General features: G+C 62.5%; 116 protein-coding genes and 1 tRNA gene (2 of these 117 only partly in view). 59 read left to right on the top strand and 58 right to left on the bottom strand.

The genetic code is table 11. The annotated features are described in order from the left end of the window. The 7 genes from ACFQJC_RS12385 to pyk all read right to left on the bottom strand — a co-directional run. A protein-coding gene (locus tag ACFQJC_RS12385) for a winged helix-turn-helix transcriptional regulator (RefSeq protein ID WP_390223918.1) crosses the window boundary here: on the bottom strand, window positions 1-591 show its 5' portion. 21 nt of this gene lie to the left of the window's left edge; 591 of the gene's 612 nt are visible here — the first part of the coding sequence; the start codon lies at window positions 589-591; its stop codon lies beyond the left edge, outside the window. An 83-nt stretch (window positions 592-674) separates the two neighbouring features. Next, on the bottom strand, window positions 675-1,946 hold the full coding sequence (locus ACFQJC_RS12380; RefSeq protein WP_390223915.1) for an SPFH domain-containing protein: 1,272 nt from the start codon (window positions 1,944-1,946) through the stop codon (window positions 675-677). A gap of 73 nt (window positions 1,947-2,019) precedes the next feature. Continuing rightward, window positions 2,020-2,607 carry an NfeD family protein gene (locus ACFQJC_RS12375; RefSeq protein ID WP_390223913.1) on the bottom strand — a complete coding sequence of 196 codons (588 nt, stop codon included), beginning with the start codon at window positions 2,605-2,607 and terminating at the stop codon, window positions 2,020-2,022. A 64-nt stretch (window positions 2,608-2,671) separates the two neighbouring features. Next, window positions 2,672-3,769, bottom strand: coding sequence for a restriction endonuclease (locus ACFQJC_RS12370; protein WP_390223911.1), 1,098 nt, complete (start codon window positions 3,767-3,769; stop codon window positions 2,672-2,674). A gap of 112 nt (window positions 3,770-3,881) precedes the next feature. Beyond that, window positions 3,882-5,618, bottom strand: a complete 1,737-nt coding sequence (locus ACFQJC_RS12365) for a DUF7282 domain-containing protein (RefSeq protein ID WP_390223909.1) — start codon at window positions 5,616-5,618, stop codon at window positions 3,882-3,884. 133 nt (window positions 5,619-5,751) lie between these two features. Further along, window positions 5,752-5,961 carry a DUF7312 domain-containing protein gene (locus tag ACFQJC_RS12360; RefSeq protein WP_390223907.1) on the bottom strand — a complete coding sequence of 70 codons (210 nt, stop codon included), beginning with the start codon at window positions 5,959-5,961 and terminating at the stop codon, window positions 5,752-5,754. Between the two features lie 61 nt (window positions 5,962-6,022). Then, window positions 6,023-7,783 (bottom strand): pyruvate kinase, encoded by a 1,761-nt coding sequence (pyk, locus tag ACFQJC_RS12355; RefSeq protein ID WP_390223905.1) that lies wholly within the window; start codon window positions 7,781-7,783, stop codon window positions 6,023-6,025. Between the two features lie 186 nt (window positions 7,784-7,969). On the opposite strand from pyk, the gene ACFQJC_RS12350 reads away from it, so the two are divergent. The 3 genes from ACFQJC_RS12350 to ACFQJC_RS12340 all read left to right on the top strand — a co-directional run bounded on the left by ACFQJC_RS12350 (window position 7,970) and on the right by ACFQJC_RS12340 (window position 9,606). Beyond that, complete coding sequence (locus ACFQJC_RS12350; protein WP_390223904.1) at window positions 7,970-8,800, top strand: cytochrome b family protein; 831 nt, start codon at window positions 7,970-7,972, stop codon at window positions 8,798-8,800. Between the two features lie 63 nt (window positions 8,801-8,863). After that, complete coding sequence (locus tag ACFQJC_RS12345) at window positions 8,864-9,229, top strand: hypothetical protein (protein ID WP_390223902.1); 366 nt, start codon at window positions 8,864-8,866, stop codon at window positions 9,227-9,229. A gap of 77 nt (window positions 9,230-9,306) precedes the next feature. Continuing rightward, the gene (locus ACFQJC_RS12340) at window positions 9,307-9,606 is read left to right on the top strand and encodes a hypothetical protein (RefSeq protein ID WP_390223900.1); all 300 of its coding nucleotides are present in this window, start codon (window positions 9,307-9,309) and stop codon (window positions 9,604-9,606) included. 44 nt (window positions 9,607-9,650) lie between these two features. On the opposite strand, the gene metG is transcribed toward ACFQJC_RS12340, so the two are convergent. From metG to ACFQJC_RS12315, 5 genes are all read right to left on the bottom strand, one after another. After that, window positions 9,651-11,738, bottom strand: a complete 2,088-nt coding sequence (metG, locus tag ACFQJC_RS12335) for a methionine--tRNA ligase (protein ID WP_390223898.1) — start codon at window positions 11,736-11,738, stop codon at window positions 9,651-9,653. A gap of 308 nt (window positions 11,739-12,046) precedes the next feature. Then, entirely contained in the window at window positions 12,047-12,613 is a 567-nt protein-coding gene (locus ACFQJC_RS12330; protein WP_390223896.1) for a YqaA family protein, read from the bottom strand. Between the two features lie 44 nt (window positions 12,614-12,657). After that, complete coding sequence (mfnA, locus tag ACFQJC_RS12325; RefSeq protein ID WP_390223894.1) at window positions 12,658-13,725, bottom strand: tyrosine decarboxylase MfnA; 1,068 nt, start codon at window positions 13,723-13,725, stop codon at window positions 12,658-12,660. 131 nt (window positions 13,726-13,856) lie between these two features. Continuing rightward, window positions 13,857-16,118, bottom strand: coding sequence for a phosphoenolpyruvate synthase (gene ppsA, locus ACFQJC_RS12320; RefSeq protein WP_390223892.1), 2,262 nt, complete (start codon window positions 16,116-16,118; stop codon window positions 13,857-13,859). Window positions 16,119-16,236: 118 nt separating this feature from the next. Further along, on the bottom strand, window positions 16,237-16,485 hold the full coding sequence (locus tag ACFQJC_RS12315; protein ID WP_390223890.1) for a DUF8075 family protein: 249 nt from the start codon (window positions 16,483-16,485) through the stop codon (window positions 16,237-16,239). 129 nt (window positions 16,486-16,614) lie between these two features. Here ACFQJC_RS12315 and ACFQJC_RS12310 point away from each other — a divergent pair, with 129 nt between their 5' ends. Then, complete coding sequence (locus ACFQJC_RS12310) at window positions 16,615-17,220, top strand: J domain-containing protein (RefSeq protein WP_390223888.1); 606 nt, start codon at window positions 16,615-16,617, stop codon at window positions 17,218-17,220. A gap of 45 nt (window positions 17,221-17,265) precedes the next feature. Here ACFQJC_RS12310 and ACFQJC_RS12305 read toward each other — a convergent pair whose 3' ends face one another. Next, a complete protein-coding gene (locus tag ACFQJC_RS12305; protein ID WP_390223886.1) occupies window positions 17,266-18,045 on the bottom strand; it encodes a DUF7839 domain-containing protein in 780 nt (259 codons plus the stop codon). Between the two features lie 89 nt (window positions 18,046-18,134). Here ACFQJC_RS12305 and ACFQJC_RS12300 point away from each other — a divergent pair, with 89 nt between their 5' ends. After that, complete coding sequence (locus ACFQJC_RS12300; protein WP_390223884.1) at window positions 18,135-18,827, top strand: metallophosphoesterase; 693 nt, start codon at window positions 18,135-18,137, stop codon at window positions 18,825-18,827. Between the two features lie 23 nt (window positions 18,828-18,850). On the opposite strand, the gene ACFQJC_RS12295 is transcribed toward ACFQJC_RS12300, so the two are convergent. Then, window positions 18,851-20,128: an NAD(P)/FAD-dependent oxidoreductase gene (locus ACFQJC_RS12295; protein WP_390223883.1), complete on the bottom strand. Its 1,278-nt coding sequence runs from the start codon at window positions 20,126-20,128 to the stop codon at window positions 18,851-18,853. 120 nt (window positions 20,129-20,248) lie between these two features. Between ACFQJC_RS12295 and ACFQJC_RS12290 the strand changes: the two genes are divergently transcribed. The 7 genes from ACFQJC_RS12290 (at window position 20,249) to ACFQJC_RS12260 (ending at window position 26,813) form a co-directional block, all read left to right on the top strand. Then, entirely contained in the window at window positions 20,249-21,415 is a 1,167-nt protein-coding gene (locus ACFQJC_RS12290; RefSeq protein ID WP_390223881.1) for a threonine synthase, read from the top strand. 79 nt (window positions 21,416-21,494) lie between these two features. Continuing rightward, window positions 21,495-22,199, top strand: coding sequence for a metal-dependent transcriptional regulator (locus ACFQJC_RS12285; RefSeq protein WP_390223879.1), 705 nt, complete (start codon window positions 21,495-21,497; stop codon window positions 22,197-22,199). Then, a complete protein-coding gene (locus ACFQJC_RS12280; protein ID WP_390223877.1) occupies window positions 22,199-22,894 on the top strand; it encodes a TMEM165/GDT1 family protein in 696 nt (231 codons plus the stop codon). The genes ACFQJC_RS12285 and ACFQJC_RS12280 overlap by 1 nt, the downstream gene beginning before the upstream one ends. Window positions 22,895-22,942: 48 nt before the next feature. Further along, complete coding sequence (locus ACFQJC_RS12275) at window positions 22,943-23,629, top strand: LysE family translocator (protein ID WP_390223875.1); 687 nt, start codon at window positions 22,943-22,945, stop codon at window positions 23,627-23,629. A 127-nt stretch (window positions 23,630-23,756) separates the two neighbouring features. Beyond that, entirely contained in the window at window positions 23,757-24,803 is a 1,047-nt protein-coding gene (locus tag ACFQJC_RS12270; protein ID WP_390223873.1) for an NAD(P)-dependent glycerol-1-phosphate dehydrogenase, read from the top strand. A 211-nt stretch (window positions 24,804-25,014) separates the two neighbouring features. Then, on the top strand, window positions 25,015-25,647 hold the full coding sequence (locus ACFQJC_RS12265; RefSeq protein WP_390223871.1) for a DUF420 domain-containing protein: 633 nt from the start codon (window positions 25,015-25,017) through the stop codon (window positions 25,645-25,647). Between the two features lie 107 nt (window positions 25,648-25,754). After that, window positions 25,755-26,813, top strand: coding sequence for a glycosyltransferase (locus ACFQJC_RS12260; protein WP_390223869.1), 1,059 nt, complete (start codon window positions 25,755-25,757; stop codon window positions 26,811-26,813). Window positions 26,814-26,894: 81 nt separating this feature from the next. Here the strand turns inward: ACFQJC_RS12260 and ACFQJC_RS12255 are convergent, their stop codons facing one another. Both ACFQJC_RS12255 and ACFQJC_RS12250 read right to left on the bottom strand, forming a co-directional pair. Next, on the bottom strand, window positions 26,895-27,518 hold the full coding sequence (locus ACFQJC_RS12255) for a halocyanin domain-containing protein (protein ID WP_390223867.1): 624 nt from the start codon (window positions 27,516-27,518) through the stop codon (window positions 26,895-26,897). 114 nt (window positions 27,519-27,632) lie between these two features. Then, window positions 27,633-28,679 carry a M42 family metallopeptidase gene (locus tag ACFQJC_RS12250; RefSeq protein ID WP_390223865.1) on the bottom strand — a complete coding sequence of 349 codons (1,047 nt, stop codon included), beginning with the start codon at window positions 28,677-28,679 and terminating at the stop codon, window positions 27,633-27,635. Between the two features lie 184 nt (window positions 28,680-28,863). Between ACFQJC_RS12250 and ACFQJC_RS12245 the strand changes: the two genes are divergently transcribed. The 8 genes from ACFQJC_RS12245 (at window position 28,864) to ACFQJC_RS12210 (ending at window position 35,116) form a co-directional block, all read left to right on the top strand. After that, complete coding sequence (locus tag ACFQJC_RS12245) at window positions 28,864-29,121, top strand: MTH865 family protein (protein WP_390223863.1); 258 nt, start codon at window positions 28,864-28,866, stop codon at window positions 29,119-29,121. A gap of 26 nt (window positions 29,122-29,147) precedes the next feature. Beyond that, window positions 29,148-29,870, top strand: a complete 723-nt coding sequence (locus tag ACFQJC_RS12240; protein WP_390223861.1) for a hypothetical protein — start codon at window positions 29,148-29,150, stop codon at window positions 29,868-29,870. Between the two features lie 40 nt (window positions 29,871-29,910). Further along, on the top strand, window positions 29,911-31,713 hold the full coding sequence (locus tag ACFQJC_RS12235) for a S9 family peptidase (protein WP_390223859.1): 1,803 nt from the start codon (window positions 29,911-29,913) through the stop codon (window positions 31,711-31,713). 127 nt (window positions 31,714-31,840) lie between these two features. Then, complete coding sequence (locus ACFQJC_RS12230) at window positions 31,841-32,290, top strand: RDD family protein (protein WP_390223857.1); 450 nt, start codon at window positions 31,841-31,843, stop codon at window positions 32,288-32,290. A 68-nt stretch (window positions 32,291-32,358) separates the two neighbouring features. Beyond that, the gene (locus tag ACFQJC_RS12225; protein WP_390223855.1) at window positions 32,359-32,778 is read left to right on the top strand and encodes a cobalamin B12-binding domain-containing protein; all 420 of its coding nucleotides are present in this window, start codon (window positions 32,359-32,361) and stop codon (window positions 32,776-32,778) included. A 2-nt stretch (window positions 32,779-32,780) separates the two neighbouring features. Next, window positions 32,781-33,908 (top strand): methylmalonyl Co-A mutase-associated GTPase MeaB, encoded by a 1,128-nt coding sequence (meaB, locus tag ACFQJC_RS12220; protein ID WP_390223853.1) that lies wholly within the window; start codon window positions 32,781-32,783, stop codon window positions 33,906-33,908. 63 nt (window positions 33,909-33,971) lie between these two features. Next, window positions 33,972-34,898 carry an alpha/beta fold hydrolase gene (locus ACFQJC_RS12215; RefSeq protein WP_390223851.1) on the top strand — a complete coding sequence of 309 codons (927 nt, stop codon included), beginning with the start codon at window positions 33,972-33,974 and terminating at the stop codon, window positions 34,896-34,898. Between the two features lie 20 nt (window positions 34,899-34,918). Continuing rightward, entirely contained in the window at window positions 34,919-35,116 is a 198-nt protein-coding gene (locus ACFQJC_RS12210; protein ID WP_390223849.1) for a hypothetical protein, read from the top strand. Here the strand turns inward: ACFQJC_RS12210 and ACFQJC_RS12205 are convergent. Continuing rightward, window positions 35,113-35,493, bottom strand: a complete 381-nt coding sequence (locus tag ACFQJC_RS12205; protein ID WP_390223847.1) for a Zn-ribbon domain-containing OB-fold protein — start codon at window positions 35,491-35,493, stop codon at window positions 35,113-35,115. The genes ACFQJC_RS12210 and ACFQJC_RS12205 overlap by 4 nt on opposite strands. Further along, window positions 35,493-36,659 (bottom strand): thiolase domain-containing protein, encoded by a 1,167-nt coding sequence (locus ACFQJC_RS12200; RefSeq protein ID WP_390223845.1) that lies wholly within the window; start codon window positions 36,657-36,659, stop codon window positions 35,493-35,495. The genes ACFQJC_RS12205 and ACFQJC_RS12200 overlap by 1 nt, the downstream gene beginning before the upstream one ends. Before the next feature lie 138 nt (window positions 36,660-36,797). On the opposite strand from ACFQJC_RS12200, the gene ACFQJC_RS12195 reads away from it, so the two are divergent. Then, window positions 36,798-38,105: a M28 family peptidase gene (locus ACFQJC_RS12195; RefSeq protein ID WP_390223843.1), complete on the top strand. Its 1,308-nt coding sequence runs from the start codon at window positions 36,798-36,800 to the stop codon at window positions 38,103-38,105. Between the two features lie 181 nt (window positions 38,106-38,286). Here the strand turns inward: ACFQJC_RS12195 and ACFQJC_RS12190 are convergent, their stop codons facing one another. Next, on the bottom strand, window positions 38,287-38,538 hold the full coding sequence (locus tag ACFQJC_RS12190; RefSeq protein WP_390223841.1) for a HalOD1 output domain-containing protein: 252 nt from the start codon (window positions 38,536-38,538) through the stop codon (window positions 38,287-38,289). A gap of 122 nt (window positions 38,539-38,660) precedes the next feature. Then, entirely contained in the window at window positions 38,661-39,146 is a 486-nt protein-coding gene (locus ACFQJC_RS12185) for an Lrp/AsnC family transcriptional regulator (RefSeq protein ID WP_390223839.1), read from the bottom strand. Between the two features lie 244 nt (window positions 39,147-39,390). Between ACFQJC_RS12185 and ACFQJC_RS12180 the strand changes: the two genes are divergently transcribed. After that, the gene (locus ACFQJC_RS12180; RefSeq protein ID WP_390223837.1) at window positions 39,391-40,086 is read left to right on the top strand and encodes an NAD(+)/NADH kinase; all 696 of its coding nucleotides are present in this window, start codon (window positions 39,391-39,393) and stop codon (window positions 40,084-40,086) included. Between the two features lie 100 nt (window positions 40,087-40,186). Here the strand turns inward: ACFQJC_RS12180 and ACFQJC_RS12175 are convergent, their stop codons facing one another. From ACFQJC_RS12175 to ACFQJC_RS12140, 8 genes are all read right to left on the bottom strand, one after another. Next, complete coding sequence (locus ACFQJC_RS12175) at window positions 40,187-40,627, bottom strand: DUF7313 family protein (RefSeq protein WP_390223835.1); 441 nt, start codon at window positions 40,625-40,627, stop codon at window positions 40,187-40,189. 110 nt (window positions 40,628-40,737) lie between these two features. Next, window positions 40,738-41,016 (bottom strand): DUF7314 family protein, encoded by a 279-nt coding sequence (locus tag ACFQJC_RS12170; RefSeq protein ID WP_390223833.1) that lies wholly within the window; start codon window positions 41,014-41,016, stop codon window positions 40,738-40,740. Further along, complete coding sequence (locus ACFQJC_RS12165) at window positions 41,009-41,395, bottom strand: DUF7315 family membrane protein (RefSeq protein WP_390223831.1); 387 nt, start codon at window positions 41,393-41,395, stop codon at window positions 41,009-41,011. Before ACFQJC_RS12165 ends, ACFQJC_RS12170 begins: the two co-directional genes overlap by 8 nt. Window positions 41,396-41,435: 40 nt before the next feature. Continuing rightward, window positions 41,436-42,197 carry a cytochrome b family protein gene (locus tag ACFQJC_RS12160; protein ID WP_390223829.1) on the bottom strand — a complete coding sequence of 254 codons (762 nt, stop codon included), beginning with the start codon at window positions 42,195-42,197 and terminating at the stop codon, window positions 41,436-41,438. Between the two features lie 9 nt (window positions 42,198-42,206). Next, on the bottom strand, window positions 42,207-43,001 hold the full coding sequence (locus ACFQJC_RS12155; RefSeq protein WP_390223827.1) for a cytochrome b: 795 nt from the start codon (window positions 42,999-43,001) through the stop codon (window positions 42,207-42,209). Between the two features lie 3 nt (window positions 43,002-43,004). After that, complete coding sequence (locus tag ACFQJC_RS12150; protein WP_390223825.1) at window positions 43,005-43,391, bottom strand: DUF7318 family protein; 387 nt, start codon at window positions 43,389-43,391, stop codon at window positions 43,005-43,007. Further along, a complete protein-coding gene (locus ACFQJC_RS12145) occupies window positions 43,391-44,041 on the bottom strand; it encodes a halocyanin domain-containing protein (protein ID WP_390223823.1) in 651 nt (216 codons plus the stop codon). Before ACFQJC_RS12145 ends, ACFQJC_RS12150 begins: the two co-directional genes overlap by 1 nt. 69 nt (window positions 44,042-44,110) lie before the next feature. Continuing rightward, window positions 44,111-44,956 carry a DUF7319 domain-containing protein gene (locus tag ACFQJC_RS12140; protein ID WP_390223821.1) on the bottom strand — a complete coding sequence of 282 codons (846 nt, stop codon included), beginning with the start codon at window positions 44,954-44,956 and terminating at the stop codon, window positions 44,111-44,113. Between the two features lie 216 nt (window positions 44,957-45,172). Here ACFQJC_RS12140 and ACFQJC_RS12135 point away from each other — a divergent pair, with 216 nt between their 5' ends. After that, window positions 45,173-45,655 (top strand): DUF7321 family protein, encoded by a 483-nt coding sequence (locus tag ACFQJC_RS12135; RefSeq protein ID WP_390223819.1) that lies wholly within the window; start codon window positions 45,173-45,175, stop codon window positions 45,653-45,655. A 27-nt stretch (window positions 45,656-45,682) separates the two neighbouring features. Here the strand turns inward: ACFQJC_RS12135 and nth are convergent, their stop codons facing one another. Continuing rightward, entirely contained in the window at window positions 45,683-46,366 is a 684-nt protein-coding gene (gene nth, locus ACFQJC_RS12130; protein WP_390223817.1) for an endonuclease III, read from the bottom strand. 3 nt (window positions 46,367-46,369) lie between these two features. On the opposite strand from nth, the gene ACFQJC_RS12125 reads away from it, so the two are divergent. After that, entirely contained in the window at window positions 46,370-46,498 is a 129-nt protein-coding gene (locus ACFQJC_RS12125; protein WP_390223815.1) for a hypothetical protein, read from the top strand. Between the two features lie 41 nt (window positions 46,499-46,539). Further along, the gene (locus tag ACFQJC_RS12120; protein WP_390223813.1) at window positions 46,540-46,674 is read left to right on the top strand and encodes a hypothetical protein; all 135 of its coding nucleotides are present in this window, start codon (window positions 46,540-46,542) and stop codon (window positions 46,672-46,674) included. Window positions 46,675-46,764: 90 nt separating this feature from the next. On the opposite strand, the gene pan1 is transcribed toward ACFQJC_RS12120, so the two are convergent. Further along, complete coding sequence (gene pan1, locus ACFQJC_RS12115) at window positions 46,765-47,982, bottom strand: proteasome-activating nucleotidase Pan1 (protein ID WP_390223811.1); 1,218 nt, start codon at window positions 47,980-47,982, stop codon at window positions 46,765-46,767. Window positions 47,983-48,155: 173 nt separating this feature from the next. Between pan1 and ACFQJC_RS12110 the strand changes: the two genes are divergently transcribed. From ACFQJC_RS12110 to rad50, 4 genes are read left to right on the top strand one after another with little or no spacing between them, the layout of a single operon-like run. After that, window positions 48,156-48,425, top strand: a complete 270-nt coding sequence (locus ACFQJC_RS12110; RefSeq protein WP_390223809.1) for a MarR family transcriptional regulator — start codon at window positions 48,156-48,158, stop codon at window positions 48,423-48,425. A gap of 26 nt (window positions 48,426-48,451) precedes the next feature. Then, window positions 48,452-48,799 carry a hypothetical protein gene (locus ACFQJC_RS12105; RefSeq protein WP_390223807.1) on the top strand — a complete coding sequence of 116 codons (348 nt, stop codon included), beginning with the start codon at window positions 48,452-48,454 and terminating at the stop codon, window positions 48,797-48,799. Next, the gene (gene mre11, locus ACFQJC_RS12100; protein WP_390223805.1) at window positions 48,800-50,176 is read left to right on the top strand and encodes a DNA double-strand break repair protein Mre11; all 1,377 of its coding nucleotides are present in this window, start codon (window positions 48,800-48,802) and stop codon (window positions 50,174-50,176) included. Beyond that, complete coding sequence (gene rad50, locus ACFQJC_RS12095) at window positions 50,173-52,851, top strand: DNA double-strand break repair ATPase Rad50 (RefSeq protein ID WP_390223803.1); 2,679 nt, start codon at window positions 50,173-50,175, stop codon at window positions 52,849-52,851. Before mre11 ends, rad50 begins: the two co-directional genes overlap by 4 nt. Here the strand turns inward: rad50 and ACFQJC_RS12090 are convergent, their stop codons facing one another. The 3 genes from ACFQJC_RS12090 to ACFQJC_RS12080 are packed head-to-tail and all read right to left on the bottom strand — an operon-like array spanning window position 52,852 to window position 54,051. Then, window positions 52,852-53,280, bottom strand: coding sequence for a DUF7346 family protein (locus ACFQJC_RS12090; RefSeq protein WP_390223801.1), 429 nt, complete (start codon window positions 53,278-53,280; stop codon window positions 52,852-52,854). A gap of 25 nt (window positions 53,281-53,305) precedes the next feature. After that, complete coding sequence (locus tag ACFQJC_RS12085; protein WP_390223799.1) at window positions 53,306-53,806, bottom strand: DUF7322 domain-containing protein; 501 nt, start codon at window positions 53,804-53,806, stop codon at window positions 53,306-53,308. Window positions 53,807-53,865: 59 nt separating this feature from the next. Next, a complete protein-coding gene (locus tag ACFQJC_RS12080; protein ID WP_390223797.1) occupies window positions 53,866-54,051 on the bottom strand; it encodes a DUF7331 family protein in 186 nt (61 codons plus the stop codon). A 104-nt stretch (window positions 54,052-54,155) separates the two neighbouring features. Between ACFQJC_RS12080 and ACFQJC_RS12075 the strand changes: the two genes are divergently transcribed. The 9 genes from ACFQJC_RS12075 (at window position 54,156) to ACFQJC_RS12035 (ending at window position 64,176) form a co-directional block, all read left to right on the top strand. Beyond that, window positions 54,156-56,855 (top strand): DNA-directed DNA polymerase, encoded by a 2,700-nt coding sequence (locus tag ACFQJC_RS12075; protein WP_390223795.1) that lies wholly within the window; start codon window positions 54,156-54,158, stop codon window positions 56,853-56,855. A 212-nt stretch (window positions 56,856-57,067) separates the two neighbouring features. Then, window positions 57,068-57,973, top strand: coding sequence for an ABC transporter ATP-binding protein (locus ACFQJC_RS12070; protein ID WP_390223793.1), 906 nt, complete (start codon window positions 57,068-57,070; stop codon window positions 57,971-57,973). 18 nt (window positions 57,974-57,991) lie between these two features. Beyond that, complete coding sequence (gene sufB, locus ACFQJC_RS12065) at window positions 57,992-59,422, top strand: Fe-S cluster assembly protein SufB (protein WP_390223792.1); 1,431 nt, start codon at window positions 57,992-57,994, stop codon at window positions 59,420-59,422. A 3-nt stretch (window positions 59,423-59,425) separates the two neighbouring features. After that, complete coding sequence (sufD, locus tag ACFQJC_RS12060) at window positions 59,426-60,637, top strand: Fe-S cluster assembly protein SufD (RefSeq protein WP_390223790.1); 1,212 nt, start codon at window positions 59,426-59,428, stop codon at window positions 60,635-60,637. Window positions 60,638-60,830: 193 nt separating this feature from the next. Beyond that, entirely contained in the window at window positions 60,831-61,955 is a 1,125-nt protein-coding gene (locus tag ACFQJC_RS12055) for a succinylglutamate desuccinylase/aspartoacylase family protein (RefSeq protein WP_390223788.1), read from the top strand. Window positions 61,956-62,049: 94 nt separating this feature from the next. After that, a complete protein-coding gene (locus tag ACFQJC_RS12050) occupies window positions 62,050-62,541 on the top strand; it encodes a ferritin-like domain-containing protein (protein ID WP_390225609.1) in 492 nt (163 codons plus the stop codon). A 4-nt stretch (window positions 62,542-62,545) separates the two neighbouring features. Further along, on the top strand, window positions 62,546-62,998 hold the full coding sequence (locus tag ACFQJC_RS12045; RefSeq protein WP_390223786.1) for a metal-dependent transcriptional regulator: 453 nt from the start codon (window positions 62,546-62,548) through the stop codon (window positions 62,996-62,998). A 122-nt stretch (window positions 62,999-63,120) separates the two neighbouring features. After that, window positions 63,121-63,223 (top strand) — tRNA-Gln (locus ACFQJC_RS12040). A 197-nt stretch (window positions 63,224-63,420) separates the two neighbouring features. Continuing rightward, window positions 63,421-64,176 (top strand): FkbM family methyltransferase, encoded by a 756-nt coding sequence (locus ACFQJC_RS12035; RefSeq protein ID WP_390223784.1) that lies wholly within the window; start codon window positions 63,421-63,423, stop codon window positions 64,174-64,176. A 1-nt stretch (window position 64,177) separates the two neighbouring features. Here the strand turns inward: ACFQJC_RS12035 and ACFQJC_RS12030 are convergent, their stop codons facing one another. Beyond that, on the bottom strand, window positions 64,178-64,909 hold the full coding sequence (locus ACFQJC_RS12030) for an alanyl-tRNA editing protein (protein ID WP_390223782.1): 732 nt from the start codon (window positions 64,907-64,909) through the stop codon (window positions 64,178-64,180). A gap of 180 nt (window positions 64,910-65,089) precedes the next feature. Here ACFQJC_RS12030 and ACFQJC_RS12025 point away from each other — a divergent pair, with 180 nt between their 5' ends. After that, on the top strand, window positions 65,090-65,782 hold the full coding sequence (locus ACFQJC_RS12025; protein ID WP_390223780.1) for an HD domain-containing protein: 693 nt from the start codon (window positions 65,090-65,092) through the stop codon (window positions 65,780-65,782). A 57-nt stretch (window positions 65,783-65,839) separates the two neighbouring features. Here the strand turns inward: ACFQJC_RS12025 and ACFQJC_RS12020 are convergent, their stop codons facing one another. The 6 genes from ACFQJC_RS12020 to proS form a co-directional block, all read right to left on the bottom strand. Then, the gene (locus tag ACFQJC_RS12020) at window positions 65,840-66,829 is read right to left on the bottom strand and encodes an NAD-dependent epimerase/dehydratase family protein (protein WP_390223779.1); all 990 of its coding nucleotides are present in this window, start codon (window positions 66,827-66,829) and stop codon (window positions 65,840-65,842) included. 61 nt (window positions 66,830-66,890) lie between these two features. Then, window positions 66,891-67,202 (bottom strand): peptide ABC transporter ATP-binding protein, encoded by a 312-nt coding sequence (locus ACFQJC_RS12015; RefSeq protein ID WP_390223777.1) that lies wholly within the window; start codon window positions 67,200-67,202, stop codon window positions 66,891-66,893. A 67-nt stretch (window positions 67,203-67,269) separates the two neighbouring features. After that, entirely contained in the window at window positions 67,270-67,491 is a 222-nt protein-coding gene (locus ACFQJC_RS12010; protein WP_390223776.1) for a hypothetical protein, read from the bottom strand. Between the two features lie 64 nt (window positions 67,492-67,555). Then, on the bottom strand, window positions 67,556-67,885 hold the full coding sequence (locus ACFQJC_RS12005; protein ID WP_390223774.1) for a hypothetical protein: 330 nt from the start codon (window positions 67,883-67,885) through the stop codon (window positions 67,556-67,558). Between the two features lie 51 nt (window positions 67,886-67,936). After that, window positions 67,937-72,469 (bottom strand): glutamate synthase large subunit, encoded by a 4,533-nt coding sequence (gene gltB, locus ACFQJC_RS12000; protein WP_390223772.1) that lies wholly within the window; start codon window positions 72,467-72,469, stop codon window positions 67,937-67,939. Between the two features lie 172 nt (window positions 72,470-72,641). Next, a complete protein-coding gene (proS, locus tag ACFQJC_RS11995) occupies window positions 72,642-74,108 on the bottom strand; it encodes a proline--tRNA ligase (protein WP_390223770.1) in 1,467 nt (488 codons plus the stop codon). Between the two features lie 177 nt (window positions 74,109-74,285). Here proS and ACFQJC_RS11990 point away from each other — a divergent pair, with 177 nt between their 5' ends. Further along, window positions 74,286-74,780, top strand: a complete 495-nt coding sequence (locus ACFQJC_RS11990; protein WP_390223768.1) for an HTH domain-containing protein — start codon at window positions 74,286-74,288, stop codon at window positions 74,778-74,780. Here the strand turns inward: ACFQJC_RS11990 and ACFQJC_RS11985 are convergent. Next, window positions 74,777-75,268, bottom strand: a complete 492-nt coding sequence (locus ACFQJC_RS11985) for a hypothetical protein (protein WP_390223766.1) — start codon at window positions 75,266-75,268, stop codon at window positions 74,777-74,779. The two genes, ACFQJC_RS11990 and ACFQJC_RS11985, sit on opposite strands and share 4 nt — an antisense overlap. Before the next feature lie 248 nt (window positions 75,269-75,516). Here ACFQJC_RS11985 and ACFQJC_RS11980 point away from each other — a divergent pair, with 248 nt between their 5' ends. The 3 genes from ACFQJC_RS11980 (at window position 75,517) to ACFQJC_RS11970 (ending at window position 78,402) form a co-directional block, all read left to right on the top strand. Then, a complete protein-coding gene (locus ACFQJC_RS11980; RefSeq protein ID WP_390223764.1) occupies window positions 75,517-77,439 on the top strand; it encodes a beta-CASP ribonuclease aCPSF1 in 1,923 nt (640 codons plus the stop codon). A 90-nt stretch (window positions 77,440-77,529) separates the two neighbouring features. Further along, on the top strand, window positions 77,530-77,913 hold the full coding sequence (locus ACFQJC_RS11975; protein ID WP_390223762.1) for a methylglyoxal synthase: 384 nt from the start codon (window positions 77,530-77,532) through the stop codon (window positions 77,911-77,913). 63 nt (window positions 77,914-77,976) lie between these two features. Beyond that, window positions 77,977-78,402: a DUF7332 family protein gene (locus ACFQJC_RS11970; protein ID WP_390223761.1), complete on the top strand. Its 426-nt coding sequence runs from the start codon at window positions 77,977-77,979 to the stop codon at window positions 78,400-78,402. Between the two features lies 1 nt (window position 78,403). Here ACFQJC_RS11970 and ACFQJC_RS11965 read toward each other — a convergent pair whose 3' ends face one another. After that, window positions 78,404-79,207: an endonuclease III domain-containing protein gene (locus ACFQJC_RS11965; protein ID WP_390223759.1), complete on the bottom strand. Its 804-nt coding sequence runs from the start codon at window positions 79,205-79,207 to the stop codon at window positions 78,404-78,406. Window positions 79,208-79,249: 42 nt separating this feature from the next. After that, complete coding sequence (locus ACFQJC_RS11960) at window positions 79,250-79,687, bottom strand: DUF371 domain-containing protein (protein WP_390223757.1); 438 nt, start codon at window positions 79,685-79,687, stop codon at window positions 79,250-79,252. A gap of 299 nt (window positions 79,688-79,986) precedes the next feature. Here ACFQJC_RS11960 and ACFQJC_RS11955 point away from each other — a divergent pair, with 299 nt between their 5' ends. The 3 genes from ACFQJC_RS11955 to ACFQJC_RS11945 all read left to right on the top strand — a co-directional run bounded on the left by ACFQJC_RS11955 (window position 79,987) and on the right by ACFQJC_RS11945 (window position 83,183). Continuing rightward, window positions 79,987-80,910, top strand: coding sequence for a coiled-coil protein (locus ACFQJC_RS11955; RefSeq protein ID WP_390223755.1), 924 nt, complete (start codon window positions 79,987-79,989; stop codon window positions 80,908-80,910). 90 nt (window positions 80,911-81,000) lie between these two features. Beyond that, window positions 81,001-82,002, top strand: a complete 1,002-nt coding sequence (sppA, locus tag ACFQJC_RS11950) for a signal peptide peptidase SppA (protein WP_390223753.1) — start codon at window positions 81,001-81,003, stop codon at window positions 82,000-82,002. A 56-nt stretch (window positions 82,003-82,058) separates the two neighbouring features. Beyond that, window positions 82,059-83,183 (top strand): DUF373 family protein, encoded by a 1,125-nt coding sequence (locus ACFQJC_RS11945; RefSeq protein ID WP_390223751.1) that lies wholly within the window; start codon window positions 82,059-82,061, stop codon window positions 83,181-83,183. 16 nt (window positions 83,184-83,199) lie between these two features. Here the strand turns inward: ACFQJC_RS11945 and ACFQJC_RS11940 are convergent, their stop codons facing one another. Together ACFQJC_RS11940 and ACFQJC_RS11935 are read right to left on the bottom strand one after the other, a co-directional pair. Then, a complete protein-coding gene (locus tag ACFQJC_RS11940) occupies window positions 83,200-83,391 on the bottom strand; it encodes a DUF7333 family protein (protein ID WP_390223749.1) in 192 nt (63 codons plus the stop codon). Between the two features lie 90 nt (window positions 83,392-83,481). Continuing rightward, entirely contained in the window at window positions 83,482-84,264 is a 783-nt protein-coding gene (locus tag ACFQJC_RS11935) for an aldo/keto reductase (RefSeq protein WP_390225607.1), read from the bottom strand. A gap of 181 nt (window positions 84,265-84,445) precedes the next feature. Between ACFQJC_RS11935 and ACFQJC_RS11930 the strand changes: the two genes are divergently transcribed. After that, entirely contained in the window at window positions 84,446-85,135 is a 690-nt protein-coding gene (locus ACFQJC_RS11930; RefSeq protein WP_390223748.1) for a DUF6517 family protein, read from the top strand. Between the two features lie 24 nt (window positions 85,136-85,159). Here ACFQJC_RS11930 and ACFQJC_RS11925 read toward each other — a convergent pair whose 3' ends face one another. Beyond that, on the bottom strand, window positions 85,160-86,023 hold the full coding sequence (locus tag ACFQJC_RS11925) for a 2-oxoacid:ferredoxin oxidoreductase subunit beta (protein ID WP_390223747.1): 864 nt from the start codon (window positions 86,021-86,023) through the stop codon (window positions 85,160-85,162). Beyond that, on the bottom strand, window positions 86,020-87,777 hold the full coding sequence (locus tag ACFQJC_RS11920) for a 2-oxoacid:acceptor oxidoreductase subunit alpha (protein ID WP_390223745.1): 1,758 nt from the start codon (window positions 87,775-87,777) through the stop codon (window positions 86,020-86,022). The genes ACFQJC_RS11925 and ACFQJC_RS11920 overlap by 4 nt, the downstream gene beginning before the upstream one ends. 283 nt (window positions 87,778-88,060) lie before the next feature. On the opposite strand from ACFQJC_RS11920, the gene ACFQJC_RS11915 reads away from it, so the two are divergent. After that, window positions 88,061-88,705 (top strand): FAD-dependent oxidoreductase, encoded by a 645-nt coding sequence (locus ACFQJC_RS11915; RefSeq protein WP_390223743.1) that lies wholly within the window; start codon window positions 88,061-88,063, stop codon window positions 88,703-88,705. A 32-nt stretch (window positions 88,706-88,737) separates the two neighbouring features. On the opposite strand, the gene ACFQJC_RS11910 is transcribed toward ACFQJC_RS11915, so the two are convergent. From ACFQJC_RS11910 to ACFQJC_RS11900, 3 genes are read right to left on the bottom strand one after another with little or no spacing between them, the layout of a single operon-like run. Beyond that, window positions 88,738-89,529, bottom strand: coding sequence for an ABC transporter permease subunit (locus ACFQJC_RS11910; protein ID WP_390225605.1), 792 nt, complete (start codon window positions 89,527-89,529; stop codon window positions 88,738-88,740). A gap of 5 nt (window positions 89,530-89,534) precedes the next feature. Next, window positions 89,535-90,353 (bottom strand): ABC transporter ATP-binding protein, encoded by an 819-nt coding sequence (locus ACFQJC_RS11905; RefSeq protein ID WP_390223741.1) that lies wholly within the window; start codon window positions 90,351-90,353, stop codon window positions 89,535-89,537. Further along, the gene (locus tag ACFQJC_RS11900; RefSeq protein ID WP_390223739.1) at window positions 90,346-92,292 is read right to left on the bottom strand and encodes a NosD domain-containing protein; all 1,947 of its coding nucleotides are present in this window, start codon (window positions 92,290-92,292) and stop codon (window positions 90,346-90,348) included. The genes ACFQJC_RS11905 and ACFQJC_RS11900 overlap by 8 nt, the downstream gene beginning before the upstream one ends. Before the next feature lie 141 nt (window positions 92,293-92,433). Between ACFQJC_RS11900 and ACFQJC_RS11895 the strand changes: the two genes are divergently transcribed. Together ACFQJC_RS11895 and acs are read left to right on the top strand one after the other, a co-directional pair. Next, window positions 92,434-94,134, top strand: coding sequence for an acyl-CoA mutase large subunit family protein (locus ACFQJC_RS11895; RefSeq protein ID WP_390223737.1), 1,701 nt, complete (start codon window positions 92,434-92,436; stop codon window positions 94,132-94,134). Between the two features lie 153 nt (window positions 94,135-94,287). Further along, window positions 94,288-96,276 (top strand): acetate--CoA ligase, encoded by a 1,989-nt coding sequence (acs, locus tag ACFQJC_RS11890; protein WP_390223735.1) that lies wholly within the window; start codon window positions 94,288-94,290, stop codon window positions 96,274-96,276. 16 nt (window positions 96,277-96,292) lie between these two features. Here acs and ACFQJC_RS11885 read toward each other — a convergent pair whose 3' ends face one another. Next, complete coding sequence (locus tag ACFQJC_RS11885; protein ID WP_390223733.1) at window positions 96,293-96,547, bottom strand: hypothetical protein; 255 nt, start codon at window positions 96,545-96,547, stop codon at window positions 96,293-96,295. 177 nt (window positions 96,548-96,724) lie between these two features. On the opposite strand from ACFQJC_RS11885, the gene ACFQJC_RS11880 reads away from it, so the two are divergent. From ACFQJC_RS11880 to ACFQJC_RS11850, 7 genes are all read left to right on the top strand, one after another. Beyond that, window positions 96,725-98,335: a long-chain-fatty-acid--CoA ligase gene (locus ACFQJC_RS11880; protein ID WP_390223731.1), complete on the top strand. Its 1,611-nt coding sequence runs from the start codon at window positions 96,725-96,727 to the stop codon at window positions 98,333-98,335. Between the two features lie 233 nt (window positions 98,336-98,568). Beyond that, complete coding sequence (locus ACFQJC_RS11875) at window positions 98,569-99,960, top strand: substrate-binding protein (protein ID WP_390223729.1); 1,392 nt, start codon at window positions 98,569-98,571, stop codon at window positions 99,958-99,960. Window positions 99,961-100,077: 117 nt separating this feature from the next. Further along, window positions 100,078-101,046 carry a branched-chain amino acid ABC transporter permease gene (locus ACFQJC_RS11870; RefSeq protein ID WP_390223727.1) on the top strand — a complete coding sequence of 323 codons (969 nt, stop codon included), beginning with the start codon at window positions 100,078-100,080 and terminating at the stop codon, window positions 101,044-101,046. Continuing rightward, complete coding sequence (locus ACFQJC_RS11865) at window positions 101,043-102,188, top strand: branched-chain amino acid ABC transporter permease (RefSeq protein ID WP_390223725.1); 1,146 nt, start codon at window positions 101,043-101,045, stop codon at window positions 102,186-102,188. Before ACFQJC_RS11870 ends, ACFQJC_RS11865 begins: the two co-directional genes overlap by 4 nt. Then, window positions 102,188-102,946, top strand: a complete 759-nt coding sequence (locus ACFQJC_RS11860) for an ABC transporter ATP-binding protein (RefSeq protein ID WP_390223723.1) — start codon at window positions 102,188-102,190, stop codon at window positions 102,944-102,946. The genes ACFQJC_RS11865 and ACFQJC_RS11860 overlap by 1 nt, the downstream gene beginning before the upstream one ends. Beyond that, window positions 102,943-103,686 (top strand): ABC transporter ATP-binding protein, encoded by a 744-nt coding sequence (locus ACFQJC_RS11855; RefSeq protein ID WP_390223721.1) that lies wholly within the window; start codon window positions 102,943-102,945, stop codon window positions 103,684-103,686. Before ACFQJC_RS11860 ends, ACFQJC_RS11855 begins: the two co-directional genes overlap by 4 nt. 3 nt (window positions 103,687-103,689) lie before the next feature. Continuing rightward, the gene (locus ACFQJC_RS11850; protein ID WP_390223719.1) at window positions 103,690-104,364 is read left to right on the top strand and encodes a thioredoxin family protein; all 675 of its coding nucleotides are present in this window, start codon (window positions 103,690-103,692) and stop codon (window positions 104,362-104,364) included. A gap of 2 nt (window positions 104,365-104,366) precedes the next feature. Here ACFQJC_RS11850 and ACFQJC_RS11845 read toward each other — a convergent pair whose 3' ends face one another. From ACFQJC_RS11845 to ACFQJC_RS11820, 6 genes are all read right to left on the bottom strand, one after another. Next, window positions 104,367-104,768, bottom strand: coding sequence for a universal stress protein (locus tag ACFQJC_RS11845; RefSeq protein ID WP_390223717.1), 402 nt, complete (start codon window positions 104,766-104,768; stop codon window positions 104,367-104,369). Window positions 104,769-104,849: 81 nt separating this feature from the next. After that, the gene (locus ACFQJC_RS11840) at window positions 104,850-105,107 is read right to left on the bottom strand and encodes a DUF7520 family protein (RefSeq protein WP_390223716.1); all 258 of its coding nucleotides are present in this window, start codon (window positions 105,105-105,107) and stop codon (window positions 104,850-104,852) included. Window positions 105,108-105,459: 352 nt separating this feature from the next. Beyond that, the gene (locus tag ACFQJC_RS11835; RefSeq protein ID WP_390225603.1) at window positions 105,460-107,226 is read right to left on the bottom strand and encodes a cytochrome c oxidase subunit I; all 1,767 of its coding nucleotides are present in this window, start codon (window positions 107,224-107,226) and stop codon (window positions 105,460-105,462) included. A 99-nt stretch (window positions 107,227-107,325) separates the two neighbouring features. Beyond that, window positions 107,326-107,673 carry a DUF6684 family protein gene (locus ACFQJC_RS11830; protein WP_390223714.1) on the bottom strand — a complete coding sequence of 116 codons (348 nt, stop codon included), beginning with the start codon at window positions 107,671-107,673 and terminating at the stop codon, window positions 107,326-107,328. A 117-nt stretch (window positions 107,674-107,790) separates the two neighbouring features. After that, complete coding sequence (locus ACFQJC_RS11825) at window positions 107,791-108,156, bottom strand: DUF7541 family protein (protein ID WP_390223712.1); 366 nt, start codon at window positions 108,154-108,156, stop codon at window positions 107,791-107,793. Window positions 108,157-108,204: 48 nt separating this feature from the next. Then, window positions 108,205-108,408 carry a VNG_1110C family protein gene (locus ACFQJC_RS11820; RefSeq protein ID WP_390223710.1) on the bottom strand — a complete coding sequence of 68 codons (204 nt, stop codon included), beginning with the start codon at window positions 108,406-108,408 and terminating at the stop codon, window positions 108,205-108,207. Between the two features lie 254 nt (window positions 108,409-108,662). Between ACFQJC_RS11820 and ACFQJC_RS11815 the strand changes: the two genes are divergently transcribed. Together ACFQJC_RS11815 and ACFQJC_RS11810 are read left to right on the top strand one after the other, a co-directional pair. Beyond that, window positions 108,663-109,772 (top strand): OBG GTPase family GTP-binding protein, encoded by a 1,110-nt coding sequence (locus tag ACFQJC_RS11815; protein ID WP_390223708.1) that lies wholly within the window; start codon window positions 108,663-108,665, stop codon window positions 109,770-109,772. Between the two features lie 34 nt (window positions 109,773-109,806). Beyond that, complete coding sequence (locus ACFQJC_RS11810; protein WP_390223706.1) at window positions 109,807-110,247, top strand: TIGR04206 family protein; 441 nt, start codon at window positions 109,807-109,809, stop codon at window positions 110,245-110,247. Between the two features lie 28 nt (window positions 110,248-110,275). Here ACFQJC_RS11810 and ACFQJC_RS11805 read toward each other — a convergent pair whose 3' ends face one another. After that, window positions 110,276-111,043: the 3' portion of an MATE family efflux transporter gene (locus ACFQJC_RS11805; RefSeq protein ID WP_390223704.1), read on the bottom strand. Its footprint extends 675 nt past the window's final position; 768 of the gene's 1,443 nt are visible here — the last part of the coding sequence; its start codon lies beyond the right edge, outside the window; the stop codon is at window positions 110,276-110,278.

Genomic DNA, 111,043 nt, shown 5'->3' with positions numbered 1-111,043 from the left:
CAACCCGGCGGCATCGCCCGCGAACGACACCGCATCGGCCCCGAAGGAGTCCGCATAGCGAATTAACAGCGTGATAATCGTCTCCGGTTGCGACACTTCGTAGCCGTCGGCCCGCGAGAGCAGACCCACCGCGTCGAGTTTCTTCGCGTACGTGCTCACCGTCGCGCGCGACACGTCGAGTTCCTCGGCGAGTTTCGTCCCCGTCATCTCGGGGTCCCGGAGGAGGAGGATGAGCATGCCTCGCGGCGTCTCCCGTCGGAGGTAGCCGAGTGCCACCTGTTCGAACTCGGAGAACCGACCGCTCGGGAAGAAGCGTTTGTAGTCGCCGTCGCGGCGAACTTCGAGCGTTCCGTCCTCGACGAGCGTCCGAAGGTGGTGTTGTGTCTCTCCAGTGCCCAGTTGCAAGTCGTCACGTACTTTCGAGAAGTGTGCACCGGGGGTGGCGACGAGATAGCCGACGATGGCATCCCGTGCGTCACTCGACCCGGAGTCTTCGGCGCGTGCAAGCCCAGCCAGCGGCGTTGCGGCACCGAGTGCGGCAAACCGGCGAAGTGTCGCCCGTTTGTCTTCGTCTATCCGGCGATTCGACATCTACACCGTACAACACGGGTCGTAGAAGAAAAACGCTTCGTCATGTCAACCGTCGGATGGCCGTGACGGTCAGGAAATAAGACCTATTCGAGGTCTTTCTCGAATTCCATCTGCTCGTCGTCGTCGGCCTGTTGTTTGCCGTTCTTCTGGGTCGCATCCGAAGATGAGTCGGACGACGCTGCGTCAGAAGTGGACGAATCGGCGTCGGACTCCTCGGCGACGACTTCGTCGGCCGATTTCATCGTATCTTCCTCGTTGGCTTCCGCAATCACGTCGCCCGCGGATTTGATGCCATCGACCTCTGCGCCCGATTTGATGGCTTGGGCCTCCTGTTCGAGTTGTTCGACGTTCATCTCCGCGGCCTCGTCGATTTGGCCGAGAATCTCTTCGATGTCGTCGAGACCGATGAGTTCGCGGGTCTCTTCGTCGAACGAGAGACTGGAGAGTCCTTCCATGTCCTGTACGTCGGAGCCGGTGAGTTGCTTGCCGTAGCGCCCGAGGAGCGAGGTGAGTTCCTGCGGGAGGACGAACGTCGTGGACTCGCCCTGTCCGATGCGTTCGAGCGTCTCCATGCCCTTCTCGATGATGGCGCGTTCGCCCATCGATTCGGCGGATTTCGCGCGGAGAACGGTCGAAATCGCGTCACCTTGTGCTTCGAGAATCTGCGACTGCTTTTCACCCTGTGCGCGGATGATGTTCGACTGCTTCTCACCTTCTGCCTTCTCGACGGCGGAGCGGCGCTCACCCTGCGCTTCGAGAATCATCGCACGGCGACGGCGCTCGGCGGAGGTCTGTTGCTCCATCGCCTGCTGCACGTCGGCGCTGGGGTTGACCTCGCGGACTTCGACGGATTCGACGCGGACGCCCCACTCGTCGGTGGGTTCGTCGAGTTCCATGCGGATACGCGCGTTAATCTCCTGGCGCTTGTTCAGCGTGTCGTCGAGTTCCATGTCGCCGAGGACGGCGCGAAGCGTCGTCTGGGCGAGGTTGGAGACGGCGCGCTTGTAGTCGTCAACTTCGAGGAACGCCTTCTTCGCGTCCATGACTTTGATGTAGACGACGGCGTCGGCGGTCACCGGCGAGTTGTCGCGGGTGATTGCTTCCTGTCGCGGCACGTCGAGCGTCTGGGTCCGCATGTCGAAGGCGTACGTGCGAGAGACGAACGGCGGGATGAAGTTGATACCCGGTTCGAGTAGTTTGCGGTACTCACCGAACACGGTGAGCGCCTTCTTCTCGTACGCATCGACGATTTCGACCATCTGATAGACGGTGACGATGGCGAGACCGAGGACGAGAATCCCCAATACGACACCACCGAGGCCGAGTGCTGCTCCCTGGAGGGCTATCAGGTCCATAACTGGACATTAGGTTGGCCGTGTGATAAGTATTCGTGTAAGAACGAAACCACGTCAAGCGATTTGGGAGGTTCTATGCCCGTTCTGCGTCTTCTCGTTCCCGTTCGGACTCGGGGGTATCGACGTTGTTTCGCGCGCGCTCGCGTGCGAGTTCGCGGTCGATTTCGTCCTCGCCCGGACCGAACCCTTCGACGGTGATGACGTTGCCGCCGCCGGGATCGACGACGACGACTTCCGTTCCTTCGGGGAGTTCGCCGTGGACCGAGCGAGCGGCGTAGTAGGGGTTGAAGCCCCCCGCGTCGAGTTTGACCTGCCCGCTGGTCGGCGTGACGCGCTCCGTGACGCGCCCCGTCTTTCCTTTGAGCGCGGCTGAATCGCTCGTTTGGCCACTGCCCTTGCCCCCGTAGAAGTCGAGTTCGCGGTAGCCGTAGAGCGCGAGCGTCCCGAAGAGAAAGACGAGGACGCCGAGGACGAGCGGTGTCGCAAATGGCCCGATGAGCAGGCCAACCAGCCCCGCGGCGAGGAGCGCGACGCCGAGGACGACGAAGTGTGCACCGGGCGCTAACGCCTCGGCGATAGAGAGACCGAGTCCTGCGAGCACCAAGAGGAGCGGCAGCGTCTCGGGCCCGAAGAGTTCGAGTTGCAGCGGAAACGGCACCATGGCTCACTCTAGGGACGTGTGGTGATTAAGAGTTGAGGTAATTCGAGGAGAGAGCGAGTCGAACTCACCCGGCCGACTCGGTGGTCGGTTCGGTCGAGACCGACTCGTTGTAGACGAACGCAACGTCGTCTTCTATCGGTTCGGCGACGACGACGGTTCCGGTGCTGACGTTCTGCGGGACCGAATACACGGTCCAGACGACGCTCGACTCGTTCGGCGCGAACAATCCGCCGTTGAACAGGCCGCTCGACGCGGCGAGCGGTTGATAACCGTAGCGAACGCCGTCGGATTCGAACGCGAGTGCGGACTGTGGAATCGACACCGGTGACGAGCCGGCCGGCGTCACTTCGAGGGCGACGACGACGAACTGCTGGCCGTCTGGTGCGGCGTACGTGGAGTTCCCGATTGCAATCGACTCGGTCGTTCGCGCGTTCCAGTGCGCGACGACGTCTGCCGACTCCTGTGGTGCGACCGAGAGTGCGGAGACGGCGACGCCGGACTGTCCAGCGGGACCGCCGAGACCATCGACCATCGGTCCGAGTGCGGCGACAGAGCCGAGTGCGAGGACGAGCAAGAGCACCGCGACGACGACGACGCGAACGCTCGGCGGCGACCCGGACTTGAGTTCCTCGACGGTGGGCACTTTCTTCGGAATCGAAAGCCCATCGAGTCGTTCACGAATCGACTCTAACGGCAGCGATTCGAGCGCGTTCGCAATCGGTTCGGGGACGTCGAACGGCAGGCCGAATTCGACCTCCGCCTTCTCGTACACGTCGCCGTCGGTGTACTCTTTGACGAGTTCTTCGAGTCCCTCTTCTTCGACCGTCTCACCGAGCGAGTCGAGGTCGAGCAGTTTCACGTCGTGGTTCGTCGCAAACCCGCGCACCTCGTCGGTGAACTCGCCTTGCGTGGCGACGACGATAACGTCTATCGACCGTTTCTTCGCGTGCGCGATGAAGCCGCGGATGTTGTCCTTCTCGACGGTCGCGTCGCCGTCCGGGAGTGCCAAGAGCATCCCCTTGGTTCCGTCGGCGCGGCGGCCTTGGATGAGAAATCGGCCTTCGCCTCGGGGTTGGATGTTCGTCTGCCAGTTTCGTTGCGTCCAGAGGTCCGAGAGGAACTTGACGAAATCGGACGAACCGAGTTCGACGAGTCTCGTCATCGCGTCCTCCCGGTGCGTCCGTCGCGCCCGTTACGTGCCGTCATGTTGTGGGATGTGTTGTCAGTTCGACGTGCCGGATAGCGATTAAACCTACCGCTGCGTTCGACCGCTGTCATCGTCGCCGCCGTGCGATGAAGCCCAGACTGAGCAGTGCGATTACGACGAGCGCCGGCGAGAACGGGATTCCCGCGTTCGTCCCCTCCTGTGAGGGGTCCAGCGGCGTTCGAGACTGTACCGGGTACGGCGTTTCGGTCGCCGTCGTGGACATCGTGGTCGTCGTTTCGTTCGTCGGCGTCGCCGTCGGTGTCGGTGTCGGTGTCGGCGTTGGCGTCGTCGCATCCGGCGAGAGTTGGAGCAACGCGTCGTCGGCGACGATACTGCCGTTCGACGAGTTCAGGTCGATGGTGCCGTTGGTTCGGTACGGCGGGTCGTCGGCCATCGAGAAGTTCTGGTCGCGCTCTTTGTCCATGTAGACGATTGCGAGGGCTTCTGTATCCGTCAAAATGCGTCTGTCGAACTCGACGACGACGTTCTCGTGACTGCCCGGTTCGAGGTAGTCGCTCGTCCCGAGGAGTTCCTCGTCGGCCGTCTCGATGCGGACGAACCCGCCGACAGAGACGTTCACCTGGTCGAGCGTGGCGTACGTCCCGTTCGTCTCCTGGTCGATAAACGTCAGACTCGCGTTGGAGTCGTAGAGGCGCATCGTGTGCTCGGTCGAATCTCGGTACTGGCGAATCCACAGGGGGAAGACGAGACCGCGGTCGTCCTCTTCGAACTCGACCGAACGGGCGAACGTCTCGTTCTCGGTGACCGTGACCTGGATGAGTTTCAAGAACGGCTGACCCGGTGCGCGTGCTCGAATTTCGAGTTGCGTCCCCGGTGCGAGCGTCGTCTCACCCGTGACGTTCGTCGTCGGTGGTTCCCACGGGTAGATAGTCTCGTTCTCCACGTCGATTTCGACGCGCTGTTCGATGAGCGTCACTTTCGTGCGGCCGATGACGGTGTCCTCTTCGACGAGGTCGTTCTCGTCGCCGCGGAGTCGAACCGTCGCTTCGTAGGCTTCGCGCTCACCGTCCATCGGGAGTTCGCTCGTGTCCCAGACGACGTAGACCACGTCGTTTTCGAAGTCGGGGACGACCCACGTCCCGGTCGCCGGCGTTGCGAGGAACGTCTTCTCCTCTTTGTTCATCTTCTCTTCGAGCTGGGTCATCGAGACTTCGATGCCGTTCGAGGCGGCGTCACCGGTGACGTTGTCGGCGTTCAACGCCGATTCGAGACCGTGCTCGTCGAGTCGGATGACCGCGAGGTCACCCCGTGCGACGGTCGTTCGCTCGGTCGCCGCACTTCGAACGTTTTCGGCCGTCAGTTCGTCGTCGGCCAGACTCTCGGGTGCGATGTACGTCGTCGCGGGAGACGGTTCACGCGGCGTCACTTCGAGTTTCGAAATCGCCCGCTCGACGCCACCGATGGTGACGTTCATGAGGTAGGTCGAAGGCTCGATTGGGTCGCGTAAGTGGCCGGTCTGGAGGGTCTTGTTACCGCCACCGGAGACGTACGTCGAGGGCGACCCGGTCGAGTTGTAGGTGTCCATGGTCACCGTGGTCGTGCCCGACCCGGTGAGTTCGACCGTCAGGTGGTATCCGTCGTCGTCGCTGCCGATGTGGAGTGTTCCGGACTCCGAGTGTGACACTTGGATTTCGACGACGTCACCGCGTTCGACGGTGACGACTTGCTGGCTGAACGACGCCGATGGCACGTTGGTGGCACCTGCCGGTGCCGGGACCCAAACGGTGGCGAGAATCACCGCCACAACGACTAACAGCGCGGGGACGCGGGGTGCAGAACTCATATTCAATTCCAAATTTCCGTGTGCGCGATTCCGTTCGGGGTTACATAAATCAAAAGGGCCAATTATCAAGATGTAAACTCAGTACCCAATACCGACGGCTCACCGGCGACCCAGACGAGAATTTACGGTCGGGCTACAGGCTGTTCGGGAACACCGTGACGAAGAGGAGACCGACGGTCAGCAAGACGCCGACGAGGACGAACGCGATGTTCTCTGCGGTGGGCGAGCCGGGTTCGATGGGTGCTTCGACGGGTTCGGCCGGTTCTGCGTCCGGTCCGACCTCGTCGATACCGAATCGCCACTCGTCGTCGCTCGTCTCGTCGGACTCAGCGGGGCGGGACATACTGAGATACTACGCGACCGAGTGGCAAAAGGGCTACCGACTGGCTAGTTGCAGTCTGCGGTTATTTGCGGTCTTCGGTCTCGTGGCTAATCACGTCGCCCTCGTAGACGATGCCGCGCTCGGCGTGGAGCGTGACGACCGACCCTTCGGCGACGGTGACCGGGAGTGGCGCGCCGGAAATCATGGGGATATCGAGTTCGCGGGCGACGAGTGCCGGATAGCCGGTCATACCGGGGCGGGCGTCGATGATGCCCGCGAGTTTCGCGGCGTCACCGTCGAACTCGCCGTCGAAGTCGGCCGCGAGCGAGAGGACTGCGCCCTCGGGAACGTCCGAGAGGTCGCCGTCGCCGGTGCGGTAGAGCGGCCCGGCGACGCGTCCGCCGACCACCTTGCGCCCGTTGGCGATGTCTTCGGCGGCGACGTGGACTTTGAGCATGTTCGTCGTGTTCGTCCCTTCCAACTCGGACATCATCCCAGAGAGGACGACGAGCGTATCACCCGACTCGGCGACCTCAGCGTCGAGCGCGGCGGTCACGGCGTCTTCCATGACCGATTCGACGCTCGTGCTGTAATCAGAGTACTCGGGTGAGACACCCCACGAGAGGGCGAGTTGACGGCGAGTCCGGTCACTCGGGGTGACGGCGACGACTGGCACGCCGGGGCGGAACTTCGCCGTCTTGTGGGCGGTGTACCCGGACTCCGTGACGGCGACGATTGCCGCGGCGTTCACGTCGCGGGCGAGATAGCGAGCGGAGCGAGCGAGCGCTTCGGTGCGAGAGTCGTCGGCCGCCGTCGGCACGCGCTGTTCTTGGCTTTCGAGGTACTCCGGACTCGCTTCGACTTCGCTCACGATGCGAGACATGGTCTGGACGACGCGAACCGGGTGGTCGCCGACCGCGGTCTCGCCCGAGAGCATCACGGCGTCGGTTCCGTCGAGGACGGCGTTCGCAACGTCAGAGGCCTCCGCACGGGTCGGACGGCGGGCGTGCACCATCGAATCGAGCATCTCCGTCGCGGTGATGACGGGAACGCCGGCGGCCTGCGCTTTGCGGATGGTTCGCTTCTGGATTATCGGGACTTCTTCGAGCGGGCACTCCACACCGAGGTCACCGCGGGCGACCATGACGCCGTGAGCGGCCTCGATAATCTGGTCGAGGTTCTCGACGGCCCCGGCGCGTTCGATTTTGGCGATGATGGGGATGTCAGCGCCGAACTCTTCGAGCGTGTCGCTGATGGTGTACACGTCGGCGGCATCGCGGATGAACGAGGCGGCGACGAAATCGACTTCCTTCTCCGCGGCGAGTTCGAGGTTCTCGTAGTCGGAGTCGGTGATGAGGTCGATATCGAGGTCCACACCGGGGACGTTCACACCTTTTCGAGCGCCGAGTTCGCCGCCGGATTTGATGGTCGCGTAGATTGACCCGTCTTCGACGCGTTGGACTGTCGCTTCGATGCGGCCGTCGTCGAGGAGAATCGTGTCGCCGGGTTCAGCGGCGGTAATCGAATACGAGAGACCGACCGCCTCGGGCGTCGCCTCGTCACCTTCGTAGAATCGGACTTCGCTGGCCGTTTCGAGGACGATTTCCTCGTCGATGGGCGCGGTTCGGACTTCCGGGCCTTGCAGGTCGAGCATGGCCGCGAGCGGTTCTTCGGTCGCATCATCGACGGCGCGGATGTTGTCGATGACCTTCGAGCGATGTTCGACGGTTCCGTGGCTCGCGTTCATACGTGCGACGCTCATTCCGGCGTCGGCGAGGCCACGAATCGTCTCTCGGTCAAAAGATGCCGGACCGAGTGTACAGACGATTTTCGCGTTTCTCATAGCCCGACCTACGAGTGACGAATAAAAAAGCCCGATGATGAATTCGGATGTGAGTAACTGATTCGCATAGGGAGTCTATTGAGTGTTCACGGGGTCTCTCGGAGGTTCATCGCTCGATGAGTGTCCAGAATTAGGTCATATGTAATCTAGCAAACACTATTTACTCGCTCGGGCCTACGTTCTCGTATGCACCCGCCCGGTGAGTTTCCACTTCGAACGGATGGTGGTGAGAGTGACGTGGACGCCGGAACAGAATCGGAGGCCGACCCCGAAGCAGACGGTGGTCTCCCAACAGGACCAGTTCCTCCGGACAACGAGACGCCGACGTTCTACGAGCGAAAATCGAGACGACAGGGACTCGCTCGACTAACCTACGAGTACTTCGAGCGCGCCCGCTACGAGGACCAGACGGTTCGCCAGTCGTCGGACTACATCGAGCGCGACGTGCTCGCGTTCCCGACGTGGCCCCACGAGACCGTCCGCAACCTCTCGATTGCGTCGTTCTTCGTCGGGATGATTCTGTTCCTCTCGGCGACGATGCCGCCGCACATCGGCGCGCCCGCGAACCCGAGCCAGACCCCGGCGATTATCCTGCCCGACTGGTACCTCTACTGGTCGTTCGGACTCCTCAAAATGGAACCGCTGAACCCCGAACTCGCCATCCTCGGCGGGCAAAAACTCATGGCCGACCGGACGTTCGGCGTCCTCGCTAACGGCGTCGTCGTCGGCTTCATCGCACTCGTGCCGTTCCTCAACAAGGGGTCTGCGCGGCGACCAGTCGAAGAGCCGTTCTGGGCGGCCATCGGCATCGGCGGAGTCATCTTCGCGCTCACTATCAGCACCCTGGCTATCAAGAACCTCGTCCCACTCGACCCGAACTTGCTGTTCGATATGACGTTCCTCCTGCCAATCGTCGGCGCGCTCATCTCCTACGCGGTGCTCAAGACGATGAAAGAGGGCTACATGTACAACCTCAATCGTCGGTACTACCGGCTTCGTCCGCCGAAACGGCCGTGAGCGTCGCCACGGACCTGTCTTTTCAGCGATAATTTCATCTCCCGACTACCAGTACTGCGGAGCATGACCCTCCTCACTCGAAAAACCGCGATGAAGGTCGGATTTGGCGTACTCGTCGTGGCACCGGTGTACTATTTCGGCGTTCGAGAACCTGCTTCTACACTCGCATTTGGCACTTTCGTCGCTAGTGTTGTCCTGCTGGTCGGAATACAAATCGTCGAGGAGATACGAGACGGGACAGACTCACTGACGCTGTTTTCGACGGTGTTGTTCGCACTCGGTGGCGCGTTCTCGCTCACTGGGCGTGTCGTCTCTCTCGCCGACAGTGAGACAGTCACGTTTGGCGCACTCGCTGTGATACTCCTCGCCGCGGCGATTCGAGCACTCGCGTGGTTCCGAAACGAACGGGCTGACGAGGGTGTTGTCTGACTGATTTACATCGCCGAGCGCACCGAAGTTAACATTCTGACAACAGATTCATTGTCGAATGGCCTGAGTTCCACTCGATGGTACCCCTCCTATCGCTGGCCCCCGCTACGATGGTGTTCGGCGTCCTCTATGCGATTCTCGTCGGCCATTTCGTCAGGCAAATGGTCGGCGAATTTCGGGACAGCGGTGACACACTCACCCTCTTTTCGAACGTCGTCGTCGGGATTGGTGGGTCGCTCCTGTTCGCCGCCACTATCTTCGAACTCGAAAATCACGACACCTACGTCTTCGCTGGATTGGTCACCGCCGTCTTTGCGGCCGTCCTTCGCGGTGTCGCACTGGTCCGCGAGGGATATCTCGACGGGATTAGCAACTAATCGATAGAACCGTCGAAAATCAGAAAATCAGCGTTCGAAGCGCCTTACTGAACCTTCGTGCCTGGAACGGCGTCACCGTGGGTCGTCAGGATGTCGGCTTCGTCGCCCGCGGCGAGCAACATCCCGTTCGATTCGACGCCGAACAACTCGGCCTTTTCGAGGTTGGCGACGATGATGACTTTCTGGCCTGCGAGGGAATCGAGGTCGTGGAGTTGCTTGATGCCGGCGACGATTTGGCGCTCTTCGACGCCGATATCGACCGTCAGCTTTGCGAGTTTGTCCGCGCCGTCGATGCCCTCGGCGTCGAGAATCTCGCCGACGCGAAGGTCGAGTTCGAGGAAGTCGTCGAAGCTGATGCGGTCGTCTGCGAGCGGTTCGAGGTCGGTCGCGGCGGATTCTGATTCGGTCATGGAGTCGTCGTCTGCTTCGTCTGCGTCGTTGTCTTCGTCGTCGGTCGCTTCCGCGACGCGCTCTTCGAGCTTTTCGTTCAGGGCTTCGACGCGCTCGTCTTCGATTTTCTCGAAGAGCGCTTCCGGTTCGCCGAAGTTCGCGGCGGGCGATTCGAGCGCGGCGTCGATACCGACGTCCGACACGTCGCCTTCCTCGCCGATTTGCGTCCAGAGTTCCTGCATCTTGCCGGGTGCAGTCGGCGCGAAGAGGACGGCCACGGCCTTCGCAATCTGCACGCAGTCGCGGATGACCTGTGCGGCCTGCTCGGGGTCTTCGTCGGTGAGTTTCCACGGTTCGTTGCGCTGGATGTACTCGTTGCCAAACTGGGCGAGGCGGACGGCAGCATTGCCCGATTTCCGGATGGAGTAGTCGTTGAGTCCGGCCTGGAACTCGTCGATGGCTTCCTCGATTCGGTCGCGCACCTCGTCGGAGAGCGGCGCTTCTGGCGTGCCCTCGAAGTTGCGGTAGGCAAAGAGGAGTGAACGGTAGAGGAAGTTGCCGACGGTGCCGACGAGTTCGCTGTTGACGCGCTCTTGGAACTTCGACCACGAGAAGTCAACGTCCTGCTGGAACCCGCCGTTGGTGGCGAGGTAGTAGCGGAGCAGGTCGGGGTGGAAGCCCTCGTCGAGGTACTCGTCGGCCCAGACGGCGCGGTTGCGCGAGGTGGAAAAGCCCTTGCCGTTGAGCGTGATAAAGCCGGAGGCCATGACGGCGCGGGGTTCGACGTAGCCCGCGGCGTGGAGCATCGCCGGCCAGAACACGGTGTGGTGCTGGATGATGTCGCGGCCGATGATGTGGACGATGTCTCCCGAGTCCTTCCACGCTTCTTCCCAGTCGAAGACGTCGGCACCGACGCGCTCGGTGTACTGCTTGGTCGAAGAGATGTACTCGATAGGGGCGTCTACCCAGACGTAGAGCACGAGGTCATCGCCCTCCTCACCGGGGTAGTCGATACCCCAGTCCATATCTCGCGTGATGCACCAGTCTTGGAGTTCGCCCTCTATCCAGTCGCGCGGTTGGTTCTGCGCGTTGGAGGTACCCTCCAATCTGTCGATGAACTCCTGGAGGTACTCTTGGAGGTCGGAGACGGCGAAGAACTTGTGCTGGCGCTCGCGGTACTCCGCGGGGTTCCCAGTCAGCGTCGAAGTCGGCTCTTCGATTTCGCCGGGTTCGAGGTGGCGACCACAGCCTTCGTCGCACTCGTCGCCGCGGGCGTGTGCGCCGCAGTAGGGACACGCTCCTTCGACGAAGCGGTCGGGGAGCCACTGGTCGGCGTCGGGGTCGTAGGCGACCGGAATCTCCTTCTCGTAGACGTAGCCCTCGGCTTCGAGCGTCTGGACGATTTCCTGTGTCAGTTCGGTGTTCGTCTCGTCGTGGGTGTGGCCGTAGTTGTCGAACTCGATTTCGAACTGGGGGAACGTCTGTTCGTACTTCTCGTGGTGGCGCAGGGCGAACTCTTCGGGGGTGACGCCCTCCTTCTCGGCGTTGACGGCGACGGGGGTACCGTGCATGTCGGACCCGCAGACGAAGGCCGTCTCTTGGCCGAGTGTTCGCAGCGAGCGACTGTAGATGTCGCCGCCGACGTACGTTCGCAGGTGGCCGATGTGCAGGTCGCCGTTCGCATACGGCAACCCGCACGTCACCACCGATGGGTTTTCGGTCGGGAAATCCTCGTGACTCATTCTATGTGGTGTGTCTCGCAAGCGGGCCAAAAGCCCGCCGGTACAGGTGTTCGGGGGTCGATACAGAAACAGCCCGGAGTTCGCCGGGTTCGGGCCCGCGCCGTGTTACCGACGCGGGGGCCGAAGACGGGTCCACCCGTGGCTAAAAGGGAGTGCGCATACGCATCGAGATGGAACCCGTCACGGTCACACGCGGACAGAGACAGCGGATAGAGATAAAAGACGCGCCTCGAAGACGTTCAGTAGCCGCGCCTCGGAGGCAGTCTTCGGCACCGTCTCGTACGTTCAAATCCAGATGACGAATCCAATCAGATGACGAAGCCAACCGCCGTGAGACCGACGACGGTCACGACCAGTCGGCCACACGACCCGACGAACGTCGCGGCGGCGAACTTCACGTAGTCGTCTTCGAGAATCGAGAAGGCGTAAATCGAGAGCGTGTCGGGAAAACCCGGGACGCACAGCGCGGCCGCGAGCCCGGCGTACCCCCATCGCTGGGCGATTTCGACGGTCTTTCGCTCCGACCAGCCCATCACGTCAACGGGCAGTTTTTCGAGCAATCTATCGACGACGCCCGACTCTTTCGTCTCGCGGCCGAGGTAGAACGCGAACACGCTTCCCGCGGCCTTTCCGACGCCGCTGACGAGAATGATGATTCCGAGGACGACCGACCGAGGCAACCCGAGGTTCAACGGGGCCGCCAGAACGATTTCGCTCACGCCGGGGAGTGCGAACGCGATGAGAAACGAGTAGGCGAAGATAATCGCCAGTCCGAACCATCCAGTCGCGGTCTCGACGAGCGCCGAGAGCCACGAGAAATCGGGGTAGATGCTGAGCGGCAGACTTCCAAGCGTTGCACACGCGGCGAGCGTCACAGTGGATGCTGGCAAGTGTGGTGTTGTAAGCTTTCAGGTTCGGGTTAGTTACGGACCGGACTGAGACTATCGAGGTCTGACAGGAACGCGCGCAACGAGTCTCTGGTCACGTGCGGCATACAGACGATTCGAAGTTCGCCCGAACCGGTCCGCGAGATGCGCCACCCGAGGTCACGAAGCGATTCGAACTCCGACTCGGGCAACTCGGCGGCGACCAGCGGCAACTCGGGTTCGACGGTCTCGTAGCCGCGAGCGACGAGTTGCTCGTACAACCACTCGGCGTTGGCCTGCTGTGTCTCGTACACGTCGCGGTAGCCGGTCGGCCACAACTCGCGCATGGCGGCGGCCGCGGAAGCGACACCCGCGCCGCTCCGCGTGCCGGTCAGACTCGCTTGTGACGCAGATTCGAGATACGGCGTGTCGATGGCGAGCGCGTCGAGGACGTCGCGTTCGCGGAACAACAGGCCGCCCGCGGGAACGACCGCTTGGCCGTACTTGTGCGGGTCGATGGTCATCGAGTCGATGGGGGCGTGGGAGAACGACCACTCGTGGTCGGTAAAGGGGAGGACGAAGCCGCCCCACGCCGCATCGACGTGCATCAGCGCGCCCGCGTCGTGGGCGATGTCGGTGAGTTCGGGAATCGGGTCCACGCGCCCGAACTCGGTGGTCCCGGCGACGCCCGCGACGACGATGGTATTGCTATCGACGGCCGCACGAACCGCATCGGTGTCGGCGCGGTAGTCGTCGTCCACGGGGACGGTTCGGAGTTCGACGCCGAGTACGTCGGCGGCTTTCTGGAAACTGAAGTGGATGCTCTCGGGGGCGACGACGTTCGGGTCGTCGCGCGCGAGGTAGTTTCGCGCGGCACGCACCGCTTGGATGTTGGCTTCCGTCCCGCCGCTGGTGATGTAGCCGTGGGGCGTCTCAAGCCCGGTAATCTCGGCGAGGTATGCGAGTGCGTCCTCTTCGAGTGCGGCCACAGTCTGGTACGTCGCGGGGTCGCCCGGATTCGTCGCCAAAAACCGCTCGGCGGCGTTTCGGGCAGCGGGGTGTGGCCTCGTGCACATCGACGAGAGAACGCGGTCGAATGTTTGCGGTGCCGCGCGCTGCATGGGTATGTCTAAAACAACACCCAGTATATCGGTTCCGCTCCTGTGCGAGGAGTGGACTCACCTGTCGAAATGAGTATCCGGTTTCGAAAAACAAACCACAGCAGAAAGAGAGGAAAACTGATTCGGCCCGGTTAGCGAACCGAATCGAGGATGAGTCGCTGTTCGACCCGCTTGACCTCGTGTTGGACGTCGCGGACGGCGTCGATGTTCGCCGAAATCGAGCTGACGCCCTTATCGACCAAGAACTGGACCATCTTCGGCTTGGACCCCGCTTGCCCGCAGATGCTCGTCTTCACGCCCTTCTCGCGGCACGTCTCGATGGTGTCGCCGATGAGCGAGAGGACGGCGGGGTGGAGTTCGTCGTAGATACCGGCGACGTGTTCGTTGTTGCGGTCCACGGCGAGGGTGTACTGGGTGAGGTCGTTCGTCCCGAAGGAGGCGAACTTGATGCCGGCGTTGGCCATGTCGCCGACAGAGAGCGCCGCGGCGGGCGTCTCGATCATCACGCCCCACTCGCGCTTGTCGGGGTCGATGCCGGCTTCGACCATGTACTGCTTGGCGCGAAGTACGTCTTCGGCGTCGTTGACGAGCGGGAACATGATTTCGAGGTTGTCGTAGCCCAACTCGTAGAGACGGCGGAACGCGGCGAGTTCGAGTTTGAAGATGTGCGGGTTGTCGAGTCCGCGCCGGATGCCGCGGTAGCCGAGCATCGGGTTGTGCTCGCGCGGTTCGTTCTCGCCGCCTTGCAGTTGGCGGAACTCGTCGGTCGGCGCGTCGAGGGTGCGGACGCGAACCGGACGCGGGTAGAACTCTTCGGCGACTTCGCGGACGCCCGAGATGATTTCGTCCACGAACTCCTGTTCGCTGTTGTCTTCGATGTAGCGCTCTGGCGTCTTGCCCAGCGTGAGCACCATGTGCTCGATACGGAGCAGGCCGACGCCGTCCGCGCCGGTCGCGGCGGCGCGCTCTGCGGCCTCCGGAATGGAGACGTTGACCTTGACCTCCGTCGCCGTCATCGGCTTGACGGGCGTCTTCGGCCGCGCGTCTTCGACGGGTTGGCGCTGTTTCTCCTCGGGTTCTTCGCCCTCTCGGATGGTTCCCTTGTCGCCGTCGATGGTGATGATGTCGCCGTCTTCGATGGTCGAAGTCGCCTCGCTCGTGCCGACGACCGCGGGGACGCCGAGTTCGCGCGAGACGATTGCGGCGTGAGAGGTCATGCCGCCCTCGTCGGTGACGATACCGGCGGCGCGCTTCATCGCGGGCACCATGTCGGGCATCGTCATCTTGGTCACGATGATATCGCCGTCGGCGACCTGGTCGAGGTGGTCGAGTTTCGTGACGATGCGTGCGCGTCCGGATGCGATACCGGGACTCGCGCCGAGTCCGCGGAGGAGCATATCGTCGCTCGCGGACGCTTTCGTCTCACCGTTTTTGGCTTTCATGTCGTCTTCGGAGATGGTGGTGATGGGCCGCGACTGGAGCATGTAGACCTCGCCGTCGTAGACCGCCCACTCGACGTCTTGTGGCGTCTCGTAGTGGTCTTCGACCAACTCACCGAGTTCGACGAGGCGGTCGATTTCGTCGTCGTCGAGGACGCGAGCGTGACGCTTCTCGTTGGGGACTTCCATATCGACGGTCTGTCCCGAGTCGCCGTCGCGGATGCACATCGTCTTCTTGTCCGCGATGGTCGCGGTCTCGACCTCGCCGTTCGAACGGTTGACGACGTAGTTGTCTGGCGAGACCGTCCCGGAGACGACCGCCTCACCGAGTCCCCACGCCGCCTCGATGATGACCTGCTCTTCGCCGGTCGATGGGTGGCGCGTGAACATCACGCCGGACTTCTCGGCATCGACCATCTGTTGGACGACGACCGCGATATCGACCTTGTCGTGCGGGAAGCCCTTCCGGTTGCGATAGTAGATTGCGCGCTCGGAGAAGAGTGAAGCCCAGCAGGCTTTCACGCGGTCGAGCAGGTCTTCCTCGGTGACGTTGAGGTACGTGTCCTGTTGTCCAGCAAAGGAGGCGTCCGGGAGGTCCTCGGCGGTCGCGGACGACCGCACTGCGACGAAGGCGTCGCCATCACCAATCTGACGATAGGACTCCAGAATCTCGGAGCGAACGGTCTCCGGCATCGGCGTGTTCATGATGAGGTCACGCGCCGTCTCGTGGGCCTGCTTGAGCGCGGCGGAGTCCTCGTGGTCGATGTCCATCGCCGCGAAGAGTTCCTCGTCGATTTCCGCTGCTTCGATGAAAGAACGGTACGTGTTCGCTGTCACGACGAACCCCGGGGGGACGGGAAGCCCCGCGGTGGTGAGTTCGCCCAGCGACGCGCCTTTGCCGCCGACCAGTTCGAGGTCGCCGGCGCCTACGTCGTCCAGCCAGACTACAGCCATGTGGTGTTCGTATTGTCTCTCAGTGCAAGTAAGAAGTTTGCGACTAACACAAACGTGAATAAAAACTCACTCAATCCTGAGTATGCAATTGTCTAATCTGTCTATCCAGGACCAAAACTCACTCACTGCGCCGACTTCGGCCGTGTTCTTCGCAGAGAATTTCACCCGTGTTTGGGTCGAGATAAAAGGGCGTTCCGGGCGCTATGGTCGCACTGCACACGGCACAGCCGTCGTCGTGACGGAGGAAATATCTCCCTTCTGCGCGGCCCGTCTCCAACCGGCCTGCGCTGACCGCGATGCGCGTCAGTCCCTCCCCAATTTGTGTCCGGACTAGTGAGTCTGCTTCCTCGAAACGAATCGGCCGCATACAGAGCATACGTGGGCTGTCCCAATGAGTGTGCCCGACCGCCCTCGATTAGCTCACGAGCACCAGACTGTCCGGCGATTCGTAACGTCCGGCGAGGGGTTCATTAGCGTCCGAACCCTGATACGGCACGTGCTTCCGGAGTGGTTCTTCCTGCTCCCGCCGTGGCTCATTCTCGGTCTCGTCATGGGGGCAATCGCCTCGGTCGTCGTCGCGGGCGTCTTCGTCGTCGGTGGTCGGCTCTTTCCCGAACCATCGCGCGTGGGCGGTCCCCGAGTTGACGGTACGAATCGGCGACGTACGGAGATACGTGAGTACCTTCGCGCTATCGACGAGCAGTTCGTAGAGGACCACTCCGTCTCCGGCGAAGAAGTCGCGTTCTTCCTTCCGGTGCGAAACGTGGCTATCACCTTCGACGCGCAGGCGTTCTTCCGCCTCGAACGACAGGGCGTCTTCACCGTCCTCTGCGAGTACGAGATGCCCGGCCGCCACCTCGGTCGCCGTCTCCCGTTCGAGGTTCCCGAACTCGAACCCGAATTAGACGACGTGGACGACCCTATCTCCGAGGCGTTCGACCGACTCGGACTGGACCCCACCGCGACGCCGACGGCGGTTCGGACTGCGTACCGAGCACGGGTCAAGACGGCGCATCCCGACCACGGCGGCGACAAAGAGCAATTCACGCGACTGCGGGAAGCCTACACCGTCGCGCGCGAACACGCGGAAGCGTCGAACTGAGAGAGAAGCGTCGAGCGTCGAACTGAGAACAACTACGAACGCGACTCAGGCGTCGGTCACGTCGAACTGCACGCCAGCATCGCGGAGCGTGTCTGCGACCCGCCCGGCTACGTCCACGCTGGCGACGACGACGACGTCCAACCCGCGAGCGGCGGCGTCGGCCGCGACGTCGCCCGGGGCGAACCACGTCGTCAGCGACACGTCGGCCCGTCGGCAGGCTGCGACCGCTTCGACACCGCCCGCGACGACGAAGTCTGCCTCGCCACAAGTCGCGGCGAGTGCGTCGCCGTCGAGTTCGTCGCTGCCGCCGACGCGAGCGGAGGGCACTTGGAGGATGCGGACGCGACCCGGTTCCATCTCGATGATGCCCTCGAACCCGGTGACGCTCACGTCGTCGCCCGCGTCGCCGCCGGTGGTTGCGACGCCGATCGCCGGGCCGTCGCTTCCGGGTGTCGCGTGGAGGAGTCCGTCACGGAGCGAGAGGGTGACCGTCTCGCCGGAATCGACGCTGTCGGTGAGAATCGCGGCGTCCTCGTTGACGCTTTCGAGCACGTCGTTGGTGACGTGTTCGGCGACGCGCTGGAGGGCGCGCGCCTCTTTGAACAGCCAATCGACGCCTTCCTTGGTGACGCGATAGCGAGACCTGCCTTCCTTCTCGACGAGTTCGTCTTCGACCAGCGCGCGAATGTACTCCGAAACCGCTTGGCTGGTGACGCCGACTGCCTCCGCGATTTCGCCTTGGCTCACCGCGGGTTGCCGGTCGGCGATTTCGGCGAGGATACGAAAGCGAGTTGCCGTGCGCTTGTCCTCGAGGGCACCGCTCATATCTCACCTGTGGGCCGTCTGCGTAAAAAGGCCGCCGCTCTCGACAGTCGCTCGAAGCCGATTTATCACGTGCAACCGTGGTGTCTCCCGTGCGAAGTCTCGCGTTCAGTGACCGCGCCGTCTACCTCCCCGACGCGGACGCGCTCGTGGTCGCCGATATCCACCTCGGCCGTGCAGACGCCTCGGAGGTCGATTTCCCACTCGGCGAGCGCGCGGACCTCACCGAGCGCCTCGCCACTCTCTGCGACTCGTTCTCGCCCGCGGAAGTCGTCTTCGCCGGCGACGTGCTCCACCGGTTCGACCGTGTGAGCGCCCGCGACGTTGAGGCGCTCGACTCGATGCTCGAAACGTGCCGGAACGCGAATGCAACCCCGATACTCGTCGCCGGTAACCACGACACGATGCTCGACTCGATGTGCGACGAACCGGTCTACGACGAGTACCGACTCGCGGACGAGACGCTCGTCGCCCACGGCCACGAGGAACCCGACGAGCGCGCCCCGTTCTACGTCGTCGGCCACGACCACCCGACGCTCGATATCGAGGGGCGAACCCGGCCCTGCGCGCTCTACGGCCCGGACGCCTACCGCGGTGGTGACGTGCTGATGCTCCCGGCGTTCACGCGACTCGCCGCTGGCGTCACGGTAAATGGAATGTCGGCGGCGGACTTTCAGTCGCCGCTGGTTTCGAATTCGGGCGTGTTTCGACCGTTCATCCGGGACGATGAAGCCGACGAGACGCTGACGTTTCCGCCGCTGAAGAAGCTTCGTCGGTATCTCTGAGAAAAATCGAAAATTCAGACGACTTACACCAAATCGTACCGAACCGCGTCAGCCGCTTCTTTTCCGCTGCGCATCGCGCCGTGAATCGACGACCACGCCGTGTAATCCCCGGCGAGGTAGGTTCGGCCGACCGGGTCGCGGGTGTCAGGAAGCGTGTCGTGGACGCCCGGCGGTTGGGCGAACTGCGCGAACTCGATTCGGTCGGTGTGGAGCAGTTCGAGGTCGGAGACGTAGCGGTCGGGATACCACGCTTCGAGCGTCCGCCGGGTCTGTTCGAACAGCTCGTCGTCCGATTCGTCGAGCGCGTCGTCGCCGAGGAAGGTAGCACACAGGAGTTGTGCGTCGTCGGGGGCGTACTCCGGCGCGACCGTCGAGAGCGGGGCGACGGTGTTCGGGTCGGTCCCCGCCGCGTTGAGCATGATTCGTTTGCCGGTCTCCAATGCCTCCGACTTCGGGAGGGTGTAGTACTGGGTGACACAGGAGCGCGCGTCGGTCGGAATCGACGTGAGACCAGTCAGTCGCTGTGCCTCCTTCGGGTCGGTGGCGACGACGAGCGCGTCGGCCTCGATGGTCTCTGCTTCGGTTTGGACGACGACGCCCTCGTCGGTGCTGTCGAGTGCTTCGACGTGCTCGCCGAGGCGAATCTCCGCGCCCTCGTCGCGGGCGCTGTCGGCGAGTTGCTCGGGAATCGCCTGCATCCCGTCGGCCGGAAGTGCGGTCGAACCCGCACCGAGCATCTTGAAGGTGTACTCGAAGACGCGCTTCGAAGTGGAGAGCGAGCGGTCGAGCGTGATACCGCCGTAGAAGGGCGCGACGAAGTGCTCGATGAAGTCGTCGGTGAAGCCCCACTCGCGGAGGTGCGACCTGATGCTCTGGTCGGCCGACGAGAAGATTCGCTCCTCGTCGCGCGTGCTAACGTCCTGCCGGAGCGCGAGCGTCCGGAGTTTGTCCGTCGTCGTCACCTCGGGGTTGCGGAGGGAGTCGAAGAGACTGCCGGGGTCACGAAGGGGGTCCGAGAGCACCGAGCGCCGACTGGGTCGGCAGATGGTCGCGCCGGGGGTGAACTTTCGGAGGTCCAGCGCGGCGAGGTCCAACTCGCGGCGGACCGACGGATAGGCGGTGAAGAGCACCTGAAAACCGCGGTCGAGCGTGAAGCCGTCCGTCTTCTCGGTTCGAACGCGGCCGCCGACCTCGTCGCGGGTCTCCACGACGGTCACGTCCGCGCCATCGGCGGCGAGGTGGCGGGCAGCCACGAGTCCTGCGAGGCCCGCGCCGGCGACCACGATGTGGCTATCGTCCATACGCTCCTGTCGGCCGGATGTACCAAAGTCCCTGCGGGTTCGGCCGCATCGCCCGACGGGACGGCTTCGCTCCACTCGGCAAACGGGAAGGGCTTAGTTTTTCCCCTCAAAACACCGGGTATGCAACTCTCGGATGCGTTCTCCGGGCTGGTCTGTACCGACACCGGAACCGAATACGACGCGTCTACGACCGGGCCGAGCGATGCCGAGGCACCCCTCGACCCCGTTTACGACCTCGATTCGGTCGAGTGGGACGCCGAGACGCTCGACGGCCGACGGTTCGACACGATGTGGCGCTATCGTGAACTGCTCCCTTTTTCGGACCCAGTGACGGCCAACGAAGGCGCGACACCGCTCGTCGCGGCCGACGAACTCGGCGACGAAGCGGGCGTCGAACTGCTCGTCAAGGACGAAGGCCGCAACCCGACCGGGACGTTCCTCGACCGCGGGTTCTCGCTCGCGCTCACCGCCGCCCGCGAGGCTGACGCGGAAGTCGTCGCGCACGCCTCGCCCGGGAACGGCGCACAGTCCGCCGCGTCCTACGCGGGTCTCATCGACGTTCGCTCCTACGGCTTCGTCCCTTCGCGCTCGCCGTTTCCGAACAAGGCGATGGTGAACGTCCACGGCGGCCAGATGAAAGTCGTCGGCGGTCGCTACCCGAACGCGCTCGCCGCAGTTGACGACAAACTCGCCACCGATTGGTACACGCTTCAGGAGTTCGACAACCCGTTCCGCCACGACGGCGCGAAGACCATCGCCTACGAGATTGCCGAGCAACTCGACTGGGGGGTCCCCGACTGGGTCGTCGTCCCCGTCGCCACCGGCGAACTCCTCGCGGGCGTCCACAAGGGATTCGGTGACCTCGTAGAACTCGGTCTCGTCGATGAGACGCCCCGTCTGGTCGCCGCCCAACCCGCGGGCTGTGCCCCGATTTCCACCGCGTGGGAGTCCGGTGCCGACGACCACGAACTGTGGAACCAACCCGACACCATCGTCGGCGAGTTGGAGATTCCCGACCCCGCGGGCGGGTCGATGGCGCTCGCCGCGCTCGACGAAACGGATGGGCTGGCCGCCGCAGTCAACGACGACGACGCGCTCGAATCGGCGGTCAAGGCCGCCCAAACCGCAGGAATCGAAGTCGGTCCGGCCGGTGGCGTCGCGCTCGCGGCCGTCTGGGACCTCGCAGACGAGTTCGATTCGGACGATACTGTCGTCGTCGTCAACACCGAATCCGGCACGAAGAACGCCGACATCCTCCGCAGTCACCTGATGGGTCAGGGCGTCTGAACGAGTCGTCCCTAGACTGCTGCCAGCCCCCACGTTTTCCTCCACCAGATATTTGTTTTAGACGCCTCTAATCTGGGGTATGTTGAGCGACGTGATGGAGGACTATCTCAAGGCCATCTACACGATTCAGATGGAGCAGGGGGCACCGGTTTCGACCTCCGCCATCGCGGAGTACCTTGGGAAGACGCCACCCACGGTCACGAGCATGCTCGGAAAACTCGAAGAGCGTGGACTGGTCGAACGGGAGAAGTACAAGGGGTCGGAACTCACCGAGGAGGGCCGAACGGTCGCCCTGGAAGTGCTCCGACACCACCGCCTGCTCGAAGCCTACCTGACGGAGCATCTGGATTACTCGTGGAGCGAGGTCCACGAGGAGGCCGACGCGCTCGAACACCACATCAGCGAGGAGTTCGAACGCCGCGTCGCCGCCGCGCTCGGGAACCCGACGGTTGACCCGCACGGCGACCCGATTCCGAGCGCCGACCTCACCCCGCCGGAGTCCGAGTCGTCGGCGTTCCTCTCGGAGCACGTCGTCGGCGACAGACTCGTCGTCACCCGCGTGAGCGACCGCGACCCGGAAGAACTCGACTACCTCTCGAAAGCGGGCGTCACGCCGGGAACGACCATCGTCGTCACCGACGTTGCGCCCTTCGGTATGGTGACGGTTCGCCCCGAAGGCGGCGAGAACGAACAGAGCCTTCCGGAGTCCGTCGCCCGCCGAATTCGCGTCCGTGACGCCGACGACGAGACGCCCGAACCCGACGAGGAGGTGCCGCCTGCATAATGGCGTGGGGCGACATCCTCGTGGTCGCCTTCGTCTCACAACTCGCCGTCCTCCCCGGTGAGAAAGTTCAGTTCATCATCGCCGGACTCTCCACCCGGTACGACCCGAAAGTCGTGGTCGCGGCCGCAGGCTCTGCGTTCGCCGGGTGGACCGCGCTCGAAATCGCCTTCGGGTCGGCGCTGAAGACGGCACTCCCGCCCGTCGCGCTCGACGCGCTCACCGCGGGGCTATTCATGCTCTTCGCGGTCCTGTTAGCCCGGTCTGCGCCGTCGCCCGAAGCGGCCGAGGCGGCCGAAACCGACGGCGGAATGGCCACTCTCGACGCCGAACCGACGGTCTTCGGTCGTGAACTGTCCACTCACGGACTGGGTGGATTCGTCCCAATCTTCACGATGATGGCCGCGGGCGAATTCGGCGACAAGACCCAACTGGTCACCATCGGACTCGCGGCGCAGTACGGCGCGTCGTCGGCGATTTGGGCGGGCGAGATGCTCGCCATCGTCCCGGTGAGCATCGCTAACGCCTACTTCTTCCACCGGTTTTCCGACCGGTTCGACGTGCGAAAGGCGTACCTCGGCGCGGCCGCGCTGTTCGGCTTCTTCGCGCTCGATACGCTACTCGCAATCGCCACGGGATTCTCCGTCTGGGAGACGCTCGTCGGCACGCTCTCCGACGCGCTCGTCGCCGCCATCTGACTGCCCGTTTCGCGGTGTTTTTCACGATTTGCCGCTCACTCACACTCGATGTCTACACTCGCTGGGTCGCTCGCCGCAGGGGCGGTCTTCGGCGTCGCACTCGCCGCGCCACCGGGACCGATGAACGCCGTCATCGCAGAGGAGAGCGTCACCCGCGGCTGGTCGTCGGGCGTTCGCGCCGGGTTGGGCGCGATGTCCGCAGACGCCCTGTTCTTCGTCCTCGCTTCGTTGGGACTCGTCGCCTTCGTCGAACGGTTTCCTACGCTCCGCGCGGTGATGGTCGGTGTCGGCGGTCTTCTCATGCTCTACTTCGCCTACGGCGCGGCACGGGAGACGAGTTCGACCTTCCGCGAGGCGGCCGACCCCGACACCGACAGCGCCGGGTTCACGAAGGCGTTCCTCCTCGCGCTGACGAACCCCTACCAGATTCTCTTCTGGCTCACCATCGGTGTCGGCTTGCTCAAGTCGGGGACCGTTGACGTGCTCTCGCACACGCCGTACCTCGGGTCGTCGCTGGCGAACCTCGTCGTGGTCGAGACCGGTAGCCCGGCGCTCATCGTCGGCTTCTTCGGCGGGATTGCGCTCTGGGCACTCGGGTTTCCGGCGACGCTCGTTGCGGCCGAGAAACGCGTCGAGTCGTTCGCGCCCGTCGTCGCGGGCGTGAGCGCCGTCGTCCTCGGTGGATTCGGCGTCGTCTTCCTGTGGGACGCGATGCAGACGCTCGTGCTCGCCTGACTCGTCCCCGTCTGATACACATCCGTCGTCGCCTCTCCCTATTTCAACCTTCGCCGGGACACCGAATGCGTCAGACGACGCTCCGAAGAGGAGAAACACTATGAACGGTCCCGCGCCATTCTGGGCTATGTTCGACAAATCGACGTGGATCAAACTCCCACGGAACGTCCTCGTCGGCCACGGCGTCCTCGACCAACTCGGTGAGGCCGTCGAAGAACTCTATCTCTCCGGCCGACCGCTATTGGTGACCAGTCCGTCGCCCGAACGCATCGCGGGCGACCGAATCCGCGACCAGTTCGGCGACATCGACTCCATCTCGCTCGACCGTGCGAGTTTCGAGGCGGTCGAACGAGTCGTCGAATACGCGAACGAAATCGACGCTGGCTACCTCATCGCACTCGGCGGCGGGAAACCCATCGACATCGCCAAGATGGCCTCCGACCACCTCAACTGCGGATTCGTCTCAGTTCCCACGGCAGCGAGTCACGACGGTATCGTCTCCGGACGCTCGTCGATTCCCGAAGGCGACACCCGCCACTCGGTCGCTGCCGACCCGCCGCTGGCCGTCGTCGCCGACACGGAACTGCTCGCCGAAGCACCGTGGGAACTCACCACCGCAGGCTGTGCCGACATCATCTCGAACTACACGGCAGTCAAGGACTGGCAACTCGCCCACCGCCTGCAAAACGTCGAGTACTCCGAGTACGCGGGCGCGCTCGCCCAGATGACCGCCGAACTGTTGGTCGAGAGCGCCGATTCGATAAAACCGGGTCTCGAAGAGTCGGCGTGGATCGTCACGAAGGCGCTCGTCTCTTCGGGGGTGGCGATGTCCATCGCCGGGTCGTCGCGGCCCGCCTCGGGTGCCGAACACCTCTTTTCGCACCAACTCGACCGACTCGCGCCGGGCCGCGCCCTCCACGGTCACCAAGTCGGCGTCGGAGCCATCATGACCGAGTACTTCCACAGCGGCGAGCGCGGCGACTGGCGGAACATCCGCGACGCGCTCTCGACGATGGGTGCGCCGACGACGGCGGAGGAACTCGGCATCGACGAGGCGACGGTTATCGAGGCGCTCACGACCGCGCACACGATTCGTGACCGCTACACGATTCTCGGCAACGGCGTGAGCGAAGAGGCCGCTATCGAGGCGGCGACGATTACGGGCGTTCTCTAGAACCCCACCTTTTTGCACATTCGGGTTTCCTCGTGTCGCCCTCCGGCGACACTGCGGGAACCCTCATCGCAAAAATCTGGACCAAAAAGCCTCCGCGGCTCACTTCGCTCGCCGCGGTCAAACTCTCAATGAGTACCGCATCTGTCCGATTCACTATCGAACCCCTGCCCCAAACCCGAAGAGGCAAGACACGTCCTTTCTAAGACCCGCTATGGCAACTGTGAGTGCCGACAATCCGATTAAGCAACATCCCGCGGCGACGACGGTGGTTCTCTCTGTCGTCGGCTACGCGCTCGTCGTCGGAACGTTCCTCGGATTGGTCCCCGGAACCGTCTTTCCCGACCTGACGCTCGAACAGGTGAACCTCCTCTCCGATGCAATCGCGGTGGTCAACACCATCAACGTCGTCGTCATCGCGCTCGGGTGGCGCTGGATTCGGCTCAACCAAGTGAAGAAACACGCCGCGGCGATGATTTCGTCGTTCCTCCTCATCCTCGTCTTCCTCGTGATGTACCTCACGAAGATTGGCGGCGGCGGGACCAAGGAGTTCGTCGGCCCGGCCTTTGCGTACTACCCGTACCTCGGAATGCTGGCGATTCACATCATCCTCTCCATCGTGGCCGTTCCGGTGGTGCTCTACGCGCTCGTCCTCGGCCTGACGCACACCGAGCGTGAGCTTCGGACGCAGACACCCCACCGAAAGGTCGGCCGTATCGCCGCGTCGGCGTGGTTGCTCTCGCTCGTCCTCGGCGTCGTCACGTATCTCTTCTTGAACCACATCTACGGGTGGGAGTACGTCGCGTCGCGGGCGGCGATGCTCGTCGCACCGACGATTGGGCTGTGAGCGACGGCGACTCACGTCTCTGACTGCGGAACGTTCGACCGGGTAGTTCGACCGCACACGGCCGCGAAAGACGTGGATTTTTATCGCCCGACGTAGTGCCGACGAATATGCGAGTCGCACTCGTCTCGATGTTGACGCAGAACCACGAGGAGACGGGCGCGACGGTTCGGACGCGACGGACCGCGGAGTTACTCGCCGAGCGGGGTCACGAAGTCGTCGTCCTCTGTGCGCAGTGGTGGGACGGCGAGATTCACGAGTTCGACCACAACGAGGTCACGTATCGCGCAGTGACGACGACGCCCTCGTCGGGGACGTTCGCCTCGAAGGTGCCGTTCGCACTGCGTGAGGTCAAACCCGACGTGATTCAGGTCGTCAACTGCCCGCCGTCGCACGTGACCGCCGTCAAGACGGCGGCGCGGTTCCTCCGTGTTCCCGTCGTCGTGGACTGGTGGAGCAAAGACGACCGAGGGAGCGCACGCGCCTATCGACGCGCGGCGAAGTCCCCCGACGCGGTGCTCGTGCCAAGCGAGATGATTCGAACCGAAGTCCGCGAACTCGGGACGAAGAGCGACGACGTACACGTCGTCCCCGAACCAATCGACGTGGACCTCGTCCGCGAGGCGGCGGCCGAAGAACGTGCTGACGTCGTCTACGCCCGCGATTTGGACGAACACGCGAACGTCGAGAGCTTCCTGCTCGCGCTCGCCGAACTCCGGGACAAGAACTGGCGTGCGGTCGTCATCGGTGACGGTCCCGAACGACAGACGGCCGAACAGACCGCCCGCGACCTGCGAATCGACGACCGGGTATCGTTCCTCGGCGACCTCTCGGCACAGGAAATCGTTCCGATTCTGAAAGGGGCGAAGGTGTTCGCCCAGACAGCGACGTTCGAACCCTTCGCCACGAACCTGCTGTGGGCGCTCGCCTGCGGGTGTATCAGCATCGTCGAGTATCAGGCCCGCTCGTCGGCCCACGAACTCGTCGAGGGGCGCGAACGCGGCGTGCTCGTGACGAGTCCGCAGGAACTCGCCGACGAAATCGTCGCCGCCAGCGGCTACGACCACTGGACTATCGACGAGGACTTCTCGACCTACGACTATCGGAACGTCATCGCCGAGTACGAGGGCATCTACACCGCCGAAATCGACGACTACGGTTTCTTCTAATCCATTCGGACGGTTCCAACACGAGATTACCAACGCGAGCGCCGCCGCTCACGCGGTGAGAACGAGAGAGAAGACGAGTAGTTACTCGTCGATTTCGTAGTCGCCGCCGTACTTCATGAAGAAGTAGGCGAGACCGAGCGTCGCAACCAGCGCGAACGAGGTTGCGATGCCCAGCGACTTGGCGCTGCCGGGGACCTGCGGGACGTCAGAGCCACCGCCGCCACCGGTCTCGACGGTCGGCACGTCTTCGCCGACTGCGACTGCACCGAGCATACCGAGTGCTTCGTGCGGCGCGCAGTGGTACTTGGTGATACCCGCGTCACCCTCTTCGAAGGTGTACTCGTAGGTGCTACCGGCTTCGGCGACTGGCGAACCAGAGTCGAGCGAGGCACCCTCGCTGGCGACGACGTTGTGGCCGCCGCCCTCACCGGTCCACTCCCACGTCACGGTCGTACCGGGGTCGATCCACACGCCTGCGGGGGCGAACGCGAGCGCGCCGCCGTTGCCTTCTGCGCCGACTTGGATGGTCACTTCACTCTGTCCGCGAAGGTCCTCATAGCCACCATCGACGCCGTCGAGATGGCCGCCAAAGTCGGGTTCTACGGTCTGTGCCGCGGCCGTACCGGAAGCGGCGGCAACCGCTGCACCGCCAGCGGCCGCCCCGAGGAACGCCCGCCGAGACATATCCACGTTGCCGTCGGTCATGTCCGGCGCTTAGTGTGGGCGTGTAGTGAATACTTTGGTTCGCGTCTGCCAGCGAAGAGTGACAGTCAGTCGGCTCGAACGGTGTCGAGAAATCGAAAATCGAGGTTCCAGTCCTTACAGTGTGTAGTCGAATTCGCCCGTCTCGCTGGTCAAGAATGCCGTCAAGAGGTCGATGTAGGCGTCAACGTCGTCTTTGTGGACGCTCTCGGTCACCGTGTGGAGGTAGCGCGTCGGCATCGAAATCGCGCCGACCGGCTTCGCGCCGTAGGTGTTCTGGAAGCCGCCGGTGTCGGTGCCGCCCGCGGGGAGGAGTTCCATCTGGTAGGCGATGTCGTTCTCCTCGGCCACCTCGCGGAGGCGACGGTGGACCTTCGGGTTGGCGATGGCACTGGAATCCTTGAGCTTGATACCCGCGCCCTCACCGAGTTGAGTGACGTAATCTGCGGGCTTGAAGCCGGGCACGTCGTTGGCGACGGTGGTGTCGAGGCCGAGTGCGAGGTCGGGGTCGAGGTCCACGCCGAGCGCCTGCGCACCGCGGAGACCGACTTCTTCCTGAACGGTCGCGGCGAAGTGAATCGTCACGTCGGGGTTATCGATGCGCGATGCGGCTTCGAGCATGGCGAAGAGACAGACGCGGTCGTCGAGTGCCTTGCCCGTGACGTGGTCACCCATCTCGACGGTGGTCTGTTCCATCGTCACGAGGTCGCCGACGGAGACGGTCTCTTCGACCGTCTCGGCGTCGAGTCCGAGGTCCACGTGGACGTCTTCGACTTTCATCTCCTTCTTGCGCTGTTCTTCGGTGAGCGTGTGCGGCGGGACGGAACCGATGACGCCAGTGAAATCCTCGTCTTCTGTGTGGACCGTGACGCGCTGTGCCTTCAGGACGCTCGGGTCCCAGCCACCGAGCGCGTCGAGCTGGAGGAAGCCCTCGTCGCTGACGTGGCGGACCATGAAGCCGATTTCGTCCATGTGGGCGGCGACGGCGACTTCGTAGTCCGCGTCGCCTTCGATAGTGCCGACGACGTTCCCCATCGCGTCCACGCGGACGCTGTCTGTCGATGCTTCGAGTTCCTCGCGGACGAGTGCGCGAATTCGGTCTTCGTAGCCGGGGACGCCACTCATCTCGGTGAGTGTTTTGAGACGTTCGAAATCGAAGTCCATGAATGTTCATGACGCGGGGGTGCTGATAAGTCCTCTAATCTCGGGCGGACTCGCTGGTTCGGTTGTACCTCCGCGAACGGCTCGACGAGACACAACAAGACACCGTCGCGGCGCATGTTAGAACTAACCTCACGTTGTTGGTTGTTCCGGAATATTTTTCCACGTTACTGGTATCGTACATGGTATGTCAGACGTTGAATCTCAACTCCGCGAGCAGTTCACCGAGGCGTTCTCAAACGCGAGTTTCCCCGTGAAGAACCAGATGTCGCTCGTCCCCGCGCTCCCGAACGGTCCGGGCACGAAGTTCAAGGCGGACGACGTGACCATCACCGCGATGGAACTCGCCGCAAAACTCGGCAAGCACCAGGACTTCCCGTACGAGGACGTCGAGAGCCTCGTTGACGACATCATGGAAGGCCTGAAAAAAGAAGACATGATCTAGAGACGGCTTCCGAACACCGCTCTTTCGTGGCCGACACAAAGCACGTCCTGTGGTCGCGGTGGGTCGATAGATTCATCGACACCGCGGACCCGATTCCGCTGTTCGAGACGGCGAGCGACGGCACCGTCGAGACCATCGAATACGGGCGTTCGGGGCGACGAGTTCTCCACCGAGGCGAACGAATGGAGCGTGCGCTCCGCACTGCCGGAACCCGAGTCGCCACCGACCACGAACGCCGCGGACAGACTTACGAAGGGCTGGTCTACATGATGTACACGCTCGACGGCGAGGGGGTCGTCCCTCGATACATCGGCAAGTGCGGCAAGTTCGGCGCGTCGGGGACGACGCTGAACAGTAACCTGAAGAACGTCGAGACGAACGACGGCAAACTCGCTCGCTGGGGGTATGGCCGGTACTACCACTTCGGCGACCTCTCGGCGGCGGTGTTCGACGAGGAGGGGGCGAAGAAGTACGACCGCTGGGTCACCGAACTGTTCGACTCGACCGACCCACCGCGCCTCGACGAGCCGGTCTACTTCTGGGTCGAACCGTGGGAAGTCGGCACCGAAGGCCCGTATCCCGACACGTATCCCTATCTCGAAGAACTGGAGTACCAACTCATCGGCATCGCGTTCGAACAGTTCCCCAACCGGTTGTTGAACACCGAGGGCGTCCCTATCAACCCCGAGGCATACGCCGAAATGCGCGGCTGGGCCGAGCGAACCGAGACGCGCCTCTCGGACTTCTGACACCCAAATGGATTTCCCCGTCTCCGACCAATCAGTGGCAATGCGAGCTTACGATATCGAGCGCTATCTTCACATCAGAAGCGCCTACGGCGCGTCGTTCGCCCCCGACGGCGAGCGAATCTCGTTTCTCATGGACACTACGGGCGTCCCGCAGGTCTGGACGCTCGACGGTCCCGGTGTGTGGCCCGAACAACGGACCTTCTACGACGAGCGCGTCACCTTCGCCTCGTGGTCGCCCGAGCATCCGGAACTCGTCTTCGGGATGGACGAAGGCGGCAACGAGCGCGCCCAACTCTTTCGACTCGACCCCGACACGGGCGTCATCACGAACCTGACGGCGACGCCCGACGCGAAACACCGCTGGGGTGGCTGGAGTCACGACGGCGAGCGATTCGCCTTCACCTCGAACCGCCGCGACAACGCCGTCTTCGACGTGTACGTCCAGAGACGCGACGAGACGGGCGAGGATGCCGAACTCGTCCACGAAGGCGACGGCTGGCTCACGCTCGGTGGCTGGTCGCCGGACGACTCGAAACTCATCGTCCAAGAGGCGTACTCGAACTTCGACCAGGACGTGTACGTACTCGACCTCGACACCCGCGAACTCTCGCACGTCACGCCGCACGAGGGGACGGTTCGCTACCAGAGTCCGTCGTGGGGACCGGACGGCGAGCACATTTACATGGTCTCAGATAGGGAGAGCGACACGCTCGAACTCGTCCGCTGTGACCTCGAAACGGGGGCGTTCTCGCTCGTCGAATCCGGCGGCGACTCCGAAGTCGAAGGCGTCAGCATCGACCACGAATCCCGGCGTATCGTCTACTCGCGGAACGTCGAAGGCTACACCGAACTCACCTTCGGGGAACTCACCGCGCCGGACCGAATCGACGCCTTCCCCGAACCGGACATCCCGAAGGGCGTCTCCGGCGGCGTCTCGTTCTCGCCCGACGGCAACCGCGCGGCCGTCACCGTCACCGCGAGCGCGAACACCGCCAACGTCTACGTCGTGGACCTGACGAGCGGCGAGGCGACGCGTTGGACGCACGCCGCGACGGCGGGGATTCCCGAGGACACGTTCGTCGCGCCCGAACTCATCCACTACCCGACGTTCGACGGCCGGGAGATTCCGGCGTTCTTCACGCTCCCCGAGGACTCGCCACCCGGCGAGACGCCCGTCATCGTGGACATCCACGGCGGTCCCGAGGCACAGCGCCGCCCCTCGTTCTCGTCGGTCAAGCAGTACTTCCTCTCGCGCGGGTACGCCTACTTCGAACCGAACGTCCGCGGGTCCGCCGGCTACGGCAAGGCCTACGGCCACCTCGACGACGTCGAAAAGCGGATGGACTCGGTCGCCGACATCGAGGCCGCAGTGGAGTGGCTCCACGAACACCCCGCGGTAGACCCGGACAAACTCGTCGCAATGGGTGGGTCCTACGGTGGATTCATGGTGCTCGCGTCGATGACGGAGTATCCCGACCTGTGGGCCGCGGGCGTCGATATCGTCGGCATTGCGAGTTTCGTCACGTTCCTCGAAAACACGGGCGACTGGCGGCGCGAACTCAGAGAGGCCGAGTACGGGTCGCTCGAAGAGGACCGAGAGTTCCTCGAATCCATCTCGCCGCTCAACAACATCGACAAGATTCGCGCACCCCTGTTCGTCCTCCACGGCGAGAACGACCCGCGCGTGCCCGTCAGCGAGGCACACCAACTCGTCGAGCAGGCGCGCGACCACGTCGAAGTTCGAGAGCGCATCTTCGAGGACGAAGGCCACGGCTTCTCGAAGTTGGAGAACCGTATCACGGCGTACTCGGAGATTGCCGAGTTCTTGGACGAACACGTCTAACCGATAGACAGCGTCGAGTAGTCCGTGGAATTGTTCGAGAACATCTTGCTTTCACACGCTGTTCGTTATCAGAAGCAAAACTGAGGAGCAACATTTATGACATCTGTTATTCCTGTTATAATTACATATGGAAGGGTACGCCCAGCGGCCTGAGCGGGACGACACCGACGTTCTCGGCGCACGAATCATCGCACAAATCGTGGATACCGTCGTGGGGAGTATCCTCGGCTTCGGCGTGTTCATCGTTTTTGGCTTCATCGGCGGTTCCGTGGGAGACGGCGGCATCATAACTTTTCTCGGGTTTATCGCGTCGTTTGCGACGTTCGTCGGCTACTTCTTCTTACTCGAAGGGTACTGGAACGGCCAGACCGTCGGCAAACGCCTCGTCGGAATCAAAGTGGTGAAGGAAGACGGGTCACCGTGTGACCTCATGTCGTCGTTCATGCGAAACCTCCTGCGAATCATCGACGGACTGTTCTACTACCTCGTCGGCTTCGTCGTGATGGCTATCAGCGACAAACGCCAGCGCATTGGTGACCGACTCGCCGGTACGGTCGTCGTCCGCGAGCAGAACTGAATCCGAGCCAACAGAATTCTACCTCATTTTCCGTTAGAGTCAAACCGGGTGACATCGAAGCACCGAGCATGAGCGCCGACTCTGAACAACGTACTATCCGGTGTCTCATCGCCAAGGTGGGACTCGACGGCCACGACCGCGGTGCGCACGTCATCTCCCGCGCCTTCCGCGATGCAGGATTCGAAGTCATCTACTCCGGACTGCACCGAGCACCGGACGAAATCGTCCAAGCGACGGTCCAAGAGGACGTTGACGTGCTGGGAATCTCCATTCTTTCCGGCGCGCACAACACGCTCGTTCCGAAAGTGCTCGCCGGACTCGAAGAGTACGGTGCACTCGACGACACGCTCGTCATCGTCGGTGGCATCGTCCCCGACGAAGACCGCGAGAAACTCACCGAGGCGGGCGTCGATGCCATCTTCGGTCCCGGCACGCCGATGCAAGAGACCATCCAGTTCGTGAAGGACAACGCACCCGAACGGGCGTGACGATGAGTCAGGCCGCGGAAACCGACCTCGTCGAGCGACTCCTCGACGGCGAACACCGAGCACTCGCGCGCGTCATCACGAAAATCGAATCGCGCGCACCGGGGTATCGAGACATCGTCTCCGAACTCTACGGCCACACCGGCGGCGCGTCAGTCGTCGGTATCACCGGCAGTCCCGGCGCGGGCAAATCCACGCTCGTGGACAAACTGGCGAAGTTCTACCGTGACCGCGGCGAGACGGTCGGCGTCATCGCCGTAGACCCCTCGTCGCCCTTCACCGGCGGGGCCGTCCTCGGCGACCGAATTCGCATGGCGTCGAACATCGGCGACATGGACGTGTTCTTCCGGTCGATGAGCGCCCGCGGGCAACTCGGCGGTCTCTCGACTGCCACCGCCGACGCCGTGAAAGCCCTCGACGCGTTCGGCAAAGACCGTATCATCATCGAGACGGTCGGTGCCGGCCAGAACGAGGTCGATATCGTCAAGACCGCCGATACGGTCGTCGTGCTCGTCCAACCCGGCAGCGGCGACGACGTGCAGATGCTCAAAGCCGGCATCCTCGAAATCGGCGACTTGTTCGTCGTGAACAAAGCCGACATGAGCGGTGCCTCGCGCACGGTCGCCGAACTCAAAGAGATGATTCACCTCCGCGACGACCCGCGGACGAACCTCGATATGGGCCATCACGGGGCCGAAGCGATGAGCCACCACGGGATGGACGAGTCCGAGGCGACGAACGGCACTGCGAGCGACGAGGCGGGCGGCGACGACGTCGATGGCAACGCGGATGGCCACGGAGACGCCGCTTCCGAGTCGTGGATGCCCGAAGTGGTCGAGACGATTGCGACGACCGGCGAGGGCATCGACACGTTCGTCGAGACGCTCGACGAGCACTACGCCTACCTCCAGCGGACGGGCGAACTCGACGAGAAGGCCAAACAGCGCGCGGCCGAAGAGGTTCGGCAGTTACTCCAAGGCGACGTTGGCGCGTTGCTCGAAGCAGAACTCGAATCGCAAGGTGGCATCGACTCCTTCGCCGAATCGATTGCCGCCCGGGAGACGGACCCTTACGCCGTCACCGAAGAGATACTCGCACCGCTGCGCGAGTGCCTCGGCGACGACGGCGACTGAACCCCTCGTCACGAATCCTTCTCCGGCGGGCGAATTAAGGTCACGGCCGTCCATCTCAATGACATGAATTTCCGACGAGCCATCAGTGCGGCTACCGCCGGCATCGGACTCACTATCGCGGCGAACGCGGCCCTCTCGAAGCGCGCTGGCCCGCTCGACCCGCCACTTTCGGGGTCGGTCGGGACGTTCCGTTGGCGCGGGATGGACGTCGCCTACGTCGAGGCGGGCGACGAGACCGACCCGACGCTCGTCCTCCTCCACGGCATCAACGCCGCGGGGTCCTCGGGCGAGTTCCGCGCGGTGTTCGACGACCTCGCCGAAGACTACCACGTCATCGCTCCCGATTTGCCCGGATTCGGTCTCACTGACCGCCCGGCGCTCTACTACTCGGCGGTGCTCTATCAGGAGTTCGTCGGCGACTTCCTCTCGCAGTACGACGAGCCCGCGGTACTCGCCTCGTCGCTCACCTCGTCCTACGCCGTCGCCGCCGCCGAGCGCGACGACGTATCGGTCTCGAAATTCGTCTTCGTCTGTCCGACTGCCCGCGGCGGTCCGGACCCGACCGAGTGGCTCCGCGAACTCATCCGCGCGCCCGTCGTCGGCGAAGCGGTGTTCAACGTCATCGCCTCGCACCCGTCGATTCGCTACTTCAACGCCGACCACGGCTACTACGACCCGTCGAAGGCGGGCGACGAGTGGCAGGAGTACGAGTGGCTGACGGCCCACCAACCCGGTGCACGATTCGCACCGGCATCGTTCGTCTCTGGCTATCTCAACGCCGATTTCGACCTCGGTGAGAAACTGTCCGCACTCGACGTTCCGACCACGCTCATCTGGGGCCGCGAGAGCGACATCACGCCGCTCGCGGACGGTCGTGACCTCGCAGAGCGGGCGGACTGCACGCTCGTCGTCTTCGACGACGCGATGTTGCTCCCGCACGTCGAGTTCCCGGCCGCGTTCGTGGAGACGGTCCGAGACGCGCTCCAGTAAGCATGGTCGGCGGAGTGCTGATGGTTGGTGGGGTGTTCGACGCGGTTTCGCTCGCGCTCTACGGAACTATCGCGCTCGTCGCGGTGGGATTTTGGGTGGTCGTCCTCGGTGGAGTCGTGCGCAACCGTCCGGTGTTCGAGCACCTCGTCGAAGACGACGCTGAGACGGACGAGTCTGAAACGGAAGAATCTGAAACGAAAAACCCGGCGTCAGATTAGGCGTCTGCGGGTCGGAAGACGAGCATGGTCTCGCCCGTCGTCACCGACTCGCCCACGTCAGGGACGACTTTCATGCCGAGTTGGACGTCTGCCGACTCGACACCGCGGACGATGCCGGTCAGTCGAACCGGTCCGAACGAGGCAATCGCGGTCACGTAGGGCGCGTCGTCGGCGAAGCGCGGTGCCGGGACGTGCACCTCCGAGAAGGTGACGAGTTCGCCCGTCGCCGGGAGCGGCTCCTCGGTCAACTCGGCCGCCCCACAGTGCGGACACGACCGTCGCGGCGGCAACGACCCGTGACCGTCGGGGCAGGCGAGATAGTAGCCGTCGCCGTCGCCAATCGCGGCGAGCCAATCGTCGTATGCTGCGTCTGCCATCAGTTCATCACCTCCAGGACGTGAACGACTGCGCTTGCAACCGTGCCACCCGCGTTGTGGGTCAAGCCGACTCGCGGGTCCGAGAGGGCGTCGCTGTTCGCGTGGTCGCCGCGCAGGAGCTTCGTCATCTCGACGATTTGGGCGGTGCCCGTCGCGCCGACGGGGTGGCCCTTCGCCTTCAGGCCGCCCGAGAGGTTGATGGGTCGGTCGCCGTCGCGGGTCGTCTCGCCGCGGGCGGCCGCGCCGATTCCCTCGCCGGGTTCGTAGAAGCCCAGCGATTCCAGTGCCATCACTTCGGCGATGGTAAAGCAGTCGTGGACTTCGGCCACGTCCACGTCTCCGGGGGAGATGCCGGCGTCCGCGTAGGCCTGCTCGGCCGCTTTCGTCGCCGCGGGCGTGCGGGCGATGTGCTCCCGGTCTTGGAGGGCCGCTTTGTCCGTCCCCTGTCCAGACCCGGTGACGGCGATTGGGGCGTCGATGCCGTGCTCGTCGGCGTAGTCGCCGCTGACGAGGACGATGGCGCTCGCACCGTCGGTGATGGGACAGGCGTCGTAGAGGGTGAGCGGGTCGGCGACGACGGGGCTTTCGAGGGCGTCCTGGACGCTGATTTCGCGGTGGAACTGCGCGTACTCGTTCGTCATCGCGTTGGCGTGGTTCTTCACGGCGATGTTGGCGAGGTCTTCGTTGTCGCCGCCGTACTCGTCGAAGTAGGCTCGGGCCATGAGCGCGTACGCGCCGGGGAAGGTGACGCCGGCGCGCACTTCGAACAGTTCGTCGGCCGCGATGGCGAGCGACTGCGTGACGTTCGGCGTATCGAGGTTGTTCATCCGCTCCATGCCGCCCGCGAGGACGACATCCGCGCCGCCGGCGCGAATCGTCTGGACGGCCTGGCGGAACGCGACGCCCGCGGAGGCGCAGGCTTGCTCGTATCGCGTCGCTGGACACTCCACCCCCGCCGCCTCGGCCATTATCGGCGCTTGGTGACCCTGCCCCTCTGCGAGTTCACCCATGAAGTTGCCGTAGTGAAGCTCCTCGTAGTCGTCGCGGGAGATGCCGGCCTCCTCCCGCGCGGCGAGGGCCGCCTCCGCGAACAGGTCGCGGCCAGTTCGCTCGGGGTAACTACCGAACTTGGTCAGTCCGACCCCGGCGATTCGAACGTCGGTCATGAATGAAAGTACGTTACAGATGCTTCTTGAACCTGCCGGACCATTTTGGCACCCGAGTTACACCTCACCTCGTTGACGGCTATCGGTTCAGACCACTTGCATCGCAACCATTACCTCCGCCTCGGGCGACGATTCGGTATGACAGACTGGATCGGTGAGACCTTCACGAGCGACGTCGGCTGGACCCACCTCGAAACGCTGGTCGATATCGGCAATCGGATGGCCGGGTCGCCCGGCGAGCGCGAGGCCATGGAAGCCACACGCGACGCACTCGACGCCGTCGGCGCGCGCAACGCCCGCATCGACACGTTCGAGATTCAAGGCTGGGAACGCGGCGACAGCGCCATTCTCGCAGAGGACACGACCCAAGAGTGCATCGCACTTCCCCGAAGCCCCAGCGAGACGGCGACGGGCGAACTCGTTGACCTCGGCTACGGCCTGCCGGAGGACTTCGACCGCGACCTCTCGGGTAAGGTCGTCGTCGTCTCTTCGACCGTCCCCGACCACTACGACCGCTTCATCCACCGCCGCGAGAAGTACTATTACGCAGTACAGGCGGGCGCGGAAGCCTTCATCTTCGCCAACCACGTCCCCGGCCAACTCCCACCCACGGGGAGCGTCGGCACCGAAGAAGCTCCCGTCGGCGACATCCCCGCCGTCGGCGTGAGCAGCGAGGTCGGCGCGCGACTCGGCCGACGTTTCGAAGGCAGCGAAGTCACCGTCGAAGTAATGTGTGAGACGCCGATGGCCGAGAGCGGCAACGTCCACGCCGAACTCGGACCCGACACCGACGAGGAAGTACTGGTCACGAGCCACCTCGACGCCCACGACATCGCCGAGGGCGCGATGGACAACGGCGCGGGCACGGCGATGGTCGTCGAACTCGCCCGCGCGCTCGCCGCCCGCGAGGACGAACTCGAAAACCGCGTCCGATTCGTCTGCTTCGGTGCCGAGGAAGTCGGGCTCGTCGGCTCCGCGTACGAGGCCTCGCGTCTCGGCGACGGCCGCGCGAACGTCAAAGCCATCGTCAACAACGACGGCGTGGTCGGCGGGCGGACGCTCCAGTTCCACACCAGCGGCTTCGACGCGCTCGACGATATCGTCGAAACCGTCTCCGACCGCTTCGACATCCCAATCTCCCTCTTGCCCGAACACTTGCCTCACAGCGACCACTGGCCGTTCGTCGTCCACGGCGTGCCCGCCTACATGATTGGCAGCGTCAGCGACGACCGGGGGCGTGGCTGGGGTCACACCCACGCCGACACCATCGACAAACTCGAGTCGCGCACGCTGCGCGAACAGGCTATCTTCCTCACGGAACTCGTCGTCGAAGTCGCCAAATCGGAGCACGACGTGCCGCACGCCGACCCCGCCGACATCGCGGCGGCCCTCGAAGCCGAGGACAAAGCCGCCGGGATGAAGGTCACCGGGGATTGGCCGTTCTGAGGTGACGAGACCCACAGTGAGCGCATAACCGTCTCTCGGAACTCTTCGCGTATCTTCTTCGAACGAAACACGCCACTTCCCCGTTCTCGCATCGGTAGAGTGCAAAAATCGTGGTCGGCGATTCGACGAGGGGGGCGTAGGCTGTCGGTCCCACCGGTGACACCGAGATCACTCTGTGTCGTTATCCACCCGACTTCGTCTGAACTCGAAGCCCGCCGGTACGGTCTACGTCTATCTCATACCCATAATAGGTGAATGATATCCGTACATTCGAAGAAGCATACTTCGGATGGGACAGCACAGCAAGTGCCTCTGGGTCGATGACTTCGTAGAGGGGCTGTTCGAGGTCCATCACCGAAACACCCTCTTTGTCCGCAACCGTCTCAAGGATTCGTTGAACGATCGAACTGGTCTCGTTCTGTGCCAGCGTCATCGATGACGTGAACGGCCTGAGAGAGTAATAAGGTGTCGAGAATTGAATAATTATCGCATATCTCTTCCCTGATTGCACAAGAAACAAATTTTTGCCGATTTCTCGAATTGTGGACATCCACGTTAGTCATCACGGACGAGGTGCTGGCCAAAATGATTGAATGGCTGGTGGTGCTCGCGTTTTATCATCTCGATACGCGTCACTTTCAGCCCGCGTTCGTTCAACTCTTCCAGCCGTTCGAATAACTGCTCGCGGGTTCGACCGACTAGTTCAATCGAGAAATTCTCTTCGTCGGCAGCCAACTCTCTGAGGCTCACGACACCGTCAATATCCAGTATCTCTTCGAAGAAACTGTTCCGCGTCTCGTGGCGCTCTGGCCCAGTGCCGATGACGAGATACACGTGGTCGAACCCCACTTTTTCGTAATCAATGGTCGGCACGTAGCCTCTGATGACGCCGTTTGTCTCCAGATTCCGAATTCGGGTTGCGACCGTGCTCGACGCGACACCGACCTGTTCGCCCATCTCTTTGGTCGTCACATCGCGGGCGTTGTGTTGCAATAAAAATAGAATACCAAAGTCGACTGGGTCTACTTCGAATACTGCCATTCACCAGTTAGAGGCTCGGAGTCGGCAAAACCTTTTCATACATTTCTGCGTGCTATCACATTCCCGTACGTTCGGTCTCGAACGGAACTCTCGTCTTGGGGACTGTCAGCACAGGCTACGCTCGAGCCACACGGTTCGTGTCGAACCGTGCTTTAGCGAGACAGATGGAATCGCCGCCTCTTTTATCGGCGACGGCGTACCCTCGCTCGATGTCAACGGGTCGAACCGGAGGCGAGCGCCGGCGATGAACTTCACAGTCGTCGGCGATGCGTCGGTCGAGGCGACGATTCGCACTGCCGGTGGGACGACCACGGACGACGATGGCGACGTTCTCGTCGCCGTCGGCGAAGACGCACTGCGCGCGGCCGCGCTCGACGTAGAGAGCGACACGCCGCTCGTGCCCGTCGCGTGCGATGCACCGTGGTCGGTCGCCCGGAACGACCTGCAGGGCGTTATCGAGGCGATTGTCGCCGACGAATTGGCCCCTGTCGAACACCCCGTTCTCTCGGTACGCGTGGGTGACGAACACGTCGGCCGTGCGCTCTTTGACGTGATGCTCGTGACCAGCGAACCGGCGCACATCTCGGCGTACAGCGTCGCCGACGCCCGCGCGGTGACTTCTTCGAACGACGGGTGGCACTCGCTCGACACGTTCCGCGCCGACGGCGTCGTCGCGGCGACGCCGCTCGGAAGTTCTGGCTACGCGCGCGCCGCCGGGGGCACTATCGTCGGTCCCGGTGCGGGTCTCGCAGTCGTCCCGGTCTCACCGTACGCGACCCAGACCGACTCGTGGGTGCTGCAACCGCCGCTTCGACTTCGTGTCGAACGCGAGGAGTCACCCGTGTCGCTCGTCCTCGATGCCGATATCGCGGCCGAGGTCGCTCCGTACGAACCTGTCGTCGTCGAATTCGACCAGTCGGTCTCGCTCCTTCTCGACTGAGCGTCGTCCTCGACTCACGTGCTGTGCCGGCCAGCGCTGGCGCTCCGTGGAGTGAAAATAAGTCCCGCAACCGAACGCCGCGGGTGCGTTCGATTCGCCGTCAGATGATGGCGTTCCAGACGCCTGCGACGAGGAAGAAGAGGCTCTGGTAGGCGGCGTACATGAGCACGACGACGGATGCCGTCAGCGCACCTTTCGGCTGGTCGAGCGGTCGGTCGTTACGGGCTTCGACTTCGCGCGCTTCGAACTCGAAGAAGTCCGTGACGAACATCCCGACGACGAGGACGGTCAGAACCATGCCACCGTGGGGTTCGAGGAGCAAGAACAGGAACGACGTCACGACGAGCGCGCCCGACGTGAGCGTGTGCGGCAGATACCGCGAGAGTTCGTCTGCTCCGTCGTTCGCCTGGTTCACGTGGCTCCGGTGGGCAAGGAAGCGCGTCAGCATGTTTGCCAGCACCAGAACGAGTGCGACGAACGGGATGGCCGGTTCGACCGCCGCCAGTTGGTCGAGCGGGACGAGGAACTGTAGCGGTTGCATACAGGCACCTCGGTGGGATACTCATTAGAGTTTTTCCAATCTAACGCGCGATTGCCGCGATGACTGATTGCTCTCGGAGCGTGGAGAAACAGAAGACGTGAGTGGGCGAGTTACTGCGCGTTCCGTCGGTCGTCGAGCGCGCCCTTGAGTTGGCGACCGGTCGGGATGAGCACCCAGAAGGTGAGCGCGCCGATGATAGCGAACCAGAGGAACACGTCCATCATCGTGACCGCGAGGAGGTCGAACAGTCCACCGGGCTCCGAGTGAAGCGGTTCGATGAGTTGTTTCGTACTCTCGAAACTGCTCGTTCGGTACCATCCCGCGAGGACCATCCACGCGAGACCCGAGCCGGTCAGGATGCCCAGTCCTTTGATGAATTCGTCAGCCATTGTTCGAATCTTCGCCGGAGTCCTCTTGAGACTTTCCCATTCCGTGGGCGCGGAATCGAGTACCAATCGTGTAGACGACCGAACCGAACGCAATCACACCAAGTCCGACGATTGCGAGGACGGTACTGAGGACGCCGTCGGCGACGGTGAGACCGACGAAGCCGAGGACGCCGATAATCACCGCCCGGAGGGCGCTCACTTGGAGCGTCGCCGCGTCCAAGAACACGAAGCCGAGGACGACGCTGGTGACGGCGATGAGCGTCGAAAACACCGTGACGGTCTTGTACAACCGCATGGGAACGACGATGTCGCGGCGGCCGCGACGAGATGACCGCACCTCCGCGTCGGCGGTCGAGTCGGTTGCGTCGCTATCTGTCATCGTGAGTCCCTAAGAAATGAGTCGTGGTAGGAGTTCCGCTCTACTTCGGCGGACGAAGCCGGTAGTAGCGGCGGTTGAGGTTGTACATGTAGCCCTCTTTCATCGTCTTGAGCACGGCGTAGGTGACCGTCCCGAAGACGACCGGCAGCAGGAACGTCAGGTCGAACAGCAGATCGACGTTCATCGGCATGAGGTTCTTGACTGCCAGGAGCGAGATGGTGATTGCGAAGACGATGCCGAAGACACCGACTGCGGCCCAGAACGGCTCTTCGACTGGCCGCCGCGCGGAACCCTTGTTGAGGAAGGGCACCATGGCGATGAAGCCGACGACGACGCCGTTGGCGAGCACACCGTACGTCCGGTCTGCCATGATCTTCTGGCCGCCGAGGATGGCGAGTTCGGGGTTCAGCGGGTTGAGCTTGAGGAGTCCGAACGACCAGTAGAGGTACCAGTCGGGCAGGATAATCGCCGGCGTACTCGATGGGTTCGCGGGCGCGCCGATGTGCGGCGGCATCGTCGCCGAGAGGAACAGAATCATCCCGACGAAGAACGACGCAATCGAGAGGTTGCGGACGGTCTCGTGGGGCCACGTCGGGAACGCGAGCACGTCGCGCTCGACGTAGTCGGACTCCGTCCGGAGGTCTTGGTCTTCGCGGCGAGCACGCTCGAAGTACTCGTAGGTGAGCCGAGAGAGTCCCGTCTTGCGGGCCTTCCGCTCACTCCACGTCGGCGTCTCGTTGTCGGGCGCGACGATGCCCGTGCCGTCGGTGCGGATTTCTTGGTTGTCTTGGTTGTCGCTCATTTGTTCTCCTTAGTGCGGCTCTGCGATGCCCTGCACCCACACGATACCGATGTGAATCGCGATGAGCGTCGTCACCACGAAGGGGAGCAGGAACACGTGGATGATGTACATACGTTGCAGCGTCGCTTGACTCAGCGTGAACCCACCGAAGAGGAGTTGTGCCACCCACTCGCCGGCGAGGGGAACGGACAGCGACATCTCGACGCCGATCTGACCGGCCCAGAACGCGAGCTGGTCCCACGGCAGCAGGTAGCCCGTGTATCCGAACACCATCGTCAGACTGATGAGGACGATGCCGATGAGCCAGTTGAGTTCGCGCGGTTCCTTGTACGCGCCCGTGAAGTAGACACGGAGCATGTGCAGGAACACGGCGGCGACCATGACCTGTGCGGCCCAGCGGTGGACCGAACGGAGCATGAAGCCGAACTGGAGTTCGGTCATGATGGCTTCGATACTGGCGTACGCCGTCGTCGGGTCGCCCGTCGTCGCGGGCGAGTAGTAGAACCCGAGCAGTGCACCACTGATGGCTGCGACGACGTACGCGAGCGTCGAGAACAGCCCGAGGGTGTAGAGCGGGTACCAGTACCAGAACTTGTTGTCGAGGTTGTACTGTTCGGTGTGACTCTTCGGCATCTGCAGGTTGACCCGGTAGTAGAGGCCCTCCAGCAGTTCGAGGTAGTCAACGATGCGAAGTCGCTTGTCAAGCCAGATGAGAACGGTGAGGAACGTCGTCTCCACCGGGGTGAGATTCTTCTCTCTCATCCAGGACTTGTGGTCGTAGTCGTCTTTGCGTTCGAGGCTCATGTGTTATCGCTTGTAGTAGGGGTACACCGCGCGCTTGACTTGGTCCCACGCGCCGTCACCCAGTGAGTTTCCATCGGCGTCCTCCTCGCGGACGTAGAGGTCTTCCCACTTGCGACGTCGTTTCTTGACGATGATGACGTCCGGGAGGAACTCTTTGCGGTACAGTGCAAGGATGAACGCGAGGTCCACGAAGATGACGGCGAGGATGCCACCGAGGAACATGTTACCCGTGTCCGTCAGCCCCCACCCGGAGACGAATCCGTAGGTAAAGAGGAAGACGAACACGACCTCGATAATCGTCAGGAGGACGATTGCGATGGCCGCCGTCGTGCTCTCGCGTGCCGGTTCGTATCGGTGAATATCGCCGTATGTACTGCCACTCGAAGACATTATTCGCCACCTCCAGTGTTGCCCGTGTTCGCGGACTCACCGTACTTCAGGATGAAGAAGGAATAAATCATGGTGACGATGATGCCGAGAATCGTCGCTGCGCCGACCCAGTGCGCCTGAATCGGAACACCGAGTTCTTCGAGTTCCTTCTCGCCGCCACCGCCGCCGGCCGACACGGTCGGAACGTCTTCGCCGACCGCGACTGCACCGAGCATGCCGAGTGCTTCGTGCGGTGCGCAGTGGTACTTCGTGATTCCCGCGTCACCCTCTTCGAAGGTGTACTCGTACGTGGTGCCGGCTTCGGCGACTGGCGAACCGGAGTCGAGCGAGGCACCCTCGCTGGCGACGACGTTGTGGCCACCGCCGTTGCCGGTCCACTCCCACGTCACGGTCGTACCGGGGTCGATCCACATTCCTGCCGGGGCAAACGCTAGGTCGCCACCGTTACCGGCGGCACCGACCTCGACCGTGACCTCGCTTTGGCCACGATTGTCTTGGTACCCACCATCGACGCCGTCGAGGTAGCCACCGAAGTCGGGTTGAACCGCGCCTCCACCGCCTTCGCCTTCCTGCGCAGCGGCGGTCCCGGCGGCAGCGGTCGCGGCGGCTGTCGTGCCACCGGCCATTCGGAGAAACTCCCGCCTTTTCATACGGTCGTTGGTCAGGATGCTTCGTGCTTAAACCCACCGACTATGCCTCCACAGCGGGGCGTTTACGGGTTACTGTCGCTCGGAACTGAGCGGCCCGTTTTCGGGCACATCGACGAGTCGCTCTCGCGTCACGTCGTCGCCGTCGAAGGCGGGAACGAAGTCGGGCCGTGCGCCGGTTTCCAGCCCCAACGCGCGCAGGCGGTCACGGTACTCTTCGGCGCGGAACCGGTCCGAGAGTCTCGCGTTGGCGACGACCACGAAGAGGAACACCCCGATAAGGATGAACGCGATGCCGGCGAGCGGGGCGACGATCGAATCCGCTTCCGGAACGAACAGATATGCCGCGATGAGCGACAGGCCGCCGAGTAACTGCCCGAAGGCGACGAGTTGGAGCACGCGGTTCCCGAAGTCACCCGTCCCTTCTGCGACGGACTCGGGCGTCGGTAACGAGACCGTCTCGGGTGCCTGATTCACGTCGAAGTCGTCCATCGAACAGAGCGCGACGGTCGGTTTCACGTCGCGGAGCACCGTCCCTTCGCCCTCGATGCTCCCGTCGGGGTAGACGACGGCGTACCCCTCGTCGGAGTAGGCGAGAATGCGCGGTTCCCCGTTTTCGGTGACGCGTTCGAGCACCGCGAACACCTCTCGAATCGCAATGCGGTAGCGGAGTTCCTCTTCGACTCGTTCGAGTAACTCGTCGCCGACTATCCACGACTCGGGGTCGAAAGCGGCCTCCCACTCTTCGACGCTCATCTTCGCCATATCCGCCGGGCCGAAGTTCTCGAAGTCGTACTTCTCCTCGACGGCTTGGCGCAGCGCTTCGAGGTCGGCGTCGTCTCGTGACACGACCGCGTCGTCAGTATCCGCGTCGGGCGACTCGGGGTCGTCGGCCGGTGCGGAAGACGAATCTGCCATCGCCCGAGGTAGGGTCCACGCCGGTAAACGTGTTCCGACCTCTCGGGTAGCCGTCGAGTGGTCCGGCGCTCGAACGGGTGGGAATAGTCCGGCGCTCGAATGGATGGCCAAGTGGGCGGCTCCGAGTTCGCGTTCGAACTGCGCCGAGTGGTCTAGCGCTCGAACGCATCGAACCGCATCGGTCGCTTTACGGCACCCCGGTTCTAAGCGCGGCCAATGGCAGACGAGACGACCCTCGCCACCCTCGCCGCGCTCACCGTCACGGTGAGTCTTCCGTTCTACCTCTACGGCGCGTGGATCATGATCGACGCCGAGACGGTGACGTGGGACGTGCTCGTCTACCACCTCAAAATCATCTTCCCCGGCTTGGTGCTCAACACCGTACCCGTGGTGACGTGGATGATTCCGCGACTCTTCGAGCAGTTGAACGGCCTGACGGCGCTCCACGCCATCTTGGGGTTGCAGGCCTACGCGATGCTCGTGTTCGCGCTCACGGGAATCGTCCGTATCTTCCAAGCGAAGTGGCGAGCGAACCTGTATCACGACCCCGACCAGGACATCTCGCTCGACGACTTACACGAAAACATGAGCGCGTGGCGCGGCCGACTCCGCGTCGGCGTCTTCGGTTACGTGCTCTTTTGGATGCTCGCGTGGGTTCTCGGCGTCTACCGATACGTCACCGGCTACGTCCTCGCTTGAGAGTAGACTCCGAAGGCGACGACTCCGTCACCACGCCTCGTTCTTCGCCAGGTCTACGTCGTGCTGGAGTTTCGACGACGGACAGATATCTTCGAGCACGCACTCGTCGCACGACGGGTTGCGCGCGTCGCACACTGCGCGCCCGTGACTGATGAGTAAGTGGGTGTACTGCTGCCAGTCGGTCTCGGGGACGACGGGCATCAGGTCCTGTTCGATTTGTTCCGGGTACTCTTCTTCGGTGAGACCGAGTCGCCGCGAGATGCGTTGGACGTGCGTATCGACGACGATGCCCTCGACGATGTCGTGACCGTGCTGGAGGACGACGTTCGCCGTCTTGCGGCCGACGCCCGCGAGGTCGGTCAACTCCGACATGGTGTCCGGAACCTCGCCGTCGTGTTCTTCGATGATGTCGGTGCAGGCCGACCGGATGTACTTCGCCTTGTTGTTGAAGTACGTGATAGAGTTGATGTCCTCGGCCAACTCCTCTTGGTCGGCGTCGGCGTAGTCCTCGGCGGAGTCGTACTTTTCGAACAACTCGGCGGTGACCTTGTTCACGCGCTCGTCGGTACACTGCGCCGAGAGCATGACGGCGATGAGCAGTTCGAGCCGGTTCGAGTAGTTCAGCGAAATCGTCGTGTCGGGGTACTCCTCGTACAGACGTTCGAGGACCTCCTCGGCCTGCGCCTCGCGGGTGTCGAGTGGCGTGCCCATACAGTGGGGTGCGACCCAGTCGCTTTCAGTCGTTCGGGTTCCGGCGATGTCGCCTACCCAATCCTGCTGTGGGCGCTCGGCTTCGGTGGCTACCTGATGGCCCCCGTCGCGGACCGCGAGACGGCGGCGTAGAACACCAACGATTTATCATCCACGACCGCGACCGGACGAGCATGGCTACTCTCGATTTACCGGGCCGCCGCGAAGCGTGGTTGACCGCCGCCGCGACGCTCGTCGGCTACGGTCTCATCCTCGCTGCGATGTTCGTCGTCCTGTTCGTCATTCCGTACTTCGTGTTCCCAGCGTAGAACGAAGCGCACTCGCCCAGTTCACGGAGCGTCGTCGGCACTCTGTCACTTACTTCTGAAAACCAGCGTCGGTCGAAAGAGAAGGTCGCCTTATGCGAAGGCGCGGGAGACGTCGGTGTCGTCTTCCGATTCGTTCTGTATCTTCTCCCACGCGCCGACGAAGTCTTCCATGAAGATTTCCGTGCGGTCGTCGCGGATGGCGAACATCCCGGCCTCGGTACAGATGGCCTTCACGTCGGCACCGGAGGCGTTCTCGGCCAGCTCGGCGAGTTCTGCGAAGTCCACGTCGTCGGCGACGTTCATCTTGCGCGTGTGAATCTTGAAGATGATTTCGCGGCCTTCGTCGTTCGGCTTGGGCACTTCGATGAGGCGGTCGAAGCGACCCGGACGAAGGATGGCGGGGTCGAGCATGTCGAAGCGGTTGGTCGCCGCGATGAGGCGGATGTTACCGCGCTCGTCGAAGCCGTCCATCTCGGCGAGCAGTTGCATCATCGTCCGCTGGACCTCGGCGTCGCCGGAGGTCTTCGAGTCGGTGCGCTTCGACGCGATGGCGTCGATTTCGTCGATGAAGATGACGGCAGGCTCGTTCTCCCGGGCGACCTCGAACAGGTCGCGGACGAGCTTTGCGCCCTCACCGATGAACTTGTGCACCAGTTCGGAGCCGGCCATCTTGATGAACGAAGCGTTCGTCTGGTTGGCGACGGCTTTGGCGAGCATGGTCTTCCCGGTGCCCGGCGGTCCGTACAGGAGGACGCCAGCGGGTGGGTCGATACCCACTTTCTCGAACATCTCGGGGCGGTCGAGCGGCATCTCGACCGTCTCGCGGACTTCCTGCATCTGCTCTTCGAGCCCACCGATGTCCTCGTAGGTGACATCGGGGCTGTGCTCGACCTGCATGACGCGTGCCCGCACGTCGGTCTCTTTGTCGAGTCGCTTGACGATAGAAAGCGAGTTGTTCACTGCGACGCGCGCGTCGGGTTCTAACTCTTCGCGCATCTCTTCGGTCACTTCGGTGAGGGCCTCTTGGTTGTTACCGTGCTGCTTGATGATGACCCCCTCGTCGGTGATTTCCTGTACCGTCGCAACGAACAGCGGCGACTGCTTGAGCTTCTTGTTCTCGTGGGTCAGCCGTTCGAGCTTCTGTTGGTACTTGTTGTTCTCTGCATTCGCATCGAGAAGCTTGTCCCGCATCTCCTCGTTCTGCGATTCGAGAACGTTGAGTCGCTCTTGTAGAGCTGAAAGCTTCTCCTGCTGCGACGCCGTCTCCTCATCGTAGGGGAGGTCGACGTCGTCCACAGTGTCGGTCATCAGCCGTGGTAGGGCACAGGCTCTTATGAGGCTTCGGGTGTGTGTGGTTCTCGCTGGCTCTCCTGTCCGTTTACTGGGGTGTAGACAGTCTGACGCGCGTCACACGAAATTACTGTTATTCATAATTCGACATAGCAAATATTATCTAATAGCATTGCCTGGGATAGGATACGATGAGCACCACGGAAGCGGTCGAACCGCAGACCGAAGCGAACACCGAAGACCGCTGGGCGGCCGTCCGAGACATGCCGCCGAGCGCGAAGTTGGTCGTGAAGATTCTCGACTACGAAGAGACGCTCACCCAGAGCCAAATCGCCGAGGAGTCGCTGCTTCCGCCGCGGACGGTCCGATACGCGCTGTCGCGGCTCGAAGAGGAGGGCGCGGTCGATTCGCGCTTTTCCTTCTCGGATGCGCGCAAGCGCCTCTACACGCTGAAGATTTAAGTCCGAAGCCGCGGCCACGTCGGCCCATGACTGACCCCGACACCGTCGGCCGCGCACTCTCCGCACTCGCAGACGACTCGTCACCCGAATCGGCCCGTTCTCCCCACTCCCTCTCTCACCGCGCCACCATCGCAGCGGCGCGCCGCGCGTTCTCGTCACTCCTCACGGCGGCCGCGTTTCTGGACGACGACGGCGAGTCACGACTCCGAGCGGCAGTTACCCGCGCTGCCCACGCCGGTGACCACGACCTCGCACGAGAGGGACGAGTGCTCCTCTCGGACCTCGCCGACCTCCGCGCCGCACTCGACGGCGACCCGGTTCACTCTCGGTCCGCGCATAACGGTTTTCAGCGGGGGCGGCAAATCACCGGATAGATGACACGGGTGATACACACCGGCGACACCCACATTGGGTACCAGCAGTACCACTCGCCCGCGCGCCGTCAGGACTTTCTGGCCGCCTTCGAGCAGGTGGTCGAAGACGCGTGCTCGGACGACGTGGATGCGGTCATCCACGCGGGCGACCTGTACCACGACCGACGCCCCGAGTTACCGGACCTCCTCGGCACGCTCGCGGCGCTTCGGAAACTCGACGACGCGGGGATTCCATTCCTCGCAATCGTCGGCAACCACGAATCGACCCGCGGCGGGCAGTGGCTCGACCTGTTCGAACGCCTCGGGCTTGCGACCAGACTCGGCAGTTCGCCGCACGTCGTCGGCGACGTGGCCTTCTACGGTCTCGACCACGTCCCGCGCTCCCGACGCGACGAACTCGACTACCAGTTCGACGCGCACGACCAGACGCACGCGGTGCTCGTCGGCCACGGCCTCTTTACGCCCTTCGTCCACGGCGACTGGGAGACCGAGACCGTCCTCTCCGAGTCGAACGTCGCCTTCGACGCGATGCTCTTGGGCGACAACCACGTCCCCGACGTGGCCGAAGTCGGCGACACCTGGGTGACGTACTGTGGTTCGACCGAGCGCGCGAGCGCGAGCGAACGCGACCCCCGCGGCTACAACCTCGTCGAATTCTCCGAGACCATCGACATCCGCCGTCGAACCCTCGAAACGCGTCCGTTCGAGTTCATCTCGGTCGAACTCGCGGGCGACGAGGGCATCGAACGCGTCCGCCAGCGCGTCCGCGAGTTCGACCTCACTGAGGCCGTCGCCATCATCGAACTGACGGGCGAGGGCGAGACTGTCACCTCCGCGGCCGTCGAGACGTTCGCCACCGAACAGGGCGCGCTCGTCGCGCGCGTCACCGACCGCCGCGAACTCGACCTCGACGCGCCGGTCGCCACCGATGTCTCTTTCGCCGACCCGGACGACGCCGTGCGAGAGCGCGTCCGCGAGATGGGGCTTTCGACCGCCGCCCTCGACGTGGAGGAGACGATTCGCGCGAGCAAAGTCGCCGACTCCAACGTCCGCGAGGAGGTGAAGACGCGACTCGCCGAGCGTATCGACGACGACCTGAGTGCGTTCACGACGGCCGAGAGTCCGCAGGCAGGCGACGGCGACGGAAAAGCAGACGCGGACGACGGCGACGAAGTAGCGGACCCGGACGAGACGACAGAGGTCTCGGACGCAGACGAAGCAGACAACGAGAAAGTCGCCGCGGTCGCCGATGCCGTCGCTAACGGTGGCACCGACGGCGAGGCGATTCGAGAGGACGATTCAGACGTGAATTCGGACGCAGAGACGGAGACAGACGCGGAGTCCAACGAAAACAGCTCACTGGGTGATTTCGCGTGAGGTTCACCCGAATCGCCCTGCGGAACTTCAAACCGTACGAGGACGCCGAACTCGACCTTCGAGACGGCGTCACCGTGATTCACGGCGTCAACGGGAGCGGGAAATCCTCGCTCCTCGAAGCCTGCTTCTTCGCGCTCTACGGGTCGAAGGCGCTGGACGGAAATCTCGAAGATATCGTCACGACCGGCGCGGACGACGCCGAACTCGAACTGGAGTTCGTCCACGACGACGGCCAGTATCGAATCGAGCGCCGCATCAGAAACACGGGCCAGCGAGCGACGACGGCGAAGTGCGTGCTCGAAGGCCCATCGGGGACGGTCGAGGGCGCGCGCGACGTTCGGAGCTTCGTCGCCTCGCTCCTGCGCATGGACGCCGAGGCGTTCGTCAACTGCGCCTACGTCCAGCAGGGCGAGGTCAACAAACTCATCAACGCCTCGCCCGCCCAGCGACAGGACATGATAGACGACCTGCTCCAACTCGGCAAACTCGAAGACTACCGAGAGCGAGCGGTAGACGCCCGCCTCGGCGTCAACGACGTGTTGTCGAACAAGCGCGGTGCGCTCGAAGACCTCGCCTCGCAAATCGAGGCGAAAGAGGACGCCGACCTCCACGCGACGCTCAACGCGCTCGAATCCAAGCGCTCGGAACTCGACGAGCAGATTTCCAACTACGAAGCGAACCGCGAGGAGGCCGAGTCCGTCCTCGAAGCGGTCAACGCGACGCTCGAAGCACACGCCGAACAGCGCGAGCAACTCGCCGAAGTCGAGTCGGCGGTCGATGACCTCACGGAGAAAATCTCGGCGACCGAGCGCGAACGCGACTCGCTGTCCGAGCGCGTCCGCGACCTCGAAACCGAACTCGACGACGTGGACGGGCGACTCGCCGACGTCGTCGCCGACACCGAACTCACCGAGGCGAGCGAGGAGGCGCTCGACGCACGGCGCGAGGAGTTAGCAGAGCGAGAGTCCGAACTCCGCGAGGAACTCACCGAAGCGCGGACGAAAGCACAGGCGCTCACCGCACAGAGAGAGCGCCTCGAAGAACGCGCAGAAGAACTCGCCTCGCGTGCGGAAGAAAAGCGCAAATCGGCAGACGACGACCAGCAGGCTATCGAAGAAGCCCGGTCGGACCTCGACGAATTCGCCGAGAAACGCGACGACATCGAGTCGTCGCTGGCCGACATCGACGAGCAGTTCGAAGACGCACCCGTCGCGCGCGGTGATGCCGCAGCCCTCCTCGACGAGCGCCGAAGCGAACGCTCAGAGGTGCGAGAGACGCTCGCACAGACGAAGACCGAGTTGAAGAACGCCCGCGAGCGACTCGCCGAAGCGAAGCAACTCCGCGACGCCGGCAAGTGCCCTGAGTGCGGGCAATCGGTCGAATCGTCGCCGCACGTCGATGCGATTGGCGACCGAGAGTCGGACGTCGAGGAACTCACCGAGCGCATCGACGAACTCGAATCGCGTCTCGACGCTCTCGACGAGTCGGTCGAGGCGGCCGAAGCCCTGGTGGACGCCGAGTCGCGCGCGGAGTCACTCGAAAACAGCCTGTCGCTCGTCCGCGAGCGAATCGAGGACCGCGAATCGCTCGTCGAGGACCGCGGATCCGAACTCGACGCGAAGCGAGACGAGGCCGACGAATTAGCCGACGAGGCCGAAGCGAAACGCGAGGCCGCATCGGGACAAGCCGAGCGCGCAACCGAAGCCAAAGAGACGGTCGAGTCACTCGAATCCGACCTCGACGCGCTCGACGCGCGCCGGGAGACACTGGACCGAATCGAATCCTTGCTCGATACGCAAGCGGACCACCGCGACGAGCAAGAACGCCTGCGCGAGAAACGCCAGTCGCTCGCCGACATCAACGACGAGCGCCGCGACCACCTCCAAGAGCGCCGCGAGCGCCGAGACGAACTCCGCGAGGCGGTCGAAGAGGCGGATATCGAGACGGCCGAGGCTCGAAAAGAGAACGCACAAGAGTACCTCAGCAACGTCGAGGGCGTCCTGCCGGACCTCAAGGCCAAACGAGACGACCTGCAGGGTCGCATCGGCGGCGTGAAAGCCGAGTTGGAGCAACTCGCCGAACTCCGCGAGCGCCACGATTTGCTCGCCGAACGCGTCGAGGCGCTCGAATCGCTCCACGACGAGGTTTCGACGCTCGAATCGACCTACGGCGACCTCAGAGCCGAACTGCGCCAGCGCAACGTCGAGGTGCTCGAACGCATGCTCAACGAGACGTTCGACCTCGTCTACGGCAACGACGCCTACTCGCGGATTCGACTCGACGGCGACTACGAACTCACCGTGTTCCAGAAAGACGGCACCGCGCTCAGTCCCGAGCAACTCTCCGGCGGCGAGCGCGCGCTGTTCAACCTCAGCCTCCGCTGTGCAATCTATCGACTGCTCGCGGAGGGAATCGACGGTGCCGCCCCGCTCCCGCCGCTCATCCTCGACGAACCGACGGTGTTCCTCGACGACGGCCACGTCTCTCGGCTCATCGGACTGGTCGAAGACATGCAACAGCGCGGCGTCAAACAGATTCTCATCGTCAGCCACGACGACGAACTCGTCGGCGCGGCAGACGACCTCGTCCGCGTCGAGAAGAACCCGACGACGAATCGGTCGTCGGTGGAGCACACCGACGTCGCGTCGTTGGCGGGGATGCTCGCGGACGATTAGCTACTCGCCCGCTCGAAGCCGCTCGATTCCCTCTTTCGCCACCGCCGTCGCCGCGTAGCCTCGCTCGCCGTAGAGTTCGACCTCTTCGATGAGACCCGCGAGTTTGAACTCTACGAGCAGGCCGTGGAGATCGCTCTCGCAGAGGTCATAAGAGTCGAGGAGGTCGAGAATCGGCACTTCGCCGCGGTCTACGAGTTCGACGAGCAGACCGAGCGCGCGCTCGTTCGGAACGGCGGTGAGAATCGTCCGGACGGGCGCGTCGATGCCGTGGGCCGCGGTTTCGAGCGGCGACTCGCCACTAATTGCGTCGAGTTCGTCGTTCGGGAAGTACTGCTCGTCGCCGGTCTCCGGGTCGCGGACGCGACTCGAATCGCTCGACTGCTTGATGAGGAGATAGGTCCGACCGTCGGGACCGCGGACGGTTCGCATGGCTGAGAAGAGGGACGGACGACTGTTAGGGATTGCGCTCGGCGTCGTCCGCGCTCGAATCGCCGTTTTCGTCGTCAGTCCGGCTCTCGTCCTCGTCGGCCGGAGCCGAATCACTCTCGCTCTCGTCGTCCTCGCGTTCGGCTTTGACTTGCTCCCAGTCGGTGGATTCGTACTCTCTGTACATCGTGTACAGGCGGGCGAGCGAGACGATACCGAGGGCGAGCGCGCCGCCGCCGAAGAGCCACTCGTCTCGGAAGTAGATGAGCATCGGGCCGAGCGAGAGACCGGCGAGCGCGACGTTGGCGAGGAAGACGCTCCCCCAGAAGAGTTTCATCTGTTCTGGAGCCACGTCGGCGGAGAACTCGTCTTCCTCCGGGTTAGGTTCGATCGAGGGAATGCGGACGCTCGGAATGTTCGGGAGGTCGTATTCGGGGTTTCCCCAGCGCGATTCCGCGTCCTCCCATCTGGTCTCGGGGTCGATTTCGGAGACGAAATCGTCGTCGTCGCGCCGCTCTCCGTCGATCACAGTTTCGATGAGTGGCCGAGTTGGCAAAAAGAAACCGCTTCCGCGGTTGGGAGTGGTGGTTAGGCGCAGTCGTCGAGCAACATCGTGAGCGTCGTCTCGACCCACGCCAATGGGTTCTCTGCGTCGTAGAACACCACGCCACCGTCGATGTCGTAGGATTCGACTGTCTCGGCGCCAGTGAGACCACGTGGTCCGTTGCCGTCAGTCGTACCGTCCCACCGATTTGAAGATGCGTGGTTGGTCATGTGACATGGTACAGAATGTCACACCAGGGTAAATGTCTTTCCGTGGATTTCGGATGGCCTACAGAAACGCCGGGGTTTTTACCGCCGATACCGAAGCATCGGCAATGACGCAGACGGGTTTGGCCGACTTCGGAGGGGCCGACGACGATGCCGCGGGCGAGGGCCGCCCCGACGAGGAGGCCGCCTTCGTCGCTGGCAACGGGAGTCAGTACGTCTCGGACGTTATCGATACGAACGATATCAAATTCCCCGACGCAGATGGCTCCGTCGAACTCGCCATCACGCAGGTCGATTACACCATCGAAGGGTCCGGCCGGAGTGAGTACCCGGTGCTCCACGTCTTCGGCCGTACTCCCGACGACACGCCCGAGCACGTCCGCGTACTCGGCTTTGAGCCGTACTTCTACGCGCCCACCGAGTCGCTGGACGACGACGTGCTCGACAAGGAGGTCATCACGAAGACCGAAGACGGCTACGCGAGTATCCGCGGCGAGGACCTGACGAAAATCTGCACGCGAACCCCGCGGGACGTCGGCCAGATACGCGACGAGTTCGACCACTACGAAGCCGACATCCTCTTTCCGAATCGCCTGCTCATCGACAAGGACATCAAACAGGGCGTTCGCGTCCCCGCGCGCCGCCTCGACGACGGCACGATTCAAATCCACCACGAGGAAATCGAAGCGACGGCGGTCGATGCGAACCTCCGCGTCAACACCTTCGACATCGAGGTCAACGACCGCAACGGCTTCCCCGAAGACGGCGAGGAGCCGATTATCTGTCTTACCTCGCACGACTCCTACGACGACGAGTACATCGTCTGGCACGCCGTCGCCCCCGACGGCGAGGGCAAACGGCCCGAGGAGTTCCCCGACTACGACTACCTCCGCGACGACGCGTCGGTCGATATCCGCACGTTCGACGGCGAGGACGCGATGCTCGACGCCTTCCTCACGTACATCGAGCGGACGAACCCCGACGTGCTCACCGGCTGGAACTTCGACGACTTCGACGCGCCGTACTTCCTCGACCGGTTAGACGAACTCAACCCCGGTTCGGACTACGACCTCGATTCGGACCGCATGTCTCGACTGGGCGAGGTGTGGCGAAGTGGCTGGGGCGGCCCGGACATCAAGGGCCGCGTCGTCTTCGACCTGCTCTACGCCTACAAGCGAACCCAGTTCACCGAACTCGAATCGTACCGACTGGACGCGGTGGGCGAACTCGAACTCGACGTTGGCAAAGAGCGCTACTCGGGCGACATCGGCGACCTGTGGGAACAGGACCCCAAGCGCCTGCTCGAATACAACCTGCGCGACGTGGAGTTGTGTGTCGAAATCGACCGCAAGCAGGACATCATCGCCTTCTGGGACGAGGTGCGCTCGTTCGTCGGGTGTAAGCTCGAAGACGCGCCGACGCCCGGCGACACGGTGGACATCTACGTGCTCCACAAGGTCTACGGCGAGTTCGCGCTCCCCTCGAAGGGCCAACAGGAGTCGGAAGACTACGAGGGTGGTGCCGTCTTCGACCCCATCACGGGCGTCAAAGAGAACGTCACGGTGCTCGACCTGAAGTCGCTGTACCCGATGTGTATGGTGACCATCAACGCGTCGCCCGAGACGAAAGTTGACCCCGAGGAGTACGACGGCGAGATGTTCCGCGCACCGAACGGGACGCACTTCAGAAAAGAACCGGACGGCATCATCCGGGAGATGGTGGACGAACTCCTCGGCGAGCGCGACGAGAAGAAGAGCCTGCGCAACGAGCACGCGCCGGGAAGCCCCGAGTACGACCAGTTCGACCGCCAGCAGGCCGCGGTGAAGGTCATCATGAACTCCCTCTATGGCGTGCTGGGCTGGGACCGCTTCCGCCTCTACGACAAGGAGATGGGCGCGGCGGTCACCGCAACCGGCCGCGAGGTCATCAACTTCACCGACCGGCAAGCGAGTGAGTTGGGCTACTCTGTCGCCTACGGCGACACCGACTCCGTGATGCTCGCGCTCGGTCCCGACGTGACGAAAGAAGAGGCAATCGAACAGTCGTTCGAGATAGAAGAGCGAATCAACGCCGCCTACGACGACTTCGCGCGCGACGAACTCGACGCCGAAGAACACCGCTTCCAAATCGAGTTCGAGAAACTCTACCGGCGGTTCTTCCAAGCCGGCAAGAAGAAACGCTACGCGGGTCACATCGTCTGGAAGGAGGGCAAAGACGTAGACGACATCGACATCACCGGCTTCGAGTACAAGCGGTCTGACATCGCCCAAATCACGAAAGAGGTCCAGAAGACGGTCATCGAGCAAATCGTCCACGGTGAGGACACCGAGGTCATCAAAGAGTACCTCCACGACATCATCACCGACTTCCAGGCCGGTGACCTCCCGCTCGAGGAAATCGGAATTCCGGGCGGTATCGGCAAGCGCCTCTCGGCGTACGATACGGCTACCGCGCACGTCCGCGGGGCGATGTACGCCAACGCGTTCTTGGGGACGAACTTCGGCCGGGGGTCGAAACCGAAGCGACTCTACCTCGCAAAAGTCCACCCGACGTGGTTCCGCGAGTTGGAGTCGAGCGGGACGTTCGACCCGCAGCAGGACGACCTCTACCGCGAGTTCAAGCGCGACCCCGACGTCATCTGCTTCGAGTACGCCGACCAGGTGCCCGAAGCGTTCGAGGTCGCGTGGGACGTCATGCTCGAAAAGACGCTGGAAGGCCCGATTTCGCGTATCATCGAGGCCCTCGGAATGTCGTGGGACGAGGTGAAAAGCGGCCAACAACAGACGGGACTCGGCAGCTTCATGTGAACATCCGGTCCGTTCGCGGACCGTAACTTCCGATTTTCGCAGTATTTGTGGTTCGAACTAGCTTCCCGAACAGTTCGATTTCTCTCGCCGCCCGGTCTCTTTCTTTCTCGTTCTGAAAACAAATTTTTGTTCTCGAAAAAGGACCGGGGGTAAATGCGCAAGCATTATGGGTATAACTCCCCAGGCTTCGAGTACGAGGCAACGAACCAACGATGGCAACTCTCGAGATTACAAACCTCCACGCACGAGTCGCGGAGGAAGACGGTGAGCAGATTCTGCGAGGAGTCGATTTGGAAGTCCGTTCCGGCGAAATCCACGCCCTGATGGGGCCGAACGGGTCCGGTAAATCGACCACCTCCAAGGTAATCGCAGGCCACCCGGCCTACGAAGTGACCGACGGCGAGATTCTTCTCCACCTCGAAGACGGTGACTTCGGCGATATCGACATTCCGGAAGACGCTCGCACGTGGAACCTTCTGGAACTGGAACCGAACGAGCGCGCCGCGCTCGGCATCTTCCTCGGCTTCCAGTACCCCGCGGAGATCGAGGGCGTCACGATGACGAACTTCCTCCGTACCGCGCTCAACGCGAAGCTCGACGAGCGCGAAGAACTCCTCTTCGGCGAAGACGAGGCCGAAGAAGAAGCAGCAGACGAGGAAGTTCCGTCGCCGATGGCCGGTCCTGTCGATGAGGGCGAAATCGGCGTCGCAGAGTTCCAGAAGCTCCTCAAGGAGAAGATGGACCTGCTCGACATGGACGAGAAGTTCATGCAGCGCTACCTCAACGCCGGCTTCTCCGGCGGTGAGAAAAAGCAGAACGAAGTGCTGCAGGCCGCCATCCTCGAACCGTCCATCGCCGTGCTCGACGAGATCGACTCCGGTCTCGACATCGACCGCCTGCAAGACGTCTCGAAGGGCATCAACGCCCTCCGCGACGAGCAGGGCACGGGTATCCTCCAGATCACCCACTACCAGCGCATCCTCGAATACGTCGAGCCGGACCACGTCCACATCATGCTCGACGGTAAAGTCGTCAAGAGCGGCGACGCAAGCCTCGCGGCCGAGCTCGAAGACAAGGGCTACGACTGGGTCCGCGAGGAAGTCTACGAGACCGCGTAACCACCCCTACACAACACCATGAGTTCCGATCAAGACCACCTCAAAGAGACAGACACGGAAGCTCGCTTCGAGTTCAAGAAGGAGCAGAAGTCCGCCTTCGCGGCCGACAAGGGTCTCACCGAAGAGACCATCCGCGTCATCTCCGAAGACAAAGACGAACCCGAATGGATGCTCCAGCGGCGTCTCCGCGCCCTGAAGCAGTTCCAGAAGATGCCGATGCCAACCGACTGGCCCGGCCAGCCCGACCTCTCCGAGGTTGACGTAAACGAAATCGTGCCGTACATCCGACCCGACGTGGACGTCCGCGGCGGCGTCGATGACTGGCGCGACCTGCCGGACGACATCAAGGATACGTTCGACAAACTGGGAATCCCGGAAGCCGAGAAGAACGCCCTCTCCGGCGTCGGTGCCCAGTACGAGTCCGAAGTCGTCTACCAGAACATGCAGGAGCGCTGGGAAGAGAAAGGCGTCGTCTTCATGAACATGGACCAAGCGGTCCAGGAACACGAAGACATCGTCAAGGAGTACTTCATGACGAAGTGCGTCCCCCCGAGCGACAACAAGTTCGCCGCGCTCCACGGCGCGATTTGGTCCGGCGGGTCGTTCGTCTACGTCCCCGAAGATACGACGGTCGATATGCCGGTACAGGCGTACTTCCGCATGAACTCCGAGGGCATGGGCCAGTTCGAGCACACGCTCATCGTCGCCGAAAGTGGCTCCGAAGTCCACTACATCGAGGGCTGTTCCGCGCCGAAGTACTCGGCGTTCAACCTCCACTCCGGCGGCGTCGAAGTGTTCGTCGGCGAGGACGCGCACGTCCAGTACTCGACCGTCCAGAACTGGTCGAAGAACACGTACAACCTGAACACGAAGCGCGCCATCGTCGAGAAGAACGGTCGCATGGAGTGGATTTCCGGCTCCATGGGGTCGAAGGCGACGATGCTCTACCCGGCCTCGATTCTCAAGGGCCGCGGCGCATCCGACAACCACATCACCATCGCGTTCGCGGGTGAAGGCCAGAACATCGACACCGGTGCGAAGGTCTACCACAACGCCCCCGAGACGAAATCGACCATCGAGTCCAAGTCCATCTCGAAGGACGGCGGCCGCACCAACTACCGCGGACTCGTCCACATCGCCAACGGCGCGACGAACTCCTCGACGGCCGTCGAGTGTGACGCGCTGATGTTCGACAACGAGTCCACCTCGGACACGATGCCGTACATGGAGATCAACGAGTCCCAAGTTGACGTCGCCCACGAGGCGACCGTCGGCAAGATTGGAGACGAAGACATCTTCTACCTCCAATCGCGCGGCCTCGACGACGACGACGCGAAGCAGATGATCGTCTCCGGGTTCATCGAACCCATCACGGAGGAACTGCCTATCGAGTACGCAGTCGAACTCAACCGACTCGTGGAACTCGAAATGGAGGGTAGCCTCGGATAACCAATGAGCGCACAACTTCCCGCAAACCTGTCCGCAGAGACAGTACGAGAGATTTCGGACGCACGGGACGAGCCCGAGTGGCTCCTCGAAACACGTCTCGACGCGCTGTCGGCGCTCGACGACCTCGAACTGCCCAACGTCATCCAGACGCCGGGCCGTCGCTGGACGAACCTCGAAGCCCTCGACTTCGAGTCGCTCGTGGACCCCCTCAACCAGTCCGACGAGACGACTCGTGAGGCACCCGACGACGTCGTCGTCCTCCCCTTCACGGAGGCGCTCGACGAGTACGGCGACCTCATCGAGGAGCGCTTCGGCTCCGTCGTTGACCTCGAAACGAACTACCTGACGGCACTCTCTGCGGCCCTCTTCACCACGGGTACGTTCATCTACGTCCCCGAGGGCGTCAACGCAGAGGACGTGAAGATTCGCGCCGAGATGAACTCTCGGTCGCTCTTCAGCCACACGCTCGTCGTCACCGAGGAGTCGTCGTCCGTGACCATCCTCGAAGGCATCGAGTCCGGCGAGAGTTCGGGCGACGACGCGCGGTACTTCTCGAACCTCGTCGAGGTCGATGCGGGCGAGAACTCGTACGTCCAGTACGGGTCGCTCCAGAACCTCGCCGAGGACTCCTATACGTACTCGCTCAAGCGCGGTATCACTGCGAACCACTCGACGGTCAACTGGATCGAGGGCAACCTCGGGTCGCGTCTCACCCGCAGCGACATCGAGACCGAACTCAACGGCGAAGGTTCGGAGACGAAAATCGTCGGTGCGTTCTTCGGTCACGGCGACCAGCACCTCGACGTGAACGCCCGTGTCTGGCACAACGCCGAGAACACGATGGCGGACCTCGTCACCCGCGGCGTCCTCGACGAAGAGGCGCGTTCGGTCTACGAGGGCGTCCAGAACGTCGGCCGCGACGCCTGGCGCACCAACTCCTACCAGCGCGAGAACACGCTGATGCTCTCCGACGAATCGGAGGCAGACGCGTCGCCGAAGCTCATCATCCACAACCACGACACCGAAGCGTCCCACGCCGCCTCGGTCGGTCAGGTGGACAAAGAGGACCTCTTCTACATGGTCTCTCGGTCCATCCCCGAACGGCAGGCACGCAACATGCTCGTGGAGGGCTTCTTCGTCCCCGTCCTCGAAGAAATCGACGTGGACGAGTTCCGCGAGGACCTCGAAGAACTCATCGCCGCGCGCCTGCACTAAGCGCGCTGTTACGCGGTTTTCCGTTTTTACAGACTCCTGTACTCGGCCGTACGAGTGGAAACGCTAACCCGGTGTGCTCTCTTTCACTGTTCTCGTCTCTCTGAACATCACGCGATTCAGTCAGTCACGAAACTGTCTGATTGCTAATGGTTTTGCTCGCTGTCAGCGTACTACCTGCATTCGGAGAAACACGATGGCAACCAACAGCAACGATGGAGAGGCATTCCGCTACGACGCCGAGGTTCGACCCGGTGAGAAACGACACATCATGTACGAGGTCGGTGAGTCCTATCTCGGTGACCCGATAGAGATTCCGGTGACGATCATCAACGGGGTCCACGCGGGTCCGAAAGTGTTCGTCAGTGCAGCGATGCACGGGGACGAAGTCAACGGTGTCAAGGTCGTCCAAGAGGTCGCGGACCGCTACGACCCACAGGAACTCTCGGGGACCATCGTCTGTCTGCACGTTCTCAACGTGCCGGGGTACCGCGCGCACATGCGCTACCTGCCGATTTACGACCGCGACCTGAACCGGGCGTTCCCGGGGAGAGAAGACGGCAACGAAGGCCAGCAGATTGCGAAGGTCATCTACGACCGCTTTATCTCCAACTGCGATATGGGTGTGGACTTCCACACCTCGACGCGAAACAAGGTGACTATCTTCCACACGCGAGCGGACATGAGCGACCCCGCAGTCGCAGAGGTGGCAAACGCATTCCTCTCGGCGGTCGTCCTCGACGGGGCGGGGTCGAAGGGAATGATGCGCCGTATCGCCTCGGAGAACGGCATTCCGACGATTACCGTGGAGATGGGCGAGGCCCAGCGATATCAGCCAGTGATGGTCGATGTGGCACTCGACCACCTGCACAACCTGTTCGCCTACTTCGGCATGATAGACGCCGAGTTCGAGAGCGAACCCGTGTGGCAGCGAATCGTCGGGTCGAAAGAAAAGCGGTGGATTCGGTCGAACGCGGGCGGGTGGGTGGATATGAACTGGGGACCGTATCCAATCGTCGAGGAGGGGAAGTCGGTCTGTACCGTCTCCGACCACTTCAAACGCGAAGAACACGTCGTCGAAGCGCCGTTTACCGGACTCATCATCGGCATGGCCGCGAACCCGATTACCGTCCCGGGGCAGATTATCGCACACGTCGTCTCTATCGACGAAGCAGAGAGACCGATAATCGAGAAAATCGTCGATGAAGGCGGCTACGAACGGATTGGGACCTATCACTGGATGGGCCGTCGGCCGCACCCGACGGAACCCGAAGGGGGAGTGGCCGAAGCGCCCCCCGCTCCGGAAGAAGGCGAGGTCTGAGCCGAAACCCGAAAGGGGAACCGCTTAAGTCCGTTACAGACTCAGGTCTGAGTATGATTCAGTCGGTATCGTATTTGAACGAGGGGTGTCTGGCGTGAGCGTGGGCTATCAGGTCACGTCCGACCACCAACTCGCGCGTCTCTTGCAGATTGGCATCGTCCTCGAAGAGGTGGTAGAAGCACGCGCCTACCATCACCACGAAGCGATGGGTGACGAGTCGCTCGACGACGAGATTCGAGCGCTGCTCGAACACGCCGCAGAGGAGTCCGCCGAACACCGCGGCCGACTCGAAGACATCATCGACCGTCTCGACGTCGAGAGCATCCCGTTCGAGGAAATCGAGGCGCTCGTCGAAGCCCAGTACGGCCAGACGAAACCCGAGGACTTCGACGGCGTGCTCTACGACCAACTCTGTAACGAGGAGACGGCCTACAAGTTCTACGACGACGTTATCAAAGCAGTCGAAGCCAGCGAGGCACAGTTCACCATCGACCGCGAAGAGCTGATTGCGACGCTCTCCGAGATTCGCGCCGAGGAAGCCGATGGGGTCGAAGAAGTGACGAAAATCATGGAAGAACGCGAGTAACACGATGAACACCGCAGACCAGTACGTCAAAGCGATTTACCTGCTGCAACAGATGGAAAATGGCCCGGCGGCGACGGGCGCGCTCGCGGACATGATGGACGTCAGTCCGGCGAGTGCCAACGAGATGATCGGCAAACTCGAATCTCGTGGCCTCGCCGAGCACGAGAAGTACAAGGGCGTCACCCTCACCGACGACGGCATCGTCCAAGCCCGCGATGCCCTCCAGACCTACTGCATCATCGAGCGCTTCCTCTCGAACGTCCTCGAAGTGGACGAGTTCCGCGCGGAGGCACGCGAACTCGAACCCGTCATCGACGGGATGATTGCGGACCGACTCGACACGATTATCGACCGCAACTCGGAGTGTCCCGACTGTTTCGACCCCGAGACGGACGCCTGCAAGTATCTCGACGTGTGCGGCGGCGAAGCAGAGACCGAGACGGAAGTCGCGGACTAATCCGCCTCCGGCATCGACTCGAATCGAAGCGTTTTCATTTGGGACCGGGTAATCATCGGTTGCAGTCTCATGGTGTCGAGCAATCCGGATGGATTGCGAGGTACATGGGACGAGCAAAGTGAAGTCCCATGGTGTAGTGGCCAATCATAACGGCCTTTGGATTGGTACGGTTCATGCGTACCGAGAAGACAGCCGTTGACGGCGGTTCGAATCCGCCTGGGACTATTTTACGAACGTCAGTGAGTGAATAGTCACAACGAGGATTCGAAACAGGGAACGACGCGAAGCGGAGTGACCGAGGTTCGAATCCGTCTGGGAGATATTTTCAAAAATCAACCGGGAAATAAAACCGATAAGTGCATTCTCTATCATTTCGAACCTCCCCACCCATTTTTACCCTCACCGTTTGACACCTACACAACGTGTTGCCGCGGCACCCGCTTTCGACCCTCCGCCACCTCTCCTACTCGCTCCACTACGCACTCGTCCGGAGGAACTACCGCCACGAACTGTTCACGACGACGAAGTACGTAGACGGCGTCTCCTTCCGAAGTTACGAACTGTACAATCGCCACGGCGAGGACGTACTCCTCCACGCGCTCCTCTCGAACCTCTCACCCGGAGACGTCGTCATCGACGTCGGCGCGAACACGGGAACGTACACGCTCGCGGCGGCGGCGAGCGACCCGAGCGTTCGCGTCGTCGCCGTCGAACCGAACGCCCGAGTCGCCGACCAACTCACGTCGAATATTCGTCTCAACGAGTTCGAAAACCGGGTCACGCACCTCGCGTGCGGAATCGGGAACGCAGACGAGACGCGAACCTTCCACCAGTCGAGTTACGACGAGTTGGGGTCGTTCTCGGTCGCGCACGCGAGCGCGTGGGAGGCGAGCGTCGAAGAGCGAGTCGAGTTGCAGATGCGCCGACTCGATTCGCTGGTCGAATCTGGTGAGGTTCCGCCGCCGGACCACATCAAGATAGACGTAGAAGGATTCGGTATGGAGGTCTTGGAAGGCGCGACGTCGGTGTTGGAGCGACATCAGCCGACGATTTACTTCGAAGTGCACGACGCCCGCGACGGCCACGACGAATCGGCGGCCGCAGCGGTGCTCCGCGAGCGCGGGTATCGACTCATCCCGGTCAGAGAAGGATGGGTGTGCGAACCGCGAGAGTCGTAACTCAGTTCGAGACCTGTTCGAGTTCGAACTCGACCCGTTCGTGTTCCGAACCCTGAGTCGTCCGGCCGGTGACGACGACAGTGCCGATTTCACCGGTCGAGGCGACGTGCGTCCCTGCGCAGGCGGTCTGGTCCAACGGGTCGGCTTCGCCGCCGATTTCGACGATTCGGACTTCGCGTATCGAATCGGGAAGGAGATGCAGGCGTGTTCGTTCGGGGTCGAGGGTCGCTTCTGCGTCGTCTCGGTCGAGGGTGTACCACCTGACGGGCAGGTCGTCGGCGACGAGTTCGTTCATGCGCGTCTCGATGGTCTGGAGGTCGGCCTCGTCGAATCGCTCGTAGGCGCAGTCGAGGTGGGCGTGGTCGTGGTACAGTTGGTTGCCGGTGGTTTCGGCGTCGAACTCGGTGAGCAGAACCGACGAGAGGAGGTGTTGGGCCGTGTGGTAGCGCATGTGAGCGCGTCGGCGGGCTTCGTCGATGAGCCCGGTGACGGTCGTGCCGACTTCCGGGGCACCGCCTTCGACGACGTGCTCGATTCGGTCGCGTTTGGTCACCTCGACGACGCGCCACTCGTCGCCGTCGGCCGAGAGGGTTCCAGTGTCGTGCGGTTGGCCGCCGCCGGTCGGATAGAAGCAGGTTTCGCCGAGGACGACGCGGTCGTCGCCACGGACTTCCTCGACCGTCGTCTCGAAGGTGAACTGCGTCGTCGCACTGAGATAGCGCGCTTCGGTCATGTGCTGGTGGACGCACGACTGATAGTTATCGTTGTCACTTCTGAGTCCCGCGAGTTGTAGGGCAGATGTGGCCGAAGACGCCGAATCAAACACTCAGGGTGTCGTAACGCCTAAGAGTAGAACGACCCTCATTCCGTGTAATGAAACGAGAGATTCGCTCACCCCCACGGAGGTCTCATCGTGGGCGTTGAAATCAAAGATTCGTCGGTCTCTGACGCGGAATTCGAGGACATGAAGCGGTTCGTCCTCGATTATCTCAGTGCGAGCGTCGAAAACGAAGACGACGGCGGCCGGATGCGATGGTATCCGTGGCATTCTGCGGAGTACCGCTTCAACCACATTCTGAACGTCGTCAGCCTCGCGTCGCACATCGCCGAACGAGAAGGTGCAGACACCGACGTAGTTCGCGTCGCCGCCCTCTTCCACGACATCTCCAAACTCGAAGCCGAACAGGAGGTCCACGCCGAAGAGGGTGCCCGCGTCGCCCGCGAGTTCCTGACGACTCACGGCGACTACCCCGAATCGTTCACCGAACAGGTATGCCAAGTCGTCTCCGACCACTCCTACCAGGGCGACCTGATGGACGTGGCACTGGAGACGCGGTGTCTCATCGAAGCCGACATCCTCGACAAAATCGGTGCCAACGGCACGGCGCTCATGCTGCTTCGGATGGGCTACGAGGCCCGGACGCACATGGACGCTTCCGAGATGGTCGAACGCGTCTTCGAGCGCGGCCGCGACGCCTCGCAGCGACTCGTCACCGACACCGCCGACAGCATCGCCCATCAGCGCCTCAAGCGCGTCAAGTGGTTCCGCGAGTGGCTCGAAGAAGAAGTGCCGGAGATGGACCACACCGAGAGCTTCGACATCTGAGTCGAAGCCCGATTTTTCAGCGTCCCGTTCGACCAGCGAGCGCCTTAGCGACGACGCTCAGAGCGTGTCGAGAATCGAGAGCACGCGCTCTTCTGCCTCTCGTCCGGGGTCCCACTCTGCTCCGTCGCGCTCGCTCTCGCGGTGACTCTCGACGGACCGTCGCATCGCTTCTTCGACGGGAGTCGATTCCCATCCGAGAGCGGCGAGTTTGCCCGTCGAGAGGACGTGTGGATACTCCCGATAGAGGATGAAGTCGGTCGGTGAGAGGTCGGCGGCGGCGAGTTCGCGCTCGCCCGCGGTGACGACTTCGACGTCCGTCCCCGCCACGTCGGCGACGAGTTCGACCATCTCTCGAAGCGTGACGAGGCGCTGGTCGCCCACGTTATAGGCTTCTCCGGCCTCACCTTCCTCGGCGATGATGCGCATCGCGCTCGCCACGTCTTCGACGTAGGCGCGGTGCCAGAGGTTCGTCCCGTCGCCGGGGACGAGCACCCGGTCGTAGTTGAGAACTCTGTCTATCCAGTAGTCGAGGCGCTCGGTGTAATCGTCCGGCCCGTAGACGATACACGGGCGGATGGACATCGCGTTGATTCCTCGGGACGCGGCTTCGAAGACGACGCGGTCGCCTTCGGCCTTTCGCGGGCCGTAGCTCTCGTCACTGTCGGACTGCGCTTGTTCGTCCGAACAGTCGCAGAGTTGGGCGACTCCTTCGCGTTTCGGAATCTCTTCGGTTCCGTAGGCCGCGCCGCTGGAGATGTAGACGTATGCGTCAACGTCGGTGAAGGTGTCCACCGCCGAGACCACGTCGCCGGGGTGGTAGGCCACGCAGTCGAAGACAGCGTCGGGTTCGACGGTGAGCTTTGCGGTGCGGAGGGCCTCGTCGTCCTTCCGGTCGCCCTGGATGTGTTGGACGCGCGGGTCGTCACTGAAGGGGTTGTCGTGGTTCCCGCGGTTGAAGATGGTCACGTCGTAGTCGTTGTCGAGCAGGTCCTCGACGAGGTGGCGGCCGATGAATCGCGTGCCGCCGATGACGAGCGCGTTGTTCATATCCCGGAGTGAGCGATGCGTCGTGAAAAACGTGGGAGAACCGGCGGCGGGTTCCGGTGGTTCAGCGAACTATCGAGTGGAGGTGGCCGGCAGTGGTGCGCACGGCATCGCCGACCGCACTTGCCACCCCACCGACTCGGACCTCTGCAGGGTCGAGACCGAGCCATCGGGCTACGACTCCCGAATGGGCATCCGTGCCAACGACCACCACGGTTCGGCCACGAACCCGTAGCTCAGTCGTCAGCCCCGTCGCACGTAACAGGCGAGACGGTTCGTCCAGACTGTCACCGTCGAGGTGCCGCGCGACACGGAGCGCGCCGCCGAGCGTTGGAACTTCGACGAACAATCTGTCGCCGGTCGAAACGACTGGCATCCTCACGCCTTCGACTGTAACTGTGAAATCGTCTGTCTGAACCGAGAGTGGCTCGACTGTGCGCTGTTCAGTCTCGCTCACGGGTGGTGACTCGAACTGTGCCATCAAGTCGCCAGTGCGCGTGTTCGGCGTCTTCTCCGGTGCCGCTCGGGACATCGACGGTCATGTTGTCGAACGCGTACGTAATCTCGGCGTTGCGGCCGGTCAGTCGGTCGTAGAGACCGATGGCGAGGTCGGGCCACGTCGTGGTCTCGTCGATGTGGGACTCTGGTGTTGTTGCGTCGCTCATACAGTTACCACGTTGACAGGATAGATAACTTCGGCGGTCAGTGGTAGCTATCTGAGAATATTCGCTATTCGACACATTCGAGGACGATGGCATCTTCGAAGCCCCCACGCTCCGACTCCTTTTCAGAAACGAGTCGTCTCAGAGTCTCCCAGTCTTCCTCGTTTCGAGCGAGAATCGCGTCGATGACTGCGACCACGTCTGCGAGTTCTTCGAGTTGGTCGTTCTCATCGACCTCGCGCGCCTCTTCGAATTCGCGGGCTTCTTCGACCAGCTTCGCGGCGAGGCGGCGGTCGAACTCCTCGCCGTCGGCGACGTGGGTCACGGGCGTCTCGCCCGATTTGCGGATGATGCGTGGGATGTCGTCTCTGACGAGTTTGTCGTACTCGCGGGGCATACGCTGGCGTTCAGCGCGCACGAAAAAATATCGCGGGGGTCGCGGGGGTGTTCAGTCGTCGCTCGTCGTCGCCGCGCCGATGCGTTCGGACGCCGCGTCCGTGATTGCACCAGCGGCGGCGGGGAGTTCGGAGCGAACGTCCTGTTCGGGTTTCTCGGCGATGACCTCGGCGTAGGCGTCGGGCATCACTTTCACGAACTCCTGCAGACTCGCCTCCCAGTCGTCGAGGAGTTCGGCGGCGCGCTCGGAGTCGGTGTAGGCGAGGTGGTTCTCGACCAACCGGGTGAGCATCGCTTCGTCCGAACTGTCGAGGTCGGACTGGAGTTCGACCATCTCGGTGTTGGCGTTCGCGGCGAGTTCGTCGTCGGGGTCGTAGACGTAGGTGACGCCGCCGGACATGCCTGCGGCGAAGTTGCGGCCGGTCTTCCCGAGGACGGCGACGACGCCGCCGGTCATGTACTCACAGCCGTGGTCGCCGACGCCTTCGACGACGGCTTTCACGCCGGAGTTGCGGACGCCGAAGCGCTCGCCGGCCATCCCGTTGATGTAGGCCTCGCCCTGGGTCGCCCCGTAGAGCGCGACGTTACCGACGAGGATGTTCTCCGTGGCGTCGTAGTTCGCCTCGGCGGGCGTCTCGACGATGATGCGGCCACCGGAGAGACCCTTGCCGACGTAGTCGTTCGCGGCACCCGTCAGGCGCATGGTGACGCCGCGGGCGAGGAAACCGCCGAACGTCTGGCCGGCGGTTCCAGAGAACTCACAGCGAATCGTCTCTTCCGGGAGACCCTCGCCGCCGTAGGCGTTGGAGATGCGGTTCGAGAGCATCGCACCGACCGCGCGGTCCGAGTTCCGTAGGTCGCGGCGGATGACGACGGGTTGCTGGTCTTCGAGCGCGGGCGTCGCCTCCGTGATGAGTTTGCGGTCGATGTGCGTCTCGATATCGGCGTGCGCTTGCTCTTCGGTCTTCGTGCGCGCGTCGCCCGCGGGTTCGGCGATGACCGCCGAGAGGTCGAGGTGCTTGGCCTTCGGGTGGTCCGTCTCGCGCTGGCGCAAGAGGGACGGACGGCCAATCATCTCTTCGAGCGTGCGGAAGCCGAGTTCGGCCATGATTTCGCGGAGTTCCTGCGCGATGAACGTCATGTAGTTGATGACGTGGTCGGGTTGGCCGGGGAACCGGTTTCGGAGGTTCTCGTCCTGCGTGGCGACGCCGACGGGGCAGGTGTTCTCGTGGCACTGACGCGCCATCACACAACCCGAGGTGACGAGCGAGGCCGTCCCGAAGATGTACTCTTCCGCGCCGAGGAGCGCGGCGACTGCGACGTCGCGGCCAGTCTTCATGCCACCGTCGGCGGAGACGCGGATGCGCGAGCGCAGGCCGGTCGCCCGAAGCATCTGGTTGGCTTCGGCGAGACCGAGTTCCCACGGGAGACCGGCGTTCTTGATAGAGGTCTTGGGCGATGCGCCCGTCCCGCCGTCGTAGCCCGAGATGTGGACCACGTCGGCTTCGGCCTTCGAGACGCCGGCGGCGATGGTGCCGATACCCGCCTCGGAGACGAGTTTGACGTTGATGTCGGCCTCGGGGTTGGCGGACTTCAGGTCGAAGATGAGCTGTTTCAGGTCCTCGATGGAGTAGATGTCGTGCAGCGGCGGCGGCGAGATGAGACCGACGCCCGGCGTCGCATAGCGGACGTGGGCAATCATCTCGTTGACCTTCTTGCCGGGGAGGTGGCCACCTTCGCCGGGCTTCGAGCCTTGGGCCATCTTGATTTGCAACTCGTCGGCAGACGAGAGGTAGTGCGAGGTGACGCCGAAGCGGCCGGATGCGACCTGCTTGACGTTGCACTCCTTCTCGGTGCCGAAGCGTTCTGGCGGTTCCCCACCCTCGCCCGAATTCGACTTGCCGCCGATGCGGTTCATGGCGATGGAGTTGTTCTCGTGGGCCTCGGGCGAGAGGCTGCCGAGCGACATCGCCGCGGTGGAGAACCGTTTCACGATGTCTTCGACGGGTTCGACCTCGTCGATGTCGATGGACTCGCGGTCGGGGTCGAATTCGAGCAGACCGCGGAGCGCCTTGATGTCCTTCGACTGGTCGTTGACGAGTTCGGCGAACTCCTTGTAGCGGTCGTAATCGCCCGCGCGGACCGCCTGTTGGAGCGTCCCGACCGTCTGGGGGTTCCAGCCGTGGTGAAGCCCGCTCGACCGGTTCTCGTACTCGCCTTGCCGTTCGAGTTTCGGGTCCGCGCCGAAGGCGGCGGCGTGACGCGTCAAGAGGTCGTCCTCGATGACGTCGATGCCGATGCCTTCGGTCCGAATCTCGGTGCCTTCGAAGTACTCGCTGATGAAGTCCGAAGAGAGACCGACGGCTTCGAAGATTTGGGCACCGCGGTAACTCTCGACCGTCGAGATGCCCATCTTGGCCATCGTCTTCAGGATGCCGTCTTCGACGGCGTGGATGTAGGAGTTGATGGCTTCGGCCTCGTCGGCACCGTCGGGTCCGGCGACGATGTCCTCGATGGTCTGGTAGGCGAGGTACGGGTTCACCGCGCCCGCGCCGTAGCCGATGAGGGTCGCAAAGTGGTGGACTTCGCGGGGGTCGCCGGATTCGACGACGAGACCGGCGTGGTTGCGAAGGCCGTTGCGGACGAGGCTGTGGTGGACCGCGCCCGTGACGAGCAGGCTCGGAATCGCCACGCGGTCCGGGCCGACGTTGCGATCGGAGAGGACGACGATGTCCGCGCCCGCTTCGATTGCTGCTTTCGCTTCGTCACGTACTACTTCGATTGCGGCTTCGAGCGAGTCGCCCTTCTCGTAGGTGGTGTCCACGACGGCGCTCTGCATGTCACCGTCGAGGTCCTTGATGGCGCTCGTCTGCGCGTCGGTGAGAATCGGCGAGTCGAGGACGAGTTGCCGGGCGTGGTCCGGCGACTCAGAGAGGAGGTTCCGCTGGTAGCCGAGTCGGGATTCGAGACTCGTCACCAACTTCTCGCGGATGTAGTCGATAGGCGGGTTCGACACCTGCGCGAACAGTTGCTTGAAGTAGGTAAACAGCGGCCGGTTGAGGTCCGAGAGGACCGACAGCGGCGTGTCGTCACCCATCGAGCCGACGGGGTCCTTGCCGTCGCGGGCCATCGGCTCGATCATGTGGTTGAGCTGGTCGTGCGTGTAGCCGAAGGAGGCCTGCGCCGCGCGGAGTTGCTCGATGCTATCGATTGCGCGAACGCCGTCGTCGGCGATGTCGTCGAGGTGGCGTTGTTGTTCTGCGACCCACTCGCCGTACTTCTCGTCGGTGAGCGAGTCGAACACCTCGCCGTCGGGGATGACGCGCCCCTCGTCGGGGTCGGCCATGAAGATTTCACCGGGGCGGAGGCGACCGCGCTGTTCGATTTCCGCGGGGTCGGTGTCGAGCGCGCCGACTTCGCTGGCGAGGATGAGTCGCCCGTCGGTCGTCACTTCGTATCGACACGGACGCAGGCCGTTCCGGTCGAGGACGGCGGCGATACGGTCGCCGTCGGTCGCCGCGACGAGCGCGGGACCGTCCCACGGTTCGACGAGCGAGGCGTGGAAGTCGTACCAGTCACGGCGGTCCTCGTTCATCTGGTGGTCGTTGCGGTACGCCTCGGGGATGAGCATCCGGAGGACGTGCGGGAGTTCGCGGTCGCTCTTCAGGAGGAGTTCGACCACGTTGTCCACGCTCGCGGTGTCGGACTGGTCGGCCTTCGTAATCGGCTTGAGCGTATCGAGGTCCGCGCCGAAGGCCTCGTGTTCGAGGTCGGTCTCGCGGGCACGCATCCAGTTGACGTTGCCGCGGATGGTGTTGATTTCCCCGTTGTGGATGACCTGACGGTACGGATGAGCGAGGTGCCACGCGCCCAGCGTGTTGGTCGAAAAGCGCGCGTGAACCAACGTCAGTTCGGACTCCATGCGCTCGTCGGAGAGGTCGGGGTAGTACTCGGGGAGTTGCTCGGCGGTGAGCAGTCCCTTGTAGACGAGCGTCTTGCGGTCGAGCGAACAGACGTAGAACCGTGCCGCACCGGGAAGCGTCAGGTTCTCCACGGCTTTCTCGATGGCGCGCCGGGCGACGTAGAGTGCGCGGTCGAATTCGTCAACGCTCGTGTCGCCGGCAGGTTCGACGAAGACTTGCCAGACGTCGGGTTCGGAATCGAGTGCGGTCTTGCCGAGTCCCTCGTTGTTCGTCGGCACGTCGCGCCAGTGGAACACGGAGATGTCGTACGATTCGAGCGTCTCTTCGACGAGGTCGGCGACCTGTTCGCGTACCTCGTCGTCGGTCGGCATGAAGACCGAACCGACGGCGTACGTCTCGGGGAGGTCGGTTTCGACGATTGCCTCAAAGAAGCGGTCGGGGCGCTGAATGAGAATGCCAGCGCCGTCGCCCGTGTTCTCCTCGGCACCGGTGGTGCCCCGGTGTTCGAGGTTTTCGAGGAGTTCCAGACCGTCTGCAACGACGCGGTGCGAAGCGCCGTGTTCGAGGTCTACAACGGCCCCAACGCCGCAGTTGGAGCGCTCGTCCATCGGGTCGGCCAACCCGGGTCGGGACGGAGTTGTGTCTATGTGTGGCTTGGTCATACTTCGAAGAAGTAACTACCCGCATAAGCACCTTTTCCTGAAACCATAAGGGTGTTATAATCACATATAAGGTACTATGGACTGTTAGTATGTGGCACGATTGCCCTTCGACGGGCAACGAAACGGATGAAAATTCGTGAAAAACCGCCAGGGGGCGGTAGACTAACTCGTCCTAGTACGACTTTGCGAAGTAGGCCGTCTCTTCGGCGTCGTCGCCACAGATGGCGCAGTCTTCGCCGTCGTGAATCTCCGCGTCTTCGTCGTCGAGGGGAACCATGACGATTTCCGCCGAGATTTGCTCTTTAATCTCTTCTTCACAGGACTCGGCTCCGCACCACGGCGCTTTCACGTAGCCACCGTGCTGGCCGATGGTGCCGAGAATCTCGTTGCGCGAGGAGGCCTCGCGGACGTTCTCTTCGAGGTTCTCCTCGGCGGCGGCGTACAACTTGGCGTACACCTCGTCGAACTGGTCGAACACTTCCTCTGCGATGTCGTCGCGGGCGACTTCAACGGACTCGCCGTCGGGTCGGTGGACGACCGTGATGACCTCGTCATCGACCTCGTTGGGACCGATTTCGAAGCGGACGGGAACGCCCTTTAGCTCCCACTCGTTGAACTTGAAGCCGGGATTGCGCTCGTCGCGGTCGTCGAGTTCGACGCGGACGCCGGCGTCTTCGAGTTCTTCGGCGATGCCCTCGGCGTAGTCGAGGACCTTCTCCTGCGTGTCGGCCTGCCAGATGGGGACGATGACGACCTGTTCGGGGGCGAGCGTCGGCGGCAGGACGAGACCCTGGTCGTCCGAGTGGGTCATGATGAGCGCCCCGAGCGAGCGCCACGAGAGACCCCACGAGGTCGTGTGGGCCGGAATCTCTTCTTCGTCCTCGTCGGTGTAGGTGATGTCGAACGCCTGTGCGAACGAGGTTCCGAGGTAGTGCGAGGTGCCCGCTTGGACGGACTTGCCGTCGGGCATGAGTGCCTCGACGGTCGTCGTCGTATCCGCGCCGGGGAACTTGTCGTGGTCGGGCTTTGCGCCGCGGAGGACCGGAATCGCCAGCACGTCCTCGTACAGGGACTGGTACTGCGAGAGACGGGTCATCGTCTCGTTCCACGCGTCGTCGCGGGTCGCGTGGGCGGTGTGGCCTTCCTGCCAGAGGAACTCCTTCGTCCGGAAGAACGGCTTGGTCTCGGTGGCCTCCCAGCGGACGACAGACGCCCACTGGTTGACGCGAAGCGGCAGGTCGCGGTGACTGCGGACCCACTGCGCCATGTAGGGGGCGATGATAGATTCGGAGGTCGGCCGGACCGCGAGTCGCTCTTCGAGTTCGTTGTGGCCGCCGTGGGTGACCCACGCGACTTCGGGGTCGAACCCTTCGACGATGTCCTTCTCGCGTTCGAGGTAGCTCTCGGGGATGAGGAGGGGGAAGTACGCGTTCTGGACGCCAGTCTTCTTGAACTCACCGTCGAGGTAGTTCTGGACGGACTCCCACAGCGCATAGCCGCGCGGACGCGTGACGATAAAGCCGCTCATGCCCTCGGGACCGTAGTTCGCCAGACCCGCCTTTTGGACGACTTCGGCGTACCACTCACCCGTGTTGTACTCCTTCGACTCGGTGATGCCGAGTTCCTGCTCGTCGCTCATTGGAGAGCGTTTGCCGCAGCGCACCCTTAAACACCCCGAAGGGACGCCCACGAGAGCGAGTCAGCGAACCGACCGCAATCGTGTCTGCTGATCGTGCTTTCGGGCTAGACTGTCGCTCCGCCTGATGAACGACTAGTTGATAATACGACCCTTCGTACTCCCTCCTGGGTGATATGCGTGCTAGCAACTGACACAGGGGTACTCGACGAAGGGCCGCGTGACACACCTCGGCCGATTCGAATCGAGTTGTGGATTCTCGACGGTGAACGCGGCGAGTTCGAATCGGTGTTGGACAGACTCGACGCGTACGTGCACAGAGGAATCATAGACCACTACTCGGTCGAGACGTGGAGTCGATTCGTGGACCTCTCCGGGAACCTCTCGTACCGAGAACTACGAATCCGCGACCATCTTGACGTGTACGCGCGGTGGGCCGTGATGCACGGACAACCGCTTCCGGGGCTGGGTGACCCCGTCGTTCGCGGCGTCGGGCGGATGGGACCAGAACGACTGACGCGCCGCGTCCCGCGGGCCGTGATGGCCGAGTACGAGACCGAGGTGCTCAGGTCGGTGACCGCGTGCGAGGAAGGTGTCGGGTCGCTCCTCGACCGGTTGTGCGAACTCGACCACGACTGTTCGCGCCGCGAGACGAGTTCGTCGCTCTCGGCTTAATTCCCTCTTTTCGGCGGACTATCGAACGGGCAGTCTCGCTCGCGCCACGACCAACCGGGGAGTCTCGTCTGAAACCCGGCGGCGAGCGCGGCTTCCAAGTCGTCGAGTCCAGCGGGACCGTCCGTGTGGACGGCGACGTCTGCGAAGTGGAACGTCGCCTGCGCCAAGAGCCCGAGCGGGTCGCCACCAGCTATCGTCGCGGCGAGTTCGCGGCCGAGCACTTCGTCCACGACGAATCCGGGGTAGTCGCCTTCGACGTCGAGTTCGCGGAGCATCCGGACGTAGGCGGCGACGTTGACGCCGACCTCGCCGCGGGCGAACACCGCATCGACCTCCGCTGCGACCATCGCTTCGTCAACCGGGTCTACCGTCGTCCCGAACATCTCACCGAGTCGCGCCCGCGTCTCGTTGATGAGTTTGGCGATTCTGTCGGCCCGGTCGATGACCCACTGATGCTCCGCAGAAACGGCGTCGGGAGTGAGATTCATGCACTCATATGGAGCGCGTGGTCCTTCGATTTTGCGAAGGGTTTTATAGTAAAGGTGTGGTAGAATCGAATAAGCGGGTTTTCCCCTGCCTCTTCCCGCACAGAGATACCACTGTATTCAGTTCACTATGCTCTCTCCGCTGTTGACCGAAGTGGACACCACGCTGGTGGGTCCGTCTATCGGTAGCACCTCTGAGGCAGTGGCTCCCGAGACTCGCGGGCATTTGACCGCGCGGGTCGCTCGTAACTATGAGCTCCGTAGATAAGCAACTCGAGAATTTGAAAGCAGAGATTACGACCGAACTCCCACGCGACATCTCCGTCTCCGATGTCAAGTACGAGGGTCCCGAACTCGTCGTTTATACACGTGACCCCAAGAAGTTCGCCAAGAACGGCGACCTGATTCGAAAACTGGCGAGTAAGCTCCGAAAACGAATCACGGTTCGACCCGACCCCGACGTGCTGTCGGACCCGCGCGAAGCCGAACCCCAGATTATGGACGTCATCCCCGAGGAAGCGGGCGTGACGGACCTCGATTTCCACGCCGACACGGGCGAAGTCGTCATCGAGGCGTCGAAGCCGGGGATGGTCATCGGCCGCCATGGCTCGACACTCCGACAAATCACCCAGGAAGTCGGCTGGACGCCCGAAGTCGTCCGCACGCCGCCCATCGAATCGTCTACTGTTTCTAACGTCCGAAACTTCCTGAAGCAAGAGCGCGAGGACCGACGCCGCATCCTCGAACGAACGGGCCGCCAGATCCACCGCGAATCCCTCTCGAACGACGAGTGGGTTCGAATCACGACCCTCGGTTGCTGCCGCGAAGTCGGCCGCGCGTCGTTCATCCTCTCGACGCCCGACACGCGGATTCTCATCGACTGTGGCGACAAACCCGGGTCCGACGACGTGCCGTACCTCCAAGTCCCCGAAGCGCTCGGTTCCGGCGCGAACTCGCTCGACGCCGTCGTGCTCACCCACGCTCACCTCGACCACTCGGCGCTCATCCCGCTGTTGTTCAAGTACGGCTACGACGGGCCGATTTACACGACCGAACCGACGCGCGACCTGATGGGGCTTCTCACGCTCGACTACCTCGACGTGGCTTCGAAAGAAGGCCGCGCGCCGCCGTACGAGTCCGAGATGGTCCGCGAAGCCATCAAGCACACCATCCCGCTCGAATTCGGGGACGTGACCGACATCGCCCCGGACGTGAAGCTCACGTTCCACAACGCGGGCCACATCCTCGGCTCCGCCGTCTCGCACTTCCACATCGGCGACGGTCTCTACAACGTCGCGTTCTCCGGCGACATCCACTACAAGGACACTCGCCTGTTCAACGGCGCGGTCAACGACTTCCCGCGCGTCGAGACGCTCGTCCTCGAATCCACCTACGGCGGCCGCAACGACTACCAGACCGACCAAGCGGACTCGGAAAAACGACTCCTCGAAGTCATCCAAGAGACGTACGACAAGGGCGGCAAGGTCGTCATTCCGGCGTTCGCAGTCGGTCGCTCGCAGGAGATTATGCTCGTCCTCGAAGAGGCCATGCGCTCGGGCAAGATTCCGAAGATGCCCGTCCACCTCGACGGGATGATCTGGGAGGCCACGGCGATTCACACGACCTACCCAGAGTACCTCCGCGACGACCTGCGTGACCGCATCTTCCACGACGACGAGAACCCGTTCCTCGCCGAGCAGTTCAACCACATCGACGCCGGCGAAGAAGAGCGCCAAGAGGTCGCCGACGGCGACCAGTGTATCATCATCTCGACTTCGGGGATGGTCACCGGCGGTCCCATCATGTCGTGGCTCCGCCACATCGGTCCCGACCCGAACTCCCGTCTCGTCTTCGTCGGTTACCAGGCACAGGGAACGCTCGGTCGCCGCATCCAGACCGGCTGGGACGAAATCCCCGTCAGCGACCGCAACGACATGGGGCGCTCCAGCACCCTGAAGCTCAAGATGGACGTGGAGACGGTCGATGGCTTCTCCGGCCACGCCGACCGCGAGGGACTCGAAAACTTCGTCAAGACGATGAACCCGCGTCCGGAGAAGGTGCTCTGTGTCCACGGTGACGAGCGCTCCGTGCAGGACCTCTCGTCGGCGCTCTACCACAACTACAACATGCGGACGTTCGCGCCGAAGAACCTCGAAACGTTCCGCTTCAAGTAACGCCTCCACCGACTGCCTCCACGGAGCCTCTGAGGAGTTCGTTTTGCGGATGGGCGAAGATTCATGCGTTCTGTCGAGTGAGTCTCAGCTATGCGTCTCGCACTCATCGCTCACGACGAGAAGAAGCCCGCACTCATCGAGTTCGCACAGGAGCGGAAAGCAGACCTCGAACGCTTCGAACTCATGGCCACCGGGACGACCGGTCAGCGACTCATCGACGCGACCGGACTCGATATCGAACGCAAGCAGTCGGGACCGCTCGGCGGCGACATGCAAATCGGCGCTGAAATCGCCGACGAGACCTGCGACGGCGTGATTTTCCTCCGCGACCCACTCACCGCCCAACCGCACGAACCCGACATCTCCGCACTGCTTCGCCTGTGCGACGTTCACCAGACGCCGCTCGCCACCAACCTCGCCAGCGCCGACGCGGTGCTCGACGAACTCGTGGACCAACTCGACGGCGAGGCGTAGTCGGAACTCTCAGCGGTGATAACTGTCACGGAATCTTAAGCGACTGTACTACGTAGGGAGGGTATGGACGCTCTCGCGCGTGTCTCGCTGCTCGCCGTCGTTATCATCGTCGTCGCCTCGGGCCCGGCCGCGGCCGCGACGCAGACCTCGCCGTGCTTCGCGGGCGAGGGTCACCAGTTCGATATCGGCGGTAACGGCGCAGGAATCGACCTCGTGGTGTTCCTCTCCCTGTTCGAGAACCTCGGCGGCGCGGGCGGCTTCGGCATGGAAGCCCACGGCTCGATAGGGAATCAGTCGATTATCCAACTCCGCGCCGGCGTCTCCTTCGACGGCGTCGGCTCGCTCGGGAAGTTCCTCTCGAATCCGTTCTCCAGATTTAGCATCGTCTCGAACTTCTCGATGGACCTGCCGATGTTTGCCGGGACTGGTGTGGAGTCGAGTTACAGCGACGACTCGCCGGTTGGTGGTGTGAAGACAAAGCAGTGTTAGATTAGTTCGCTTCGGCGGGGTCCACGACGGTCCCTGCGTCGATATCGACACCAATTCTCTCACAGATATCCGCCATCGGACACTCTTCCTCACCATCCAAACACGCCGGCTTTCTCGCCATACAGAACTCTCTCCCAAATTGAATCATCGCCGTATGCCCGAAGCCGCACTTCTCGGCGGGCACGTCACGCTCCAGATACTCCCGAACTTCCTCGTGGTCGGCGTCGGGTGGTGCGAGACCGATTCGGCGTGAGATTCGGTGGACGTGCGTATCGACGGGGAAGACACCCTCGCGCCCGCCCGCGAAGAGAAGTACGCAGTCGGCGGTCTTCGGGCCGACGCCCTTCATCTCCAAGAGTCGGTCGCGGACGATGGCGGGGTCTTCCTCGCGCACGTACGCATCGAAGTCTACTTCGCTCCCGAAGTCCGCGAGTACGTCTTCTGCGACTCCGATGATGAGCTTCGATTTTTGGTTATACAGACCGGCGCTCCGGATGGCATCGATGAGTTCCGCGCGGTCGGCGGCGGCCAGTGACTCGGCCAAGTCTCCTCCATCATACTGCGCCATCAACTCGTCGTGAGCGGGTTGGCTGGCCTTGTCGCTCGTGTTCTGGCTGAGAATCGTCCGGACCAGACACTCGAATCCGCCTTGGCCGCCGTAGGCTTTCCGCCAGTACATCTCTCCGAGTCTGTCCACGACGACTGCGGCGCGGGTCGCGCCGTTCTCGTCTTCGGGGTCGAACAGGGCGTCGCGGCCGCCACCGCCGGGTCCGCCGCTGATGTTTTCAGACGGCTCTTCGGGCATGGTCGTGCTTGCAAGTCCGCACAGAAAAACGTCGCCGTGAGCCTACTCTCCTGCCGGTTCGACGCTGAGCGTGAACGTCACGTCGCCACCCGCTGCGAGTGCGGCCACGAGGTCGCGGTCGAACCCGTCGGCGGCGTGCTCGGCACCGACCATGCCGGTTCGGTCGTCGGTGTAGTCGCTCGTCCGGAGGACGATGCTTCGGTCACCCTCGAACGTCAGGTCGGGGTGTCCGCGGCCGACGACAGACTGTTCGTAGGTTTCGTCGCCGTTCGAGACGGTAATCGTCGCTTCGAGAGTGGCGTCGTGGGACTGACACGCCTCGACGAACGCCTCGTCGAAGTCGGCGGGGGTTCGGTCCGCGTCGATAGCGAGGATACAGTCGCCCGCGGGCGTGAGCCAATCGTCGCTCGTCACCTCGAAGGTGCTCGCGTGCTTCGCCGAGACGTGCTCGTGGCCGCGTGCGCGAATGACTTCTTCCATGAGTCGAGTTCAGTACAGCGCCGGTTTAGCCCCCTCGATTGGTCGCTCCTTTAAATCATAATGTGCCAATCGGTAACATGGGGAATACGGGTGTTAGGAGCGGCGTGGTAACGGTTTTCACCCGTTTCGGCACCGAAGTACTTATTACTGGGACGCTTGTATGCTAAGGTACCTGAACGCCTCCGGCGTTTCGGTGGCATCGCACGCAGAATGATCGGGAATTTCTTATCCACGGTCGGTTGCAATCATTTAGCCGCCGCTACGCTTGGAGTGGTGATGGTATCGAGGCTTGATCACGAATGGTAACGAAGCAGGAAGTGCTAGAAGAATTCGACGTACAGAAGCTCGACGATGAACGAAATGTTGACCTCCCAGACGAGAAGCTGGAAAGCGGTTCGAAGGGCGAACTAATCAAACTCGCAGGACAGCTCCGCGACCGCCGCAACGAGCTGAACCAGATGGCTTCCGAGCGCGCATCGAAGCGCGACGACCTCAACGCGAAAACACGCGAGAAGGTCGATGAAGCCCAGAAACACCGCGAACAGCGCGACGAGATGAACTCGGCGGTGCAGGAACACAAGAACCTGCGCAACGAGCTCAACGCGAAGGCCAACGAACTCTTTGACGAGGTCGATACGATGAAGAGCGACCTCGAACTCGACGATGGGAAAGACATCGACGAGCTCAAAGAGGAAATCGAGCAACTCGAATTCCGCCAGCAGACCGAAGTTCTCTCGACCGAAGACGAGCGCGAGCTCATCGAGAAAATCGAGAAGAAGCGCGACGAACTCCGCGGAAAAAAGGAGAAAGTCGAAGAGAGCGGTGACCTCGAAGAACTCATCGAGGAGGCAGAAGAGGTTCGTTCCGAGGCGTCCCAGCACCACCAGAAGGTGACCGAGCTGGCTGACGAAGCCCAGGAACACCACAACCTCATGATCGAGGCCTACCGCGAGGCCGACGACATCCGCGACAAGGCCGACGAGATGCACGAACTCTTCGTCGAAGCCCAGGAAGCCGCAGACCGTCACCACGAGGACTTCGTCCGCGTCCAGAAGCGCCTCCGCGAACTCGACAAGAAGGAAGAGCGCCAGCGCAAGGACTCCCGCGCAGAACAGCGCGAGGCCGCAAAGGCCGAAGCAGAGGAGATTTACCAGAAGTTCAAGGAAGGCGAGACGCTCGATACCGAGGACCTGATGAAGCTCCAGAAGGCTGGACTTCTCTAAGTTCGGATACGGTTTTCTCTCTTTGTCGCAGTTGCGACATTACATTTTTATACTGACTGCGCCCGGAGCCTCGGCTATGAGTGAGTTACTATGACCGACCGACTCTCCGGACTGCTCCGCGCCGCAATCGTGCTCGTCGGAGCCACCCTCGCAGCAATCGTCGGCTGGCTACTCTTTCGAACCTTCTCTACGACGCTCGCCGACCTCGTCGGCATCCTGCTCGTCATCGTCACCATCGTCGCCGGGATTCGAATCGCCGGACGAATCGCCAACGCGTTCGTGCCGAACTACGATGTCGCGGAAGTCGCCGTCGAAGGCCCAATCTCCCGCGACGGTGATGGCCCGCCGATTCCCGGCCGCGGCGGCGGCACGCCGTCGGACGACATCGTCGAACAGATTCAGGCCGCCACCGACGACTCGAACACGGAGGCGCTCGTCCTGAAGCTCAACACGCCCGGCGGGGAAGTCCTCCCGAGCGACGACATCCGCCGCGCGGTGATGGAGTTCGACGGGCCGACCGTCGCCTATGCGACGGACGTGTGCGCCTCCGGCGGCTACTGGATCGCCAGCGGCTGCGACGAACTCTGGGCGCACGATACGAGCGTCGTCGGCTCCATCGGGGTCATCGGCTCGTCGGTCAACGCCGCCGGGCTGGCCGACCGACTCGGCGTCACCTACGAGCGATTCGCCGCGGGCAAGTACAAGGACGCGGGCAACCTCCTGAAAGAACCGACGAACGACGAGCGCGAGTACCTGCAAGGACTCATCGACGACTACTACGACCACTTCGTCGAGCGCGTCGCCGAAGGGCGAGAGATGGACCCACAGAAAATCCGCGACACCGAGGCTCGCGTGTATCTCGGTGCGGAGGCGTACGACCTCGAACTCGTGGACGAACTCGGAACTCGAGACGACGTCGAGTCGCGGGTCGCCGACCTGCTGGGCCGCGACGAGATTCAAGTCCGCGAGTTCACGCCACAACGCCGACTCACTACTCGACTTCGCGGTGGCGCACAACGTCTCGCCTACGCCTTCGGTGCGGGCATCGCGTCGTCGTTCGAACCGACAGACGGCTTCGACTTCCGGTTTTAAAACCAATTTTCGGCAACCGAGGGGGTTTTTACCTCGCGCCTGCGTCTTGACGCGTCGTGACAACGCTCGTTCTCTGCGTGGACCGAACGAACGACATCAGTCGGAAGACCGGCCTGTCGATGCCGGTCGTGGGCTGGGAAGCCGTTCGGTCGCTCGTCACTGAAGTCGGACTCTCCGACCCGGAGGATTCGAGCGTCAACTGTCTGCTCGAAGCCCTTCGCGTCACTCGGGAACTCCGAGACGAACGCGAGGACGCAGAGGTCGCGGTCATCTCGGGGACGAGCGACACGACGGTCGGTCTCGACCGCTCTGTCGCCCTCCAACTCGACGACCTCGTCGCCAACTTCGACGCCGAGGCGGCGGTCGTCGTCATCGACAGCGCCGAAGACGAGCGACTCGTTCCCGTCATCGAGAGTCGTCTCCGCGTCGATGCCGTCGATAGGGTGGTCGTCCGCCAGGCCCACGACATCGAATCGACGTACTACCTGCTCAAGCAGTTCTTGGCGGACGAAGAACTCCGCTCGACGGTACTCGTTCCGCTCGGCGTCGGCCTGCTACTCCTCCCGCTGTTGCTCGTCCAGTTCACACCAGCGGTCGCACTCGCTGGGCTGGCGGCGCTCGCGGGTGCGGTGTTCCTCTACAAGGGACTCGCCATCGACAGGTTCCTCTCGGAGGCACAGGACCAGATTCGTGACGCGCTCTACTCCGGGCAGGTGTCCGTGGTCACCTACGCGGTGGCCGCCGGTCTCGCCATCGTCGGTCTGTTCCTCGGCGCACTCCAGATCAGTGGTCCTGCCGCCGAGGGCGACGTGCTCGTCCCGTCGGTGCTGTTCGTCTACCACAGCGTTCCGTGGCTCGCGTTCGCCGCCCTCACCGCGAGCGCCGGCCGCTTGCTCGACGAACTCATCGGTAACGAGGGCGTTCCGTCGTCGTACATGAACCTCCCGTTCGGCGTCATCGCCATCGGACTGGTGGTTCGCGGCTTCGCCGGCTACCTGCTCGAACGACAGGGCTTTCTCGACCACCTCGTGTTACTCGGCAGGCTCGAACTCGCACCCGTCCAGCGGTTGACGATGTTCATCATCGCCGGTATCGTCATCAGCCTCGTCGGCGTTAGAATCTCTGCGAGCGTCTCGAACGAGACGTTCGACGACGTGGTCGAAGGGCGAAACGAAAGTTAGCGAACAGAGGAGTAGATTAGTTCGTCGCGCGGTACTCGCCGTGCTTGACGCCGATAGCGAGACAGAGTGCGCCGAAGACGAGCATCGCCGGCGTCACCATCATCAACACCGTGCTCGTCGCCATGAATCCCATTCCGATGAGCGCGACAGTTCCGAGTAGTACGAGACCGACGAGCAGTGCGACCGTCTTGGTCAAATCGAAGTCCATAGGCGTCTCTCGGGACGGAGCGAAGAAATCGGTTGCGGCGCTGTCGAATCGGCACTCGAAGAAAGAGTCGCCACCCGCGGGGGTGGTGTCTTACCAGGGGGCGAAACCGGGATCGACGCGGCGGTCGGTCCTCTCGATGTCGTCGATTGCCTCGATGTCTTCGTCGTCGAGGTCGAGTGCGAGCGACTCCCAGTTGTCGCGGATGTGACCTTCGCTCGTCGCCTTCGGGATGGCGGTCACGCCTTTCTCGCGGAGCCACGCGAGCGACACCTGCGCCTCGCTCACGCCGTGCTTCTCGGCGATTTCGGAGAGCGTCGGGACGTTGAACACCTCGCCACGGGCGAGCGGGGAGTAGGCGACGATTTCCACGTCCGCTTCGGCACAGGTCTCGCGGAGTTCGTCCTGCTGGAGCAGCGGGTGGAGTTCGATTTGGTTGGCGAAGATTGGTGCGTCGGAGCGTTCGATGGCCTCGCGGACCTGCTCGGGTTCGAAGTTCGAGATACCGATGCGTTTCGTGAGACCCTTCTCGACGAGTTCGTCGAACGCGTCGAGCGTCTCTTCGGGGTCGTACTCGCGTGCCGGCCAGTGGACGTAGAGCAGGTCCACGTACTCGACGCCGAGTTTGTCGAGGCTCTCGCGGGTGCTCTCGATGACGTCGTCGTAGGAGAGTTCGTCTATCCAGACCTTGGTGGCGAGGAACACCTCGTCGCGTTCGACGTCGGCGGCGGCGAGTCCCTCGCCAACCTCCGCTTCGTTGCCGTAGATTTGGGCGGTGTCGATGTGGCGATAGCCCATCTCCAGTGCCGTCTTCACCGCGTTCGAACAGTCGTCGGGGTTCGTGTTCTCCCACGTGCCGAGACCGAGCGTGGGCATCCCGTTCGCAGACGGTACGGTCTCCGCCGACAGCTGGTTCGTCATACGCGACACGTGGGTTCCGAGTTGAAAAGGCGTGTCGAAAGGCGGGCGAATTACCGCCTCTGGCGAGTCTCGAATCGTTCTCAAACGTGAGTTTCTCACCGAACGTGTCATGTTCTCTGCGCGCCTTAGAGACGCCATGCGACCCACAGTACCGCTCGCTCTCGCCGCGATTGTCGTCCTCGCAGGCTGTCTCGGCGGGGCGACGACGCTCTCGGCCGAGCCTGCGACGATTCCAGCCTCGGCGTACGAATCTCACGGCTACGTCCACGGGAACACGACGGAGGTGCCGATAGCACGGGACGTCTCGGTCGGCCCCGCGTCTCGAAACGTGAGCGCGAACGTCTGGATTTCGGGCTATTCGAAGCCGTCGAACGGGACCGATATCTCGGTACTCACCGTCATCTCGTCGCCGAACGTCGAAGTCGCCGGACAGTTGGTGAACCCCCTCGCCACGCTCGGGAGCCGCGAACTGATAACGACCGGTCTGTCGTTGCTCACGGAGGCGCAATCGTTCGCCAACGCTCCCGAAGTCAACGACCTCCGCGAAGTCGGAACGCAGGACGTGACGATACTCGGGAGCGAAACCGAACTGGTCACCTACGAGGGAACCGTCGCAGTCGAACCCGGCGAGCGGACCGTCGATGGCGAGCAGGTCCAGTACGAAGGCGGGAAAGCGACCGTTCGAATTCACGTCGCCACGGTCGAACACGACGGCGACGTTATCGTCGTCTTCGCGCTGAACGGTGCGGATTCGGACGATATGGAGACGATTGCGGCCCTAGCCACTGCTGTCGAACATCCGGGGACGGTCGAAAAAGGAACGTAAGTTCGAGCGGATTCGGCTGCGAGGTTAGTAGAACTCGCGGACGAGGTCCATGGCGTCTTCCGGCGGGGTCGTGTCGATGTCGGCCATGTTCTCGGTGACGCCGAACTTCTCCTCGTAGGACGTCGAGCCTTCGTCTTTGTAGATGACGCCCTCGTACTCCTTCGAGGAGTCGAGAATCTTCGTCTTCGCCGCTTCGTAGTCCGTCGGGTCGTGGTCCGTGTCTGCGAGGTCCACGAGGTTGTCGCGGAAGTAGTCGTAGGTGTCAACGTCGTTGAACGTGACACACGGACTGAACACGTTGACGAAGCCGAAGCCGTCGTGGTCGATTGCCTGCTGGACGATTTCCGCGTGGCGCTTGTGGTCCGTCGCAAAGGACTGCGCGATGAACGTGCCGCCCGCGGCGAGCGAGAGTGCCATCGGGTTGACCGGTGGCTGTTTCGGCCCCTCGGGCGTCGTCGAGGTCTCGAAGTCCTCGCGCGAGGTCGGCGAGGCCTGTCCTTTGGTCAGGCCGTAGATGCGGTTGTCCATGACGATGTACGCCATATCGACGTTGCGGCGAACGGCGTGGATGAAGTGGCCCGCACCGATCGAGTACCCGTCACCGTCACCACCGGCGGCGACGACGGTCAGGTCGGGATTGGCCAACTTGGCGCCGGCGGCGACGGGGAGCGAACGGCCGTGGACGCCGTGGATGGCGTACGCATTCATGTACGTCCCAATCTTGCCGGAACAGCCGATACCGGCCACGAAGAACGTGTTGTCCGGGTCGGTACCGGAGTTGGCGAGTGCTTTCATGATGCCGTTCATCGTCCCGAAGTCCCCACAGCCGGGACACCAGGTCGGTTGTTTGTCTGATTTGAAGTCGGTGAAGCGAACGTTTGAGCTCATGCGGAAGCCTCCTCGGCGATGGTCGCCTTAATTTGTTCTGCGAGTTCGTCGGCCTTGAATCGCACGCCGTTGTACTTGTTGATGCGCTTGACGCGCGTCAGCGTGTCGTGCTCGACGATATCGGCGAACTGACCCGTGGCGTTACACTCGACGACGACGACTTCGTCTGCCGCTTCGATGGCGTCCGAGAGGTCGGGTCGCGGGAAGATGTACGGGACGGAGAGGAACCGAACGTTGACGCCGTCTTCTTCGAGGAACTCCATCGCCTCGATGATTGCGCCCTCGTTCGACCCCCACGAGATGACGAGTTTGTCGGAGTCGCTGTCGCCGAACTCGCGCGGCGAGAAGTCCTCGGCGTCCTTCGCGGTCTGGACTTTGCGGTTGCGCTTATCGACCTGCTCGATGCGCATTCCCTTGTCCTCGGAGCGACGGCCGAGTTCGTCGTGTTCGAGACCGGTGGACATGTGTGCGCCCTGTTCCGTGCCGGGGAAGGCGCGTGGGCTGACACCGTCGTCGGTGATTGCGTGGGGCTGGAAGCGACCCTTGTCGTCCAGCCACTCTTCGATGGAGTCGTCGTCAACGACCTTGCCGCGGTCGATTTCGACTTCGTCCATGTCGAACGTCTCGGGCGAGAACGTCTGTTCGGTGACCGCGAGTGCGAGGTCCGCACCGACGTACACCGGAACCTGATACTTCTCGGCGAGGTTGAACGCCTCGACGGTCTTCCAGAAACACTCCGAAATCGTCGTCGGCGTGACGACGAAGCGTGGAATCTCGCCGTGGCCGCCGTAGAGCATCATGTTCAGGTCGCCCTGTTCTTGCTTCGTCGGCATCCCGGTCGAGGGACCGGAACGCATGACGTCCACGATGACGAGCGGGGTCTCGGAGGTTGCGATGAGACCGAACGTCTCGGTCATCAGGTCGATACCCGGACCGGACGTTGCGGTCATCGAACGCGCACCGGCGCGTGCCGCACCGAGTGCGAGGTTGATCGCGGCGAGTTCGTCCTCCGCCTGGACGACGTGGCCGCCGTAGCGTTCGATACGACCGGTCAGGTACTCCATCACGTTCGTCGCGGGGGTGATGGGGTAGCCGGCGTAGAACCGGCAGCCGGCAGCGAGTGCGCCCATCCCGATTGCCTCGTCACCGTTGAGGAGGACGTAGTCGTTGTCGGTCGTTTCGAGGTCGTAATCGTACTCGTGGTCGTACTCCTCGTTGACGAAGTCGCGCCCTGCACGGGCGGCCTTCTTGTTGTTCTCCACGATTGCTTCGCCCTTGCCGCCGAAGCGTTTCTGGAGTGCGCTGTCGAGGTTTTCGATGGGGAAGTCGGCGACTGCGCAGGCCGCACCGAGTGCGACGACGTTGCGCATGATGGCCCCACCCGCTTCCTCTGCGAGTGCTTTGAGGGGAACGTCCAGCCCAATCATCCCCTCGGGGATTTCGACGTCCGCCATCGTAGAGCGGTCGCCGTCGTAGATGATTACCGAACCCTCGTGCAACTCGTCGAGGTTTTCCTCGATAGTACGCGGGGTGAGTGCGATGAGAACATCGAGACGGTCAACGACACTTTGCACGGGGTCGATGGCTGTTCGGACCTTGTACGCCGTGTAACCGCCGCGGATCCGCGATGCGAAATCCTTGGAGGTGAACACGTGTCGTCCAGCCCGAGACAGTGCCTGAGCGAAAATCTTCCCCGTGGAGTCGATGCCATCGCCAGCCTCGCCACCGATGGCCCAATTGAAGTCCGCAGGCATGCTGAGTGAATCGTACCCATAGCCGGGTGAAAAGCCTTCTGAAAATTTGCGTAATCTACGACTGCGAAACGTGAACGGAATCCGGTAATACGGCCGGTATAACGGCATATTCTGCCGTTGCGTGTTTTTTGATTGAACACACTATTTGCCTGAATTGGACAATCGTCCAGTTATTCATTCCGGCACCATTCTTGGGGAAATTATTGCTCCTTTCCCGGAGGAGGGTGTCGGCAGGTACATACGAGAAAGCAAGGCCCTTGTGACGGAGGGATAAACGGAGTGTATGGACACATCTGTGACTGTCTCCGCAGTCCGCGACGTTGGACCCGACACGGTCGCCATCGAGTTCGAGACGCCCGAGGCCTTCGAGGCCGAACCGGGTCAGTTCGTCAAACTCGGTGCCGAACTGGACGGCGAGTCCTACGCGCGCTTCTACACGCTCTCGTCGCCGAGCGTCACCGAGACGTTCGAAGTGACCGTCGGCATCGACCCCGACGAGGCCGGCCCGTTCAGCCAGCACCTCGAATCGCTCGAAGCGGGCGACGAACTGACGCTCACCGGCCCGTTCGGAAACAGCTACTACGCGGCCGACGAGCGCGTCGTCGTCCTCGCGGGTGGACCCGGTGTCGGTCCCGCCGTCGGTATCGCGGAGGCCGCCATCGCCGACGGAAACGAAGCCGCCGTCGTCTACATCGACGACGCGCCCGCGCACGAGGAGCGACTCGAAGCACTCGCCGAACAAGGGGCCTCTCTCGTCATCACCGACGACGAAGCGGCACTTACAGACGCAGTCGCGGACGCGCTCACCGGCGACGACGGCGAACAGGTGTTCGTCTACGGCTTCGCCTCGTTCGTCGAGGCGGCCGTCGAAGCACTGGAAGCCGCCGGTGGCGACGCCGACGCCGCGAAAGTCGAGAACTTCGGCTGAACTGGACGCTCGTTTTCACACAATCCCAACTTTCACCGGTCCCACGCGGTCGCAACCGCGACACCGACGCTTCCGAAGAGCCACGCGAACAGGCCGACGAGCGCGAGAAGTGGCGACGGCGACGACCCGGATTCGACGGCCAGCGAGAAGACGAGCGTTCGAAACGCCCCGTTCGGACTGAGTGCGACCACGGCGGGGACCGTCTCCAGTCCGAACGTCCCCGAGAGGACGCCCGCGACTGCCGCGGCATCGACGCCGACAGCGAAGACGACGAGCAGGCCGACGGCGAACGCGAGCGCCTGTCGCGTCGTGCGCGCCGCCGCCGAGATGGCCAGCGCAATCGCCGCGGTGGTCAGTGCAAACAGGACAGAGAGGACACCGAATCTGACAAACGCGAGCGGCGAGTCGGCCGCGGTGTTGACCGCGAGAAACGCCGATTCGGGTGGCGACAAGACGAGGACGGCCGCGCCTGCCGCAACGAGCGAGGTACCGACCACGGTGACGAGCGTGAGTCCACGGCCGAGGTAGACGCCGCCGACGTAAGCCAATCGGGAGACGCCGAAGGTCCGGAGTACGTCTATCTCGCCGCGATTCCGGTCGGCGAGGACGACGCGATAGCAGAGTGCGAACGCAAGAAGTGGCAGGAGAAGTTCGACGAACGGCAAGAGGTCGAGGACGAGCGGGACGAATCCACCGCGCGCGCCCGACCCGGCGGCCGCGACGGCGACGATAGTGAGTGTGAACACTCCCGAGAGTGCGACCATCGCGGGCATGCGAGCCATCGTCTGTAACTCGCGGGCGGCCACCGCGAACAGGTCGTCCATCTCGCTCACTGTTCGACCACCTCGTCCGGCGTCCGTCGCGCGTCGGTGGACGCGGGTTCGTCTTCGTCCCCCGAGACGAGCGTCCCGAACGCCATCTGGAGGTCCGGCGCGCCGCTTCGTTCGACTAACTCCCGCGGCGACCCGTCGGCGACGACCCGGCCGTCGGAGAGCACGAGCACTCGGTCGGCGACTCGTTCGACCGGTCCGAGGTTGTGCGACGAGAGGACGACGCTTCGCCCGCTCGACGCGATGTCGGAGACGATAGCGAAGAGGCGTTCGACCATCTCGGGGTCGAGGCCGCTGGCGGGTTCGTCGAGGACGAGAAGCGGCGGGTCGCCGAGGAGTGCTCGGCCGAGTCCCAACAGACGAGTCTGCCCGCCCGAGAGCGTCTCGGTGTGCTGGCCGCGGATCTCGGCGAGGCCGACTTGGTCGAGCGTCTGGTCGATGTCCGCGCCCTCGACGAACTTCGCGTAGAACGCCAGCGTGTCGCGGAGGCAGAACCCGGCGCGGAACTCGGGTTGTTGAGGGAGATAGCCACTCTGTCGTCCCTCTCCGGGCGCGTCTCCGGCGGCCGACTGCGTGACGGTCCCCGAATCGGGCGTTCGGACCCCTGCGAGGAACCGGAGAAGTGTTGACTTCCCCGACCCGTTCGGGCCGACGACGGCGACGGTTTCGCCCGGCTCGACCGACAGCGACACGTCTTCGAGCACTCGCAGGTCGCCGAATCGGTGCGAGACGTTCTCGGCGGCGAGCGTCGGCGTCGAATCATCGAGCGTCGGCGTCGAGGCGTTCGTTCGTGGGTGTCGGTTCTCGTGGTCAGTCATCGGCACGCTCCGTGTACTGTGAGTCGATGCGCGCCGACGTGTTGAGTACTGTGTCCATATCGTCGTGAACAGCTTTCGTTCGCGGGGCGGTATCGACCACGCCCGACCCGCGTAGACCGGCGATTTCGTCTCGGACGCTCCGCAGTGCCTCCATAACGGGCGAGTTCGAGAGCACGAGCGCCGAGGGGTCGCGCGTGAGGTTCGCATCGACCGGGTTCGATGGTTCGAACGCCCGGTCGTAGGTGCCGTCGCCGTCGGCGTCTGCGACGGGGAGTTCGCCCCAGTAGTTGCCCTCGCCACCGACGGTCCACGTCCGCATCGGCCCGAGCGTCGATTCGACCCGCACGTCGTTGCCGACGATGTCGTTGCTAACGACGACGTTGGTCGGGAAGGTGGAACTGCCGCGGACTCCCACGTGGTTGCCGGCGACGACGTTTCGGACGTACACCTGCCGGTCGCCGCTCACGTCCATGCCGTACTCGTTGCGGGCGAACACGTTGTCGGCGACGTAGGTGTCGCTCCCGGCGGGGATGAAGCCGAATTCGGAGTCCCGAACGTCGTTGCCGACGACGAGGTTGCCGACCGGTCTGGTCATGATGATGACGCCGATTTCGTTCTCTCGGACCACGTTGTCGGCGACGAGCGTGTCCGAGGTGTACATCTCGTGGACGCCGTACCGCCCGCTCTCCATGTAGTTGTCGCGGACGACGCTCCCGTCGGCGCGATGGGTGTAGACGCCGTCACGGCCGTCGAGAAACGTGGAGTGCTGGACGACCGATGGCTGGCCGATGAGGACGACGCCCATAAAGCCGTCCGAGGGTTTGTCTGCGCCTTGCACGGTGAGATTCGAGATGCTGGCTCGACTCTCGCGGGCGATGACGCCGCTCGCGGGCGTGTCGATGCGCACGTCTCGAATCGCCGAGTCGTTCGCACCGTCGAGGACGATACCGGCGTCGCCGCGGCCGTAGGCGAGGGTCACTCGCGTGTCCCAATCCACGGACTCGTTGGTCGCTTGGACGCCGCGCGTGCCGACGTCGCCCACGCCCCCAATCGAGAGGTTGCCGACGGCGGCCGACTCGGCGCGGACGTGGACGACGCTGCCGTTTCCGTCGCCGACGAGTTCCGTCTCCTTGCCCGCGCCGAGGAGCGTAATCGAACGATTCAGCTCGACGGTATCGACTTCGTAGGTGCCGGGCGGGACGTAGACAGTCGTGTTCGCCGGTGCGGATTCGACCGCCGCGCGGATGGTTGGCGCGTCGTCGCCGACGACCATCGAGACGGGTCGCGCGAACAGTCGTTCACTCGCAGCGGTGGTCTGGTCGGCCCGCGCGTGGTGCGCCTCGACCGACGATTCGAACGCATCGAGTCGCGCCGAGAGCGGGTTTTCGGCCCGATTTTGGACTTGCTTCCAGCCCACTACCTCGCCGCCGTACTCGTCGGCGAAATCGCGGGCGTCGGCGGGGTCAGAGAACGGAACGACGATTGGTCCGGAGGCGACGCGCGCGCCAGACTCGACGACGAAGACTGCCTCGTCGGCTTCGACCCACCCAGTCGCGCGGTTGTGCTTCGTCCGGAGGTGACCGTCGTCGTCAACGAGGGGTATCACGTGCGCGTAGTCGGTGACGAAGACGGCCAGCGGGTCGCCGAACTGTCGTGCGCTCTCGGGTGATTGGGTGTCGGCGGCGGCGGTCTGGACGTCGTAGTAGCCCATGACGTACCGGTACCGCGAGAAGTGGACCTGCGCGACGGGGACTTCGAACCCGTCGGCTTCGGCCTGTTGGACATCGACTGCGGTCCCGCCGGTCTTGACGGTGTCGTCGAACTCGACGGGCGAAACCGACCCGGCGGCCGGGACGACGAACGAGAGACTGGCGAGGACGACGACGAGCGCGACGACGGCCGTTGCCCACCGCGTCGCAGTCGGAGTCAAGATGACCATCTGCTAATTGTTGGGAGTAGGAACCGAGGAGGTGATAGGTGCGATGGTCTCCGTGTCGAATTCGGGAGAGCTGTCGGTTCGATGAATCGAACGACGAGACAGACCCGAATCCTTAATCATTGTCCATCCGACTTGTGAACTATGTACGACGAGGAGGACCTCGAATCGATTCGTGAGGCCCGCGACGAGTGGGAAGACGAGACCCGCGACCCGCTGCTCGACAAGTACGGCGAGCGGAAAGAGCGCTTTGCGACCGTCTCGAATCACGAGGTAGACGACCTCTACACCCCCGACGACGTTGCGGACCTCGACTACGAGGAGGACCTCGGCTTCCCCGGCGAGGCACCCTACACCCGCGGCGTCTACCCGACGATGTACCGCGGCCGGACGTGGACGATGCGACAGTTCGCTGGCTTCGGGACCGCCGAGGAGACCAACGAGCGTTTCCACTACCTCATCGACAACGGTCAGATGGGTCTCTCGACGGCGTTCGACATGCCGTCGCTCATGGGCAAGGACTCCGACGACCCGCTCTCCGACGGCGAGGTCGGCAAAGAGGGCGTCGCGGTCGATACGCTCCGCGACATGGAGATTCTCTTCGAGGGCATCGACATCGGCGAGGTGACGACCTCCTTTACCATCAACCCGAGCGCGCCGGTCATCTACGCGATGTACGTCGCACTCGCCGACGAACGCGGTGTCTCTCGCAAGCAAATCGGCGGGACGTTCCAGAACGACATGCTCAAAGAGTTCATCGCGCAGAAGGAGTGGGTCATCCCGCCGGAACCCTCGCTGAAACTCGTCACCGACACCGTGGAGTTCGCGGCCCAAGAGACGCCGCGCATCCGGCCAATCTCCATCTCGGGCTACCACATCCGCGAGGCGGGTTCGACGGCCGTGCAGGAACTCGCGTTCACCCTCGCCGACGGCTTCGCGTACGTCGAAGACGCCATCGACCGCGGCCTCGACGTGGACGACTTCGCCCCCCAGCTTTCGTTCTTCTTCAACTCCCACAACTCCATCTTCGAGGAAGTCGCCAAGTTCCGCGCCGCCCGCCGCATCTACTACCACGTCATGTCCGAGTGGTACGGCGCGGAGAAAGACGGGTCGAAACAGCTCAAGTTCCACACGCAGACGGCGGGGCAATCGCTGACCGCGCAACAGCCACTCAACAACATCGTACGCGTGACGATTCAGGCGCTCGCCGGCGTCCTCGGCGGCACCCAGTCGCTCCACACCAACAGCTTCGACGAGGCGCTCGCACTGCCGTCCGAAGAAGCTGTCACGGTCGCACTCCGCACCCAGCAGATTATCGCCGAAGAGTCCGGCGCTGCGGACGTGATGGACCCGCTCGGCGGCAGTTACTTCGTCGAGAAACTGACCGACGAAGTCGAGGCCGAGGCGATGGCCTACATCGAGGAACTCAAAGAACTCGGCGACGGGTCGGTCCGCGACGGCATCCTCGAAGGCATCGACGAGGGCTACTTCCACCGCGAAATCAGCGAAGCCTCCTACGAGTACCAGTCGCGCGTCGAAACCGGCGAAGAGACCGTGGTCGGCGTGAACAAGTACGCGACGGACGAGGACACGCGACCGGACCTACTCCACGTCGCCGACGAGGTGCAGACGCGTCAGCTCGCTCGCTTAGAGGAAGTCAAAGCAGAGCGTGACGACGACGCCGTCGAAGCCGCGCTCGACGAACTCCGCGAGGCCACGAAGAACGGCGAGAACGTCATGCCCGTCCTCGTCGATGCGGTCAAGCAGTACGTGACGATGGGCGAAATCATGGACGTGTTCGCCGAAGAGTACGGCACGTACCGCGAGACCATCGGCGTGATGTAACGGCGAGCAGGCCGGAGCGGGAACCGTCAGACCGCGAGAAGGAACGCCGATTCATCCGCTTTTCTCGGACAGTATTTTTCGGACGAAATCGCCCGTCCCCACTGCCTTACTACATACATTTATCATGCATGATTATACAAGTTAACACGTACTATGGCAGACGGTGACGGAGAACTCGAAGCACGGCTGGTTGAGCAAGAGGAGTTCGAGCCATCGGAGGAGTTCGTCGCGCAAGCGAACGTCTCTGACCCGGCCATCTACGACGAGTTCGAAGAAAACTGGCCCGGCTGCTGGGAGCAGTCGGCCGAAATGTTGGATTGGTATAGTGGGTATAACGAGGTGCTGGACGATTCGAACCCGCCGTTCTACAAGTGGTTCACGGGTGGCAAACTCAACGCCTCCTACAACTGCGTGGACCGACACGTCGAGAACGGTGACAAGAACCGCGTCGCCATCAAGTGGGAAGGCGAACACGGCGAGACGCGGACCTACACCTATCAGGACCTCTACCGCGAGGTGAACGAGTTCGCGTCGGCGCTGCTCGACCTCGGCGTGGGCGAAGACGACATCGTGACGCTCTACATGCCGATGATTCCCGAGTTGCCGATTGCGATGCTGGCCTGTGCCCGCATCGGTGCGCCGCACTCGGTGGTCTTCGGTGGCTTCTCGGCCGACGCACTGGCGACTCGCATGAACGCCGCGGACTCGGAGTACCTCGTCACGTGTGACGGATACTACCGCCGCGGCGACCCCCTCGACCACCTGAAGAAGGCTAACGAGGGCCTCGACGGCGTCGAACACGGCGTCGAAGCGACCGTCGTCGTTGACCGACTGGGTGACGACGGCTTCGGCCACGACCTGCGCGGCAACCAGCACGACTGGGGCGAGTTGATGGACGAGCACGCAGGCGAGCGCGTCGAGCCCGTCGAGCGCGACGCCGAAGACATGCTCTTCTTGATGTACACCTCCGGGACGACCGGTCAACCGAAGGGTGTCAAGCACACCACCGGTGGCTACCTCGCCTACGCGACGTGGTCCTCGCACTCCGTCCTCGACATCAAGAAGGAGGACACCTACTGGTGCTCCGCAGACATCGGCTGGATTACCGGCCACTCGTACATCGTCTACGGGCCGCTCTCGCTCGGCACGACGACGGTGATGTACGAGGGGACGCCCGACTTCCCCAACCGCGCCCGACTGTGGGAGATGATCGAGAAGTACTCGGTCGATATCTTCTACACCGCGCCGACGGCGATTCGCGCGTTCATGAAGTGGGGGTCCCAACACCCCGAGAAGCACGACCTGTCGAGTCTCCGCCTCATGGGGACGGTCGGCGAGCCGATCAACCCGCGCGCGTGGAAGTGGTACTACAAGCACATCGGCGGCGAGGAGTGCCCCGTCGTGGACACGTGGTGGCAGACCGAGACCGGCGGCATGATGATTTCGACGCTGCCGGGAATCAAGAAGATGAAACCCGGTTCTGCCGGCCCGCCGCTCCCCGGAATCGACGCCCAAATCGTCGATACGAAGGGCGAGCAGGTCGATGCCGGCCGCGCTGGCTATCTCACCGTGCAGAAACCGTGGCCGGGGATGCTCCGGACGCTCTACAACAACGACGAGCGCTTCATCGAAGAGTACTGGCAGGAGTACTCCGATACGGACAGCGACGACCCCGACGACTGGGTGTACTTCCCCGAAGACGGAGCCAAAATCGACGACGACGGCTACATCACCATCCTCGGCCGCGTGGACGACGTCATCAACGTCTCCGGCCACCGTCTCGGGACGATGGAGATCGAATCGGCAATCGTCGGCGTCGAAGGCGTCGCAGAGGCGGCCGTCGTCGGTGGCGACCACGAGGTGAAAGGCGAGGCGGTGTACGCCTACGTCATCACCGAAGAGGGCCAGACGGAAGACGACGAGATGCGTGACCGCATCGTCAAGGGTGTCGAGGACGCAATCGGCCCGATTGCCCGGCCCGAACAGGTCATCTTCACTCCCGAACTGCCGAAGACCCGGTCTGGGAAGATTATGCGTCGCCTCTTAGAGGAGATTGCGAACGGCGAGGAGCTCGGCGATACGACGACGCTTCGGAACCCCGAAATCGTCGAAGAGATTCAGCTGAAAGTTACCGGCGAGTAACTCCTCGGCCGCGTTTTTATTGGTGTGCTTCGCTGTGCTCGTCAAGCCACGCATTGAGTGACTCCTCGTCACGGAAGTACAACCGCGAGCGAATGCCGTCTTTTTCGAGGACGACGAGCAGGTGCTTCTCCGAGAGAACTAACTCTTCGCCGCTGTACGTGCAGGGTTCGATTCGCTCGCCCTCCGGTTGCCAGAGGCGATGTGGCGCGACTCGAACGATCGTTTCGCCGTTCCCACCGAGTGACTGACCGACGTAGTCCGAAAAGGACATATCTGCGTACTCGACGCGCACTACCAAGTTATTTTCGTGCATAGATTGGATAGTAATATAGTCTGCTATGCCACATTCACATCCGTATTGACTCTTTCATTGACAACAATTTGCACGGCTGCGCGATGTGGCACCACCCTACACATTTATTCATAATGTTTGTGAACAACTCGGTGTATGGAGAAGCCACTCCTCGTGACGGAATTTCTCGACCGCGCACGCCGGTATTACGGCGACAAAGAGGCGGTCGTTGCAACGACGGGTGAACGATATACCTACGGCGAGTTAGGTGACAGAGCCGATGGGTTCTCGGCGGCCTTACAGGCAAAGGGCGTCGAAAAGGGGGACCGGGTGGCCGTGTTGGACCCGAACACGCACTACCACCTCGAAGCGGCCTACGGGTCGATGCAAATCGGGGCCATCCACATGCCGCTCAACTACCGCCTCGTCCCCGCCGATTTCGAGTACATGCTGAACGACGCGGAGGTCAAAGCGATTTACGCCGACTACGACTTCGCCGAGAAAATCGAGTCGGTGCGAGACGACATCCCGACCGAAATTTTCGTCACCAACGACCCCGAGAAGGTCGATGGTGATTGGCTCGACTTCGACGAGTTCGTCGCCGATTCGACCGAGTACGAGCGCCCGGAGATGCGCGAAGACGAACTCATCACCATCAACTACACGTCGGGGACCACCGGCGACCCCAAAGGCGTCTGTCGGACCCACCGCGCCGAGACGATACACGCGTACCTCATCTCGATGCACCAGCACATCACCGACGACGACGTGTACCTGTGGACGCTGCCGATGTTCCACGTCAACGGGTGGGGACACATCTACGCGATTACGGGTCACGGTGCGAAGCACGTCTGCACTCGCGGCGTCGATGCGCAGGCGGTCGTCGATGCGATTCGAGAAGAGGACGTCTCCTACCTCTGTGCCGCGCCGACGGTGCTCAACATCCTGCAGAAACTGTACCGCGAGAACGACGGGATGGAGATGACCGGCGCGAACCCGGTCCGTGCGGCCACCGCGGGCGCAGCACCGCCCGAAGCGACGATTCGAACGGTCGAAGACACGTTCGGTTGGCACCTCATGCACGTCTACGGGGCGACGGAGACCGGACCGCTCATCACGACGTCCGAGGCGGCACGGTTCCTCGGCGACGGTGACGAGCGTTTCGGCGTCATGAAGAAACAGGGAATCGGCTACCTCGGAACCGACGTGCGCGTCGTTGACGACGACGGTACCGACGTGCCGCGCGACGGGACGAGCATCGGCGAAATCGTCGTCGCCGGCAACCAGGTGATGGACAAGTACTGGAACAAGCCAGAAGCGACCGACGAGGCGTTCAACTCGCGGTTGGAGGGCTACTATCACATGGGTGACCTCGCCACCGTGGACGAAGACGGCTTTATCAGCATCCAGGACCGCAAGAAGGACATCATCATCTCCGGCGGGGAGAATATCTCCAGTATCGAACTCGAAGACACGCTGTTCGACCACGAGAAGGTGGCTGACGTCGCCGTCATTCCGGTCCCGTCGGACGAGTGGGGTGAATCACCGAAAGCGTTCATCGTCCCGACGAGCGGCGACCCTGACAGTCCCGGGACGACTGCCGAGGAACTCATCGAATTCTGTCGAGACAGAATTGCGACATATAAGGTCCCGAAAGAGATCGAGTTCGTCACGGAACTTCCGAAAACCGCGACCGGAAAAATCCAGAAGTACGAACTGCGAGAACAAGAGTGGGAAGGCGAAGACAGGATGGTCGGCCAGGGATAATCGCTCCCTGTCTAACGATTTTTTCATCTACAACCGAGAACGTTTGTTCACGATAGTCAGGAAGTCTCTATGAACCACAAATCCCGGCCAAATTGGCCGAGTGATAGCCTCTCGGTGTCGAATACGGCATAATATGCGTTTTCGATACTATGCCCCATATGTGCGAAAATATAGGTACAATATTAGGGCATATATACATAACTATTATTAATAATGTATCCGGCGACCTAATTATGGCACGGGATAACAAGCCACTTAATCGGCGCGATGTGCTAAAAGCGACTGGTGCTGTGGGCGCAGCAGGGCTTGCTGGTCTAGCTGGCTGTACCGGCGGCGGCGGAGATGACGGCGGCAACGGCGGTGGCGGCGGCGGAGGCGGTGGCGGCAACGGCGGTGACGACTACCCCGCACTGGGTAACTTCCCAATCGAAGGCGACACCGCAACGTTCGGATTCAACGTTCCGCAGTCCGGTCCGTACGCGTCTGAAGGTGAAGACGAACTTCGCGCGTACGAACTCGCGGTCAAGCACCTGAACGAAGGTGGCGGCTGGGTTGACACGCAGTTCGACGACCTCTCGGGAGACGGCGTGCTCGGTTACACCATCGACTACGTGGACGGTGACACCGCGACGGACGCCGACCAGGCACGACAGTCCGCTTCTGGGATGATTCAGCGCGACGGCGTAATCATGATTTCCGGCGGTTCTTCGTCCGCGACTGCAATCGCTGTTCAAGGGCTGTGTCAGAACGAGAAGGTCATGTTCATGGCCTGTCTGACGCACTCGAACGACACGACCGGGAAGGACTGTGTTCGCTACTCCTTCCGTGAGATGTTCAACGCGTACATGACCGGGCAGGCGCTCGCACCTGTGGTGCGCGACGCCTACGGCGAAGGCCTGTCCTTCTACCAACTGTACGCGGACTACAGCTGGGGACAGACCCAACAGGCGTCGATGAATCAGTTCATGACCGACGTCGCGGGTTGGGAAGAAGTCGAATCAGTCGCAACCCCGCTCGGGACGACCGACTACTCCACGTACCTCTCGGAGGCACAGAACTCTGGGGCGGACGTGCTCATTCTCAACCACTACGGTCTCGACGGCGCGAACTCCGTCCAACAGGCCGTTGACGCTGGTATCAACGAGGACATGGAGATTCTCGTTCCGCTGTACAACCGCCCGATGGCAGAGGCCGCAGGCGGCGCTATCGAAGGAATCTACGGAACGGTCGCGTGGGACTCGCAAATCGACAACACGCCGTCCGAAGAGTTCACGCAGGCGTTCCAAGACGAGTACAACCGGACGCCTTCGGGTCCCGCTCAACTCGCGTACGCGCAGACGCTCCAGTACGCCGCCGCAGCAGAGCGTGCGGGAACGTTCTACCCGCCGGAAGTCATCAAGCAACTCGAAGACTACGACTACGACAACATCGGAATGGGCGCAGAGACGATGCGCGGATGCGACCACCAGGCACAGCGGGACGTCCCCGTCGTGCAAGGGCTGCCCGGCTCTGAACAGTCCTCTGGGACGTACTTCGAGATCGTCAACATCACGAGTCGTGACGACCTCGGGTACGCCTGCGACGCTGGTCCTGCGGCTGAGTGTGAACTCGGCCCATACGAGTAATCCACTGCCGCACCACCCTCTTACGATGCACATTTATTATGAAGGAATGACCTGCGTGTAAATGACTCAGTTTAACATACTCATGCCAAACCGCAACACAACTGGAGGACACCGATAATGAGCCTCCTCGCAGACATACTCACAGTCCTCCTCAACGGGCTTCAACAGGGCGCTATCTACGTCCTGCTCGCAGTTGGGCTGTCGATTATCCTCGGAACGCTCAAGTTCGTCAACTTCGCGCACGGCGCGCTCTACCTCGTCGGGACGTACGCGGGACTACTCATCGCACTGAACGTTCCGCTCTCGAACGGGAAGCTCCAAGAGTGGGGCTTTTCGACGTTCGGACTCGACTGGGGCTTTTTCGCCGCGCTACTGCTCGTCCCGATAGTCGTCTTCATCGTCGGTCTCCTGATGGAACGATTCGTCGCACGACCGTTCTACGACCGGCCAGATACGGACCAAATTCTCGTCACGTTCGGGCTCGCAATCGTCGTTCAAGAGCTGTTCCGAGTGCTCTTCGGGAGTAACAGCCTTCCGTTCGAGCAACCAGATCGCATCCTCGCGTTCGGGTCGTTCGCGGGTCTCCCCGTCTCCGGACCGATTGCACTCCCCATCGTCGGCAACTTCCCGCAGTGGCGGTTGTGGGTTATCGGTATCACCGCCGTCCTCGTCCTGCTCGTCTACGCACTGGTCGAGTTCACCGACTTCGGACTCGTCGTCCGCGCAGGCACGCGCGACGCGGAGATGGTGCGCCTTCTCGGTATCAAAATCACGCGCCCCTACATCGTCGTCTTCGGCATCGGTGCCGCACTCGCCGGTATCGCGGGCGTCGTCGGCGGCCCCCTGAACGTCGTCAACCCGACGATTGGGACCAACATCCTCGTTCCGGCGTTCCTCACCGTCGTCATCGGCGGTGTTGGAAGCATCGCCGGCGCGGTGCTCGGTGGAATCGTCTTCGGACTCACGACGGCAGCACTCGTGTCGCTCGCACCCGCGTGGTCGCAGGTCGGACTCTACGCTATCGCGGCAATCGTCCTCCTGCTTCGTCCACAGGGTCTGCTGGGTAACGAGGAGGTGGCGCCATGAGCGAGGAAGAGACGACGACTGGGACGAAAGACCAGTCGGCAGTCGTTGACCTCACGCTGGTCGAACGACTCCAACTGTTCCGTGAGAGAGAGGGCGCTGTCGTCGGACTGACGGCAGTCATCGTCGCGCTCTTCCCGTGGCTGTTCGCGCGCGCACCGTTCATCTCGGACTTCCTGCAGGGCTACCAGAGCCTCGCAACGCTCATCCTCATCTGGGGAATCTTCGCTATCGGTTTCGACTTGCTGCTCGGCTACACCGGGTTGCTGTCGTTCGGTCACGCCGCCTTCTGGGGCGGTGCGGCCTACGCTGCGGGCGTCATCGCCAAGAACGTCTCTGGTGACCCACTCGTGATGGTTCTCTCGGGGACGCTCTTTGCGGTCCTCCTCGCGTGGGTGCTCGGGTTCCTCTCGCTGCGTCGCGGTGGGATTTACTTCTCCATCCTGACACTGGCGTTCGCACAGATGTTCTACTTCATGGCCGCCTCGCCGTTAGCCTTCCTGACGGGAGGTGAGAACGGCCTGACGGGCGTCGATGTTGGGTCGCTCTTCGGGATGATTCATCTCGAAGCGGACCTGCCGTCGGTCCTGGGGACGCTCCTCGGGACTGGGTTGTACGCCTTCGTCGGCGTCTTCTTCGTCGGCGCGGTTGCACTCGCCTACCGCATCCTCAACTCGCCGTACGGCATGGTCTTCCGCGCAATCCGCGAGAACGAACAGCGCGCGGAGTTCGTCGGTCTCAACGTCTGGCGCTACAAGTTGATGGCGTTCATCATCTCTGGTGCGTTCGCAGGCATCGCCGGCAGTCTGTTCACCATCCACGGCTCGTACGTGCCGCTCCAATCGCTGTTCTGGACGGAATCCGGCGACATCGTCGTGATGACGGTGCTCGGTGGTGCGGGGTCGATGTTCGGTCCCGTCCTCGGTGTCGCGGTGTACCTCTACATCGAGAACATCGTCAGCACCGTTCAGGCACTCACGATTCCGTTCACGAGCATCGTGCTCATCAACGACTTCGGCTACTACTGGCACTTGCTCCTGGGCATCGTGTTCGTCGCAGTTGTCTGGTTCGTCCCCGACGGTCTCTGGGGAATCTTAGGACGGATTCGTGACTTCGTTACAGCACGCATCGGAGGCGACAACTAATGGCACTCCTCGAAACCAACAATCTCGTCAAAGAGTTCGGTGGTCTCGTCGCAACTGACGACGTGAACCTCACCGTCGAAGAAGACGAACGCGTCTCGATTATCGGCCCGAACGGGGCCGGCAAATCGACGCTCATCAACCTCATCACCCGCCGACTCGATCCGACGAGCGGCGACATCAAATTCAAAGGTGAGTCGATTATCGGTCTCGACCCGCACGAAGTGGTCCAGCGAGGCGTCTCGAAATCCTTCCAGACGGCGTCGATTTTCCCCGGGCTCACCGTCCGTGAGAATGCGGAAATCGCGTCACTCGCCGCCGAGCGCGGCGCGTTCGGGTTCGAGTTCCTGAAACACCGCGATAGTCTCACAGACGTTCACGAAGTCGCCCGCGACACCCTCGAATCGGTCGGGTTGCTCGGGCAAGCGAACACCGTGGCAGAAGACCTGCCGTACGGTGACAAGCGCCGACTGGAAATCGGGATTGCACTCGCCAGTGAACCCGACCTGTTGCTCATGGACGAGCCGACCGCCGGCATGTCTCCCGAAGAGACGAAATCGACGGTCGATCTCATCGAACGGGTCAAAGAAGAACACGGGCTGACGTTCGTCCTCGTCGAGCACGACATGGAGATCGTCTTCTCCATCTCCGACCGAATCGTCGTCCTCAGCCGGGGTGGCATCATCGCAGAAGGGACCCCGGACGAGATTCGGGGTAACGAGGCCGTCCAAGAGGCCTACCTCGGAGGTGTCGAACTATGAGTCTCCTCGATATCGACACCATCAACGCCTACTACGGCGAGAGCCACATCATCCGCGACCTCTCGATGAGCGTCGAAGAGGGTGAAATCTGTGCGCTGCTCGGCCGCAACGGTGCCGGGAAGACCACGACACTCCGCTGTATCGCCGGTGCGACTCCCCCGGAGATTCGAAGTGGGAGTATCAACTTCAAAGACCAGAACATCACGGGCGTCCCCGCAGAGGACGTCTCCGTGAAGGGTATCTCGCTCGTTCCCGAAGAACGACGAATCTTCCCGAACCTCACGGTGGCAGAGAACCTCCATCTCGCGGAGGTCGTGAACAACAAATCCAACACGTGGGGTCGGTCGCTCTCGTTCGGACACAAGGGCATGTCCACGGAGGAAGTGTACGAACAGTTCCCCCGACTGGACGAACGACAGGACCAGCGCGCGGGGACGCTTTCCGGTGGCGAACAGCAGATGCTCGCCATCGCCCGCTCACTCAAGCAGAACACCGACTTGCTCTTGCTCGACGAACCGTACGAAGGGCTTGCCCCGAAGATCATCGAGGACGTCGAGAACGCAGTCAGGCGCATCAGCGACAACGGCACGACCATCCTCTTGGTCGAGCAGAACGCCGCGGCGGCTATCAAACTCGCCGACAGAGCGTACGTCATCGACCAGGGGCAAATCGTCTTCGACGGAAGCGCAGAAGAATTGCGAGACGATGAAGAGACTCGGCAACGTTACCTCGGTGTATAATCCATGGCAGCGGCACACACAGACCCAGAAACTGCACTCGACACGCTCATCGAAGCGGGCGCTGTCGATGAGTCCGACAGTGGCGAACTGACCGTCACCGACGACTTCCAGAAAGTACTGGCGTTGTATCACGACATCTACGGTGCGGTCTCCAACGAGGAGTTCTACAGCACCGTTGGAGACATCTTCAACATGCCTCCGGACGAGGCAGAGGTCGAAGTAGACAAACGGGGAATCACGCGCGAGGACGTCATCGCGTACCTCGCAGCGAAGTCGTTCCTCGACATTCCAGTCGAGCAGGAACTGCTCTCGGTGATGGCGTCGATCATCGTCGAACTCGAACCGGCCTCGTCGGTTCCGGAGGGACTGTTCGAACTTCGAGACTCGACGTTCGAGTCGTTCCTCGAGGTGAACGACGAGGTGGTCGTCACCGTGTGGAAACGGTTCTGCGAACCGTGTGACGCGATGAAAGCCGAACTCGACGAGATACAGGCGCGTATCCCCTCGGCGGTTGCGGTCGCCGGTGTCGATGGCGAGGCCGCAGACGACTTTTGCCGGACCTTCGATATCACGTCCGCACCGACGGTGGCGTGCTTCCGTGACGGCACGCTCGTCGAGAAACAATCCGGGCTGATGTCCCCCGACGAAGTCGAGGAGTTCGTCGCCCGCGTGTTCTAATTTTAGGCGCGATTCGGAACGCCCGTCACCATGACGGGCCGACCCGCGTTGAGAATAACCGTCTGCGTCACGCTTCCGAACAGTGCCTTTCCGGCCGGCGAGCGCTTTCGCCCGCCGATGACGATGAGGTCTGCGTCCTCTTCCTCTGCGAGTTCGATGATGACGTCGGCGGGGTCACCCGAGGCCTCGTTGACGTCGTACTCGATTCCGTGCTCGTCGAGATACTCACCCGCTTCTCGAATCGAGCGGATCTGTGTCGCCGACGCGCCGCTGGGATTGTCGGTGAAACTGTGGACGAGTGTCACTTGTTTTTCTGACGCATCGCCGGGCATCTTTCCGACCTCTTCGACACATGCGAGTGCGTGTTCCGCGTCGTCGTCAACGCCAATTACCACGTGGTACATACTCTCACCTCTCCGTGACCGCTCTTAGTAGTTGTGCCGATTAATCATCAGAATTTGCCGCTGGCGGTCGATTCTATCGTCTCACACTGCGTCGTCGTCGATTCGTTCTGAGACGAAGACGACGAGGACGAGCGGCAGGCCGAGGACGAGCGCGAGAGTGAGCGCACCATAGGCCGCAAAGCCGACTGGTGTCGGGGGGAACGGAATCAAAAACAGGAACCGTGGTGCCGAGAGACCCGAGACGAACGTCCCCGTCAAAAAGCCCGCGACTCCCGCGACGACGACGAGCAGAGCGTACAATCCAAGGACGAACCGCCGACCGCCAACGTTCGAGCGCACAGACGGGATTCGGAGGCGAGTCTGGATAGTGGTTGTTATTCGCCAGCGGTCCGACTCGCACCGATGAACCTTTTGCTCCACGCCGGTAAGCCTCGACTATGTCTGATACGGACCTGCTCGGTCTTATCCTCGGGACCGTCGCGGTGTTGATGTTCGTGACCGGTATCCTGCTCGTCACGTAACTCGAGACCGAACCGAGTCGCGGACGGAGGCGACTCGCGGAACCGTCGTTTTTTCATCTGGTCAGAGCCACAGGTTCGGATACTCGTCGATGAACGGTCGAGTTTTACCCAGCGCGTGTAAGTGGCGCGTCCGCTCTCGACTGCCGCGCTGAAAAAATGGATGCGGTTCGTTACTCGTCCGAGTCTTCGGAGCCGACACTATCGGATGCGCTCTCCGATGCGACTCCGCCGTCGGTTGCGAGCGTCTCGTCCTCTTCGCCACCGTCCGTGACGGCGGTTTCGAGGCGACGTTCGAACCAGGTCCACTCGGAGGTGAGCAGACCGTCTTCTTCGAGTCCCCACGGGTCGCCATCCTGGATGGCCGGCCCTTCGAGCCACGACTGGACGATGTTCCAGACGAAGATGAGCTGACCGATGAGCAGGATGAACGCACCGACCGTCGCAATCTGGTGGAGCGTGGCGAACTGCGGCAGGTACGTCGCGTAGCGACGGGGCATGCCGCCGTAGCCGAGCAGAATCATGGCGAAGAACGTCACGTTCGTGCCGACCATCGACAGCCAGAAGTGCCACTTACCGAGGGTCCGCTGGTACATCCGGCCCGTGTAGATTGGGAACCAGTAGTAGAGTCCCGCGAAGCCTGCGAACGCGATGGCACCCATGACGATGTAGTGGAAGTGACCGACGACGTAGTAGGTGTCGTGGAGCACGAGGTCCACCGGAATCGACGCGAGGAAGACGCCCGTCACGCCGCCGATGATGAAGTTCGAGACGAAGCCGATACAAAAGAGCATCGGCGTCGTGAGTCGAATCTTCCCGTTCCACATCGTCGTAATCCAGTTGAACGTCTTCACTGCGCTCGGAATCGCAATGGCCAGCGAGACGGCCATGAACGACGCGCGGAGACGCGGGTCGATACCCGTTGCGAACATGTGGTGCGCCCAGACACCGAACGAGAGCACACCGATGGCGAGCGTGGAGTACACGACGAACTTGAACCCGAAGAGGCGACGACCCGCGAAGCGGGGGAGCACGAGGCTCACGATACCCATCGGGGGCAACACGAGGATGTACACTTCGGGGTGACCGAAGAACCAGAACAGGTGCTGCCAGAGGATTGCCCCGCCTTCAGCGGCGAAGAACATCGTTCCGAGGTTCCGGTCGAGAAGCAGCATGACGATTGCGCTACCGAGGAGCGGGAACGCGAAGAGGATGAGACCCGACTGGGTCAGAATCGTCCACGAGAAGATGTCGAGGTTGGCCCACGAGACTTTCTCGTTGCGCTCGGTGAAGATGGTCGCAATGAAGTTGATGGCACCCATCGTCGCCGAGACACCCGAGAGGTGCAAGCCGAGGAGCATCAGGTCCACACCGGCGTTCGCTTGGTTACCTTGACCGATACCCGCCGAAAGCGGCGTGTACATCGTCCACGCAGTCTGCGCCGGAATGAGGTCCGGGATGGGGAAGAACCCCGCCCAGATGAGCAGCGCTGCGGGTGGCAGCAACCAGAACGCGATGGCGTTGATTCGCGGGAATGCCATGTCATCCGCGCCAATCAGAAGCGGGATGAAGTAGTTCGAGAACGCCGCGATAATCGGCGTCCCGAACAGGAAGAGCATGGTAATCCCGTGACTAGTGAGCAGTGAGTTGTAGAACGTGTTCGAAATGACAGTCGATGCTGGGTCCGCGAGTTCGACGCGCATCGCCATAACCATCAGGCCACCCACGGCGAACGCAATCAACCCGTATGTGCCGTAGAGTAAGCCGATGTCTTTGTGGTCGACAGTCGTCAACCAGCGGATAAGCCCAGCAGGCTTCTCCTTCGAGACGTACTGCTCTTTGGTACTTCCGACGGCCCCACCGCCCGCGAGTGGGGTGTACGACCGCCAGTCTTCTATCCGCGCGAGCCACGCGGCGACGGCGATGAGAAAGGCTCCCATAAGCACCGTCAGTGCTAGCTGTCCGTTGACCTCCATAGAAGTGGCTGAGTAGTGCAGGGTAATGAAAGATTCGGGAACGCGCCGCGTTTCGAGGAGGGTTTACGCAGTATCGCCTTCGACCGCAGAGGCGCTTTCGTCTTTCGGTTCTTCGAGCTCGCTTTCCTCTTCGTGGAGTGGTTCGATACCGGGGACGGTCGCTGCTCCCGGTGGGTAGACTGTGCCAGTTTTTTCTGCGCCGGCGATTGCCTTCCCCGACAGATACGTGAGAACTGCCAGTGCCACGAACGGGACGATGAGAAGCGCGAACTGCAGCCCCGACGGCAGCGATTCGAACCCGAACGGGTTGACGACGGCGAAGGCCACCACGAAGAACAGGATGATGGCCAGCGGAACCATGTTGACCACCAGGTCGAGCATGGTATCCTTGTCGAACGTCTTGTTTGCCATACTCGAATGCTCGGGGACGCCCGACAAATAGATTGTTGGTTTCCGCTCTCAGTTCGGCACCCCGACCTCGCTCGTCTCGAAAGCGTCAGCGCTCCTTTCGAAAACGAATCGCGGGAGTCAGATGTCCTGTCGTTGGTCTCGAACGAACAGTTCGAAGACGACGCCTCCGAAGAGGAGAAGCGCCCCCGACGCGATAACTGCGTAGCCACGAGTCACGAGGTTACCGCCCACGAAGACGAACAACCCACCGACGACGAACAGGAGCACCGCGAGCACGGCGAGCGATTTCCAGATCGATTCGACGTATCCCGACTCCTGGAGCATTCCTGCGACACTCCCGCTGAAGAGAAGCAAGCCACCGACTGCGAGCGGGAACAAGTCGAACAGGAGACCAAGTTCGGAGAGCGGGATACCGAGGGCGACGAATACCGGCCACGGGCTGGCCCTGCGGTACTGGTCCGAGAGTCCCGGCGTTTCGTCCATGCCGGAGGCTTGGGCTGTACAGTAACAAGCGCTTCGGAATGGACGCCGTCAGGGGACGGAGATTCCGTGACGCGCGAGAAAGTCGTTGACAGCGCGGATTTCGACCGGACTTCCGATGATTCGGCACGTCCCGTCTCCGCTCGGGAACACCGTCACGACGAACTCTTCTTCCAAGTCGTCGAGAATCTCGTCGAGCATATCACACGGCAGTACGATTTGCGTGCTGTCTCGGAGCATCGCAGGGTCCGGCATCGGTTTCCAACGGCAGGTCGTATTGGTCCTGTATAACCGTGCCGATATTGCCTCTAAGTGTGTACAGACCTGCGCAAATCTGCACTTCTGGCCGAGTTTCTCTTATTTTTGAATGTTCGTCTCGGACGACGGTGGCCCCCGTGATTCTCGGTGAATTCGGCTTCAGTCACTCGATTACGAGGTGATTATTGCCGTTTTGTCGGCGCGCGCTCGAAGGAAAGGGTTTTTCGACAGACACGGCGGAAGTTGTGACGATGGGACTGGAGGAGGAGATCGAAGACATCCGCGAGGAGATATCCAGTACGCCCTACAACAAATCGACCGAGGGACACATCGGTCGGTTGAAGGCGAAACTCGCGGAGTTGAAGGAAAAACTCGAAAACCAATCCTCGGCCGGCGGTGGCCAAGGCTACGCGGTCGAGAAGACTGGAGACGCGACCGTCGCGTTAGTTGGCTTCCCGAGCGTCGGGAAATCGACGCTCATCAACGCGCTCACGAACGCCGAGAGCGAGACGGGTGCATACGAGTTCACCACGCTCAACGTGAACCCGGGGATGTTGAAGTACAAGGGTGCGAACATCCAGATTCTCGACGTTCCCGGCCTCATCGAAGGGGCCGCAGGGGGTCGCGGTGGCGGACGCGAAGTGCTCTCTGTCGTTCGCACGGCCGACCTCGTGGTGTTCATGCTCTCGGTGTTCGAAATCGACCGCTACGAGCGACTGCAAGAGGAGTTGTACGCCAACAAGATTCGACTCGATTCGACGCCGCCCAATCTCTCGATTACGAAGAAAGGCAAAGGCGGCATCCGCGTCACGAAAAGTGACAGCGTCGAGTTAGAAGAAGAGACCATCAAGGGCGTCCTCCGAGAACACGGCTTCGTCAACGCCGAAGTGACGCTCCGCGGCGAGACGACTATCGACGAACTCATCGACGGCATCATGAAAAACCGCGTCTACCTGCCGTCTATCGTCGCCGTCAACAAAGCCGACCTCATCGACGAGAACTACCTCCCGACGGTCGAAGAGAACCTCCGCGAGGTCGGTCTCGACCCCGACGAGGTGACGTTCATCAGCGCCGAAGCAGAGAAGGGTCTCGACGCGCTGAAAGAAGACATCTGGGAGGCACTCGGTCTCATCCGCGTCTACATGGACAAACCGGGTCGCGGCGTCGATTACGACGAACCCCTCGTCCTCCGAAAGGGAGACACGATAGACGACGCGATTACCAAACTCGGCGCGAAACTCGAAGAGGGATTCAGATTCGCGCGCGTGAGCGGTCCGAGCGCCAAACACGACGAACAACAGGTCGGCCGCGACCACGTACTCGCCGACGAAGACGTCCTTCGCGTCATCACGACGCGGTGACGCCGGTTTGCGACTCTCCGCTCTGCTGTCGCGTGTGACGCCCGCAGAGAGACGACTGCTCCTCGTCCTCGGTGTCGGACTCCTGCCGTGGTCCGTGCAGGTCTTTTCTACTGGGCCGCCGACGCTGCTGTTCGCGTGGGGACTGGTGAACCTCGCTCCACTCAACGTGACCACGCTCACGGACTTCCTCTTTCGATTCACGAGGGGGCTTCCAGACTTCATTCTCGCGTGGCCACTCGGCGTCGTCTGCTATCTCGTCGCGCTCGCCAGCGCCGTCGTCGCCGTCTGGCTTGGTCGAGAGGACGTTCGGGTGACCGCCGCCGGCCTCTTTCTCGCTGGCATTACGCAGTTCGAGGTCGCCCGCGGTTTTTCGATTCAACCCGGGCGAACCGCGTGGCCCGTCGGGACAGTCTTCTTGTGGGCACTCGCCGGGTATCTGTACTGGTCGCGTGCGTCTTCGCGTACGCGCGAATGAAGAACTCGCGTGCTGAGAGAACCGAGTTTCAGTCGTCCGCCGCAGCACCGGGACGGTAGCTCCGACTGACCTTCTTCCACGTCCCCGTTCTGAATCGGTAGTAGTTGAGCGCCGCTGGGATGGTCGTCTCGGCGAGGAAGGCGAGATACAACCCGGCGAGTCCGAGACTCGTCGTCGCCCCGAGATACGCGAGCGGAATCGACCCGCAGAACATCCCGAAGAACTGGCTTCCGAAGGTCCAGCGGGTGTCGCCGCTCGCGTCGAGTGGCCCGGCAGACCCGCCGGAGACGCCCTGTAAGATGACTGCGACGCAGGCGACGTAGACGAGCGTGACCGCGGTTGGAACGACGCGTCCACCCGAGTTTTCCACGAAGAGGGCGACGATTTGGTTTGCGAAGAGGGCGACGAGCACTGCCGAGACGAGGTAGGTTGCGACGGCGAATCTGATGATTTCGTTGCCGTAGGCTTCCGCCGTCTCCTCGTCGTTGTCGCCCAATGCCTGCCCGACGAGACTGGACGACGCGAGACCGAAGCCCCACCCCGGCGTGTTCATCAGTCCCCAGATGCGCCGCGTGATGACGAACGCGGCGACGACGTCGGTGCCGAAGATGGCGAGAATGGCGAGCATCGGGAACTCTGCGACGGTCCAGACCAAGCCGCGGCCCATCACAGGGAGGCCGATTTCGACCAGGTCACGGAGCGTTCGCAAATCGACGTACGACCCGAAAAAGTCGATTTGGACGGGGAACTCGCCGACTCCGGGAAGCGACCCACGGGAGAGACCGAGAATAAACCC

The organism is Haloferax namakaokahaiae, assembly GCF_042663225.1.
Lineage (GTDB): Archaea > Halobacteriota > Halobacteria > Halobacteriales > Haloferacaceae > Haloferax > Haloferax namakaokahaiae.
The sequence above is the reverse complement of the archived record's forward strand: the minus strand, read 5'-3'. Positions and strand labels throughout refer to the sequence as shown.

What these genes read in the sequence shown, in the direction of transcription:
- ACFQJC_RS12155 (WP_390223827.1), bottom strand. Translation starts at nt 43,001, where the DNA reads ATGAGCCTCGAACGCAAAGACGACTACGACCACAAGTCCTGGATGAGA.
- ACFQJC_RS11875 (WP_390223729.1), top strand. Translation starts at nt 98,569, where the DNA reads ATGGCACGGGATAACAAGCCACTTAATCGGCGCGATGTGCTAAAAGCG.
- metG (WP_390223898.1), bottom strand. Translation starts at nt 11,738, where the DNA reads ATGAGTCACGAGGATTTCCCGACCGAAAACCCATCGGTGGTGACGTGC.
- ACFQJC_RS11975 (WP_390223762.1), top strand. Translation starts at nt 77,530, where the DNA reads ATGCGTCTCGCACTCATCGCTCACGACGAGAAGAAGCCCGCACTCATC.
- ACFQJC_RS12200 (WP_390223845.1), bottom strand. Translation starts at nt 36,659, where the DNA reads ATGACCGACGTTCGAATCGCCGGGGTCGGACTGACCAAGTTCGGTAGT.
- ACFQJC_RS12315 (WP_390223890.1), bottom strand. Translation starts at nt 16,485, where the DNA reads ATGCGGCCGATTCGTTTCGAGGAAGCAGACTCACTAGTCCGGACACAA.
- ACFQJC_RS12305 (WP_390223886.1), bottom strand. Translation starts at nt 18,045, where the DNA reads ATGAGCGGTGCCCTCGAGGACAAGCGCACGGCAACTCGCTTTCGTATC.
- ACFQJC_RS12145 (WP_390223823.1), bottom strand. Translation starts at nt 44,041, where the DNA reads ATGAAAAGGCGGGAGTTTCTCCGAATGGCCGGTGGCACGACAGCCGCC.
- ACFQJC_RS12370 (WP_390223911.1), bottom strand. Translation starts at nt 3,769, where the DNA reads ATGACGAGACTCGTCGAACTCGGTTCGTCCGATTTCGTCAAGTTCCTC.
- ACFQJC_RS12180 (WP_390223837.1), top strand. Translation starts at nt 39,391, where the DNA reads ATGAACTTCACAGTCGTCGGCGATGCGTCGGTCGAGGCGACGATTCGC.
- ACFQJC_RS12170 (WP_390223833.1), bottom strand. Translation starts at nt 41,016, where the DNA reads ATGGCTGACGAATTCATCAAAGGACTGGGCATCCTGACCGGCTCGGGT.
- ACFQJC_RS12150 (WP_390223825.1), bottom strand. Translation starts at nt 43,391, where the DNA reads ATGTCTTCGAGTGGCAGTACATACGGCGATATTCACCGATACGAACCG.
- ACFQJC_RS12280 (WP_390223877.1), top strand. Translation starts at nt 22,199, where the DNA reads ATGGCGTGGGGCGACATCCTCGTGGTCGCCTTCGTCTCACAACTCGCC.
- ACFQJC_RS12175 (WP_390223835.1), bottom strand. Translation starts at nt 40,627, where the DNA reads ATGCAACCGCTACAGTTCCTCGTCCCGCTCGACCAACTGGCGGCGGTC.
- ACFQJC_RS11855 (WP_390223721.1), top strand. Translation starts at nt 102,943, where the DNA reads ATGAGTCTCCTCGATATCGACACCATCAACGCCTACTACGGCGAGAGC.
- ACFQJC_RS11880 (WP_390223731.1), top strand. Translation starts at nt 96,725, where the DNA reads ATGGAGAAGCCACTCCTCGTGACGGAATTTCTCGACCGCGCACGCCGG.
- ACFQJC_RS11970 (WP_390223761.1), top strand. Translation starts at nt 77,977, where the DNA reads ATGGACGCTCTCGCGCGTGTCTCGCTGCTCGCCGTCGTTATCATCGTC.
- ACFQJC_RS11965 (WP_390223759.1), bottom strand. Translation starts at nt 79,207, where the DNA reads ATGCCCGAAGAGCCGTCTGAAAACATCAGCGGCGGACCCGGCGGTGGC.
- ACFQJC_RS12265 (WP_390223871.1), top strand. Translation starts at nt 25,015, where the DNA reads ATGGCAACTGTGAGTGCCGACAATCCGATTAAGCAACATCCCGCGGCG.
- ACFQJC_RS12380 (WP_390223915.1), bottom strand. Translation starts at nt 1,946, where the DNA reads ATGGACCTGATAGCCCTCCAGGGAGCAGCACTCGGCCTCGGTGGTGTC.
- ACFQJC_RS12120 (WP_390223813.1), top strand. Translation starts at nt 46,540, where the DNA reads ATGGCTACTCTCGATTTACCGGGCCGCCGCGAAGCGTGGTTGACCGCC.
- ACFQJC_RS12285 (WP_390223879.1), top strand. Translation starts at nt 21,495, where the DNA reads ATGTTGAGCGACGTGATGGAGGACTATCTCAAGGCCATCTACACGATT.
- ACFQJC_RS12225 (WP_390223855.1), top strand. Translation starts at nt 32,359, where the DNA reads ATGAGCGCCGACTCTGAACAACGTACTATCCGGTGTCTCATCGCCAAG.
- nth (WP_390223817.1), bottom strand. Translation starts at nt 46,366, where the DNA reads ATGGGCACGCCACTCGACACCCGCGAGGCGCAGGCCGAGGAGGTCCTC.
- ACFQJC_RS12165 (WP_390223831.1), bottom strand. Translation starts at nt 41,395, where the DNA reads ATGACAGATAGCGACGCAACCGACTCGACCGCCGACGCGGAGGTGCGG.
- ACFQJC_RS12270 (WP_390223873.1), top strand. Translation starts at nt 23,757, where the DNA reads ATGTTCGACAAATCGACGTGGATCAAACTCCCACGGAACGTCCTCGTC.
- ACFQJC_RS12055 (WP_390223788.1), top strand. Translation starts at nt 60,831, where the DNA reads ATGGCAACCAACAGCAACGATGGAGAGGCATTCCGCTACGACGCCGAG.
- acs (WP_390223735.1), top strand. Translation starts at nt 94,288, where the DNA reads ATGGCAGACGGTGACGGAGAACTCGAAGCACGGCTGGTTGAGCAAGAG.
- ACFQJC_RS11835 (WP_390225603.1), bottom strand. Translation starts at nt 107,226, where the DNA reads ATGGGAGCCTTTCTCATCGCCGTCGCCGCGTGGCTCGCGCGGATAGAA.
- ACFQJC_RS11815 (WP_390223708.1), top strand. Translation starts at nt 108,663, where the DNA reads ATGGGACTGGAGGAGGAGATCGAAGACATCCGCGAGGAGATATCCAGT.
- ACFQJC_RS12345 (WP_390223902.1), top strand. Translation starts at nt 8,864, where the DNA reads ATGACCCTCCTCACTCGAAAAACCGCGATGAAGGTCGGATTTGGCGTA.
- ACFQJC_RS12375 (WP_390223913.1), bottom strand. Translation starts at nt 2,607, where the DNA reads ATGGTGCCGTTTCCGCTGCAACTCGAACTCTTCGGGCCCGAGACGCTG.
- ACFQJC_RS12190 (WP_390223841.1), bottom strand. Translation starts at nt 38,538, where the DNA reads ATGACGCTGGCACAGAACGAGACCAGTTCGATCGTTCAACGAATCCTT.
- ACFQJC_RS12090 (WP_390223801.1), bottom strand. Translation starts at nt 53,280, where the DNA reads ATGCGAACCGTCCGCGGTCCCGACGGTCGGACCTATCTCCTCATCAAG.
- ACFQJC_RS12070 (WP_390223793.1), top strand. Translation starts at nt 57,068, where the DNA reads ATGGCAACTCTCGAGATTACAAACCTCCACGCACGAGTCGCGGAGGAA.
- ACFQJC_RS11865 (WP_390223725.1), top strand. Translation starts at nt 101,043, where the DNA reads ATGAGCGAGGAAGAGACGACGACTGGGACGAAAGACCAGTCGGCAGTC.
- ACFQJC_RS12275 (WP_390223875.1), top strand. Translation starts at nt 22,943, where the DNA reads ATGTCTACACTCGCTGGGTCGCTCGCCGCAGGGGCGGTCTTCGGCGTC.
- sufB (WP_390223792.1), top strand. Translation starts at nt 57,992, where the DNA reads ATGAGTTCCGATCAAGACCACCTCAAAGAGACAGACACGGAAGCTCGC.
- ACFQJC_RS11930 (WP_390223748.1), top strand. Translation starts at nt 84,446, where the DNA reads ATGCGACCCACAGTACCGCTCGCTCTCGCCGCGATTGTCGTCCTCGCA.
- proS (WP_390223770.1), bottom strand. Translation starts at nt 74,108, where the DNA reads ATGAGCGACGAGCAGGAACTCGGCATCACCGAGTCGAAGGAGTACAAC.
- ACFQJC_RS12045 (WP_390223786.1), top strand. Translation starts at nt 62,546, where the DNA reads ATGAACACCGCAGACCAGTACGTCAAAGCGATTTACCTGCTGCAACAG.
- ACFQJC_RS12350 (WP_390223904.1), top strand. Translation starts at nt 7,970, where the DNA reads ATGCACCCGCCCGGTGAGTTTCCACTTCGAACGGATGGTGGTGAGAGT.
- ACFQJC_RS11820 (WP_390223710.1), bottom strand. Translation starts at nt 108,408, where the DNA reads ATGCCGGACCCTGCGATGCTCCGAGACAGCACGCAAATCGTACTGCCG.
- sppA (WP_390223753.1), top strand. Translation starts at nt 81,001, where the DNA reads ATGACCGACCGACTCTCCGGACTGCTCCGCGCCGCAATCGTGCTCGTC.
- ACFQJC_RS11925 (WP_390223747.1), bottom strand. Translation starts at nt 86,023, where the DNA reads ATGAGCTCAAACGTTCGCTTCACCGACTTCAAATCAGACAAACAACCG.
- ACFQJC_RS11845 (WP_390223717.1), bottom strand. Translation starts at nt 104,768, where the DNA reads ATGTACCACGTGGTAATTGGCGTTGACGACGACGCGGAACACGCACTC.
- mre11 (WP_390223805.1), top strand. Translation starts at nt 48,800, where the DNA reads ATGACACGGGTGATACACACCGGCGACACCCACATTGGGTACCAGCAG.
- meaB (WP_390223853.1), top strand. Translation starts at nt 32,781, where the DNA reads ATGAGTCAGGCCGCGGAAACCGACCTCGTCGAGCGACTCCTCGACGGC.
- ACFQJC_RS12195 (WP_390223843.1), top strand. Translation starts at nt 36,798, where the DNA reads ATGACAGACTGGATCGGTGAGACCTTCACGAGCGACGTCGGCTGGACC.
- ACFQJC_RS12230 (WP_390223857.1), top strand. Translation starts at nt 31,841, where the DNA reads ATGGAAGGGTACGCCCAGCGGCCTGAGCGGGACGACACCGACGTTCTC.
- ACFQJC_RS12340 (WP_390223900.1), top strand. Translation starts at nt 9,307, where the DNA reads ATGGTACCCCTCCTATCGCTGGCCCCCGCTACGATGGTGTTCGGCGTC.
- ACFQJC_RS12360 (WP_390223907.1), bottom strand. Translation starts at nt 5,961, where the DNA reads ATGTCCCGCCCCGCTGAGTCCGACGAGACGAGCGACGACGAGTGGCGA.
- ACFQJC_RS11895 (WP_390223737.1), top strand. Translation starts at nt 92,434, where the DNA reads ATGTACGACGAGGAGGACCTCGAATCGATTCGTGAGGCCCGCGACGAG.
- ACFQJC_RS12135 (WP_390223819.1), top strand. Translation starts at nt 45,173, where the DNA reads ATGGCAGACGAGACGACCCTCGCCACCCTCGCCGCGCTCACCGTCACG.
- sufD (WP_390223790.1), top strand. Translation starts at nt 59,426, where the DNA reads ATGAGCGCACAACTTCCCGCAAACCTGTCCGCAGAGACAGTACGAGAG.
- ACFQJC_RS12255 (WP_390223867.1), bottom strand. Translation starts at nt 27,518, where the DNA reads ATGACCGACGGCAACGTGGATATGTCTCGGCGGGCGTTCCTCGGGGCG.
- ACFQJC_RS11985 (WP_390223766.1), bottom strand. Translation starts at nt 75,268, where the DNA reads ATGAATCTCACTCCCGACGCCGTTTCTGCGGAGCATCAGTGGGTCATC.
- ACFQJC_RS12160 (WP_390223829.1), bottom strand. Translation starts at nt 42,197, where the DNA reads ATGAGCGACAACCAAGACAACCAAGAAATCCGCACCGACGGCACGGGC.
- ACFQJC_RS12260 (WP_390223869.1), top strand. Translation starts at nt 25,755, where the DNA reads ATGCGAGTCGCACTCGTCTCGATGTTGACGCAGAACCACGAGGAGACG.
- ACFQJC_RS12185 (WP_390223839.1), bottom strand. Translation starts at nt 39,146, where the DNA reads ATGGCAGTATTCGAAGTAGACCCAGTCGACTTTGGTATTCTATTTTTA.
- ACFQJC_RS11960 (WP_390223757.1), bottom strand. Translation starts at nt 79,687, where the DNA reads ATGGAAGAAGTCATTCGCGCACGCGGCCACGAGCACGTCTCGGCGAAG.
- ACFQJC_RS12210 (WP_390223849.1), top strand. Translation starts at nt 34,919, where the DNA reads ATGGTTGGTGGGGTGTTCGACGCGGTTTCGCTCGCGCTCTACGGAACT.
- mfnA (WP_390223894.1), bottom strand. Translation starts at nt 13,725, where the DNA reads ATGCAGCGCGCGGCACCGCAAACATTCGACCGCGTTCTCTCGTCGATG.
- ACFQJC_RS12290 (WP_390223881.1), top strand. Translation starts at nt 20,249, where the DNA reads ATGCAACTCTCGGATGCGTTCTCCGGGCTGGTCTGTACCGACACCGGA.
- ACFQJC_RS11935 (WP_390225607.1), bottom strand. Translation starts at nt 84,264, where the DNA reads ATGCCCACGCTCGGTCTCGGCACGTGGGAGAACACGAACCCCGACGAC.
- gltB (WP_390223772.1), bottom strand. Translation starts at nt 72,469, where the DNA reads ATGACCAAGCCACACATAGACACAACTCCGTCCCGACCCGGGTTGGCC.
- ACFQJC_RS12010 (WP_390223776.1), bottom strand. Translation starts at nt 67,491, where the DNA reads ATGAGCGACGCAACAACACCAGAGTCCCACATCGACGAGACCACGACG.
- ACFQJC_RS11905 (WP_390223741.1), bottom strand. Translation starts at nt 90,353, where the DNA reads ATGACTGACCACGAGAACCGACACCCACGAACGAACGCCTCGACGCCG.
- ACFQJC_RS11825 (WP_390223712.1), bottom strand. Translation starts at nt 108,156, where the DNA reads ATGGACGAAACGCCGGGACTCTCGGACCAGTACCGCAGGGCCAGCCCG.
- ACFQJC_RS11830 (WP_390223714.1), bottom strand. Translation starts at nt 107,673, where the DNA reads ATGGCAAACAAGACGTTCGACAAGGATACCATGCTCGACCTGGTGGTC.
- ACFQJC_RS12250 (WP_390223865.1), bottom strand. Translation starts at nt 28,679, where the DNA reads ATGGACTTCGATTTCGAACGTCTCAAAACACTCACCGAGATGAGTGGC.
- ppsA (WP_390223892.1), bottom strand. Translation starts at nt 16,118, where the DNA reads ATGGCTGTAGTCTGGCTGGACGACGTAGGCGCCGGCGACCTCGAACTG.
- ACFQJC_RS11980 (WP_390223764.1), top strand. Translation starts at nt 75,517, where the DNA reads ATGAGCTCCGTAGATAAGCAACTCGAGAATTTGAAAGCAGAGATTACG.
- ACFQJC_RS12365 (WP_390223909.1), bottom strand. Translation starts at nt 5,618, where the DNA reads ATGAGTTCTGCACCCCGCGTCCCCGCGCTGTTAGTCGTTGTGGCGGTG.
- ACFQJC_RS12005 (WP_390223774.1), bottom strand. Translation starts at nt 67,885, where the DNA reads ATGCCCCGCGAGTACGACAAACTCGTCAGAGACGACATCCCACGCATC.
- ACFQJC_RS12235 (WP_390223859.1), top strand. Translation starts at nt 29,911, where the DNA reads ATGCGAGCTTACGATATCGAGCGCTATCTTCACATCAGAAGCGCCTAC.
- ACFQJC_RS11860 (WP_390223723.1), top strand. Translation starts at nt 102,188, where the DNA reads ATGGCACTCCTCGAAACCAACAATCTCGTCAAAGAGTTCGGTGGTCTC.
- ACFQJC_RS12030 (WP_390223782.1), bottom strand. Translation starts at nt 64,909, where the DNA reads ATGACCGAAGCGCGCTATCTCAGTGCGACGACGCAGTTCACCTTCGAG.
- ACFQJC_RS12245 (WP_390223863.1), top strand. Translation starts at nt 28,864, where the DNA reads ATGTCAGACGTTGAATCTCAACTCCGCGAGCAGTTCACCGAGGCGTTC.
- ACFQJC_RS11885 (WP_390223733.1), bottom strand. Translation starts at nt 96,547, where the DNA reads ATGTCCTTTTCGGACTACGTCGGTCAGTCACTCGGTGGGAACGGCGAA.
- pyk (WP_390223905.1), bottom strand. Translation starts at nt 7,783, where the DNA reads ATGAGAAACGCGAAAATCGTCTGTACACTCGGTCCGGCATCTTTTGAC.
- ACFQJC_RS11920 (WP_390223745.1), bottom strand. Translation starts at nt 87,777, where the DNA reads ATGCCTGCGGACTTCAATTGGGCCATCGGTGGCGAGGCTGGCGATGGC.
- ACFQJC_RS11900 (WP_390223739.1), bottom strand. Translation starts at nt 92,292, where the DNA reads ATGGTCATCTTGACTCCGACTGCGACGCGGTGGGCAACGGCCGTCGTC.
- ACFQJC_RS11915 (WP_390223743.1), top strand. Translation starts at nt 88,061, where the DNA reads ATGGACACATCTGTGACTGTCTCCGCAGTCCGCGACGTTGGACCCGAC.
- pan1 (WP_390223811.1), bottom strand. Translation starts at nt 47,982, where the DNA reads ATGACCGACACTGTGGACGACGTCGACCTCCCCTACGATGAGGAGACG.
- ACFQJC_RS12110 (WP_390223809.1), top strand. Translation starts at nt 48,156, where the DNA reads ATGAGCACCACGGAAGCGGTCGAACCGCAGACCGAAGCGAACACCGAA.
- ACFQJC_RS12075 (WP_390223795.1), top strand. Translation starts at nt 54,156, where the DNA reads ATGACGCAGACGGGTTTGGCCGACTTCGGAGGGGCCGACGACGATGCC.
- ACFQJC_RS12020 (WP_390223779.1), bottom strand. Translation starts at nt 66,829, where the DNA reads ATGAACAACGCGCTCGTCATCGGCGGCACGCGATTCATCGGCCGCCAC.
- ACFQJC_RS11870 (WP_390223727.1), top strand. Translation starts at nt 100,078, where the DNA reads ATGAGCCTCCTCGCAGACATACTCACAGTCCTCCTCAACGGGCTTCAA.
- ACFQJC_RS12295 (WP_390223883.1), bottom strand. Translation starts at nt 20,128, where the DNA reads ATGGACGATAGCCACATCGTGGTCGCCGGCGCGGGCCTCGCAGGACTC.
- ACFQJC_RS12205 (WP_390223847.1), bottom strand. Translation starts at nt 35,493, where the DNA reads ATGGCAGACGCAGCATACGACGATTGGCTCGCCGCGATTGGCGACGGC.
- ACFQJC_RS12105 (WP_390223807.1), top strand. Translation starts at nt 48,452, where the DNA reads ATGACTGACCCCGACACCGTCGGCCGCGCACTCTCCGCACTCGCAGAC.
- ACFQJC_RS11955 (WP_390223755.1), top strand. Translation starts at nt 79,987, where the DNA reads ATGGTAACGAAGCAGGAAGTGCTAGAAGAATTCGACGTACAGAAGCTC.
- ACFQJC_RS12015 (WP_390223777.1), bottom strand. Translation starts at nt 67,202, where the DNA reads ATGCCAGTCGTTTCGACCGGCGACAGATTGTTCGTCGAAGTTCCAACG.
- ACFQJC_RS11910 (WP_390225605.1), bottom strand. Translation starts at nt 89,529, where the DNA reads ATGGACGACCTGTTCGCGGTGGCCGCCCGCGAGTTACAGACGATGGCT.
- ACFQJC_RS12140 (WP_390223821.1), bottom strand. Translation starts at nt 44,956, where the DNA reads ATGGCAGATTCGTCTTCCGCACCGGCCGACGACCCCGAGTCGCCCGAC.
- ACFQJC_RS11940 (WP_390223749.1), bottom strand. Translation starts at nt 83,391, where the DNA reads ATGGACTTCGATTTGACCAAGACGGTCGCACTGCTCGTCGGTCTCGTA.
- ACFQJC_RS11850 (WP_390223719.1), top strand. Translation starts at nt 103,690, where the DNA reads ATGGCAGCGGCACACACAGACCCAGAAACTGCACTCGACACGCTCATC.
- ACFQJC_RS12215 (WP_390223851.1), top strand. Translation starts at nt 33,972, where the DNA reads ATGAATTTCCGACGAGCCATCAGTGCGGCTACCGCCGGCATCGGACTC.
- ACFQJC_RS12080 (WP_390223797.1), bottom strand. Translation starts at nt 54,051, where the DNA reads ATGACCAACCACGCATCTTCAAATCGGTGGGACGGTACGACTGACGGC.